The organism is Burkholderia sp. HI2714 (genome assembly GCF_002223085.1).
Taxonomy (GTDB): domain Bacteria; phylum Pseudomonadota; class Gammaproteobacteria; order Burkholderiales; family Burkholderiaceae; genus Burkholderia; species Burkholderia lata_D.
This window is the reverse complement of record NZ_NKFM01000018.1, coordinates 1-113,282: the sequence shown is the minus strand read 5'-3', so window position 1 is coordinate 113,282 and position 113,282 is coordinate 1. Positions and strand designations below refer to the sequence as shown.

Annotated in this window: 100 protein-coding genes (1 of these 100 running past the window's edge); 27 read left to right on the top strand and 73 right to left on the bottom strand. The window is 68.9% G+C overall.

Annotated elements, in window-relative coordinates:
• From CFB82_RS07955 to CFB82_RS07930, 6 genes are all read right to left on the bottom strand, one after another.
• Window positions 1-2,135, bottom strand: the 5' portion of a protein-coding gene (locus CFB82_RS07955) for a CHASE2 domain-containing protein (protein WP_089483853.1). 253 nt of this gene lie to the left of the window's left edge; only the first 2,135 of its 2,388 coding nucleotides appear in the window; the start codon lies at window positions 2,133-2,135; its stop codon lies off the left edge, out of view.
• 10 nt (window positions 2,136-2,145) lie between these two features.
• Entirely contained in the window at window positions 2,146-3,507 is a 1,362-nt protein-coding gene (locus CFB82_RS07950) for a FecR family protein (RefSeq protein WP_089483852.1), read from the bottom strand.
• Window positions 3,504-4,208 carry a response regulator transcription factor gene (locus CFB82_RS07945; RefSeq protein ID WP_006490421.1) on the bottom strand — a complete coding sequence of 235 codons (705 nt, stop codon included), beginning with the start codon at window positions 4,206-4,208 and terminating at the stop codon, window positions 3,504-3,506. The genes CFB82_RS07950 and CFB82_RS07945 overlap by 4 nt, the downstream gene beginning before the upstream one ends.
• 268 nt (window positions 4,209-4,476) lie before the next feature.
• Window positions 4,477-4,899, bottom strand: coding sequence for a peptidase (locus CFB82_RS07940; RefSeq protein WP_089483851.1), 423 nt, complete (start codon window positions 4,897-4,899; stop codon window positions 4,477-4,479).
• Window positions 4,900-5,094: 195 nt separating this feature from the next.
• A complete protein-coding gene (locus CFB82_RS07935) occupies window positions 5,095-5,322 on the bottom strand; it encodes a sulfurtransferase TusA family protein (protein ID WP_006402122.1) in 228 nt (75 codons plus the stop codon).
• A gap of 117 nt (window positions 5,323-5,439) precedes the next feature.
• Entirely contained in the window at window positions 5,440-6,375 is a 936-nt protein-coding gene (locus tag CFB82_RS07930) for a LysR family transcriptional regulator (protein WP_089483850.1), read from the bottom strand.
• A gap of 114 nt (window positions 6,376-6,489) precedes the next feature.
• Here CFB82_RS07930 and CFB82_RS07925 point away from each other — a divergent pair, with 114 nt between their 5' ends.
• Window positions 6,490-8,010 (top strand): CoA-acylating methylmalonate-semialdehyde dehydrogenase, encoded by a 1,521-nt coding sequence (locus CFB82_RS07925; RefSeq protein ID WP_089483849.1) that lies wholly within the window; start codon window positions 6,490-6,492, stop codon window positions 8,008-8,010.
• A gap of 59 nt (window positions 8,011-8,069) precedes the next feature.
• On the opposite strand, the gene CFB82_RS07920 is transcribed toward CFB82_RS07925, so the two are convergent.
• The 9 genes from CFB82_RS07920 to CFB82_RS07880 form a co-directional block, all read right to left on the bottom strand.
• On the bottom strand, window positions 8,070-8,954 hold the full coding sequence (locus tag CFB82_RS07920; RefSeq protein WP_089483848.1) for a MurR/RpiR family transcriptional regulator: 885 nt from the start codon (window positions 8,952-8,954) through the stop codon (window positions 8,070-8,072).
• Between the two features lie 94 nt (window positions 8,955-9,048).
• Complete coding sequence (locus tag CFB82_RS07915; protein WP_089483899.1) at window positions 9,049-10,101, bottom strand: RNA-guided endonuclease InsQ/TnpB family protein; 1,053 nt, start codon at window positions 10,099-10,101, stop codon at window positions 9,049-9,051.
• Between the two features lie 295 nt (window positions 10,102-10,396).
• Complete coding sequence (locus CFB82_RS07910; RefSeq protein ID WP_089483847.1) at window positions 10,397-11,569, bottom strand: Gfo/Idh/MocA family protein; 1,173 nt, start codon at window positions 11,567-11,569, stop codon at window positions 10,397-10,399.
• Between the two features lie 53 nt (window positions 11,570-11,622).
• On the bottom strand, window positions 11,623-12,549 hold the full coding sequence (locus tag CFB82_RS07905; RefSeq protein ID WP_089483846.1) for a TIM barrel protein: 927 nt from the start codon (window positions 12,547-12,549) through the stop codon (window positions 11,623-11,625).
• A gap of 32 nt (window positions 12,550-12,581) precedes the next feature.
• Window positions 12,582-13,595 (bottom strand): Gfo/Idh/MocA family protein, encoded by a 1,014-nt coding sequence (locus tag CFB82_RS07900; protein ID WP_089483845.1) that lies wholly within the window; start codon window positions 13,593-13,595, stop codon window positions 12,582-12,584.
• Window positions 13,596-13,654: 59 nt separating this feature from the next.
• A complete protein-coding gene (locus CFB82_RS07895) occupies window positions 13,655-14,566 on the bottom strand; it encodes a sugar phosphate isomerase/epimerase family protein (RefSeq protein WP_089445446.1) in 912 nt (303 codons plus the stop codon).
• A gap of 76 nt (window positions 14,567-14,642) precedes the next feature.
• Window positions 14,643-15,668, bottom strand: a complete 1,026-nt coding sequence (locus CFB82_RS07890) for an ABC transporter permease (RefSeq protein WP_089483844.1) — start codon at window positions 15,666-15,668, stop codon at window positions 14,643-14,645.
• 26 nt (window positions 15,669-15,694) lie between these two features.
• The gene (locus CFB82_RS07885) at window positions 15,695-17,278 is read right to left on the bottom strand and encodes a sugar ABC transporter ATP-binding protein (protein ID WP_089483843.1); all 1,584 of its coding nucleotides are present in this window, start codon (window positions 17,276-17,278) and stop codon (window positions 15,695-15,697) included.
• Window positions 17,279-17,346: 68 nt separating this feature from the next.
• Window positions 17,347-18,273 carry a sugar ABC transporter substrate-binding protein gene (locus tag CFB82_RS07880; RefSeq protein ID WP_089473243.1) on the bottom strand — a complete coding sequence of 309 codons (927 nt, stop codon included), beginning with the start codon at window positions 18,271-18,273 and terminating at the stop codon, window positions 17,347-17,349.
• Window positions 18,274-18,600: 327 nt separating this feature from the next.
• Between CFB82_RS07880 and CFB82_RS07875 the strand changes: the two genes are divergently transcribed.
• From CFB82_RS07875 to CFB82_RS07855, 5 genes are all read left to right on the top strand, one after another.
• Complete coding sequence (locus CFB82_RS07875; RefSeq protein WP_089483842.1) at window positions 18,601-20,559, top strand: bifunctional 5-dehydro-2-deoxygluconokinase/5-dehydro-2-deoxyphosphogluconate aldolase; 1,959 nt, start codon at window positions 18,601-18,603, stop codon at window positions 20,557-20,559.
• 40 nt (window positions 20,560-20,599) lie between these two features.
• A complete protein-coding gene (iolD, locus tag CFB82_RS07870; RefSeq protein ID WP_089483898.1) occupies window positions 20,600-22,483 on the top strand; it encodes a 3D-(3,5/4)-trihydroxycyclohexane-1,2-dione acylhydrolase (decyclizing) in 1,884 nt (627 codons plus the stop codon).
• A gap of 61 nt (window positions 22,484-22,544) precedes the next feature.
• The gene (iolE, locus tag CFB82_RS07865) at window positions 22,545-23,474 is read left to right on the top strand and encodes a myo-inosose-2 dehydratase (protein ID WP_089483841.1); all 930 of its coding nucleotides are present in this window, start codon (window positions 22,545-22,547) and stop codon (window positions 23,472-23,474) included.
• Between the two features lie 52 nt (window positions 23,475-23,526).
• Window positions 23,527-24,345 (top strand): 5-deoxy-glucuronate isomerase, encoded by an 819-nt coding sequence (iolB, locus tag CFB82_RS07860; protein WP_089483840.1) that lies wholly within the window; start codon window positions 23,527-23,529, stop codon window positions 24,343-24,345.
• Window positions 24,346-24,459: 114 nt separating this feature from the next.
• Entirely contained in the window at window positions 24,460-24,954 is a 495-nt protein-coding gene (locus CFB82_RS07855) for a heme-degrading domain-containing protein (protein ID WP_069247763.1), read from the top strand.
• 28 nt (window positions 24,955-24,982) lie between these two features.
• Here CFB82_RS07855 and CFB82_RS07850 read toward each other — a convergent pair whose 3' ends face one another.
• The 4 genes from CFB82_RS07850 to CFB82_RS07835 form a co-directional block, all read right to left on the bottom strand.
• Window positions 24,983-26,434, bottom strand: a complete 1,452-nt coding sequence (locus CFB82_RS07850; RefSeq protein WP_089483839.1) for an MFS transporter — start codon at window positions 26,432-26,434, stop codon at window positions 24,983-24,985.
• Between the two features lie 76 nt (window positions 26,435-26,510).
• Window positions 26,511-27,530, bottom strand: a complete 1,020-nt coding sequence (locus tag CFB82_RS07845) for a cyclase family protein (RefSeq protein WP_089483838.1) — start codon at window positions 27,528-27,530, stop codon at window positions 26,511-26,513.
• Between the two features lie 56 nt (window positions 27,531-27,586).
• Window positions 27,587-28,867: a CaiB/BaiF CoA transferase family protein gene (locus CFB82_RS07840; RefSeq protein WP_089483837.1), complete on the bottom strand. Its 1,281-nt coding sequence runs from the start codon at window positions 28,865-28,867 to the stop codon at window positions 27,587-27,589.
• 59 nt (window positions 28,868-28,926) lie between these two features.
• Entirely contained in the window at window positions 28,927-29,691 is a 765-nt protein-coding gene (locus CFB82_RS07835) for an IclR family transcriptional regulator (protein ID WP_089483836.1), read from the bottom strand.
• A 232-nt stretch (window positions 29,692-29,923) separates the two neighbouring features.
• Here CFB82_RS07835 and CFB82_RS07830 point away from each other — a divergent pair, with 232 nt between their 5' ends.
• From CFB82_RS07830 to CFB82_RS07820, 3 genes are all read left to right on the top strand, one after another.
• Window positions 29,924-30,814 (top strand): HpcH/HpaI aldolase/citrate lyase family protein, encoded by an 891-nt coding sequence (locus tag CFB82_RS07830; protein WP_089483835.1) that lies wholly within the window; start codon window positions 29,924-29,926, stop codon window positions 30,812-30,814.
• A 198-nt stretch (window positions 30,815-31,012) separates the two neighbouring features.
• On the top strand, window positions 31,013-32,095 hold the full coding sequence (locus tag CFB82_RS07825; RefSeq protein WP_089483834.1) for a porin: 1,083 nt from the start codon (window positions 31,013-31,015) through the stop codon (window positions 32,093-32,095).
• 45 nt (window positions 32,096-32,140) lie between these two features.
• On the top strand, window positions 32,141-33,631 hold the full coding sequence (locus tag CFB82_RS07820; RefSeq protein ID WP_089483833.1) for an MmgE/PrpD family protein: 1,491 nt from the start codon (window positions 32,141-32,143) through the stop codon (window positions 33,629-33,631).
• A 43-nt stretch (window positions 33,632-33,674) separates the two neighbouring features.
• Here the strand turns inward: CFB82_RS07820 and CFB82_RS07815 are convergent, their stop codons facing one another.
• The 16 genes from CFB82_RS07815 to CFB82_RS07740 form a co-directional block, all read right to left on the bottom strand.
• Window positions 33,675-34,613, bottom strand: a complete 939-nt coding sequence (locus CFB82_RS07815; RefSeq protein WP_069249278.1) for a LysR family transcriptional regulator — start codon at window positions 34,611-34,613, stop codon at window positions 33,675-33,677.
• A gap of 273 nt (window positions 34,614-34,886) precedes the next feature.
• A complete protein-coding gene (locus tag CFB82_RS07810) occupies window positions 34,887-35,906 on the bottom strand; it encodes a cyclase family protein (RefSeq protein WP_089483832.1) in 1,020 nt (339 codons plus the stop codon).
• A complete protein-coding gene (locus CFB82_RS07805) occupies window positions 35,903-37,390 on the bottom strand; it encodes an MmgE/PrpD family protein (RefSeq protein ID WP_089483831.1) in 1,488 nt (495 codons plus the stop codon). The genes CFB82_RS07810 and CFB82_RS07805 overlap by 4 nt, the downstream gene beginning before the upstream one ends.
• Window positions 37,387-38,250 (bottom strand): HpcH/HpaI aldolase/citrate lyase family protein, encoded by an 864-nt coding sequence (locus tag CFB82_RS07800; protein WP_089483830.1) that lies wholly within the window; start codon window positions 38,248-38,250, stop codon window positions 37,387-37,389. Before CFB82_RS07800 ends, CFB82_RS07805 begins: the two co-directional genes overlap by 4 nt.
• Complete coding sequence (locus CFB82_RS07795) at window positions 38,247-39,485, bottom strand: CaiB/BaiF CoA transferase family protein (RefSeq protein ID WP_089483829.1); 1,239 nt, start codon at window positions 39,483-39,485, stop codon at window positions 38,247-38,249. Before CFB82_RS07795 ends, CFB82_RS07800 begins: the two co-directional genes overlap by 4 nt.
• 102 nt (window positions 39,486-39,587) lie before the next feature.
• On the bottom strand, window positions 39,588-40,751 hold the full coding sequence (locus CFB82_RS07790) for a quinone oxidoreductase family protein (protein ID WP_089483828.1): 1,164 nt from the start codon (window positions 40,749-40,751) through the stop codon (window positions 39,588-39,590).
• A gap of 58 nt (window positions 40,752-40,809) precedes the next feature.
• Window positions 40,810-41,397, bottom strand: coding sequence for a hydrolase (locus CFB82_RS07785; RefSeq protein WP_089483827.1), 588 nt, complete (start codon window positions 41,395-41,397; stop codon window positions 40,810-40,812).
• A 9-nt stretch (window positions 41,398-41,406) separates the two neighbouring features.
• Window positions 41,407-42,897 carry an MFS transporter gene (locus CFB82_RS07780; RefSeq protein ID WP_089483826.1) on the bottom strand — a complete coding sequence of 497 codons (1,491 nt, stop codon included), beginning with the start codon at window positions 42,895-42,897 and terminating at the stop codon, window positions 41,407-41,409.
• 472 nt (window positions 42,898-43,369) lie between these two features.
• Window positions 43,370-44,116 (bottom strand): SDR family NAD(P)-dependent oxidoreductase, encoded by a 747-nt coding sequence (locus CFB82_RS07775; RefSeq protein ID WP_089483825.1) that lies wholly within the window; start codon window positions 44,114-44,116, stop codon window positions 43,370-43,372.
• A 174-nt stretch (window positions 44,117-44,290) separates the two neighbouring features.
• On the bottom strand, window positions 44,291-44,995 hold the full coding sequence (locus CFB82_RS07770; RefSeq protein WP_089483824.1) for an ABC transporter ATP-binding protein: 705 nt from the start codon (window positions 44,993-44,995) through the stop codon (window positions 44,291-44,293).
• On the bottom strand, window positions 44,992-45,744 hold the full coding sequence (locus CFB82_RS07765) for an ABC transporter ATP-binding protein (protein WP_089483823.1): 753 nt from the start codon (window positions 45,742-45,744) through the stop codon (window positions 44,992-44,994). The genes CFB82_RS07770 and CFB82_RS07765 overlap by 4 nt, the downstream gene beginning before the upstream one ends.
• Window positions 45,741-46,970 (bottom strand): branched-chain amino acid ABC transporter permease, encoded by a 1,230-nt coding sequence (locus CFB82_RS07760; RefSeq protein WP_089483822.1) that lies wholly within the window; start codon window positions 46,968-46,970, stop codon window positions 45,741-45,743. Before CFB82_RS07760 ends, CFB82_RS07765 begins: the two co-directional genes overlap by 4 nt.
• Entirely contained in the window at window positions 46,963-47,898 is a 936-nt protein-coding gene (locus tag CFB82_RS07755; RefSeq protein ID WP_089483897.1) for a branched-chain amino acid ABC transporter permease, read from the bottom strand. The genes CFB82_RS07760 and CFB82_RS07755 overlap by 8 nt, the downstream gene beginning before the upstream one ends.
• Window positions 47,899-47,905: 7 nt before the next feature.
• A complete protein-coding gene (locus CFB82_RS07750) occupies window positions 47,906-48,343 on the bottom strand; it encodes an acyl-CoA thioesterase (RefSeq protein WP_069249274.1) in 438 nt (145 codons plus the stop codon).
• A gap of 139 nt (window positions 48,344-48,482) precedes the next feature.
• Window positions 48,483-49,019: an NUDIX domain-containing protein gene (locus CFB82_RS07745; RefSeq protein WP_039347430.1), complete on the bottom strand. Its 537-nt coding sequence runs from the start codon at window positions 49,017-49,019 to the stop codon at window positions 48,483-48,485.
• A 121-nt stretch (window positions 49,020-49,140) separates the two neighbouring features.
• On the bottom strand, window positions 49,141-50,385 hold the full coding sequence (locus CFB82_RS07740) for a YbfB/YjiJ family MFS transporter (RefSeq protein WP_089483821.1): 1,245 nt from the start codon (window positions 50,383-50,385) through the stop codon (window positions 49,141-49,143).
• Window positions 50,386-50,508: 123 nt separating this feature from the next.
• On the opposite strand from CFB82_RS07740, the gene CFB82_RS07735 reads away from it, so the two are divergent.
• Window positions 50,509-51,423, top strand: a complete 915-nt coding sequence (locus CFB82_RS07735; protein WP_089445426.1) for a LysR family transcriptional regulator — start codon at window positions 50,509-50,511, stop codon at window positions 51,421-51,423.
• A 140-nt stretch (window positions 51,424-51,563) separates the two neighbouring features.
• Here CFB82_RS07735 and alaS read toward each other — a convergent pair whose 3' ends face one another.
• On the bottom strand, window positions 51,564-54,188 hold the full coding sequence (alaS, locus tag CFB82_RS07730; protein ID WP_069247745.1) for an alanine--tRNA ligase: 2,625 nt from the start codon (window positions 54,186-54,188) through the stop codon (window positions 51,564-51,566).
• A gap of 249 nt (window positions 54,189-54,437) precedes the next feature.
• Here alaS and CFB82_RS07725 point away from each other — a divergent pair, with 249 nt between their 5' ends.
• Window positions 54,438-55,658 (top strand): CaiB/BaiF CoA transferase family protein, encoded by a 1,221-nt coding sequence (locus tag CFB82_RS07725; RefSeq protein WP_089483820.1) that lies wholly within the window; start codon window positions 54,438-54,440, stop codon window positions 55,656-55,658.
• Between the two features lie 94 nt (window positions 55,659-55,752).
• Here the strand turns inward: CFB82_RS07725 and CFB82_RS07720 are convergent, their stop codons facing one another.
• A complete protein-coding gene (locus tag CFB82_RS07720; protein ID WP_089483819.1) occupies window positions 55,753-56,307 on the bottom strand; it encodes an RBBP9/YdeN family alpha/beta hydrolase in 555 nt (184 codons plus the stop codon).
• Window positions 56,308-56,485: 178 nt separating this feature from the next.
• Window positions 56,486-56,695 carry an ornithine acetyltransferase gene (locus CFB82_RS07715; RefSeq protein ID WP_011351716.1) on the bottom strand — a complete coding sequence of 70 codons (210 nt, stop codon included), beginning with the start codon at window positions 56,693-56,695 and terminating at the stop codon, window positions 56,486-56,488.
• A gap of 244 nt (window positions 56,696-56,939) precedes the next feature.
• Between CFB82_RS07715 and CFB82_RS07710 the strand changes: the two genes are divergently transcribed.
• Window positions 56,940-58,649, top strand: a complete 1,710-nt coding sequence (locus CFB82_RS07710) for a glutamine--tRNA ligase/YqeY domain fusion protein (protein WP_089483818.1) — start codon at window positions 56,940-56,942, stop codon at window positions 58,647-58,649.
• Between the two features lie 70 nt (window positions 58,650-58,719).
• A complete protein-coding gene (locus tag CFB82_RS07705; RefSeq protein WP_143750885.1) occupies window positions 58,720-59,229 on the top strand; it encodes a hypothetical protein in 510 nt (169 codons plus the stop codon).
• Window positions 59,230-59,296: 67 nt separating this feature from the next.
• On the opposite strand, the gene CFB82_RS07700 is transcribed toward CFB82_RS07705, so the two are convergent.
• From CFB82_RS07700 to CFB82_RS07690, 3 genes are all read right to left on the bottom strand, one after another.
• Window positions 59,297-59,767 (bottom strand): NUDIX hydrolase, encoded by a 471-nt coding sequence (locus CFB82_RS07700; protein ID WP_089483816.1) that lies wholly within the window; start codon window positions 59,765-59,767, stop codon window positions 59,297-59,299.
• 11 nt (window positions 59,768-59,778) lie between these two features.
• Complete coding sequence (locus CFB82_RS07695; protein WP_069247740.1) at window positions 59,779-60,165, bottom strand: hypothetical protein; 387 nt, start codon at window positions 60,163-60,165, stop codon at window positions 59,779-59,781.
• Between the two features lie 127 nt (window positions 60,166-60,292).
• Entirely contained in the window at window positions 60,293-61,642 is a 1,350-nt protein-coding gene (locus CFB82_RS07690) for a cytochrome-c peroxidase (RefSeq protein WP_089483896.1), read from the bottom strand.
• Window positions 61,643-61,865: 223 nt separating this feature from the next.
• On the opposite strand from CFB82_RS07690, the gene CFB82_RS07685 reads away from it, so the two are divergent.
• Window positions 61,866-63,452 (top strand): acid phosphatase, encoded by a 1,587-nt coding sequence (locus tag CFB82_RS07685; RefSeq protein ID WP_089483815.1) that lies wholly within the window; start codon window positions 61,866-61,868, stop codon window positions 63,450-63,452.
• Window positions 63,453-63,570: 118 nt separating this feature from the next.
• On the opposite strand, the gene CFB82_RS43920 is transcribed toward CFB82_RS07685, so the two are convergent.
• The 7 genes from CFB82_RS43920 to CFB82_RS07650 all read right to left on the bottom strand — a co-directional run bounded on the left by CFB82_RS43920 (window position 63,571) and on the right by CFB82_RS07650 (window position 69,845).
• Window positions 63,571-64,032 (bottom strand): DUF3331 domain-containing protein, encoded by a 462-nt coding sequence (locus CFB82_RS43920; RefSeq protein WP_373558764.1) that lies wholly within the window; start codon window positions 64,030-64,032, stop codon window positions 63,571-63,573.
• A gap of 93 nt (window positions 64,033-64,125) precedes the next feature.
• The gene (locus tag CFB82_RS07675) at window positions 64,126-65,664 is read right to left on the bottom strand and encodes an alginate export family protein (protein ID WP_089483813.1); all 1,539 of its coding nucleotides are present in this window, start codon (window positions 65,662-65,664) and stop codon (window positions 64,126-64,128) included.
• Window positions 65,661-66,359: a YoaK family protein gene (locus CFB82_RS07670; protein ID WP_089483812.1), complete on the bottom strand. Its 699-nt coding sequence runs from the start codon at window positions 66,357-66,359 to the stop codon at window positions 65,661-65,663. Before CFB82_RS07670 ends, CFB82_RS07675 begins: the two co-directional genes overlap by 4 nt.
• Window positions 66,356-67,270, bottom strand: coding sequence for a glyoxalase (locus CFB82_RS07665; RefSeq protein WP_089483811.1), 915 nt, complete (start codon window positions 67,268-67,270; stop codon window positions 66,356-66,358). Before CFB82_RS07665 ends, CFB82_RS07670 begins: the two co-directional genes overlap by 4 nt.
• A gap of 39 nt (window positions 67,271-67,309) precedes the next feature.
• Window positions 67,310-67,765, bottom strand: a complete 456-nt coding sequence (locus CFB82_RS07660; RefSeq protein WP_089483810.1) for a DoxX family protein — start codon at window positions 67,763-67,765, stop codon at window positions 67,310-67,312.
• A 1-nt stretch (window position 67,766) separates the two neighbouring features.
• Window positions 67,767-69,659, bottom strand: coding sequence for an amidohydrolase (locus tag CFB82_RS07655; RefSeq protein WP_089483809.1), 1,893 nt, complete (start codon window positions 69,657-69,659; stop codon window positions 67,767-67,769).
• Window positions 69,660-69,677: 18 nt separating this feature from the next.
• Window positions 69,678-69,845, bottom strand: coding sequence for a DUF1427 family protein (locus tag CFB82_RS07650; protein ID WP_043182444.1), 168 nt, complete (start codon window positions 69,843-69,845; stop codon window positions 69,678-69,680).
• A 98-nt stretch (window positions 69,846-69,943) separates the two neighbouring features.
• Here CFB82_RS07650 and CFB82_RS07645 point away from each other — a divergent pair, with 98 nt between their 5' ends.
• A complete protein-coding gene (locus tag CFB82_RS07645; protein WP_089445414.1) occupies window positions 69,944-70,867 on the top strand; it encodes a LysR family transcriptional regulator in 924 nt (307 codons plus the stop codon).
• Between the two features lie 62 nt (window positions 70,868-70,929).
• Here CFB82_RS07645 and CFB82_RS07640 read toward each other — a convergent pair whose 3' ends face one another.
• Entirely contained in the window at window positions 70,930-71,616 is a 687-nt protein-coding gene (locus tag CFB82_RS07640; protein ID WP_069247732.1) for a hydrolase, read from the bottom strand.
• Window positions 71,617-71,892: 276 nt separating this feature from the next.
• On the opposite strand from CFB82_RS07640, the gene CFB82_RS07635 reads away from it, so the two are divergent.
• From CFB82_RS07635 to CFB82_RS07620, 4 genes are read left to right on the top strand one after another with little or no spacing between them, the layout of a single operon-like run.
• On the top strand, window positions 71,893-72,153 hold the full coding sequence (locus tag CFB82_RS07635) for a XapX domain-containing protein (protein WP_089483895.1): 261 nt from the start codon (window positions 71,893-71,895) through the stop codon (window positions 72,151-72,153).
• Between the two features lie 25 nt (window positions 72,154-72,178).
• Window positions 72,179-73,759, top strand: a complete 1,581-nt coding sequence (locus tag CFB82_RS07630) for a cation:proton antiporter (protein ID WP_089483808.1) — start codon at window positions 72,179-72,181, stop codon at window positions 73,757-73,759.
• 47 nt (window positions 73,760-73,806) lie between these two features.
• A complete protein-coding gene (locus CFB82_RS07625; RefSeq protein WP_089483807.1) occupies window positions 73,807-74,199 on the top strand; it encodes an OsmC family protein in 393 nt (130 codons plus the stop codon).
• A 31-nt stretch (window positions 74,200-74,230) separates the two neighbouring features.
• A complete protein-coding gene (locus CFB82_RS07620; RefSeq protein ID WP_089483806.1) occupies window positions 74,231-75,133 on the top strand; it encodes a pirin family protein in 903 nt (300 codons plus the stop codon).
• A gap of 59 nt (window positions 75,134-75,192) precedes the next feature.
• Here the strand turns inward: CFB82_RS07620 and CFB82_RS07615 are convergent, their stop codons facing one another.
• Genes CFB82_RS07615 through bcsB form a run of 9 tightly spaced genes read right to left on the bottom strand, consistent with a single transcriptional unit; the run spans window position 75,193 to window position 89,866 of the window.
• Window positions 75,193-75,390: a hypothetical protein gene (locus tag CFB82_RS07615; protein ID WP_046545421.1), complete on the bottom strand. Its 198-nt coding sequence runs from the start codon at window positions 75,388-75,390 to the stop codon at window positions 75,193-75,195.
• Window positions 75,372-76,928, bottom strand: coding sequence for a cellulose biosynthesis protein BcsG (bcsG, locus tag CFB82_RS07610; RefSeq protein ID WP_089483805.1), 1,557 nt, complete (start codon window positions 76,926-76,928; stop codon window positions 75,372-75,374). Before bcsG ends, CFB82_RS07615 begins: the two co-directional genes overlap by 19 nt.
• Before the next feature lie 27 nt (window positions 76,929-76,955).
• A complete protein-coding gene (gene bcsA, locus CFB82_RS07605; protein WP_089483894.1) occupies window positions 76,956-79,493 on the bottom strand; it encodes a UDP-forming cellulose synthase catalytic subunit in 2,538 nt (845 codons plus the stop codon).
• Entirely contained in the window at window positions 79,490-80,269 is a 780-nt protein-coding gene (gene bcsQ, locus CFB82_RS07600; protein ID WP_069247726.1) for a cellulose biosynthesis protein BcsQ, read from the bottom strand. Before bcsQ ends, bcsA begins: the two co-directional genes overlap by 4 nt.
• Window positions 80,266-80,484 (bottom strand): hypothetical protein, encoded by a 219-nt coding sequence (locus tag CFB82_RS07595; protein ID WP_069247725.1) that lies wholly within the window; start codon window positions 80,482-80,484, stop codon window positions 80,266-80,268. Before CFB82_RS07595 ends, bcsQ begins: the two co-directional genes overlap by 4 nt.
• Entirely contained in the window at window positions 80,481-82,445 is a 1,965-nt protein-coding gene (bcsE, locus tag CFB82_RS07590; RefSeq protein ID WP_089483804.1) for a cellulose biosynthesis protein BcsE, read from the bottom strand. Before bcsE ends, CFB82_RS07595 begins: the two co-directional genes overlap by 4 nt.
• Before the next feature lie 9 nt (window positions 82,446-82,454).
• Window positions 82,455-86,336 carry a cellulose synthase subunit BcsC-related outer membrane protein gene (locus CFB82_RS07585; RefSeq protein ID WP_089483803.1) on the bottom strand — a complete coding sequence of 1,294 codons (3,882 nt, stop codon included), beginning with the start codon at window positions 86,334-86,336 and terminating at the stop codon, window positions 82,455-82,457.
• The gene (bcsZ, locus tag CFB82_RS07580) at window positions 86,321-87,541 is read right to left on the bottom strand and encodes a cellulose synthase complex periplasmic endoglucanase BcsZ (RefSeq protein WP_089483802.1); all 1,221 of its coding nucleotides are present in this window, start codon (window positions 87,539-87,541) and stop codon (window positions 86,321-86,323) included. The genes CFB82_RS07585 and bcsZ overlap by 16 nt, the downstream gene beginning before the upstream one ends.
• A 3-nt stretch (window positions 87,542-87,544) precedes the next feature.
• Window positions 87,545-89,866, bottom strand: coding sequence for a cellulose biosynthesis cyclic di-GMP-binding regulatory protein BcsB (gene bcsB / locus CFB82_RS07575; RefSeq protein ID WP_089483801.1), 2,322 nt, complete (start codon window positions 89,864-89,866; stop codon window positions 87,545-87,547).
• 482 nt (window positions 89,867-90,348) lie between these two features.
• On the opposite strand from bcsB, the gene CFB82_RS07570 reads away from it, so the two are divergent.
• Window positions 90,349-91,371, top strand: a complete 1,023-nt coding sequence (locus CFB82_RS07570; protein ID WP_256990293.1) for a sensor domain-containing diguanylate cyclase — start codon at window positions 90,349-90,351, stop codon at window positions 91,369-91,371.
• Between the two features lie 65 nt (window positions 91,372-91,436).
• Here CFB82_RS07570 and CFB82_RS07565 read toward each other — a convergent pair whose 3' ends face one another.
• From CFB82_RS07565 to CFB82_RS07550, 4 genes are all read right to left on the bottom strand, one after another.
• Entirely contained in the window at window positions 91,437-91,889 is a 453-nt protein-coding gene (locus CFB82_RS07565; RefSeq protein ID WP_069247719.1) for a hypothetical protein, read from the bottom strand.
• Window positions 91,889-93,301, bottom strand: coding sequence for a phosphatase PAP2/dual specificity phosphatase family protein (locus CFB82_RS07560; RefSeq protein ID WP_089483799.1), 1,413 nt, complete (start codon window positions 93,299-93,301; stop codon window positions 91,889-91,891). Before CFB82_RS07560 ends, CFB82_RS07565 begins: the two co-directional genes overlap by 1 nt.
• The gene (locus tag CFB82_RS07555; RefSeq protein ID WP_089483798.1) at window positions 93,298-95,067 is read right to left on the bottom strand and encodes a bifunctional alpha/beta hydrolase/class I SAM-dependent methyltransferase; all 1,770 of its coding nucleotides are present in this window, start codon (window positions 95,065-95,067) and stop codon (window positions 93,298-93,300) included. The genes CFB82_RS07560 and CFB82_RS07555 overlap by 4 nt, the downstream gene beginning before the upstream one ends.
• A gap of 81 nt (window positions 95,068-95,148) precedes the next feature.
• Complete coding sequence (locus CFB82_RS07550; RefSeq protein WP_089445401.1) at window positions 95,149-95,754, bottom strand: CDP-alcohol phosphatidyltransferase family protein; 606 nt, start codon at window positions 95,752-95,754, stop codon at window positions 95,149-95,151.
• Window positions 95,755-95,888: 134 nt separating this feature from the next.
• Here CFB82_RS07550 and CFB82_RS43145 point away from each other — a divergent pair, with 134 nt between their 5' ends.
• From CFB82_RS43145 to CFB82_RS07535, 3 genes are all read left to right on the top strand, one after another.
• Entirely contained in the window at window positions 95,889-96,119 is a 231-nt protein-coding gene (locus CFB82_RS43145; RefSeq protein ID WP_174944719.1) for a hypothetical protein, read from the top strand.
• Between the two features lie 102 nt (window positions 96,120-96,221).
• Window positions 96,222-96,854: a lysophospholipid acyltransferase family protein gene (locus CFB82_RS07540; protein ID WP_011351684.1), complete on the top strand. Its 633-nt coding sequence runs from the start codon at window positions 96,222-96,224 to the stop codon at window positions 96,852-96,854.
• A 37-nt stretch (window positions 96,855-96,891) separates the two neighbouring features.
• Window positions 96,892-97,821 carry a phosphatidate cytidylyltransferase gene (locus tag CFB82_RS07535; protein ID WP_069247715.1) on the top strand — a complete coding sequence of 310 codons (930 nt, stop codon included), beginning with the start codon at window positions 96,892-96,894 and terminating at the stop codon, window positions 97,819-97,821.
• A 42-nt stretch (window positions 97,822-97,863) separates the two neighbouring features.
• On the opposite strand, the gene CFB82_RS07530 is transcribed toward CFB82_RS07535, so the two are convergent.
• Both CFB82_RS07530 and CFB82_RS07525 read right to left on the bottom strand, forming a co-directional pair.
• Entirely contained in the window at window positions 97,864-98,688 is an 825-nt protein-coding gene (locus CFB82_RS07530) for a topoisomerase IV (protein ID WP_089483797.1), read from the bottom strand.
• 56 nt (window positions 98,689-98,744) lie between these two features.
• On the bottom strand, window positions 98,745-99,509 hold the full coding sequence (locus CFB82_RS07525) for a hypothetical protein (protein WP_256990290.1): 765 nt from the start codon (window positions 99,507-99,509) through the stop codon (window positions 98,745-98,747).
• Between the two features lie 106 nt (window positions 99,510-99,615).
• Between CFB82_RS07525 and CFB82_RS07520 the strand changes: the two genes are divergently transcribed.
• Window positions 99,616-100,413, top strand: coding sequence for a helix-turn-helix transcriptional regulator (locus tag CFB82_RS07520; RefSeq protein WP_089483796.1), 798 nt, complete (start codon window positions 99,616-99,618; stop codon window positions 100,411-100,413).
• A 178-nt stretch (window positions 100,414-100,591) separates the two neighbouring features.
• Window positions 100,592-101,413, top strand: a complete 822-nt coding sequence (locus tag CFB82_RS07515) for a carbon-nitrogen hydrolase family protein (RefSeq protein WP_069247712.1) — start codon at window positions 100,592-100,594, stop codon at window positions 101,411-101,413.
• 30 nt (window positions 101,414-101,443) lie between these two features.
• On the opposite strand, the gene CFB82_RS07510 is transcribed toward CFB82_RS07515, so the two are convergent.
• The 3 genes from CFB82_RS07510 to CFB82_RS07500 are packed head-to-tail and all read right to left on the bottom strand — an operon-like array spanning window position 101,444 to window position 104,452.
• Window positions 101,444-101,755: an AtuA-related protein gene (locus tag CFB82_RS07510; protein WP_089483795.1), complete on the bottom strand. Its 312-nt coding sequence runs from the start codon at window positions 101,753-101,755 to the stop codon at window positions 101,444-101,446.
• Window positions 101,755-103,113 (bottom strand): acyclic terpene utilization AtuA family protein, encoded by a 1,359-nt coding sequence (locus CFB82_RS07505; RefSeq protein ID WP_089483794.1) that lies wholly within the window; start codon window positions 103,111-103,113, stop codon window positions 101,755-101,757. Before CFB82_RS07505 ends, CFB82_RS07510 begins: the two co-directional genes overlap by 1 nt.
• Before the next feature lie 40 nt (window positions 103,114-103,153).
• A complete protein-coding gene (locus tag CFB82_RS07500) occupies window positions 103,154-104,452 on the bottom strand; it encodes a CitMHS family transporter (protein ID WP_089430929.1) in 1,299 nt (432 codons plus the stop codon).
• A 97-nt stretch (window positions 104,453-104,549) separates the two neighbouring features.
• Here CFB82_RS07500 and CFB82_RS07495 point away from each other — a divergent pair, with 97 nt between their 5' ends.
• Window positions 104,550-105,446: a LysR family transcriptional regulator gene (locus CFB82_RS07495; RefSeq protein WP_089483793.1), complete on the top strand. Its 897-nt coding sequence runs from the start codon at window positions 104,550-104,552 to the stop codon at window positions 105,444-105,446.
• 42 nt (window positions 105,447-105,488) lie between these two features.
• On the opposite strand, the gene CFB82_RS07490 is transcribed toward CFB82_RS07495, so the two are convergent.
• Window positions 105,489-106,073: a flavin reductase family protein gene (locus CFB82_RS07490; RefSeq protein ID WP_089483792.1), complete on the bottom strand. Its 585-nt coding sequence runs from the start codon at window positions 106,071-106,073 to the stop codon at window positions 105,489-105,491.
• A gap of 132 nt (window positions 106,074-106,205) precedes the next feature.
• Complete coding sequence (locus CFB82_RS07485; RefSeq protein WP_089445393.1) at window positions 106,206-106,631, bottom strand: VOC family protein; 426 nt, start codon at window positions 106,629-106,631, stop codon at window positions 106,206-106,208.
• 112 nt (window positions 106,632-106,743) lie between these two features.
• Here CFB82_RS07485 and CFB82_RS07480 point away from each other — a divergent pair, with 112 nt between their 5' ends.
• Window positions 106,744-107,631: a LysR family transcriptional regulator gene (locus CFB82_RS07480; RefSeq protein WP_089483791.1), complete on the top strand. Its 888-nt coding sequence runs from the start codon at window positions 106,744-106,746 to the stop codon at window positions 107,629-107,631.
• Between the two features lie 3 nt (window positions 107,632-107,634).
• Here CFB82_RS07480 and CFB82_RS07475 read toward each other — a convergent pair whose 3' ends face one another.
• From CFB82_RS07475 to CFB82_RS07460, 4 genes are read right to left on the bottom strand one after another with little or no spacing between them, the layout of a single operon-like run.
• Window positions 107,635-108,414 carry a hypothetical protein gene (locus CFB82_RS07475; protein WP_089483790.1) on the bottom strand — a complete coding sequence of 260 codons (780 nt, stop codon included), beginning with the start codon at window positions 108,412-108,414 and terminating at the stop codon, window positions 107,635-107,637.
• A gap of 55 nt (window positions 108,415-108,469) precedes the next feature.
• Window positions 108,470-111,046 carry a TonB-dependent siderophore receptor gene (locus tag CFB82_RS07470; RefSeq protein WP_089483789.1) on the bottom strand — a complete coding sequence of 859 codons (2,577 nt, stop codon included), beginning with the start codon at window positions 111,044-111,046 and terminating at the stop codon, window positions 108,470-108,472.
• A gap of 54 nt (window positions 111,047-111,100) precedes the next feature.
• Window positions 111,101-112,087 carry a FecR domain-containing protein gene (locus CFB82_RS07465; protein ID WP_089483788.1) on the bottom strand — a complete coding sequence of 329 codons (987 nt, stop codon included), beginning with the start codon at window positions 112,085-112,087 and terminating at the stop codon, window positions 111,101-111,103.
• Between the two features lie 3 nt (window positions 112,088-112,090).
• A complete protein-coding gene (locus CFB82_RS07460; protein WP_089483787.1) occupies window positions 112,091-112,600 on the bottom strand; it encodes a sigma-70 family RNA polymerase sigma factor in 510 nt (169 codons plus the stop codon).
• Between the last annotated feature and the right edge of the window lie 682 nt (window positions 112,601-113,282).

Sequence of the window (113,282 nt, the reverse complement as noted above, 5' to 3'; positions counted from 1 at the left end):
GCGTGCTCGACCGCCAGCGTACACGTGATCACGGTATCGGACGGACTGTATTTGACCGCATTGTTCAGCAGGTTCACGAACGCGCGCGTGATCAGCGAGCGGTCCGCGCGCACCCAGCACATGTCGGTGCCGACGTCGGCGTCGACGCGAATGTGCTTCGCCTGCGCCTGCGGCCACACCTCGTCGCTCGCATCGATCAGCACGTCGACGAGGCTCGTCACCTCGAGCTGGTACACCTGCGACTCCGCGCGCGCCAGCTGCACGAACTCGTCGGCCAGCGACAGCGCGCGGTGCGCATAGCGCTCGATCCGCGCGAGCAGCCCGCGCATCGCGTCGGTCTCGGCGCGGTCGCGCTCGATCTCGACGAGCGCGAGAATCGACGACTGCGGCGAGCGCATGTCGTGCGACAGCAGGTGCAGCGCTTCCTCGCGCTGCCGCTCGGCCGCGTGCAGTTCGGTCACGTCGACGAGGCCGGCGATCCAGCCCGTCACGCGGCCCTGCGCGTTCGTACACGCCGCGTAGCGTAGCAGATGGTCGAGCCCGTCACGATCGCGCACCTCGATGCCGCGCGCCATCGCGTCGTGCTCGGCCTCGAGCGTCGGGTCGAGCGCGGCCGGCCAGTGTTCGCGGATCGTCACGTCGTGCTCGGTGTTGCCGTCGACGGTCTTCATGAACGTCAGCTCGCCGAGCGCCGTGCGCAGCGGCCGACCTTCCGGTAGCGGCAGCGACAGGCGCGACCCGTAGCGCTTCGCCGCATGGTTCGCGATCAGCACGGTGCCGGCCAGGTCGGTGACGAAGATCGGCTCCGGCATGCTGTCGAGGCTGTCCCACACGAAGCGCTTCATGTCCTGCACGCGCTGCGCGGCCTGCGCCATCAGCGCCATCTGACGCTCGAGCACGTCGCCGCCGACGCTGCGCGTGCGCGGCGCCTCGGGCAGCAGGTGCGGCTCGTCGGCGAGCTTCTGCAGCTCGCGGCGCAGGTACGACATCGTCATTTCCAGGCGCCGCCAGTTCCAGATCGGGTAGACGGCGATCAGCCCGAAGATCGCGGGCGCCGGCGACAGCCAGATGCGCGCCTCGAACAGCAGCGCCAGGCTCGCGACGACGGCAAGCGCGGCCAGGCTCAGCGTCAGCAGCAGCGCGCGCCACGGCGACAGCATCAGGAAGCCGCCCAGCAGCGCGGCGAGCGGCAGCAGCGACGCGACGAACAGCCCGGTGCGCGACGCGGGTGAGATCGCACTGCCGGTCGCCAGCATGTCGAGCACGTTGGCATGGATATACACGCCGGCGAGCGGCCCGAACTCGCCGGACACCGGCGTGGCGAAGCGATCGTACAGCCCGGACGCGGTCACGCCGACGACGACGATCTTGCCGCGCAGCGCGTCGGGCTTCACGCGCCCTTCGAGCACGTCGTCGAACGACAGCGTCGGATACGCTGGCGTGTTGCGGCTGAACGGGATCAGGTAGCGGCCCTCGCCGGTCGCGTCGCGCGACAGGTCGTGCGCATCCGCGCCGGGCACGCCGCCGACCGGCTGCAGCCGGCCGGCCTGGATCGCGCGATACACGGGCACCATCAGCTGCGGCCAGCGCACGCGGCCGTCGCTTTCGTACAGCGCCACGCTGCGGACGATGCCGTCGCGGTCGACTTCGAGGTTGATATGGCCGAGCCCGACCGCACGCGCCGCGAGCGCGGCCACCGGCGGATCGACCGCGCGCGTGCCGTCCCCCTGCTCGGGGCTCAGCAGCACGGGCAGGAAGGTCGGTACGTGGGTCATTGCGTCCGCGAACGCGCGATCTTCCGGCGACGGTTCGGTAAACAGCACGTCGTAGACGACGGCGGCCGGCTGCGCGCGCGCCAGCGTGTCGAGCAGCCGCGCATGCACTTCGCGCGACCACGGCCAGCGGCCGAGCGCGGACACGCTCTGGTTGTCGATGTCGACGACGACCACGTCGGGTGACAGCGGCAGGCTGCGCAGCATCAGCAGCCGGTCGTAGATCAGGCCGTCGACGCTCGCCGACAGCCGGCCGAGCGCGCACGCGAGGATCACCGCGATCCCGAGGCAGCCGATCGCGATCCATTCGATCAGGAAGCGGCGGCCGAGGTGCCGCCGCGGAGAAACGGAATCGGGTTTCATGCGCCGCGGATCAGCGCGACAGCGTGAACGCGCTGACCGGACTGGTCTTCTCGTAGAACTTGCCGCCTTCGAACTCCTCGACGGTCACGGCCCAGAAATAGTCGCCCGGCGGCAGGTGCGCGACGGTGATCTGGCGCGTATGCAGGCCGATCTGGTCGACGACCGGCGCGCTCAGGTCCTTCGAGCGCGACAGCACGAACCGGTAGCGCGCACCCTGGCCCGAACCGTTCGGCGACCAGCGGAACTCGTAGCCGCCCGCGCCAGGCGACGCGCTCGCGTCGAGCCCCATCACGCGGCGTTCGAACGCGTACGTACGCGGCCGGCCCTCGAGACCGTTCGCATCGATCGCGGCGACACGCACGAAGTAGTTCCCGTTCGGCACGTCGCGGAAAACCGCGCGCGGCGAATCGGTGCGCGTTTCTCGGAACAGGTCGAGCAGCCCGGCGTCGTGCGCGAGTTGCACGCGGTACGCATGCGCGTCCGCGAGCGGCGTGACGTCGAAGGCGACGTCGGGCTCGTCCTGCACCTTGTCGGGATGCGCGAGTGCCGGTGCGGGCAGCAGTTCGACGGGCGCGCCGACCGCGCCGGACGATGTCGCGACACTGCCGAAATTCGCATGCACGAGCGTCGGATCGGCCGGCTTCCGGCCGCCCGCGACGCCGACGGTGCCATCGAGCACTTCGACGCGTGTCGACGCATTGCCGGCCGCGTCGTAGTTCACGCGAAAGTGCGTGCCGCGCACGCCGGCCACGACCGACGGCGAACGGATCTGGAAGCGGTCGTCGCGTTTCTTCAGATGGGTGACCTCGCTGTCGACCGAGCCGCGCGTGAGTTCGAACTCACGATCGAGCGTGCCGGTCAGCACCGTGCGGCGCAGCGCCTTCAGGTCGAGCTGGCTGTCGGGCGGCAGGCTCATGTGCGTGCCGTCGGCGAGCTCGAGCGTGACGAAGCCGTTCGGGCCCGTGCGCACGCGATCGCCCTCGGCGAGCGTCGCGTCGTTCGCGAGCGGCGCAAAAGCATCGCCGGACGCGCGTTCGGCCGTGCCCTGCACCGCGACGACACGGGCGGTCAGCTTTTCCTTGCGCAGGCGCGCCACCGGCAGCTTCAGCGCGATGCCGGGCTGCAGGTGCTTCGGCGCGGGCACGCCGTTGATCTGTTGAAGCAGTTGCCAGTCGTCCGCGCCCTGCAGGTAGCGCGCGGCGACGTCGTACAGCGTGTCGCCCGCCTGCGTGCGGTAGACGACCATCTTGCCCGCCGCCGCGGGCGGCTGGGCAGCCGCATGCTGCGCGGCGAACGCAAACGCGACCGCGCCGGCCGCGCGCAGCGCGACCGTGCGCAGGTTCGCCGTGCGCTGCGTGATTCCCGTGGTCACTCCGGTTCTCCCTGGCCGACCCGCTCGAGCCGGTAGCCGTAGCCGTAGATCGGCGCGAGGCGATAACCGTTTTCGGGCCGCAGGCCGAGCTTGGTGCGCAGCATCGAGATGTGCGTATCCATCGTGCGCGACGGGATGTCGGTCGCCTGCTTCCACACGAGATCGAGAATGTGCGCGCGCGACAGCGGCCGGTCGAGGTGCTGGAACAGCAGCAGCGCGAGTTCGAATTCCTTCTGCGTGAGGCTCACGGCCTTGTCGCCGACGTAGGCCTGCTTCAGGTTCACGTCGAAACGGAATTGATCGAATTCGCGAACGGTGGCCTCGGCGTTGACCGGATATGCGCGACGCAGCAGCGAGCCGATGCGCGCGCGCAGGATCGGGCCCGACACGGGCTTGACCACGTAGTCGTCGGCGCCGGCGTTGAGGATCTGCGTAATCCCCGCCTCGTCGTCACGGCTCGTCATGAAGATGATCGGCAGGCTGTGCTCGGTCTGATTGGCACGCACCCACTTCAGCACTTCCTCGCCGGACATGTCGGGCACGTTCCAGTCGAGCACCAGCAGATCGAACGTCTCGCGCTGCAGACGCTTCTTCAGGGCCTTGCCTTCCTTGAACGCATAGCACGTATGGCCAACGGCCGTCAGCGTTTGACTGACGAAATCCGTCTGGGCCGGATCGTCATCCAGTACAGCAATTCTCATAGCACCCCGCAAATCGAAAGCGATTCGTCCAGTTCAGCTTCCCGCCCCCACCCGGCCGCGCAGCACGTGGGCCGCTTCCGGATACCGGCCGGCGAGCCGTCATTCGCCGCTCGCGCCACCTGCGCAAACCGGCGACCCCGGCTAAATATCTCAAAAACGGGGCACGGACGAACCGGCGATTTCATCATAGTAGTACGAAATTCGCCAATAAATTGCGCGGACTACCGTCTTTTCTTCGAATAATCCTTCCCACCGCGCAATCGAGCGCCTAATCGGCGCCCGTGAAGCCCGCCACCGGCTCGGCCACATCGTCGGCCGGCACGCGATGCGGCAGCGGTTCCGGACGCGCCGGCTCGACAAGCATGCGCTGCAGCTGGCCGCGCACGCGTTCCCACGCGGTGGCCGCATAGTCCGGCTGGCTCGCTGCCCACGCCTGCGCCAGATCGAACACGCGCTCGATCGTCGCACCGCAGTAAGTCAGGCCCGAGCCGTCGTCCTGCGCGGCATCGCGCAGCCGTTCGTCGAGCCACTCGGCCAGCCACGGCATCTCGGCCGCGGCGGAATCCGCGTAGGCCTCCAGCGCGGCACGCGCGTGGCGATCCTGTTGCGGGTCGAGCTCGATACGGCTCAGTCCCGATACGCTGCGTTCCGCTCTGGACGGACTTCGAATGGTCCCTGGTCTGAAGGACATGTCCTCTCCCCGTTGTACGACGGTAGCATCAGGCATGGCCCCCGTGCCCGCCGTACGACGTACCGTGGCCGGCGCATCCGCTGGGAGCGGACGACCGGCCGGGTCAGTATACGCAGCCGATCACGAAGCGAGGTTTAAGAATTGTCAGAAAAGGGTAGCCGGCGCCAGGCGCTGCCGGCAGCGTGATGCGGGCCGTCAGCGGCGGCGCATCAGGAACACGAAGGTCTTGTCCTGCGTCGTCGATTCGACGATCTCGTTGCCCGTCTGCTTCGCGAACGCGGCGAAATCGCGCTGCGAGCCCGGATCGGTCGCGAGCACCTTGAGGATTTGCCCGCTTTCCATATCGGCGAGCGCTTTCTTGGCACGCAGGATCGGCAACGGGCAATTGAGCCCGCGCGCGTCCACTTCCTTGTGAATCTGCATCGGCTGTCGACCTTCGAATGACGCGCCGTTCAAGGCGCGGAGAGAAGCCGCGATTTTACCGCAGCGCCGCCGTGCCTGCCCGGGCCGCCCGCGGCCCGGCGCTCGCGGACACCGGGCTCAGGTGCCCGAAAAGCCCCCCGCGAGCCGTTCGCGCAGGTGCCGCACGAGCGCGCGCACCGCGCTCGGCACGACCGGACTGTACGGGCGGATCGCGAAGATGTGGTCGCCGAACGCGCCCGACGGCCGCCAGCCGTCGAGCAGCGCGACCAGCCGGCCGGCGTCGAGATCGCGCTGCGCGCTGAAATCCGGCAGCAACGCAATGCCGAGCCCGCCGAGCGCGGCCTCGCGCATCGCCTCGCTGTTGTTCGCCGCGAAGCTGCCGCGCACCGGCACGCTCACGCGCTCGCGCCGCCGGCCGTGCGGCTCGAAGCTCCATGCGGCCGGCTCGTGGTCGCGCAGGTAGCACAGGCAGCTGTGGTCGACGAGCTCGCCCGGGTGTCGCGGCGCGCCGCGCGCGTCGAGGTATTCGCGGCTCGCGACGAGCAGCGAGCGCGTGTCGCACAGCTTCCATGCGACGTGGGTCTGCGGCGCGGTGGTCGTATGGCGGATCGCAAGGTCGAAACCCTCCTGCGTCAGCGAATGCAGCCGGTCCGACAGGTCGAGCTCGATCTGCACGCCCGGATGCTGCCGCAGGAAATCGGGCAGGTGCGGCACGACCTGCTGGCGCCCGAGCGCGACCGGCACCGTCAGGCGCAGCAGGCCGCGCGGCTCCCCGGCCAGGTCCTTCACGCGCGCGAAGTGCTGCCCGATCGACTCGAACGCGTCGCGCGTGCTGTCGACGAGCGTCTGGCCCGCGTCGGTGAGCCGCACGCTGCGCGTCGTGCGCCGCACGAGCGGCACGCCGGCGGCCTTTTCGAGATCGGCGATGCGCTGGCTCATCGCGGCCTTGCTGATGCCGAGCCGCTGCGCGGCGGCCGTGAAACTGCCGGCCGCGGCCAGCACCGTCAGCGAATGGATATGCGGCCAGAGCGCCTGGACATTTTGCTGATTCATCCGGTGATTATTCAGAATTCTGAACAGTGAATCAAGCTGCGCGGCCTTCTCCCGCCCTGCCCGTTTGCCTAGACTGGGCGCTGTCCACCCTCACCCGATCCCCCAGGAGACACGATGAATCCGGTTCCCGCGTATACCTCCGACGCCGACGTCGGCCACTATGTCGACGGCGCGCCCGTCGCCGGCCGCAGCGGCCGCTTCCAGGACGTCCTCAATCCATCGCTCGGCCGCGCGGTGCGCCGCGTGGCGCTCGCCGACGACAGCGAAGTGCAGCAGGCCGTCGCGTCGGCCCACGCCGCGTTCCCGGCCTGGGCCGCGACGCCGCCGATCCGCCGCGCGCGCGTGCTGCACCGCTTCCTGCAACTGATGAACGAGCACCGCGACGCCCTCGCGGCGATCATCACGGCCGAGCACGGCAAGGTGTTCTCCGATGCGCAGGGCGAAGTCGCGCGCGGCATCGACATCATCGAATTCGCCTGCGGCGTGCCGCAGCTCCTGAAGGGCGACTTCACCGACCAGGTCAGCACCGGCATCGACAACTGGACGATGCGCCAGCCGCTCGGCGTCGTCGCGGGCATCACGCCGTTCAACTTTCCGTGCATGGTGCCGTGCTGGATGTTCCCGGTCGCGATCGCGACGGGCAACACGTTCGTGCTGAAGCCGAGCGAGCGCGACCCGTCGGCGGCTCTGTTCATCGCCGACCTGCTCACGCAGGCAGGCCTCCCGGCCGGCGTGTTCAACGTCGTGCAGGGCGACAAGGGCGCGGTCGACGCGCTGCTCGACCACCCCGACGTGCAGGCCGTCAGCTTCGTCGGCTCGACGCCGATCGCGGCGTACGTGCAGCAGCGTGCCGTACAGTCCGGCAAGCGCGTGCAGGCGCTCGGCGGCGCGAAGAACCATCTCGTCGTGATGCCCGACGCGAACCTCGAGCAGGCGGTCGACGCGCTGATCGGCGCCGCGTACGGCTCGGCCGGCGAACGCTGCATGGCGATCAGCGTCGCGGTGCTGGTGGGCGACATCGCGGACCAGATCGTGCCGCTGGTGGCCGAGCGCGCGCGCAAGCTGGTGATCGGCGACGGCATGTCGCCGGAAGTCGAGATGGGCCCGATCGTCACCGGCGATGCGCTGAAGCGCATCGAAGGCTATATCGAGCAAGGCGTGAACGAAGGCGCGCAACTGGTGGTCGACGGCCGCGGGCTGCGCGTGCCGGGCCGCGAGGCCGGCTTCTTCACCGGCGGCACGCTGTTCGATCACGTGACGCCCGACATGCGCATCTACAAGGAAGAAATCTTCGGGCCCGTGCTCGGCTGCGTGCGCGTGAAGGATTTCGGCGAAGCGGTCGACCTGATCAACGCGCACGAATTCGGCAACGGCGTGTCGTGCTTCACGAGCGACGGCGGCATCGCGCGCGAGTTCGCGCGGCGCATCCAGGTCGGGATGGTCGGCATCAACGTGCCGATTCCGGTGCCGATGGCGTGGCACGGCTTCGGCGGCTGGAAGAAGAGCCTGTTCGGCGACATGCATGCCTACGGCGAGGAAGGCGTGCGCTTCTACACGCGCCAGAAGTCGGTGATGCAGCGCTGGTCGTCGAGCATCGGCAAGGGCGCCGAATTCGCGATGCCGACTGCGAAGTAACCGCCCTACGGCACACCGCCCGCCGATCGGTCGCGCGGGCGGTACGCCGGCAGGCCGCGTCAGCCGGCCTTCGTCCCGTGCGCGCCGTCGGCGGTCGGCAGGTACGACAGTTCGAGCCGGTACGCGAGCGCGACGAACAGGCTCTGCGCAAGACCCATGGTGGCCGTCAACGCGCGGAAGCCGAACGTCGCGCTGTCCTGCACCATCAGCGTCACCTCGGCCTCCCGCGCCAGCGGGCTCATCCGGCTGTCGGTGATCGCGATCAGCCGCGCACCGCGCTGCACGGCCTGCTGCGCGACCTGCACGGTTTCCTCCGCGTACGGCATGAACGAGATGACGATCATCACGTCGCCCTCGCGCACCGAGCGGATCTGCCCGAGATGCATGCTGCCGAGCGCGCTGAACAACCCGATGCGCTTGTCGGTGTGCTGCAGCGCATAGTCGAGATACACGGCGATCGGAAACGCGCGCCGCGAGCCCGCGATCCAGATCGCCTGCGTATCGGCGAGCAGGTCGACGGCCCGCGCGAGCGCCTGCGAATCGAGCGTCTGCCGCAGCTGCTGCATCCCGGCAATGCTGCCCTTGATGAATTCGTCGGCGATCTGCTCGGGCTGCAGGCTCGACGAGCCCGATTCGATCACGTCGCGCAGCCGCAGGTTGTACGCGCGCCCCGGCGCGATCTGCTGCGCGAGCCCTTCGCGGAACAGCTTCTGCATCTCGGAGAAGCCGGAAAAGCCGAAGTGCTTCGCGAAGCGCACGACGGCCGACGGCTGGACGCCGCACGCCTCCGCGAGCGACTGGATGCCTTCCAGGCCAAGCTGGTCCCGATGCGTTTCCACGTGGCGCGCAATCACCTTCAGGCGATTGCTGAGGCCGTCGTACTCCTGCGTCAGGTGCTGCAGGAACTGCTCGACGGTGGCGGGAGGTTTCTCGGATGAACTCATCGGATAGCGCGAAGTTGACGGCCCCGATGCGCGCGCGGTACTGGCGGGCGCGGCCCGGGACTCGACTGGATACATGCTTGACGTCCTCCACCGCCTAAAGGCGGCGAATTCCCACAACTGGCGATGCACGTCCGCATCGGAGAATGTTTAATGCAGCGTTGATATCGCGATCATGCACGACACCACAGTCACTGCAAGCCCATTCTCTTATTCGCAGCCCCGCGATACCTTTCGGCCGCGTCGTGCTGTCTTTCGAACCACACGCCGAACAGGACTGGGTAGAGTTGAATTCGTTCACTTCCTCGAACGTAGCCCCGTGCGCGATCGCTTTGTAACGAAGCTTATTTCGAAAGGACGACCAGGATGCGTCGTAGACGCTCTTCGCCATCTTGGTTCTGGCGAGTTTTCCGGCCGACACGTTGCCGACCGCGATGTAGTCGAAGCGTCGCACGAGATCGAGCGCGAGCTTGTGCTGGAAATCAGCACGTGCATTCGCCACCTTGGCGTGCAGTTTCGCGACATGCCGCTTGTGTTTTCTTGCTCGCTGAGCTTTCGCCAGCTTTTCAGCCGCGCGCCGACCGAACCGGTCATTGGGCAATTTCTCCCCGGTCGAAAGTGTGGCGAAGTCTTTCAGGCCGAGATCGACGCCGACACCGGAACGAATCGGGCGAACCGGAATATCTGGCATCTCGATCACGATGTTGAGAAACCAGTTGCCACGCGCATCCTGCGCAAAGTTGGTTCCGTCCTTGATCTTGCCTTCAGGAAGCGGTCGGCTATTGAACACGCGGAAAGTATTGCCTGCGAATCGAAACGCATCGCCCTCGCGTTTCAGATCACGGCCCTTCAGCGGCACCCAGCCGAGCGACTTCCTGCCGCGATAGCGCAAGCAGGGGCGTCGCTGCTGATTGCGAGACTTTGCGTATTGCTCGCACGTCGCGTTGACGGTACCGGAGTGGATGCAGAGGTCCTTACTGCTGCCGGTCGTCAGCACATTCAGATCAAAACCCGTCGGCCACTTCTTGCTCCATTTGACCGCGTGCCTTTGCGTGTCATTGCAGAAGTTCCAGACGTAGTTAACCGCACGGCTTTGCTTGTTCAGCAATCCGTTGAGCGACTTCACGCGGTAGCGGTATACAAGAATCATGCCGATCATTCTAGCGTCGGAATAACATCTGTCGACAGCGCACCTTCCTCTTCACCACAAATGAGATTGCTCTGAGCAACTGACGAAGGGCGAATTTAATCACGTTTGCGGCGCGGCCCGCGCCGCGTGCTCGCTCCCACGCGCTCGATCATCACTTGCCTACGCTCCACGGCAACACTGGAAGCGATTGTCCAACGCTCTCGCGGCGTCGTAAAGATCAGGGTGTCTACCCACGCCGGCCGTCGGTGCGAAGCCTTGTACGACAGGCGCGCCGCGGCCGGCCCATGCCGCCGGTTCAGCGATAGTCGACCCACACGCCGCCCGCATCGGCGGAGCGCACGCAGTTCTCGACCCAGCGTACGCCTTCCACGCCCGCATGGACGTCCGGATAGCGAATGTTCTTCAATGCCGCAACGTCGCCGCGGTCGGCCGCATCCATCGCGAGCGCGAAGCGCGCATACAGATTCGACCAGGCCTCGAACAGCCCTTCCGGATGCCCGGCGCCGATGCGATCCTCGCGCAATGCATGTGGATGCAGATAACCCATCCCGCGATCGAGCAGTTGCGCCGGCTGCCCCTGCACTTCGTAGCGCAGCTGGTTCGGATGCTCGTCCCACCATTCGACGCTCGCCTTCGAGCCGATCACGCGCACCTTCTGGCCGTGCATCGAGCCCGCGTTCACCGCGCTCGACCACACGTAGCCGACCGCACCCGTGTCGTACTCCATGATCGTGAACGCGTTGTCTTCCAGCGGCGCACGGCTCTTCACGAAGCTCTGACGCGAGCACATCAGCCGCCGGATCTTCAGCTCGGGCGCCATCACCTCGGAGATGTACAGCGGATGCGTGCCGATGTCGCCGAGCACGTAGCTCGGGCCCGCGAACTTCGGGTCGACGCGCCAGCGCGCGGCCGCACTCGCGGCCTCGACACCCTCGCTGTGGAACCCGTGCGCGAACTGCATCTGCACGATGCGGATCTCGCCGAGATCGCCGCGCGCGATCATCTCGCGCGCCTGCTCGATCATCTGGTGTCCGGAATAACCATACGCGACGCCGACGATCCGGTTCTTCTCGACCGACAGCCGCTCCAGCGCCTCGGCCTCCTCGGTCGTGAAGCACAGCGGCTTCTCGCAGACCACGTGCAGCCCCGCGTTCAGCGCGGCGCGGCAGATCTCGAAGTGCGTGTTGTTCGGCGTCGCGATCGACACCGCGCGGATGCCGTCCGGGCGGCGCGCCTCGGCGTCGAACATCGTCGCGTAGTCGGGATAGCAGCGCTCGGCCGCGACGCCGAGCTTCACGCCGAACTGGCGGCCGCGTTCGGGATCGATGTCGAACGCGCCGGCGACCAGCTGGAAGCTGCCGTCGCGCAGCGCGGCCGACCGGTGGCTGTAGCCGATCTGGCTGCCGAGCCCGCCGCCGACCATGCCCCAGCGAATCGAATGTCCAAGCAGAATCTGTCCGTCAATCATGATGGTGGTGTTCCTGGTCCGTGTTCAGTTCAGGGTGTGCGTGATGCGGTGGATCACGCGAAGCCGGCCGACGCGAGAAACGCGCGGCTCGCGGCGACGTCGCGCAGGCTCGTGCCCGCATTGCGCGGGTCGCGCTCCTGCTCGATCGTGATATAGCCCGCGTAGCCGATGTCGTCGAGCGCGCGCCGGATCGACCGGTAGTCGAGCACGCCGGTGCCGATCGGGCACATCACGCCGCGCGCGCAGGCGGCGAAGAACGCGATGTGCTCGCCCATCACCGTGTCGTACACGGCTGCGTCGATGTCCTTGAAATGCACGTAGTCGACGCGCGTCGCATGGCGGCGCAGCCAGGCCTCCGGGTCCATGCCCGAGTAGTACAGGTGGCCCGTGTCGAGACAGAGGCCGGCCGTGGCCGCCGGAATGTCGGCGACGATCCGGTCGATCTCGTCCGCGAACTCGATGTAGCCGCCCGCATGCGGATGAATCACCGTGCGCACGCCGAATTCGTCGCGTGCGATCGTCGCGATCTGCCGGATGTGCCCGACCATCGCCGCCCAGCTTTCGTCCGACAGCCGCGGCGCGCGCTCGCCATGGCCGGCCGCGTAGTCACGCTCCTCGTGGCCCCAGTCCATCACGACGAGGTACGGCGCCGCGTAGCGCTGGCCGTCCTGCGTCGGCAGCTTCGGCAGCCGCGTGATCAGCGCGCAGATCTCGCGCGTCTGGCGCAACAGGTTCGGCAGGTTCTCCGGCGACACCAGATCGTCGAAGATCGTGCCGGCGGTGATGCTCAGGCGCTGCCGCTCGAGCTCCGCGCCCACCACGTCGAGTTCGAGCGGGATGTAGCCGTACGGCCCGAGCTCGATGCCCGAGTAGCCGGCCTCGGCGGCTTCGGCAAGCACCTGCCGCCACGGCGGCAGGTGCGGGTTCTTCACGTCGTCGACACCCCAGCAGCACGGTGCGCAACCTATCTTCATCGTCATGTCGGTCAGTCCGGCAAATAGGCGGCTGCGGGTCAGCCGCGATAGAACGCAGGGCGTTCAGCCATCGCGATCGGTTCGACCGCCCCGCTCTTCTGCGCACGCACGCAGGCGTCGGCCGCAACCGCCGCCGCGTAGCCGTCCCAGGCCGACGGCCCGGTGAGCGCCTGCGCGCGCACGCCGTCGATGAACGCCTGCAGCTCGACGTCGTACGACGCGATGAAGCGTTCCTTCCAGTCGGTCATGATCTCGACCGACTGCCGCGCCGCATGCTTGAGCCCGACGGCCGGCGGATCGGGCAGCTTCGCGATGCCCTGCTCGCCGACCACCTCGCACTGGATGTCATAGCCGTACTGGCAGTTCACGAAGATCTCGACGTCGATGCGCACGCCGCTCGCGGTTTCCAGCAGCACGATCTGCGGATCGGCGAGATGGGTGGACGCATGGCGCGTCTTCTTCGGATAGACGACCTGCGTGCTCACATAGTCCTCGCCGAGCAGCCAGCGCAGCACGTCGAGCTCGTGGATCAGCGTATCGGTGATCGCCATGTCAGTCGTGTAGCGCTCGCCGACCGACTGGTTGCGGTGCGCGCAATGCAGCATCAGCGGCGCGCCGATCTCGCCGCTGTCGATCACGCGCTTCAGCGCGCGATAGCCTTCGTCGTACGGCCGCATGAAGCCGACCTGCACGAGCCGCTTGCCGTACGCGACTTCGGCTTCGACGATCCGCATGCAGCCTTCGGCCGTGACGGCGAGCGGCTTCTCGCAGAACACGGGCTTGCCGTGCGCGATCGCGTCGAGCACGAACGCTTCGTGCGTCGGCCCCCATGACGTGACGAGCACGGCCTGCACGTCGGCGGCCGCGATCACCTCGTGACCGTCGCCGTAGATTTCGGCGTCTAGCCCATACTTCGTCACCGCGTCGCGCGCCTGCTGCGGATCGATGTCGTTGACGGCCACGACGCGCGCGCCGGACAGCGTGCGGGTCAGTCTGCGAATATGGTCCTGGCCGATCGCACCGCAGCCGATCACGCCGATTTGCAAGGTCATCTAGGAGTCTCCAGTCGTTCATTGGCGGTGCGGCACGCGCCGCACCGGTCAGTCATCCGTCAGCGCGCCGTGCGATCGAAATGACGATCGACGTAGCGCTGGATCGTGTCGCGCATGTAGCGCGACGACGCTTCCGCGCGGTCCTCCCACGCGAACACACACGACGACATCACGCCGTCGAAGCCGGCCGCGCCGAGCGCGCGAAAGAACACGTCCCAGTCGATCTCGCCCTGCCCGATGTCGAGATGCTGGTGCACGCGAATCTGGTTCGAACCCGGCGGGTTCACGATGTAGCGCAGCTGGCTGCTCTTGCGGTGGTCGAAGGTATCGGCCACGCGCACGTGTGCGAGGATCGGCGCCGCCTGCGCGATCATCGCGGCCATGTCGTCGCCGTAGTAGAACGTGTGCGGTGCGATATACGACAGCTTCAGCGACGGCGAGCCGATGTTCGTGACGATGTCGATCGCCGGCTGCAGCTGCTCGATCCAGTCCTCCGGATGCGGCTCGACCGACAGCACGATGCGTTCGCGCTCGAGGATCGGCAACAGCTCGTCCATCGACCGGAACCACGCGGCTTCGCACAGCTCTCTCGGGTTCGCGCCCGGCCGTTCGCCGACCGAGCGCTCGGGCGACGCGCCGCGCCCGAACTCCGACACCATCAGCGCGCACTCCATCTCCACCGCCACCTCGATCGCCTTCTTCCAGCAGCGCACCGCCCATTGCCGCTCGTCCTCGAACGGGCTCGCCCAGCGGTACATCGGCTGCAGCGACGCGAGGCCGACGCCGCTCGCGCGCATCGCCTGCCGGAATGCGGCCATCCGTTCGCGCGTGGCGCGCGGCATCACCCACCAGTCGAGGAAGTCGCTGCGCGGCGACAGCTCGATCTGGTCGTAACCGAGTTCGGCCACCGCGTGCGGCAGGCGGTCGAGCGGCAGGTGGCGAATCATGTAGGGGTCCAGCGCGATCTTCATCGAATGTCCTCGACAGTGACAGGTGCCGGACGCAGGCGGCGGCACGTGCCGCCCTCGCCCGGCGATGCATGACAGGTCAGCGGCGCTTCTTCTTGTTGCGGTACTGGTCGGCGATCACGGCCGCGACGATGATCGCGCCCTTGACCATCTCCTGGTAATACGCGTCGATGCGGATGAACGTGAAGCCCGACGTCATCACGCCGAGGATCAGCACGCCGATCACGGTGCCCGTCACGCGGCCGAGGCCGCCCGACAGCGACGTGCCGCCGATCACGACCGCCGCGATCGCATCGAGTTCGTACATCACGCCCATGCCCGACTGGCCGGAGATCGCGCGCGCGGCCGTCACGGTGCCGGCGATCCCGCTCAGCAGGCCCGCGATCGCGTAGACGAAGATCAGGTGGCGCGTGACGTTGATGCCCGACACGACGGCCGCATGCCGGTTCGCGCCGATTGCATAGGTGTACTTGCCGAAGCGCGTGTAGCGCAGCACGACGTGGAAGATCGCGGCGATCACGAGGAAGACAATCACCGGATTGGCGCCGGCGCCGATGGCCGCGAACTGATCGGTCAGCATCGACACCGGCATCCCGTTGGTGAACCACTTCGCGAAGCCGCGCGCGGCGACCATCGTGCCGAGCGTCGCGATGAACGGCGGGATGCCCGTCATCGCGATCAGCGAGCCGTTCAGCAGGCCGACCAGCAGCCCGACGCACACGCCGGCGAGCACGGGCCAGATGATCGGCAGGTCGGTCAGGTGCGGAAACACCGCGCGGGGAAAGTCGGACACCTGCGCGAGACTGGCCGAGACGACCGCCGCGGCGGCCACGACCGAGCCCGACGAAAGGTCGATCCCGCTGGTGATGATCACGAGGTTCACGCCGACCGCGATGATGCCGATCACGGCCATCTGCAGCACGATGATCTCGAGCCGCTCGGTGTTGAACAGGAAGCTCTGGCCGACGACGATCCAGCCGACGATCTCGAAGAACAGGCTGATGCCGACGAGCACGAGGAAGATGCTCAGCTCGGGCGGCCACTTCGCGTGCCGCGTCTTGAGGGTCATGGTCTGCGCATCCGCGACCGGGTTCAGGTTGCCCATTGCTTTGTCTCCAATCTTGGTTCGGCTCAGCGCGACGCGAGATCCATGATGCGGACCTGGTCGGCGTCCTTGCGATCGACGATGCCGGTCATGCGCCCTTCGTGCATCACCATCACGCGATCGCTCATTCCCAGCACTTCCGGCATCTCCGACGAGATCATCAGCACCGCGACGCCCTTGCCGGCGAGCGCGCTGACGAGCCGGTGGATCTCGGCCTTCGCGCCGACGTCGATGCCGCGCGTCGGTTCGTCGAGGATCAGGATGCGCGGCTGCGTGAGCAGCCACCGGCCGATCAGCACCTTCTGCTGGTTGCCGCCCGACAGGTTCTGGATTTCCTCGTGCAGCCCGGGCGACTTCACGCGCAGCATCCGGCTCATTTCCTCGCAGTCGCGCTTCAACTGTGCCTGCCGCACGAAGTTGAACTTCACGTAGCGGTGGCTGAGCACCGCGGCTTCCATGTTCGCGAGCAGGTCGAGATTCAGGAAGCAGCCGGTGTCCTTGCGGTCTTCGGTGAGGAAGGCCATCCCGTGCTTCATCGCCTGCGCGGGCGTCGTGATGCGCACCGGCTTGCCGTCGATGCGGATCTCGCCCGACGTGGCCGGCACGACGCCGAACAGCGCCTCCGCGACGTTCGAGCGCCCCGAGCCGACGAGGCCGGCTACGCCGAGGATCTCGCCCGCGCGCAGCTCGAAGCTCACGTCGCGGAACACGCCGTCGACGCCGAGGTTCTGCACCGACAGCACGACCTCGCCGATCGGCACCTCTTCCTTCGGGAACATCTGCGTGATCTCGCGCCCGACCATCATGCGGATGATGTCGTCGCGCGTGACGTCGCTCGATGCATGCGTGCCGATGTACTTGCCGTCGCGGAACACCGAGAACTCGTCGGCGATCTCGAACAGCTCGTTCATCTTGTGCGTGATGTAGACGATGCCCTTGCCCTGCTCGCGCAGCTGGCGAATGATCCGGAACAGGTGCGTGACTTCCTTGTCGGTCAGCGCGGAAGTCGGCTCGTCCATGATCAGCACGTCGGAGTCGAACGACACCGCCTTCGCGATCTCGACCATCTGGCGGCTCGCGACCGTCAGCGTGCGCACGTCGGTTTCCGGATCGATGTCGATCGACAGCCGCTCGAACAGCGCGGCCGTCTGGCGGCGCAGCGCGGCGTGATCGATCAGGCCGAAACGGTTCTTCGGTTCGCGGCGGATCCAGATGTTCTCCGCGACCGTCATGTACGGCATCAGGTTGAGTTCCTGGTGGATCATCGCGATGCCGCGGTCGAGCGCGTCGAGCGGGCCGTTCAGCACGACGGGCTCGCCGTTGATCAGGATCTCGCCCTGGTCGGGCGTGTAGACGCCCGCGATGATCTTCATCAGCGTGGACTTGCCCGCGCCGTTCTCGCCCATCAGTGCATGGACGGTGCCGCGGCGCACGCGGAACTGCACGCCGTCGAGCGCGACGACGCCCGGAAAGGACTTGCCGACGCCGCGCACCTCGAGCACGCAGTCGGCCGCGGAAGAAGCCGGCGGGGCCGACACGCCGGTCGAGCCGGACGAAGCGGCCCGCGCAGCGTCGCCGGCCATCGGGCGCGCGACTCTGGCTGTAAACATGGACGTTCCTCGACAAGTCGTGCGCGAACCCGGTCGTGCCGGGCCCGCGCCATTCAACGGATCACCGGTCAGTGCTTCGCGTACTGGTTCATGTTCTCGGGCGTCACGAGCTCGAACGGCACGTTCACGTAGCGGTCGACGGGCTGCTTCTTCGCGAGCTTGAGCGCGGCCGCGACGGCCTGCTGCCCCTGCCCGGATGCGTTCTGGTACACCGACACCTTCAGCTCGCCGCTCTTCATCGACGCCAGGCCGTCCGGCGTCGCGTCGATGCCGGCGACGATCGTCTTCGGCGTCCACTTGCGCGCGGCCTTCAGCGCGTTGATCGCGCCGATCGCCATCTCGTCGTTGTTGGAGATGATCGCGTCGTACTTCGTGCCGGAGCTCAGCCAGTTCATCGTGATGTCCTGGCCCTGCGTGCGGCTCCACTTGCCTTCGCGCTTGTCGACGATCTTCATGCCCGAGCAATCCTTCGTCGCGATCACGTCCTCGATGTCCTTGGTGCGGGCGCGCGCCGATTCGTTGGACAGCTCGCCCATCAGCACGAGGAGGTCGCCCTTGCCGCCGAGCAGCTTGCACACCTGGCGCGCCTGCAGCGTGCCCGACTGCTTTTCATCGGATGCGACCACCGCGACGCCGGCCGGCAGCTTGTCGAAATCGACCGGCTTGCGGTTCACGTACACGAGCGGGATTTTCGCCGCCGTCACCATCTTGGTGATCTTCGGCGTCGCGTCGGTATCGACCGCGTTCACGATGATCGCGTCGACCTTCTGCGCGATCATGTTCTGGACCTGGCTCAACTGCTTGCCGACGTCGTTGCCGCCGTCCTCGATCTGCACCGTCGCGCCGTCCTTCTTCGCCGAATCGGCGATGCTGTTGCGCAGGATGGTCAGGAACGTGTCGTCGAACGACGCCATCGTCACGCCGATCTTCTCGGCATGCGCGAGCGGCGCTGCCAGAATCGCGGCGGCCGCGACGGCCATCAGCTTGGTCTTCATGATCAATCTGTCTCCTCATCTCCGGGGGCGGAAGACGGCGCGTTGCGCGCCGCCGGGCCGAGTCCGATCGGGGCCCCATCGGGTCCGATCTGGACTGAAGCATCCGGATGAAACTGTAGATCACTTCCTCGAAAATTTGGAAATTTATTTCTACGTGATTTCACCTAGGGAACTGGATTTCCAAAAAGTCTAGACTCCGTTCCGTAGCCCGATTCCTTGCGGCAGGTAGTCCCGCGTCGTGCAGCACACGGTGCGGATTGCCGCCCGAGGTTCGGTCCCCTAATCCGCCGGCATCGCCGAACGCCGGCCGCGAGCGTGACACGTGATATGAGCCTGCTGAACTTTCCGAGTGACCGCCCCATCGATCTCGCCTGCCTCGGCCGCGTGGCCGTGGATCTCTATGCGCAGCAGTACGGCAGCCGCCTGGAGGATGCGCGCAGTTTCCAGATGTATCTCGGCGGCTCGTCCGGCAACGTCGCGTTCGGCGTGGCCCGGCTCGGGCTGAAGACCGCGATGATTTCGCGCGTCGGCGACGAACAGATGGGCCGCTTCCTGCGCGAGACGCTCGAGCGCGAAGGCTGCGACACGAGCCAGCTGCAGACCGACCGCGAGCGCCTCACCGCGCTGGTGCTGCTCGGGCTGAAGGACCGCGACACGTTCCCGCTGCTGTTCGTGCGCGAGAACTGCGCGGACATGGCCGTGCGCGCCGACGAGATCAGCGAGGACTTCATCGCCGGCTGCCGCGCGCTTGCGATCACCGGCACGCATTTGTCGACGCCGGGCACGCGCGAAGCGTCGCTGACCGCGCTTGGTTACGCGCGCCGCCATGGCGTCGTGCGGATTCTCGACATCGACTACCGGCCGGTGCTGTGGGGGCTGACCGCGCGCGGCGCGGGCGAAAACCGCTACGTGCCGGACGCGCAGGTGACGCGGCAGCTGCAGCAGGTGCTCGGCGAATTCGACCTGCTGGTCGGCACCGAGGAGGAATTCCTGATCGCGGGCGGCGTACCGCACGACGTGATCGGCTCGTTGCAGGCGGTGCGCAAGATCACGAACGCGACGCTGGTCGTCAAGCGCGGCGCGCTCGGCTGCTGCGTGATCGAGGGCGACGTTCCCGCCCGCATCGACGATGCGCCGACCTTCCTCGGCGAACGCGTCGAGGTGCTCAACGTGCTCGGCGCGGGCGATGCGTTCCTGTCGGGCCTGCTGTCCGGGCTGCTGCGCGGGCGCGACTGGGCCGAGTCGACGCGCATCGCGAATGCGTGCGGCGCGATCGTCGTGTCGCGCCATGCATGCTCCGCCGCGATGCCGACGCCGGCCGAGCTGGCACACTGGTTCGACGGCAGCCGCAACCCGGTGGTCGACGCCGACCACGCGCTTGCGCACCTGCATCGCGTGACGGTACCGCGCCGCGAATGGAACGACCTGTGCGTGATGGCGTTCGACCATCGCAGCCAGTTCTACGAACTCGCGGTGCAGGCCGGCGCGGACGAAGCGCGGATCAAGACCTTGAAGCGCCTGCTCGTGCGCGCGGTCGAACAGGTCGAGCGCGATCGCCAGATCGAAGGCCACGTCGGCGTGCTGATCGACGGCGGCGGCTACGGCAGCGACGCGCTGGCGTCGGCCACCGGTCGCGGCTGGTGGGTCGGCCGACCGGTCGAGCTGCCCGGCTCGCGGCCGCTGCGCTTCGACGAAACGCGCTCGGTCGGCTCGTCGCTCACGCATTGGCCGACCGAACAGGTCGTGAAGTGCCTCGTGCACTATCACCCGGACGACCCGGTCGACCTGCGCGTCGAACAGGAGCAGCGCGTGCTGGAACTGTGGGAAGCCACGCGCGCCAGCGGCAACGAACTGCTGCTGGAAATGATTCCGCCGCGCGCGATGACGCCGGCCGGCACCGAGGACGACGCGGTGCTGCGCACGATCGCGCGCCTCTACAACCTCGGCGTGAAGCCCGAATGGTGGAAGCTCACGCCGCTCACCGCCGACGGCTGGACGCGGCTCGCCGCGCTGATCGCCGAGCGCGACCCGCATTGCCGCGGCGCCGTGATCCTCGGGCTGAACCAGCCGCTGCAATACCTGGTCGACAGCTTCCGCTCCGCGACCAATCCGATCGTCAAGGGCTTCATGGTCGGGCGCACGCTGTGGGCCGATGCGTCGCTGAACTGGTTCGCCGGCCGGATCGACGACCAGGCGCTGATCGACGAAGTCGCCGGCAACTTCGCGCAGCTGGTCGACGCGTGGCTCGGCCGCCGTGCCGCGGCCGCCCGCGCCGCCGCGGCCTGATGCGACGCCCGCGATGACCCATTCCTCTTCACCGACCGACATGACCTCTACCGTGAGACTGACCGTCAGCCAGGCGCTCGTGCGCTACCTGGCCGCCCTGCGCGCCGAAGTCGTCCAGCCCGACGGCCGCACCGAGATCCTGCCGTACTGCGGCGGCGTGTTCGCGATCTTCGGCCACGGCAACGTGGCCGGGCTCGGCGAGGCGCTGCACGCGGAAAAAGACCGGCTGCCGACCTTCCGCGCCCACAACGAGCAAGGGATGGCCAACGCGGCCGTCGCGTTCGCGAAAGCGAATTTCCGCCAGCGGATGATGGCTGCGACGTCGAGCATCGGCCCCGGCGCGACCAACATGCTGACGTCGGCCGCGCTCGCGCACGTCGGCCGGCTGCCGCTGTTGCTGCTGCCCGGCGACGTGTTCGTGTCGCGGCTGCCCGACCCCGTGCTGCAGCAGGTCGAGGATTTCGAACAGGGCGACGTCAGCGCGAACGACTGCTTCCGGCCGGTGACGCGCTACTTCGACCGGATCACGTCGCCCGAACAGTTGCTCGTCGCGCTGCCGCGCGCGATCCAGGTGATGACCGACCCCGCGCAGTGCGGCCCCGTGTGCCTCGCGTTGCCGCAGGACGTGCAGACCTTCGCGTACGACTGGCCCGAGGATTTCTTTGCGCCGCCGGTGATCCGGATGCGCCGGCCGCCGGCCGACGCGCTCGAACTCGCCGATGCGCTCGACGTGCTGAAGGCCGCGGAGAAGCCGCTGATCGTCGCGGGCGGCGGCGTGCTGTACAGCCAGGCGTGGGATGCGCTGCGCGCGTTCGCCGATACGCATGGCGTGCCGGTCGCCGAATCGCAGGCCGGCAAGGGCAGCCTCGCGTGGGACCATCCGCTGAATCTCGGGTCGATCGGCGTGACGGGCTCGCCTGCCGCAAACCGTGCGGCCGCGCAGGCCGACGTGGTGTTCGCGGTCGGCACGCGGCTGCAGGATTTCACGACCGGCTCGCATGCGCTCTACGGCACTGCGACGCTCTTGAGCCTGAACGTGCAGCCGTTCGACGCAGGCAAGAAACGCGGCCGTCAACTGGTGGCCGATGCGCGCACGGGCCTCGGCCAGCTGTCGGCCGCCCTGGCCGGCTGGCAAGCCGATCCGGCATGGACCGCCAGCAACCGCGACCAGGCCGCCGCATGGAACGCGCGCGTGACCGATCTGACGACGCGCATACCGAAAGACACGCTCCCGTACGACGCGGAAGTGATCGGCGCGGTGCGCGACTCCGCGGCCGACGCGGGCCGCGACAGCGCGCGCGACGACCTCGTCGTGTGCGCGGCGGGCACGCTGCCGGCCGAACTGCACAAGCTGTGGCGCAGCGGCGTGCCGGGCAACTACCACATGGACTACGCGTACTCGTGCATGGGCTATGAAGTCGCGGGCGGCCTCGGCGCGAAGCTCGCGCGGCCCGCGCGCGAAGTGATCGTGATCGTCGGCGACGGCTCGTACATGATGCTCAACGCGGAACTGGCGACGTCCGTGATGCTCGGCCGCAAGATCATCGTCGTGATCCTCGACAACCGCGGCTACGGCTGCATCGAGCGGCTGCAACTGAATTGCGGCGGCGCGAGCTTCAACAACATGCTCGACGACTGCGTGCCGGAGGGCGGCGAGCGCTCGACCATCGATTTCGCGATGCATGCGCGCGCGATGGGCGCCGAAGCCGTGCACGTGCGCGACATCGGCGAGTTGCGCAGCGAGATGAAACGCGCCCGCGCCGCGACGACGAGCCAGGTGCTCGTGATCGACACCACGCACCATCGCACGACCGACGACGGCGGCGCGTGGTGGGAAGTCGCCGTGCCGCAAGTATCCGAACGCGCCGGCGTCGATGCAGCGCACCGCGCGTATCTCGATGCGAAGACCCGGCAGCGGCGCTGATCGCGCGCACGGCCCACGAACCCTCCCCGAGAAAAACACATTCGAACCAAGGAAGCACGCCATGAGCTGGAACGTTCGCATCGGTATCAATCCCCTGTCGTGGATGAACGACGACCTGCCGTCGCTCGGCGGCGAGACGCCGCTCGAAACGGCGCTGAAGGAAGGCGCCGAAATCGGCTACGCGGGCTTCGAGCTCGGCAACAAGTTTCCGAAGACGGGCCCCGAGCTGAAGGCGAAGCTCGCCGAGTTCGGCCTCGTGTGCGTGTCCGGCTGGTATTCGGGCTTCCTCGCCGAGGTCGAGCCCGGCATGAGCGACGCCGATGCGGTCGCCGCCGAGATCGAGCGCTGCCGCGCACACCTGACGAAGCTGCAGTACAACGACGTGAAAGTGGTGGTCTACGGCGAATGCGCGGGCACGATCCAGGGCAACATTGACACGCCGGTCGCGAAGCGCCCGCGCTTCGTCGACGACGACGCCTGGCGACGCTACGCGGCGCGCCTCGACGCGTTCGGCGCGCACCTGCTCGACACGTACGGCATCAAGCTTGCCTACCATCACCACATGGGCGCGTACGTCGAGTCACCCGACGACGTCGACCGGCTCATGGCGCTCACCGACCCCGCGAAAGTGTTCCTGCTGTTCGACACCGGCCACGCGTATTTCGGCGGCGCGGCCGATCCGGTCACGCTGCTGAAGAAGCATGTGTCGCGGGTGGTCCACGTGCATTGCAAGGACGTGCGGCCGCAGGTCGTCACGCAGGCGCGCAACGACGGCTGGAGCTTCCTGAACGGCGTGATCAACGGCACCTTCACCGTGCCGGGCGACGGCGCGCTCGACTACGAGGCGACGCTGCATACGCTGAAGGATGCCGGCTACGAAGGCTGGCTCGTCGTCGAGGCCGAGCAGGACCCGGCCGTCGCGCCGAGCTATGCGTATGCGAAGAAGGGTTACGAATCGCTGCGCGCGATCGTCGACCGGTTGAGCGCGTAAGCGCGTGAACGCGTGAACACATGAGCCCTACCCTGTTGCGGAGCCCCACCCCATGACGATTTCTCCCCTGCTGGTCAAAGCCTCTGCCGACCGCGAAATCTGCAACGTCACGCCCGAGTCGGCCGGCTGGAAGCACGTCGGTTTCCGCGCGCTGCGCCTGAAAGCCGGCGACACCGAAACGCTCGACACCGGCGCGCGCGAACTGTGCGTCGTCGTGCTCACCGGCACGGTGCGCGCGGATGTCGACGGCACCCCCTACGATGCGCTCGGCAAACGCGACAGCGTGTTCGAGGACATGTCGCCGGACGCGCTGTACGTGCCGGGCGGCAAGACGGTCACGCTGGTCGCGACGCGCGATGCGGAAATCGCGCTGTGCACCGCGCCGTATGCGAGCGGCGACAAGCCCGTGCAGCGCCTCGACGGCGAGCGGATGCGCCGCTCGGTACGCGGGCAAGGCACCAACACACGCTACGTGTGCGACATCCTGATGGGCGACAATCCGGCGGCCGACCGGCTGCTCGTGGTCGAGGTCGTCACGCCGGCCAGCCATTCGAGCAGCTATCCGCCGCACAAGCACGACCGCGACGCGGCGCCTGACGAGACGTCGCTCGAGGAAACCTACTACCACCGGATCGACCCGCCGCAAGGCTTCGCGTTCCAGCGCGTGTACACGGACGACCGCAGCCTCGACGAAGCGTGCGCGGTCGAGGACCACGATGTCGTGATGGTGCCGCGCGGCTACCACCCGGTGGTCGCGCCGCACGGCTACAACCTGTACTACCTGAACGTGATGGCCGGGCCGAGCCGCGCGTGGGCGTTCAAGAACGATCCCGCGCACGAGTGGATGCTCGATGCGGCGCCCAAGCGCTGAAACGCCGACGTGCCGACACGCCGAAGCACTGAACGGAAGACGGGCCCGCGCGCGGCCCGTGACGATGCGACGCCCGGCACGCGCGTACCGCGCCGGCAACGCTACGGAGCCGCCATGGTGACGCCCCTCTTTCGCCTCGACCACCCCGCCTTCGACGACGATGCGTCGAACCCGGCGCTGCCGCACTTCAATGCGTCCGTCGCGCGCCGCATCGGAGAGATCGCGGTCAACCTCGCGTCGCGACGCGGGCTGCCGATCGCGGTCAGCATCGTCGGCGGGCACGCGCCGCTGTTCTACTGCGCGCTCGACGGCAGCGGCGCGCACGACAGCGATGCTGTCCGCCGCCGGCAGAACACGGTGCTGCGTTTCGGCCAGAGTTCGCTCGCGGTCGGCGCGTGCTTTCGGCGTGCCGGCTGGTCGCTGCGCTCGCAGGGCCTGTCGGACGACGATTACGCGCTCGACGGCGGCGGCGTGCCGTTGCGGCTCGACGGCGCCGGCATCGTCGGCGCGATGACGATCGCGGGGCTCGGCTCCGAAGCCAATCACGCGCTCGTCGTCGAATGCTTGCGGTGGCACGTCGGCGCGAATGCGCTGGCGATGAGCGCGTAACAGCCGTTGCGCGGTCGCACGCGCGCCGTCACGAACGGCGCGTCGGCAACACGTCGAGCGTGCTGGCCGGCCGTTTCGCCACGGCCGCATCGGCTTGCTCGTCCGGGATATCGTCGAGCGACCGGTTGTTGGTGCGCGGCCCGAACGCGCCGATCGACAGCATCACGATCAGCATGCTGCCGCCGATCAGCGCGAACACCGCCGATACGCCCGCCCGCTCGAGCAACAGCGCGACGATGAAACTGCTGACGGCCCCGGTCAGGCGGCCGATCGAATGCACGAAACCGAGCGCGCGCCCGCGGATCGCGGTCGGAAACAGTTCCGCCTGGTACGCGGTGCCATTGCTCGCGAGTACCGTGCTCGACAGCGTGACGAGCAGGCCGAACGCAATGACGAACGGCGCTTGCGCCGACATCGCGAACGCGCTGCCGAACAGCGCGACGCCGAACGCCGACGCGACGATCAGCCACTTCCGCTCGATCCGGTCCGCGATCAGACCGGCGACGAGCGGCGACACCGGATAGGCGAACGCGATCACGAACGCATAGCCAAGACTCGTCGCGACGGTTGCGCCCCGGGCGGCGAGCAGCGTCGGCAGCCATTGGCTGAAGCCGAAGAAGCCGATGCTCAGGAATCCGTTGAACGCGATCAGCATCGCGGTGCGGCCGCGGTATCGCGCCCCCCACATCGACGGCGCACCCGGCGCGAGTGGCACGACGGCAGCCGGTAGCCGGACCGCGGGCAGCGGCCGGCCGGATTCACGCTCCACCCTCTGTTCGAGTTGCCGCACGATGCGTTCGGCCTCGGCTTCCCGGCCCACGCCGACGAGCCAGCGCGGCGACTCCGGCAAGCGCGCCTGCAGCCACCAGACGACCGCCGCCCCGCTTCCGCCGAGCAGCACGACCCAGCGCCAACCGGACCAGCCGAGCGGATCGTGCGGCACCCAGAGCCATGACACCAGCGCGAGCACCGGCATGGCCAGGTACCCGACGGCGAAGCAGACGGCGAATGCCCGGCCCCGTACCGCCTTCGGCACCAGCTCGGTCAGGAACGCGCCGATCGTGATCAGCTCCGCGCCGACGCCGCAGCCTGCGACGAAGCGGCACACGAGCACGCCGAGCGCGCTCGACTGCACGCACATCATCAGGCTCGCCGCGGTATAGAGCAGCAGCGCACCGGTAAACACCGCGCGACGCCCGTAGCGGTCCGCCAGGCGCGACACGAACATTTCGCCGATGAACAGCCCGATGAACGTCGCCGCGCCGAGCGCGCCCTGGTCCGACATGCCGAGCACGCCGCGTGCCCCGGTGTGAAAGATGCCGTCGCGAATCAGCCCGGGCGGCAGATAGGTCATCTGGAACAGGTCGTAGACCTCGAAAAAGCCGCCGACGCTCAGGAACAGCACGAGCTTCCAGATACCGGCTGTCGCGGGCAGGCGATCGATGCGCGCGGCAAGCGATGCCGCAAGGGAGTCAGACATGGCGTGTCCTCGGTAGTCGCCCGCGCGGCGCGCGGGACGGCGGTCATGGCGCGGCGCCGGCCGCGCGGCGTGGCAATCACACGGTGGCGACCGGATTGACCGGCGAACCGACGAGCCCGCGCAGATGCAGCGGCGGCGCGGTCAGCAGGAAGCGGCTGCGGTGATGTTCGTGCAGCCAGTCCGCGAGCGGCGTCAGGTGCCACAGTTCGCCGAGATGGATGCCGAGCTTGAACAGGCACAGCTCGTGCAGCGGCATCAGCGCACCCGGCTGGGCGAACGGCTGCGCGTCGCGCGGGCGCTCCTCGACCGCATGGTTGTCGGCCGCGAGCGCCGCGAGCCCCGACGCGTCGATCCAGTTCAGCAGGCGCGCGTCGGCACCGTCCAGCACGCAGCAGGCGTGCGGCGCACCGGTCTCGCCGCGCGCGGCCGCTTCCAGCAGACGGTCGGCGAAGCCCGTATGCACGCACACGATATCGCCGCGCTCGACGCTCACGTCATCCGCGCGCAGCACCGCCATCCAGTCGTCGAAGCCGATCTTGCGCCGCGCGTCGCCGAAGTGACGGCGCAGGTCGACCATCACGCCGCGCCCCTGCACGCCCGTCCGTGCCATCACCTCGATGCCGAGCGCCCGTGCGCCGCCTTCCGGCGCACCGGTCTCCGGCACGCGGATATGCTCGCCCATCCGGTAGCCGTTGTAGAACACCCGGCTTTTTTCACCGTCGCCCGCCGGATCGAACAGCGAGCCGACGTGCGACAGCGCGTCCCATTGCGTCGAGAACTGCGAATGCATGCAGAACGCGTCGTCGCACACGACATCGGTTGCGTTCGCAACCTGTTCGTCCGCGCGATAGCCGAAATACGGCCTGTCGCCGACCAGCGCCGGCATGATCGCCGGCGGACGCCGCCGTGCGTTGAGTCCGCCGCCGCGCGGCACGTCGAGCGGCAGGCTCAGCGAAAAAACGCGGCCTTCGCGCACTTCCGCGACGCCGCGCAGCACGGCGTCGGGCGTCAGCCAGTTCAGGCGCCCTTTCTGGTCGTCCGGGCCGAAATCGCCCCAGTTCGAGCCGGGCGGCCGATGGGTCCAACGCGGATTCATGGTGTCTCCTCCATGCAATGTCCGGTGCATCCGGTTTCCGTCGTTGCGCGGTCCGCTTACCGTGAACGGATCACGCCCTGCGCAGCGAGCCGCGCATACTCGTGCTCGCCGAGCAGCGGCTCGAGGATCTCGCGATTGTGTTCGCCGAGCGCGGGCGCGGGCCGGCGGAACGCGCCGGGCGTACCCGACAGGCGCGGCGTGACGTTGTGCATCGGCAGGCTGCCGACGTCGTCGTCGGGCAGTTCGACCAGCGCCTCGCGCTCGATCACGTAGCGATCCGCGACGATCTGCGCGATGTCCTGGATCGGCCCGACCGTCACGCCCGCTTCCTCGAAGAACGCGAGATTGGCATCGAGATCGCGTACGGCAATGAATTCGCCGACGATCGCGTCGAGCGCCTCCGCATGCCGCACGCGCAGCACGTTGGTGGCATAGCGCGGATCGTCGACCAGGTCCGCGCGGCCGATCGCGCGGAACAACCGCTCGGCCATCGCCTGCGTCGAACTCGACAGGCACAGCCACTTGCCGTCGCGGGTGCGATACGCATTGCGCGGCGCGGTGTTCGTCGAGCGGCTGCCGGTGCGCGGCTTGATCTCGCCGGTCATCACGTAGTTCGCCGCGGCCGGCCCGAGGATCGACAGCAGCGGCTCGAACAACGACACGTCGATCACCTGCCCCGCCGCCCGCTGCGTCCCGCGTGCATGCAGCGCGACCAGCACGGCGAGCGCGCCGGACATCCCGGCCGTCATGTCGGCAAGAAACATCGGCGGAAGGACCGGCTCCCGATCGGCGAATCCGTTGATCGCGGCGAAACCCGCATAGCCTTCGGCGAGCGTGCCGAAGCCCGGCTTGTGGCGATACGGGCCGGTTTGCCCCCAGCCGGAAATCCGCGCGATCACCAGTTCCGGCCGGATCGCAAGCAGGTCGTCGGGGCCAAGCCCCATCCGCTCCGCGACGCCCGGCTTGAAACTCTCGACGAACACGTCCGCGTCGCGCACCAGCCGGCGCACGATGTCGACGCCCTCCGGCGTGCGCAGATCGACGCACACGCTGCGCTTGTTGCGTCCGTAGACCTTCCAGTTCGTGCTGATTCCACCCGCGCCGACCGCGCGCAGCGTATCGCCGCGCTCGCTTTCGACCTTCACGACGTCCGCGCCGAAGTCGGCGAGCTGCACGCTCAGCATATTGCCGGCCATCAATCGCGACAGGTCGACCACGCGCACGCCGGACAGCGGTCCGCCCGCGCCTGCGTCGAACGATTTCTGACGGATCGGACCGGTGGGCGCGCGACGATGCGCGCCGGCCGCATGAGCGGCCTGCGTGTCGGGTACGGACATGACTGTCTCCTGGTAGGTGTCTGTCGGTGGGTCAGGGAGGCGCGCGCCGCGCGCCTGCGCTATTCGAGCAGTACGCCAAGCTGGTCGGCCGCCGGGAACGGCGCACCCGCGGCGGGCAGGTCGCCGCCGAGCGCATGCGTCAGCTCGGCAGCGGCGGCCTGCACGTACGGCAGGTAATCGGCCAGCACTTTCTTGTTGAAGCGATAGCGCGGCACGCCGAGCGAGATTGCCCCGCTCAGCACGCGGCCGACGCCGAACGCCGGACATGCGATCGCCGCGCTCTCCGGATCGCGCTCGGCAATCGACACCGTGTAGCCCTGCTCGGCCGTCTTCTCGTACTCGCCGCCGCGCGTGCCGGAAAACGCGAGCAGCACGCGCCCCGCCGCGCCGACGTCGAGCGGAAAACGGTCGCCTTCGCGCAGATGCGTACGCACCGCGCGCTGGGCCTGGATGCGGAACAGGCAGACGCGCTGGTCGCCCTCGCGCACGTAGAACGCGGCGGTTTCGCCGGTCTGCACCGACAGCGTCGACAGGATCGGCATCACATGCTCGCGCAGCTGGAACGACTCGCGGTACATCACGCCGAGCTGGAATACGGCCGGCCCCAGCACGTAGCGCCCGTCGGGCAAACGCTTGATGAAGCGGAACTGTTCGAGGGATTCGAACATCCGCAGCAGCGTGCTCATGTTGAGCCCGGTCACCTCGCTGACCTGCGCGAGCATCAGCCCGCCGGGCGCGCCGGAGAAAGCCAGCAGCGCGGTCAGCGCGCGATTGACCGCGGCCACGCCGCCTTCTGCCGGGTTGTTCGTCTCCACCTTGCTCATGTCCGCCTCACGCTGTGCCGGGCGACCGGGTGATCCGCATCGCCCAAGATCATCTGAAAATGAAAGTCGCTTTCATTATACGCAGAGCGCCGATGACATCAACATGAATTCGCATGGCGCCGATCGTTCATCTTCTTTCAATTCCCGTTATTTATAGGCGTTAACGATAATCTTGACGAATGCGCCAATCAGTCACAAAAATGAAAGTGACTTTTATTTTACGAGAACGACGATGAACTCCTCTTCCCAACCCGTCTGGCGCTCGCTCCTCTACGTCCCTGCCCACGTCCCCCGTTTCGTCACGAAAGCCGCGACCAGCGCAGCCGATGCGCTGATCCTCGACCTCGAGGACAGCGTCCCGTTCGCGTGCAAGCCCGACGCCCGCGCCGGCCTCGCCGACGCCGTGCCGATGCTGCGCGGCGCCGGCTGCGACGTGCTGGTCCGCGCCAACGGCCCGCTCGACCTGCTGGTGCCGGACCTGCGGGCGGCCGTGCGGGCCGGCGTGCACGGCGTCGTGCTGCCGAAAGTGCGTGGCGGCTCGCACGTCGAGGCGATCGACGAACTGCTGGCCACGCTCGAGGATGAAGCCGGTGCCGCGCCCGGCAGCACGCGTATCGTCGCGATCATCGAAACGCCGCGCGCGTTCCAGGCAATGGACCGTATCGCGCGCGCCTCGCCGCGCGTCCTCGCGATGATGCTCGGCGGCGGCGACTTCGCGCTGAACTGCGAAAGCGGCACCGGCGCCGACGTGCTGCGCGTGCCGAAGCAGTTGCTGATCATCGCCGCGCGAGCGGCCGGCATCCTGCCGCTCGGCCTGATCGACGGTCTCGACGAACTGCGCGACCTCGATGCGTTCGAGCGCATCGCCTGCGCGTCCGCGGCACTCGGCTATGCGGGCGCCACCTGCATCCATCCGCTGCAGGTCGATGCGCTGAACCGCGCGTTCCGCCCCGACGACGATGCAGTGCGCGACGCGCGCGCCGTGCTCGCCGCCTACGACGACGCGCGTGCCAACGGCCGCGGCGCATTGCGCATCGACGGCCGGATGGTCGACGCCGCCGGCGTCGCACAGGCGGCGCGCGTGCTCGCGCGCGATGCCGCCGTGCGGGCGCGCGCACGCTGACCCGCGCGAGCCTGCGATGCGCCCGTCCCCCCGCGTGATCCCGCAGCCAGGCCTCGCCCGCGTACGTCGCCCGACGCGCGCGAGCGGCCCGGCGCGGCACGCCCCGTTCGCCGTCCGCCCCGGATAGCGCTGCGGCGCCGCGCCTCTCGACCCGCGCGGCGCATGGAGAACAACAACCTCAAACAAGGAGACAGCCCCATGGGCAAGCGAATGTCCGCATTGTGCGGACTGGGCCTCGTATCGGCCGGCGCCTGCGCGCAAAGCAGCCTCACGCTGTATGGCGTCGCCGACGTGTACACCGAATTTCTCACCGGCCAGGTCGCACCGGACGGCAAATCGTCGGCATCGCTCGTGCGGATGGCGTCGGGCGGCAAGAGCGGTTCGCGCTGGGGCCTGAAGGGCGTCGAGAATCTCGGCGGCGGCTGGCAGGCGGCGTTTCGCGTCGAAAGCAGCATCAACCTGACCAACGGTACCGGTGCCGGCTCGGGCGGCTTCGACCGCTCCGCGTGGGTCGCACTGCAGCACGACCGCTGGGGCGCACTGCGGCTCGGCCGCCAGTACACGACGCTGTTCGACATCATGGAGCGCTATTCGCCGACGGGCGCCTATTCGACGCTGTACGAGCCGGACGGCGCGATCGTCGGCATCAACTATCGCGAGAACAACGTCGTCAAATACCTGGCGAAGCTCGGCGCGCTGACGCTCGAAACGCACTACGCGTTCAGCGGTACGGCGGGCGCGTTCCAGTCGAACGCCGCGTACGGCGCAGGCTTCGACTACGCCGGCGATGCGTTCTCGTTCGCCGCGGCGTTCGACGATGTCCACACGCCGCAGCCCGGCGGCTTCGCGCATTTCCGCCGCTACGCCGCTTCCGCCCTCGTGCCGCTCGGCCGCGCCCAACTGCTGGCCGGTGTCGAACACGCGCACAGCGACATCGCCGCGCCGTCGGTCGTGACGAACTTCACGTTCTGGTGGGCCGGCGTCCGTTACGCGATCACCGATTTCCTGCAGGTGATCGGCGCGGTCTATTACGAACACATCCGTACGCAGAATCCCGCCCATGCACCCGCGCCGGCGTCGCATCCCGTCAGTCCGCAGCAGGTCACGCTGCAGTTGAACTACTTCGTGTCGAAGACGGTGACGCTGTACCTGGCGGGCGGCTACGCGCATCGCGCCGCGCTCGATTTCGACAACGACAACTACAACTTCCTGCACTACTCGCTCGCCGCCGGCCGCTCGGGCAGTGCGGGCGTCGCGCTCGGCCTGCGCAAGGCGTTCTGACATCGCCGCCCCTCCCCGCACCTGACACCTTCGGAGTCCAGAACCATGAACCGCCGCCATTTCCTTTCCGCCCTGACCGGCGCTGCGCTGACACTGCCCGTCATGCGCGCCCGCGCCGATGCGTCACCCGCCGCCAGCGGCGCCGTGCGCGCCGACCTGCGCGATACCGACCGGCCCGAACTCGCGCGGCAGCTCGCCGACTATGCAGCCGGGCTGCAGTATCGCGACCTCGACGCCGCGACGGTCGAGACGATCAAGGCGCATCTGATCGACGCACTCGGCTGCGCGATCGCCGCCTACGACGAGCCGCCCGTGCGCATCGCGCGCAATGCGGCGCTCGCCTCGCCCGGCGGTGTCGCGACCGTGATCGGGACGAACCGGCGCACGAACCCCGATCTCGCCGCATTCGCAACCGGCACGGCGCTGCGCTACTTCGATTTCAACGATGCGTATGCCGGCAAGGAGACCGGCCATCCGAGCGACAACGTCGCCGCGTGCCTCGCGGTCGCCGAAGCGCAGCACGCCACCGGCCGCGACCTGATCCTGTCGATCGCGATCGCGTACGAAATCGCGTGCCGGCTGATGGATGCCGCCGCCATCAGCCCCCGCGGCTGGGACCACACCTGCTACAGCCTGCCCGCCGTCGCGCTCGCCACGGGGAAACTGATGCACCTGCCCGCGCCGCAACTCGTGCAGGCGGTCAACCTGTCGATCAACAGCCATCTCGCGCTGAACCAGACACGGGTGCAGCAGTTGTCCAACTGGAAAGCGCTCGCCGACGCGGACGCGGCGCGCAACGCGGTGTTTTCGACCGAACTCGCCCGCGCCGGCCTCACCGGCCCCGCGCCGATCTTCGAAGGGACGGCCGGGTTCTTCGAGCGGGTATCCGGGCCGTTCACGCTCGATACGGGCGAATTCGGCGGGCGCGGCGGCGCGTTCCGGATCGGCCGATGCTTCGTGAAGTTCTATCCGGCGCAAGGGCTCACGCAAACGGCGATTCCGGCCGCGCTCGCGGTCGCCGCCCAGGTCGGCGACCTGCGGCGCATCCGCCGCATCGAGATCCACACGACCGAAGTCGGCTACGTGACGGCCGGCCGCGATCCGGAGAAATGGGCGCCGTCGACCCACGAGACCGCCGATCACAGCCTGCCTTACATCGTCGCGCGGGCGATGCTCGACGGCGACATCACGACCCGAAGCTATGCGAGCGCCGCGCTGCGCGACCCGGCATTGCGCGCGCTGGTCGGAAAAATCACGGTCAGCGCCGATCCGGCGCTGACGGCCCGCTATCCCGCGCATGCGCCGAATCGCGTGACGGCCGTGTGCGACGACGGCACGATTCACGCGAAGCAGGTGGACGACCTGCCGGGTTCGCCGACGCAACCGATGCAGCGCGACGACTACGAAGCGAAGTTCATGAAGAACTGCCGGCCGCACTGGAGCGCGGCACGGATGCGTGCCGCGCTCGATTATCTGTGGCGCCTCGACGAACAGCCCGACGTCGCGACGCTGCCGCCGCTGTTCGTCATGGGCTGACCCGTGCACGGCCGGCACCACGCGGCACCCCGCGGCTTCACGCTCAGCCGACGCTGAACGCGTCCGCCGCGACGTCGTCCTCGAGCGACTCCGCGACCGCAATGATCATGCGACGCATCCAGCCGTGCGCGTTGCTCGCATCGTACCGGTGATGCCAGTACAGCGACCACGTGACCGGCTCCATCGCGAGCGGCAGTTCGCGGATCACGAGGCGCGGATCGCCGAGGCTCAGCGCGTGCCGCTCCGACATGATCACCGCGTACGGCAGCGCATCGAGCATGTTCGGCACGACGAGCCAGTGCGGCACGTTGAGCACGATGCGGCGCTTGCAGCCCATGTTCGCGAGCAGGTTGTCGATCAGGCTGTGGTCGACCGGGTTGATCGATACGTTGAGGAAGTCGAGTGCGAGGAACCGTTCGAGCGTCAGCGGCTTGTCCGCGTCGGGATGCTTGCGGCTCAGCATGCAGACCAGCCGGTCGTGAAATACGGTTTCCGACGACAGCGTGCCGGCATGCTCGAGGCCCGCGCTGATCGCCATGTCGAGCCGCCCCGCTTCGAGCGCTTCGGCCGTCTTGGCGGCGCTCGGATGCACGACGTCCAGGCTGATATTCGGCGCCGCCGTGCGCATGCGCCGCAGCAATGCGGGCAGCAGCAGCAATTCGGTCAGATCCGACATTCTGACCGTGAAATGACGTTCCGATGTAAAAGGATGGAATTGATAATCCGATTCAAACAATTCTTCTATTTGTTGCATGATTTGCCGGACCGGCGAGATCAGCGCCTGGGCACGCGGCGTCAGTTCCAGCCCTATCGCGCCGCGCGCGAGGATCTCGTCGTTGAACAGATACCGCAGCCGCGACAGCGCATTGCTGACCGCCGGCTGCGTCAGGCCGACCTTCAGGCCGGCCCGTGTCACCTGTTTCTCGGTCAGCAGCGCATCGAGTATGACCAGCAGGTTCAGGTCGATCGAACGTAGATTCATGATTGTGACCATCCACTAAACGGGTTAATCGCCCTCCCCGGTTCACGATTATCGCAATGGGGAATTCCCCTGATATTTAGTTCAATAAACGAGAATAGTCCAATCTTGACGTTTCAATATTTTTTATATACCTGCCGCCATTGATTCGGTTTTTGATTTAAATGACTCGTTTTCCAGGATTTTTTTTGAAAAACGAGTCAATCGAAATCAGCAATCGATGGATGGAAACGGTTCGCGCCGGCACGCGCGGACGGGCCGCCGTCCGCCCGCGCGTCAGACCGTCGCGACCGGATTCACCGGCGCACCGACCAGGCCCCGGATATGCAGCGGGGGCGCGGTCAGCAGGAACCGGTTGCGCCGATGCGCACGCAGCCAGTTCGCGAGCGGCGTCAGATGCCACAGCTCGCCGAGGTGGATGCCGAGCTTGAACAGGCACAGCTCGTGCAGCGGCATCAGCGCACCCGGCTGCGCGAGCGGCTGCGCATGCTGCGGCCGCTCCTCGATCGCATGGTTGTCGGCCACGAGCGCGGCGAGCCGTGACTCGTCGATCCACTGCAGCAGGCGGGCGTCGCTGCTGTCCAGTACGCACGCACTCGCGATGGTCGCGGGCGACCCGCTCTCGTCATTCAGCAGCAGATCGGCGAAGCCGGTGTGAATACAGACGATGTCGCCCTGCTCGACGCGCACGTCGTCTTCTTCCATCACGCGCATCAGCTGCGCGTAGCCGACTTTCGTACGGGCGATGCCGAAGTGATGCCGCAGGTCGATCAGCACGCCGCGCCCCTGCACGCCGGTCCGCGCCATCACCTCGATGCCGAGTGCGTGCGCGCCGCCGGTGGCGTCGCCCTCCTGCGGCACCCGCAGATGCTCGCCCATCCGGAAGCCGTTGTAGAACACGATTTCAGGCACGCCGTCGCCGTCCGCATCGAATACGCCGCCGACATGCGCGAGACCGTCCCATTGCGTAGAGAACTGCGAATGCATGCAGAACGAATCGTCGCAGACCACGTCGGTTGCGTTTGCAACCTGTTCATCCGCGCGATAGCCGAAGTACGGCTTGCCGCCCAGCAGCGCCGGCATGATCGCCGGTGGCCGGCGGCGTGCGTTCAGCCCGCCGCCGCGCGGCACGTCGAGCGGCAGGCTCAGCGAGAACGACAGGCCTTCGCGCACCTCGGCAACGCCCTGCCGCACGTTGTCCGGAGTCAGCCAGTTCAGCCGCCCTTTCTGGTCGTCCGGACCGAAATCGCCCCAGTTCGAGCCGGGCGGCCGCTTGTTCCAGCGTGGTGTGCTCAAGATGGATCTCCTCCTTTCGGGTTCGCATGCGCGCCGGACGTCAACGCCGCCAGCCCATCGAGCGGCGCGCCGTCGGCGAGCGCCTGCACCGCGTCGCGCAGTTCGAGCGCGCGAGGCAGGCCGATCGTCGAACTCGCCGCGAGTACAAATTTCGCGACGAGTTCCTGTTCGGTCAGCGGCCGCGCATTGGTGCCCTTGCTCGACTCAACGCGCGCCTCGAGCACCTGTCCGTCGCGCAATTCCACCCGCAGCACGGCGGGCAGGAAATGCGGGAACCGCTCGTCGCACCACGGATCGCCGACGCAGCGCACCTTCGCGGCCAGCGCACGGCGCGCGGGATCCCGCACGAGCGTGTCGTCGAAATCGTCGAACCAGACACCGAGCCCGCCGCCGCCGAGCAGCGCGGCCGCGACGGTGTACGGCCCCGAGAACGCCGCCGCATACCCGTCCGGCGGGTTGGCCTTCAGCGCGGCCGGCTCGCCGATCGTGCGCAGCGTCGACGTCGCGACCCGCAGCTCGGCGGACACCACGTCGTCGGCCGTCACGCCCTGCACCTTCAACTGCAATGCCGCGTCGATGCCAGGATGCGTGAAGTGGTTGCACGGATACGGCTTGAAGATGATCCGGCTCGTCTCCCAGTCGACACCGAGTTCGCGCAACACAGCGTCGACGTCGGCCAGCTCGCCGCACCACGCGCGGAAGAAGCCGAAGCGGCCTTCGAGCGCGGTCGGCGGCGCGGTCACGCCCGCGCCCGCCAGTTCCGCCGCGCTCACGCCCGCATGCGCGGCCCAGCCGCAGTGGATCCGCTTCACGGAGCCGCCGGTGCGATTGGCTTCGAGCAGGCCCGCGCCCATGCTCGCGGCAATGCCGAGCGCGGCGGCGATTTGCGCGGCGTCGAGCCCGAACAGCATCGCCGCGGCCGCAGCGGCGCCGACCGTCCCGCAGATCGACGTCGCATGCTGGCCGCGCTCGAAGAACACCGAATTGCCGATCTGCGGGTTATAGGCGGCCACGCCGAGCCGGATGCAGATTTCGGTGCCGACCGTGATCGCATCGAGCAACGCCGTGCCCGACGCGCCGCTCGCCTGTGCGGCGGCAAGCGCGGCCGGAATCACCGACGCGCTCGGATGCAGCACCGACAGCATGTGCGAGTCGTCGAAATCCATCGCGTGCGCAAGCGTGCCGTTGACGAGCGCGGCACTCGCGGCCGGCAGCCGGTCGGGCGCGCCGATCACGGTCGCCGGGCCGTTGCCGGCCCAGCGCCGCGCGACCTGCAGCACGGACTGTGCGACGGGCTCGTCGTGCGCGATCAGGCTGTTGCCGACCAGGTCGAGCACGCGGGCGGCGGCCTCGACGCGCAGCGTGCGGTCGAGCCCATCGGTGCGCACCGCCGCCGCGAAGCGACCGAGCGCGCCGATGATGCCGTCCGGACTCACGGGCCCGGCGACCGCGGCCGGGGCGGTAAGCGTGTCGGGCGCGTTCATGCCGGTGCTCCGTCGCGCCGGAGATGGGTCGCCAGCGCGAGCGTCACGCGCGCGTTCGCGATCAGCGGCGGCGCCACCACGCGGCCGTCGGGCAGCACGAACACCGACGATTCGCCGTCCGCCGCATCGACCGCCTCCAGCACGCGCTCGGCCGCGCGGATTTCCTCGTCCGACGGCGTGAACACCGCGTTGATGACCGGAACCTGCGAAGGATGAATCGCGAAGCGGCCGACGAACCCCATCGATTTCGCGCGCAACGTCGACTCCTTCAGACCGTCGAGATCGTTCAGCGTGTGATAAACCGTCTGGATCGGCCCGTTCAGCCCCGCCGCGCGCGACACCACCACGCAGCGCGCGCGACACACTTCGAGCGTGAAGTTGTCGACGCCGATCCGCAGGTCGGCGCGCAAATCGCTTTCGCCGAGCCCGATCCGCTCCAGCCGCGGCGATGCGGTCGCGAGCTGGTAAGCCGTCTCCACGCCATACGCCGATTCGATCAGGATCTGGATCCCCGCTTCGCTGCCGAGCGCATCGAGCCAGCCCGCGACTTCCTGGATATGCGCGGGGAAATCGCACTTCGGCAGACGCAGCGCCTGCAGCGCGGGCAGCGCGATCGCCTCGACGTCGTCGCGGCACCATGGACTCCCGATCGGGTTGACGCGCACGTAGGTCGGCTTCGGCGGGCGGCCCGCGAGGATCGCGGCGGCGGCCTTGCGGGCGTCGATCTTGTGGCTCGCCGGCACGGCGTCCTCGAGATCCAGCACGATCGCATCGGCGTCGCTCGCATAGGCCTTCTCGACCACCTGCGTCTTGTGCGCAGGCACGTACAGATAGCTGCGGCAGGTTGCGCTCTGTTTCAAATCACACCTCGTTCGGTCAAATCGGCAAGGTCCTGCGGTTCCAGTCCCAATGCGCCGAATACTTCATCGTTGTGCGCGCCGCGCGACGGCCCGCCCCAGCGGATCGCGCCGGGGGTATCGGACAGCCGGAACGGCACGTTGTGCGTGCGGAACGCGCCCAGTTCGGCGTCGGCCACCGATACGACCGAGCCGAGCGCCGCATACTGCGGATCGTCGAGCACGTCGGCCACGTCGTAGATCGGCGCGACGGCCGCCTCCGCGCGTTCGAACTCATCGAGCACCTCGGCGCGCGTGCGCTGCCCGATCCAGCCGCCGACCGCCGCGTCGAGCTCGTCCGCATGCTTCGCGCGCTCGACGCCGCTCGCGAACCATGGCTGGCCGATCAGGTCGGCTCGGCCGACGAGCCGCATCACGCGCTCGGCGATGCTGTGCGCCGACGTCGACAGCGCGACCCACTTGCCGTCCGACGTGCGATACACGCCGCGCGGCGAATTGTTCGGCGAGCGGTTGCCGGTGCGCTCGGGCACGCGCCCCGTCTGGTCGTAGCTCGCGACCTGCGCGCCCATCGCCGCCAGCATCGTCTCGATGATCGCGAGATCGACCACCTGCCCGCGTCCGGTGCGATCGCGCGCCTTCAGCGCCGTCATGATCGCGAACGCGGCGGTCAGCCCCGCCACCGTGTCCGCCAATGGAAACGACGGAAGCAGCGGCGGTCCGCCGGCCTCGCCGGTCGCCGCCGCCAGCCCGCTCATCGCCTCCGCGAGCGTGCCGAAGCCCGGGCGGCGCGCATACGGGCCGAACTGGCCGAAGCCCGTCACGCGGACCAGCACGAGCCGCGGATTGATCGCGGACAGCACGTCGTAGCCGAGCCCCCAGCGCTCCAGCGTGCCGGGCCGGAAATTCTCGACCACGACGTCGGCCTGCGCCGCCAGCTCGCGGAAGATCCGCTGGCCGTCGGCCGTGCCGAGATTCAGCGTGACCGCCCGCTTGTTGCGCGCGACCACCTTCCACCACAACGGGACGTCGTCGCGGCGCGCGCCGTACTTGCGCGCCGGATCGCCCGTCGGATGCTCCACCTTGATCACGTCGGCACCGTAGTCGGCGAGCATCGTCGCCGCGAGCGGGCCGGCGAACAGCGTCGCGGCGTCGATCACGCGAATGCCGCCGAGCGGCGCGCGGCTGGAGCTGTCCGACGCCGTGCCGGCGTCGACCTCCCCGGTTTCCACTGAGGCCATGGCGTTCTCCTACGAGATGGATTGCACGGCGCGCCGTGCGTCGCCATCGTCTGCATGACTAATCATCGTGCGACGAGGCAGGCACGGCGCGCGACCCGCGGCTTAGACCGCGTTGATCCGATAAATCGGGAAATACGTCTCGATCTTCCCGTTCAGGTAATCGGACGCCAGCTTCGGCACGTCGTCGAAATCGAAGATCTCGGTCGGTTCCTGGCCGATCCAGCCGGTCGACTCCTGGAAGTCGCGGATCGTGATGCTGTCGTCGTAACGCCACGCGTGCGTGTGGATGTGCAGGCGGCGGTTGATGCATTCCGTCGCGCGCAGGTTCCACAGACGCATCCCGGTTTTCCAGCCGACGGTTGCGACGATGCCGGTGCGGCCCGTCACACGCATCGTCGCGCGATACAGTGCGCCGCCGAGATTGTCGAGGAAGATCGCGACGCCGCGGCCGCCGCTCAGCTCGGCGATCGTTTCGGCAAAGATGCGCTCCGACTCCCGGTAACGTGCCTGATATTCCGGATCGGCGCGGTAGCGCGCCTCGTCATACGCGAGATCCGGAAACTTGCGGCGGTCGACCGGCGTGATGCCAAGCTTCGCGAGTTCCTCGAGCCGGCGATCGTTGCTCGCCGTCATCGCGACGCGAAAGCCCTCGCGCTTCGCCAGTTGCAACTCGGCCAGCGTCGTGCCGCCGCCCCAGCCGAACACCAGATAGTCGGCCGGATCGACGTCCGGCAATTGCGAACGCCAGCACGTCGACGCGACCTTCCAGTTGTCCCACGCGGTGAAGTAGCGGCCGTAGGTCGCCCATTGCAGCAGCGAGTGACGGCTGTCGGTCGGCACCGGCACCAGGTTGTCGGCGCGCATCTTGGTGCGCTGCGCCATCACGCCGATCGTGCCGGGCGCGTCGTACGCGTAGACGAGTTCGGCGAACCCGTATTCGTCGCGCTTGCCGAACGGCATCACCATGCAGATCTCGCCGTCCTTCAGCGTACCGACCGCGCTGCCGCGCTCCAGGACACGCACCAGCGCGCCGTTGCCCAGCACGATCTTGTCCTCGCGGCGCTGGCGGCAGATATCGACCGGATTACGCGACAGCGCGTGGTCGAGGTTCGCTTCCCACGATCCGTACAGCGGCTCGACGAGCACCTCGTCGGCTTCGAGACTGGAAAATTCGAAGGTCTCGCGGCGCAGCTCGCCCGCGACGGGCGGCTGCTGGCGGGTCGGTTCCGGTCCTGCGTAAAGAACCCATGCATCGGTCTTGATCATCGTCATTCCTCGGTAAACGACTGGTATGTGAAAAAGCGCGCCGAACGACTCGCCGGCTTCAGCGCGACTGGGCCTGCTCCAGTGCCGCCTCCACGTCCGCCGCCGCGGCGACCTGCCCGAGCTTCGGGAAGATCTGGGTCAGCGCGAACGTCTGCGCATCGGCCGACGAGGTGCTGACCGCGTCGCTCACGACGACGACGTTGTAGTTGTTTTCGTAAGCCTGGCGCGCCGTCGATTCGACGCCGATGTTGGTCGCGATGCCCGTCAGCACGATGTCGGTGATGCCGCGGCGGCGCAGCTGCACGTCCAGGTCGGTGCCGGTGAACGCGCCCCACTGATGCTTCGTCACGACGATGTCGGACGGCTGCACGCCGAGCGCCGGCGCGAACGCGCTCCATTCGGGATCGAGATTCGGCGGCGGCGACGGCGCGTCCGTCTTCACCTTCAGCGCGACGCCGCCGTCCGGCAGGTAGCTCGTGTGCACGTAGATGACGGGCAACCCCAGCGCGCGAAAAGCCGCCGCCAGCTCGACCGTCTTCGCGACCACCTGTGCGCCGGTGTAGGGCGTGACCGGCAGCGAGACGATACCGTTCTGCAGATCGATGGCGACGAGCGCGGCGGTGCGATTGAGCGTCGGAATGGACATGTAAAACCCTCACTTTTGTTGTGGAACGGAAGAAACGGCGGCATCGAGGTGCCGGCTCGATACGGCATTGAGCAACAGCAGCACGCTGATGACCGCCAGGACGACGGCAAGCTCGCGCAGGCCGCGGTCGCTCGCCGGATGGCCGAGCGCGAGACCGACGAGCGCGAACGACAGGCTGCCGCCGACGTACTGCGCGGTGCGATACAGCCCCGAGGCCGTGCCGATCCGGTCGTGCGGCGTGCTCTGGTAGAGCGTGGCCTGGTTGCCGAGATTGTTGAAACCATTAGGAATACCAAACACGATGGACAGCAGGACGATCGCAGCGATCGGCAGGCTGCTCGTCATCAGGCTCATCACGACGCTGCCGATGCAGAGCAGCGCGGAACCGATGACCAGCACCGGGCGCGCGCCGTGACGGTGCACGATGCGGGTCGCGAGCATCGTCGTGACCGTACCGACACCGGCGACCGGCAGCATCACGAGGCCGGCATCGGCGGCCGACAGCCCCCTCGCCTCCTGCAGCCACATCGGCAGCGCGTAGAAGATCGCGTAGAACACCGCATAGGTGCCGACGCAGCGCAGGTACGTGCCGAGCAGCGGACGGTTGTCCGCCAGCATGCGAATGTCGATCAGCGGCGCCGCGGCCTGGCGCTCGCGGTGGATCAGGAGCGGCACCAGCACGAGCGTCGCGGCCAGCAGCAGCCAGTCGGGTTCGCGCGTCACCGATTGCAGGAACAGCAGCAGGCTCGCGAGTGTCAGCACGAACAGCACGACGCCCGGCAGGTCCAGTTCCTTCAGCGTGTCGCGTGCGTGCCCGCCGCGACGGACGGGGTCGGCCGGAATCCACAGCCACGCGAACAGGAAGGCGGCCAGCACGATCGGCACGTTGATCCAGAAGATCGCGCGCCAGCCGGCAAACTGCACGAGCGCGCCGCCGAGCGGCGGGCCGAACGCGACGGCCACCTGTGCCGCGATCGAGATCGCGCCGAGGCCGCCCGTCGGCGTCGCGCCGTTCGCGTGCCGCTGCGACCACGCACGAATCATCGCCATGCCGGCCGGATAGGCGGCGGACGTGCCGATGCCGAGCGCGACGCGCGACGCGATCAGCCAGCCGAGCGTCGGCGCGAACGGCGCAAGCGACGACGCGACCAGCACGATCGCGAGGCCGACACAGAAGATCCGCTTCGCACCGAAGCGATCGGCGAGCCGCCCCATCGTCGGCTGGCCGGCGGCCGTCGCGAGATAGAGACCCGATACGAGCCAGAGCGTATCGATGCGCGCCTGCGCGGCGCCGTGCGGCGCGAATGCCTGCTGGATGCTGACGAGCGCGACCGCGATCATCGACGAGTTCAGCGCGTTGAGCAGCGTGCCGAGCACGATCGGACCCACCAGCTTCGCCGGCAGGCGCAGACCTGCGTTGCGTCGGTCGTCGCCGCCTTCGAGCGGGCCGCCGGCGGTTGGACGTGCCGCGTGCCCGGATCGATCGTGAGTCGTTTTCATGGCGCCTTCGCGTGGTGAATGTGCATCGTTCGATGAATGTCGAACGTGCGTTCACCATACCGCTCGGCGCGCCGCGGATGAAATGGATTGTTGCGATGCACACATTCGCAACTTGAATGGGTGGCATGCGCGTGACGCACCGAACCGGCACCTGTCGAGAGGGTGACGCGGCACGGGAAACGCCCGTCAGCCTTACGCGACGGGCGATCGAAGAGAATTCGGGGAGATGGCTTCAGTCATGCACGGCGAGCGGGACGCACCGTCGCCACGCACGTCGCATGACAGTTTTATGCCGCGGTGCGATGCGGGATCAGAGGGCGGCCTCTACAGGAATCGTAGTCATCCCGCATGTGTACATCGAATGCCGTGGGTCGCACGGCAACCGGCGGCACGCCGCGTGGCCTGCCGACGCAGACTCGCCGCAGCGTCCGCCGGATTTCGTCGCCCCTGCTGCCGGGGCGGCGTGATCCGGTCAGTTCAACCCGCCGCTCACGACGAGGTGCTCGCCGGTCATCCAGCGTGCATCGTCCGATGCGAGGAACACGGCGACCGACGCGATGTCGCCCGGCTCGCCGAGGCGGCCGAGCGGCGTCTGGCCGAGCACCTGCGCCTCGAGATCGGAACCGATGATGCCCGCGCTGTGCGTGCCTTCGGTCACGACCATCCCCGGGTTGATCGCGTTCACGCGGATCTTGCGCGGCGCGAGTTCGAGCGCGAGCACGCCGGTGATCGCGTCGACCGCGCCCTTCGTGCCGCTGTACACGGCGCTGGCGGGCGGCGTGATGCTGGTCACCACCGAGCTGATGTTGATGATGCTCGCGCCTTCGCCAAGATGCTTGACCGCTGCCTGCGTGGTCAGCAGCACACCGAACACGTTCGTGTCGAACTGACGGCGGTAGTGCTCTTCGGTGATCGCTTCGATCGGCGCGAATTCGTACACGCCGGAATTGTTGACGAGCACGTCGAGACGGCCGTACGTGTCGATCGCCGTATCGACGATGCGCTGCGCATCCGCCGCCTTCGACACGTCGCCGCCCACCGCGACCGCGCGGCCGCCGGCTTCGACGATCGCGCTCACGACCGCATCGGCGCCCGCCTTGCTGCTCGCGTAGTTGACGACGACCGACGCGCCTTCCGCGGCCAGTGCCTTCGCGATCGCCGCGCCGATGCCCTTCGAGCCGCCCGTGACGATCGCGACCTTGTTTGCCAGCTTGCTCATGATTTCATTCCTCAGTCCAGGACTTTCGATGGATGGCGCCGGCTGCCGCGTTGCTGCGTCGTTGCGTCGATATGCAACCGGTATGGCTGGCAATTTACGGTGCGGCACCGCAGCGATAAAGCGGCTCGACGCGAATTGACTGGCAGCGTTTTCCGAACAATCGCTCGCGCGCCGTCAGCCGGCGCTCAGCCATGCGTTCGCGACGTCGCCGCCCAGGCCGTCGAGCGCACCGTCGTAGACGATCCGTCCGCGCCCCATGACCGCGACGCGCCGCGCGAGCCGCGGCGCGAACTGCAGCCGCTGCTCGATCAGCACGATCGCGACACCGTCCGCCTGCAGCGCGGCAAGGCACGTGCCGACTTCGTCGACCGCGAGCGGCGCGAGCCCTTCGGCCGGTTCGTCGACGATCAGCACGCGCGGGCGGGCGGCCAGCGCCCGCACCAGCGCGAGCACCTGCTGCTCGCCGCCCGACAGCCGCCCCGCTTTCACGTCCGCGCGCGCGGCCAGCAACGGAAAGCGGTCGAACAACCGTTCGAGCGCCGTCCGTTCGGCCGCGCCGCTGGCGCCGCGCAGCCCGAGCCGCAGGTTGTCACGTACCGTCAGCAGCGGGAACACGTCGCGGCTTTCGGCGACGTAAGCAACGCCGCGCCGCGCGATCTCGAACGTGCGCGCCCCCACGCATTCGGCGCCGCCGATGCGCACCGAGCCGGCCGTGCGCACGAGCCCCATCACGGCCTTCGCGAGCGTCGAGCGCCCCGAGCCGTTGCGGCCGAGCAGCGCGAGCGTCTCGCCCGGCGCGAGCGCGAGGTCGACGCCGTCGAGCACGGGTTGCAGCCCGTACCACGCGCGCAGGTCGCGAATGTCGAGCAACGCGCTCATGGGCCGCCCTCGCCCAGATAGGCGGCACGCACGGCCGGATCGGCGCGGATCGCATCGGGCGCGCCGGTCGCGACCACCGTGCCGCGCACGAGCACCGTGATGCGTTCGGCGAAGCCGAACACCGCATCCATGTCGTGTTCGATCAGCAGGACCGTGCGCCCCTGCGTCGTTGCACGAATCAACGCGATCATCCGCGCCGCCTGCGCGCGGCTCATCCCGGCCGTCGGCTCGTCGAGCAGCAGCGTGCGCGCGCCGCTCGCGAGTGCGATCCCGAGATCGAGCGCGCGCTGTTCCGCGTAGCTCAGTTCGCCGGCCGGCGTGTCGCGGTGCGCATCGAGGCCGATGTCGTGCAGCACGCGAGCGGCCGCGAGATCGACCGACGCCGATTCGCGCAGCCGGTTCCACCAGCGCCGCCGTTCGGCCGGCGCATGCAGCGCCGCGCAGCGCAGGTTATCGAACACGGTCAGCCGCGCGAATGCGCTCGTCTGCTGGAAACTGCGGCCGATGCCGAGCCGGCTCGCGACGACCGGCCCGCGCCCGCGCAGCTCGACGCCGTGCAGCACGACGCGCCCGCGCGTCGGCCGCACCGCGCCGGCGATCACGCCGAACAGCGTCGACTTGCCCGCGCCGTTCGGCCCGATCAGCGCATGACGCTCGCCGGCCGCGATGCTCAGCTCGACGCCGTCGAGCACCGTCTGCGCGCCGAAGCGCTGCACCACGCCGTGCAGCGCGATCGCGTTGCCGTTCATCGCCGGTCCTCCCGCTTGCCGGCCTGCCCGCCCGGCGCGAGCCGCGCGCGCCAGCCCCACAGCAGCGTACCGATGCCGAACGCGGAGCACGCGACGGCCCAGCCGGCCGGCGTATCGGCGTCGACGCTCCAGGCGCCGAACGCGAAGCCCGCGCCGTCGTCCTGCGCGAAACGCCACGCGTAGCCGAGCTCGGCCGCGCAGACGATCGCGACGCTCCAGAACACGCACGCACCGACCGCGCACAGCATGCGCCACCGCTCGGCCGCCGGCGCACCGCGCCGCAACGCATGCGCGAGCGCCTGCACGATCCCGGCGATCCCGCGCGGCGCGGCCACGACGATCACGACGAACAGCACGCCGAGATACAGCGCCCACGCGCGCGACACGCCCGCGACGACGATGCTCAGCACCGTGAGCACGGCCGCACCGGCCGCCGGCCCGAAGAACGCGCCGGTGCCGCCGATCACCGCGGCGATCAGCACGGTCGCCGAGCGCGCCATCGATACGCTGTCGGGCGTCGCGATCTCGACGTCGATCAGCGTCAGCGTGCCGGCGACGCCGGCGAAGAACGACGCGCAGGTGACCATCGCGAGCCGCACGCGGCGCGGATCGGACCCGAGCGCGGCGACGCGCACCGGGTTGTCGCGCACCGCATTCGCGAGCCGCGCGAGCGGCGTGCGCGTCAGCGCATGCATCGCCCACGCCGACGCGAGGCACCACGCGGCGATCACCGCATAAGCCTGGACGGGTGCGCCGAAATGCCAGCCGCCCCACGGCGTGCCGCTCGCGCGGTCGATCGGCACGCCGCCGATTCCGCCGAACCAGGCCGGCACGCTCCACGCGGCGGCCGCGACGCATTCGCCGAGCCCGAGCGTGATCATCGCGAACGCGGTGCCCGAGCGGCGCGTCGCGAGCAGCCCGGCGACGAAGCCGAAAGCGGCACCGGCCACGCCGCCGACGAGCGGCAACAGCGGCAGCGGGCCGCCAAAGTGGTTGAACCAGTGCGCGGCCGCGAACGCGCCGAGGCCCGCGAACGCCGCGTGCCCGAACGACAGCAGCCCGGTCGTGCCGAGCTGCAGGTTGTACGACAGTGCGAGCACGACGAGCGCGGCCGTCTGCGCGAGATAGCCGAGCACCACGCCATGCGGCCACAGCCACGCGGGCAGCACGACGCATGCCGAGAACAGGGACCAGCGCGCGACGCCGGCGAGCATGCGGCTACGCATCGGCACGCTCGCCGAACAGCCCGCGCGGCCGCGCGACCAGCACCACGACGAGCAGCAGGTACGGCACCAGCGGCGCCAGCTGTGCGATCGACACCGCGGCCACGCTGTCGGGCAGCACGATGCCGGCCCATTCCGTCAGGTCGCGCAGCGACGTGTCGCTCGCGGCCGCGAAGGTCTGCGCGAAGCCGACCGCGAGCGACGCCGCGAACGCGCCGCCGAGCGAGCCGAGCCCGCCGATCACGACGATCGCGAACACGACCGACCCGACGGTCTCGGCCAGCGCGGGTTCGATCACCGCGAGCGGCGCGCCGATCACGCCGGCCAGCGCCGCGAGCGCGGTGCCCGCGCCGAACAGCGCCGTCATCACGCGCGGCACGTCATAGCCGAGCGCCTCGACGGCCGCGCGGTGCGTGAGCGCCGCGCGCACGACGAGCCCGATGCGCGACGCGCGCAGCAGTGCGCCGAGCGCGACCAGCATCGCCGTGGACATCCCCATCATGAACAGCCGGTAGCGCGGCAGCGCGAGGCCGAATACGGTCACGGGCGCGCCGTCGAACAGCGCCGGCACGGGCGCCGGCAGCGGCGCGAGGCCCCACACGAGTTTCGCGCCCTCGCCGATCAGGTACGCGAGGCCGAAGGTCAGCAGCAGTTCGCTCGTATGGCCGCGCGCCTGCACGCGGCGCAGCAGCATGCGTTCGCAGCCGGCGCCGAGCAGCCCGACCGCGAGCGGCGCGAGCACCAGCGCGGGCCAGAAGCCCGCGCCGGCCGCGATGCTGTAGCCGACGTAGGCGCCGAGCATGTAGAAGCTCGCATGCGCGAAATTGAGCACGCCCTGCACGCTGAAGATCAGCGTGAGGCCGGCCGACAGCATGAACAGCAGCATGCCGTAGCTGAGGCCGTTGAAGGCCTGGAGCGCGAACGCGTGCACCGCGCAGTCAGGCCGCGAGCGGCTCGAGCGCGGCGCGCAGCGCATCGGGCAGCGGCACCGGCCGGCGCGTGCCGCGATCGACGTACACGTGCACGAAATGCCCCTGCGCGGCGGGCGTGGCTTCGCCCTGCGCGAACAGCCCGACCTCGTAGCGCACGCTCGACGTGCCGAGCTTCACGACCCGCAACCCGGCGTCGACCGACTGCGGAAACACGAGCGGCGCGAAGTAGTTGCACTGCGTCTCGACCACGAGGCCGATCGTCTGCCCGTGCTCGACGTCGAGCACGCCGGCGCGGATCAGGTATTCGTTCACGACCGTGTCGAAGTAGCTGTAGTAGACGACGTTGTTCACGTGCCCGTAGACGTCGTTGTCCATCCAGCGGGTCGTGATCGGCAGGAAGTGGCGATAGGCGTCGCGCGGACGCGGTTGCGGCTTGTCGGACATGGCGATGGCGGTCAGGACGAGGGAAGCGAGGTGGACGACGCGCGGCGGCCGCGGGACACGGCGCACCGGCAAGAAGCGGAACGCCGCGCCGCGATCGCTCGCGGCACGGCGGATGCAACGCTGCTGACGGGCCGGCCCGTCACTGCCCCGGCCGGTCGACGAACTCGAAATCGAGGCCGCGCGCCCGCATCCAGTCGGCGAGCGCGACGCCCGTGCCGGCGCGCCACGGGCGCAGCAGCGGCGGATCGACGAGCTTGTATTCGAGCAGTTCCGGCGACAGCGCGACCGTGCCCGATGCACGCACGTGGTACGCGATGATCAGCTCGTTCTTGCGGATGAATTCGTAGACGCCGACGAGTGACACGTGCTCGGCCTTCAGCGCCGTTTCCTCGAACACCTCGCGCGCGATGCCGTCCTCGGGCGTCTCGCCGTTCTCGAGGAAGCCGGTGATCAGCGCGAACATGCCTTCGGGCCAGGCCGCGTTGCGCGCGAGCAGGATCTTGCCGTCGAGCTCGACGATCGCCGCGACGACCGGCAGCGGGTTGTTCCAGTGCACATAGCCGCAGGTGTCGTCGGGGCATGCCTGGCGGATGCGGCCGCCTTCATGGTCGGGATCGGCGCGCTCGGTGAGCGGGCTCGCGCAGCGCGGGCAAAAGCGGTAATCGGCGGTGGTCATCGATGGGAATCTGGCAGGCGCCGGACGGCCGCCAGCCGGCTGCCCGCGCACCCGCTCGGCGCGGGAAAGGCTTCATTCTAGCGAGTTTGCCCGTGCCGCAGACGATCCGGCCCCGCCGACATCAGGGTTGCCGCCGCCCTCGCGCGGCGGTCGCCGCGAAGCCGGCGGCGCCCAGCAGCAGCGCGGCCACCGCGACCCACAGCGCGGGGGAAAACGACCCGAAGCGCGCGGCCAGCGGTGCCGCGACGAGCGGGCCGAGAATCTGCCCGACCCCGTACGACGCGGTCGCGTAGCCCATCAGCCCGGCGGCCCGCTCGCCGTGCAACCGCCGCGCCTCGCGCATCGCGAACAGCGTGATCGCGGTGAACGGCAGGCCGAGCAGCGCGCTGCCGACCGAGAAGCCGGCCGCGTTCGGCCACACGATCCCGGCGGCAATGCCGAGCGCCTGCGTCGCGCAGCCGGCCGCCAGCAGCAGCCGGTTGTCCCAGTGCCCGGGCAGCCGCGCGGCGGTGATCGCACCGACGATCAGCGCCGCGCCGAACATCGGCCAGAACAGGTCGGGCCACGGCGAACCGGCCGGCAGCGCGGCGCGCGCGATCACCGGCAGGAACGTCGCGGTGATGATGTAGCCGAAGCCCGGCATGCCGTACAGCACGACGAGCCATGCGGCGTCCGCGCGATGGCGGCGCTTGTGCGCGTGGTTCGACGCGGTGGCGGCGGCCGCCTGCGTCGCGGCACCGCCCGACGGCACGGCTTGCGCCGGGGCAGCGGCAAACGTGCGCCAGATCACGACCGACAGCACGGCCGACAACGCCGCGAACCCGAGCCAGCCCGACGCCGCGCGCTGGCCGGCCAGCGCGCTGCCGATCAGCCCGGTCACCACGATGCCGACGCCGGGCCCCGCGTAGATCACCCCGCTCCACTCGGGCGCATGCAGTTCGGCGAGCCGCCGCAGCCCCCATTGCGACACGAACACGAACGTCCATGCACTGACGACGCCCGCGACGAAGCGCACCGCGAGCCACACCGGCAGCAGGTGGCCGACACCCATCGCGGCGGTGAGCAGCACGGTAGCCACGAGCCCGACGCGCACCATGCGTGCGGGCGCCACCCGCAGCGCCGCGCAACTGACCGCGCCGACGAAGTAGCCCGCGTAGTTCGCCGACGCGAGCCAGCCGCCGGCCTTCAGGCCGATCGAGCCGTCCGCGAGCATCAGCGGCAACAAGGGCGTGAACGCAAAGCGGCCGACGCCGAGCACGACCGCGAGGCCGACCATGCAGGCCAGCGCGGCCGCGCGTGCGCGGCGGTCGGCATCATCGACGGAAGGCGCGCCGGCGGCGGCGGTCGGGGCATCGGAGCGGGACATGGCGGCAAGGGCCGGCGTTCGACGCGCCGGCCGGATCGGAAATCGGAATGCTGCCATCCTAGCTTGACCAAATGTTCTCGAAAAATGAATAATTAAGAATCCAATCATCGCTCGGAGAGAATCATGGACCTGGCGGCGCTGGCGATTTTCCGGGCCGTGGTGCGCGAGAACGGCGTGACGCGCGCGGCGGCCAAGCTCAATCGCGTGCAGTCGAACGTCACGACGCGCATCAAGCAGCTGGAGGAAGAACTCGGCGCGGCGCTGTTCGTGCGCGACGGCCGCCGGCTCGTGCTGACGCCGGCCGGGCATACGCTGCTGCCGTATGCGGAGCGCCTGCTCGCGCTCGCCGACGAGGCGCGCGACGCGGTGCGCGAGGACACGCCGCGCGGGCGGCTGCGGCTCGGCACGATGGAAAGCACGGCCGCGAGCCGGCTGCCGACCCTACTCGCGCGCTATCACCATGCGTGGCCCGACGTGTCGCTCGAACTGCTGACGGGCACGACGGGCTGCCTGATCGATCGCGTGCGCGACTTCGAGATCGACGCCGCCCTGTTCGCCCGCCCGCCCGAACCGGACACGCTGCCCGACACGTTCGACACGGTGCCGATCTTCCGCGAGGATCTCGTGCTGCTCACGCCGCGCGGCCATCCGCCGGTGCGCACACCCCGCGACGTGATCCTGCCGACACTGATCGCGTTCGAGCGCGGCTGCGCGTATCGGCAGTACGTCGAACGGTGGTACGCGGCGCACGGCGTGAAGCCGGAGCGCGTGCTCGAACTCGGCTCGTATCACGCGATCGTCGCGTGCGTCGCGGCCGGCGCGGGCATCGCGGTCGCGCCGCGCTCGGTACTCGATCTGCAGCCCGAGACCGGCAACATCGCCGCGCACGCGATTCCCGAACTCGAAGGCATCGACACGCTGCTCGGGTGGCGGCGCGGTTATGCGTCGGCGGCGCTCGCCGCCCTGCGCGATGCGCTCACCGACGCCACGCGGCAGCCTGGCGACGCGGCGAAGCCGGCCGCGACCGTGCCGGCCTGACCCGGGTTCGCGCGCCACCGTAGCGATCGACGCGCACGGACCGCACAAACGAAACGACCCGACCGGCACCTGCCGATCGGGTCGTTTTTCATTTCACGCGATGCCGTCACTGCGACGGCATCGCATCGGTCATGCAACGATCAGAGCCGCTCTTCGACCCAGCCCTTCACGCCAGCCAGCGCGCCCGGCAGGTTCGCCGGCTCGGTGCCGCCTGCCTGCGCCATGTCCGGACGGCCGCCACCCTTGCCGCCGACCTGCTGCGCGACGAAGTTCACGAGCTCGCCGGCCTTGACCTTCTTGCTCGCGTCGGGCGTGACACCCGCGATCAGGCTGACCTTGCCGCCTTCGACGGCCGCCAGCACGATCGCCGCGCTCTTCAGCTTGTCCTTCAGCTTGTCGACCGTTTCGCGCAGCGTCTTCGCGTCGGCGCCGTCGAGCGTCGCGGCCAGCACGAACACGCCGCCGATTTCGACCGCCTGCTGCGCGAGCTCGTCGCCCTGGCTCGACGCGAGCTTCGACTTCAGCGCACCCAGCTCCTTCTCGAGCGACTTCACCTGGTCCTGCACCTGCGCGATACGCTGCGTGAGCTCCGACGGCTGCGCCTTCAGCGCGGCCGCGGCTTCGTTCACGCGGGCGTCGAGCTCCTGCACGTAGCGCACCGCGTTGTCGCCGGTGATCGCCTCGACGCGGCGAATGCCGGCCGCGACGCCGCCTTCGACGACGATCTTGAAGAAGCCGATGTCGCCGGTGCGGTGCACGTGCGTGCCGCCGCACAGTTCGCGCGAGAAGCCGAGGTCGAGCACGCGCACTTCATCGCCGTACTTCTCGCCGAAGAGGGCCATCGCGCCGCCCTTCACCGCTTCGTCGTATGGCATCACACGCACGATGCCCGGCGCGTTCGCGAGGATCTCGTTGTTGACGATCTGCTCGACGCGACGGATTTCGTCGTCGGTCATCGGTGCGTTGTGCGCGAAGTCGAAGCGGGTCTTTTCCGCGTCGACCAGCGAGCCCTTCTGCTGCACGTGCGCGCCGAGCACTTCGCGCAGCGCCTTGTGCATCAGGTGGGTGGCCGAATGGTTGCGCTGCGTGCGGGCGCGGCGATGCGCGTCGATTTCCGCGCGCAGCACGTCGCCCACTTTCAGCGTGCCCTGCTCCAGCGTGCCGTGGTGGCCGATCACGTCGGCCTGCACCTTCAGCGTATCGGCCACCGCGAAGCGCGTCGCGGCGTTCGCGAGCACGCCCTGGTCGCCGACCTGGCCGCCCGATTCCGCGTAGAACGGCGTGTGGTCGAGCACGACGACCGCGTCCTGGCCGGTCTTGACTTCGTTGACCGACGAACCATCGACGTACAGCGCGACGACCTTCGCGTCGTCGAACGCGATTTCTTCATAGCCGTGGAAGGTGGTCTTCGCGCCCGTGTATTCGAGGCCCTGCGCGGCCTTGAACTTGCCGGCCGCACGCGCCTGCTCGCGCTGGCGCGCCATCGCGTCGTCGAATGCCGGCTCGTCGACCGTCATCCCGCGCTCGCGGCACACGTCGGCCGTGAGGTCGAGCGGGAAGCCGTACGTGTCGTGCAGCTTGAACGCGAGCTCGCCGTCGAGCACCTTGCCGCCCTTCGCCTCGACGTCGGCCAGCGCCGCTTCGAGGATCGACATGCCGTGCTCGATCGTCTCGAAGAAGCGCTCTTCTTCCTGGCGCAGCACGTCGGTCACGCGCTGTTCGGCTTCCTTCAGCTCCGGGTAGGCCGTGCCCATCTCGGCGACGAGGTCGGCCACCAGCTTGTGGAAGAACGAGCCCTTGCGGCCGAGCTTGTAGCCGTGGCGGATCGCGCGGCGCACGATCCGGCGCAGCACGTAGCCGCGGCCTTCGTTGCCGGGAATCACGCCGTCGACGATCAGGAACGAGCACGCGCGGATGTGATCGGCGATCACCTTCAGCGAGTTGTTCGTGAGGTCGCTGATTTCGGTCACGCGCGCGGCGGCCTTGATCAGGTTCTGGAACAGGTCGATCTCGTAGTTGCTGTGCACGTGCTGCAGCACCGCGGCGAGACGCTCGAGGCCCATGCCGGTGTCGACCGACTGCTTCGGCAGGCGCGTCATGTTGCCCTGCGCGTCGCGGTTGAACTGCATGAACACGAGGTTCCAGATCTCGATGTAGCGGTCGCCGTCTTCCTCAGGCGATCCCGGCGGGCCGCCCCACACGTCCGGACCGTGGTCGTAGAAGATTTCGGTACACGGGCCGCACGGGCCGGTGTCGCCCATCGTCCAGAAGTTGTCCGACGCGTAGCGCGCGCCCTTGTTGTCGCCGATGCGGATGATGCGCTCGGTCGGCACGCCGACTTCCTTCGCCCAGATGTCGTACGCCTCGTCGTCTTCCTGGTAGACCGTGACCCACAGCTTCTCCTTCGGCAGCTGGTAGACCGTGGTCAGCAGCTCCCACGCGAACTTGATCGCGTCGTGCTTGAAGTAGTCGCCGAACGAGAAGTTGCCGAGCATCTCGAAGAACGTGTGATGGCGCGCCGTGTAGCCGACGTTCTCGAGGTCGTTGTGCTTGCCGCCCGCGCGCACGCTGCGCTGCGCCGTCGTGGCGCGCGAGTACGGACGTGGGTCCGTGCCGAGGAACACGTCCTTGAACTGGACCATGCCCGAGTTCGTGAACATCAGCGTGGGGTCGTTACCGGGCACGAGGCTCGACGAGCGGACGATCGTGTGGCCCTTCGATTCGAAGAATTTGAGGAATTTCTCGCGGATTTCGGCAGCTTTCATGGCGTGCGGGGACAGTCTGGCAAAGACGGCTTCAAACGCCGGCGCCCTCGTCGGGGCGCGCGGCGGCATGGATTCGGAAACGATCGATTATACGGGATCGGGGCCGGCTTCCGGGCAAAGCGGCGGAAAGCGGCTCGGCCCTCCCGCCGGCCCGGGTGGGCCACTCGCACAGCCGATTCGCCGTAAGATGCTCGGCATGCCAACCGGCCCTGCCCGACAAGGCGAGCCATGAAAGGAGACGATTCGACGATGGGTGCCCTGAGCCATATCCGCGTGCTGGACCTCACCCGCGTGCTCGCGGGCCCGTGGTGCGCGCAGACGCTTGCCGATTTCGGCGCGGACGTGATCAAGGTCGAGCGCCCGGGCGCCGGCGACGACACGCGCCACTGGGGGCCGCCGTACCTGAAGGACCCGGACGGCGCGGATACCGCCGAGGCCGCGTACTACCTCGCGGCGAACCGCAACAAGCGCTCGGTGACGATCGACATCGCGACACCCGAGGGCCAGCAGATCGTGCGCGAGCTCGCCGCGCAGAGCGACGTCGTGCTCGAGAACTACAAGGTCGGCCAGTTGAAGAAATACGGGCTCGACTACGACTCGCTGCGCGCGGTGAAGCCCGACCTCGTCTACTGCTCGGTCACCGGCTTCGGCCAGACCGGCCCGTACGCGCACCGCGCGGGCTACGACTTCATCATCCAGGGGATCGGCGGCTTCATGAGCATCACCGGCGAGCGCGACGGCGAGCCGGGCGGCGGCCCGCAGAAGGCCGGCGTCGCGATCGCCGACCTCGCAACCGGCCTCTATTCGACGATCGCGGTGCTCGCCGCGCTCGCGCACCGCGACCGGACCGGCGAAGGCCAGTACATCGACATGGCGCTGCTCGACGTGCAGGTCGCGCTGCTCGCGAACATGAACACCAACTTCCTCGCGAGCGGCAAGCCGCCGGTGCGCTGGGGCAACGCGCATCCGAACATCGTGCCGTACCAGACGTTCCAGACGCGCGACGGCTGGATCATCGTCGCGGTCGGCAACGACGGGCAGTTCCGCAAGTTCGTCGAGGCCGGCGGCCGGCCTGAGCTGGCGGACGACGAGCGTTTCGCGACGAACCCGTCGCGCGTGCGCCACCGCGACACGCTGGTGCCGATCCTCGCGGAGATGGTGAAGGCGCGCGACAAGGCCGACTGGATCGGTGCGCTCGAAGCCGCCGGCGTGCCGTGCGGCCCGATCAACGATCTCGGCGAGGTGTTCGACAACGAGCAGGTCGTCGCGCGCGGGATGCAGGTGTCGCTGCCGCACCCGTGCGGCGCGGACGCGAAGCTCGTGCGCAACCCGATCCGGATGAGCGCGACGCCGCCGGAAGCACGCACGGCCCCGCCGCTGCTCGGTGCGCAGACCGACGACGTGCTGCGCGACATGCTCGGCTACGACGACGCGAAGATCGCCTCGCTGCGGGCGAAACAGGCGATCTGAACGCGGCGGATGGTACGGGTGCGGATGGCCGGCGTGGCAGCGGCCTCAACCGCCGCCCTGCCTCGCGCGGTCAATCGAGCTGTCAATCCAACGGTCAATCGCGACGGGCGAGCGCGTCGAGCCAGCCGCGCGCATCGGGCCAGTCGCCCAGCCCGCTGTCCGCATTGATGTGGCCGCGCGGGCCGATATCGTGGAATGCGCTGCCCCACGCGTTCGCGCAAGTACGGGCGAACGCGAGCGAGCCATACGGATCGTCGCTGCTGGCGACGACGCAGGTCGGAAACGGCAGCCGTTCGTATGGCACGGGCCCGAAGCCGTGCGCGTCGGTCGGAAACGCGGGATCGTCGGGATCGGGCAGCGCGACGAGCAGCGCGCCGCGCACTTTCGCGAGCGCGGCCGGGCGCGCATAGCGCGTCGCCCACCACGCGGTGGTCAGCGTACCGAGGCTGTGGCCGGCAATCAGCACCGGCCCGCGCGCGGCTTCAACGGCGCGATCGAGCGCGAGACACCAGCCGTTGCGGAACGCCCGGTCCCAGTCGGGCATCGCGACGCGCGAGAAACGTGCATCGGCACGCTCCCAGCGGCTCTGCCAGTGGAGCGGGCCCGAATTGGCGTAGCCCGGCAGGACGAGAACGGGAAATCGGCTCATGGAAAGTGCGTCGACGGGCGAAATCGTTATGGTGCGTCGACGCAGTGTCGCACACCCGTTCCTCCCTGATGCTGCCTGTCTGATACCGGAAGGATGTGCGTGGGGTCGGGACGCGTCGAGCGCAGCGTCTCGCCCGGACGGCGAGCCGCCTGGCAGGCGGCTCGCGTCATGTCATCGGTCAGCGCACGTTCGCGCCGACGATACCGCCTGCCGCTGCGCCGGCGACCGTGCCGAGCGGGCCGCCCGTGACCAGGTAGCCGAGCGCGCCGCCCGCGGCTGCGCCGATACCGGCATTGCGCTGCGTATGCGTCATGGCGCATGCGCCGAGTTGCGACAGGGCCGCGACGATCACGGCGGTACGAACGATAAACGTGGTCTTCTTCATCATGATTTTTTTGTCCTCCCGCCGCACGGCATCCCGAACGGCGGCATTGATTTGGTGAAGGCATCATAGGCAACGCCAAACGGCCCGGGCAATCCGATTTACGTCGTGTTACAGCCGACACAATATCGAGATAATCGGTCGAAACCCGCCCCCGCCATGCCGCAAGCCGCGCGGGACGGACCCCGGTCAGGTAGAATTACAGGATTAAACCGGCGCGACGCGCCGACACAACCCTGACGCCATCCGCATGAGCACCGAACGCAACGACGCCCCCGCGGCTTCCAATTTCATCCGCAACATCATCGACGACGACAACCGCACCGGCAAATGGGGCGGCCGCGTCGAGACGCGCTTTCCGCCCGAGCCGAACGGCTATCTGCACATCGGCCATGCCAAGAGCATCTGCCTGAACTTCAGCGTCGCGCGCGACTACGGTGGCGTGTGCCACCTGCGCTTCGACGATACGAACCCGGAAAAGGAAAGCGTCGAGTACGTCGATTCGATCGTCGACGCGGTGCGCTGGCTCGGTTTCGACTGGCGCAAGGACGCGGTCGATCACCAGTACTTCGCTAGCGACTACTACGACAAGCTGTACGAGTTCGCCGAGCTGCTGATCCAGCGCGGCAAGGCGTATGTCGACAGCCAGAGCGCCGATGAAATGCGCGCGAACCGCGGCTCGCTGACGGAAGGCGGCAAGCCGTCGCCGTTCCGCGATCGCACGCCGGAAGAAAACCTCGACCTGTTCCGCCGCATGAAGGCAGGCGAGTTCAAGGAAGGCGAGCACGTGCTGCGCGCGAAGATCGACATGGCTTCGCCGAACATGAACATGCGCGACCCGGTGATCTACCGGATCCGCTATGCGCACCACTACCGCACCGGCGACGCATGGTGCGTGTATCCGATGTACGACTACACGCACTGCATCTCGGATGCGCTCGAAGGCATCACGCATTCGCTGTGCACGCTCGAATTCGAGGATCACCGCCCGCTGTACGACTGGGTGCTGAACGAACTCGCGGAAGCCGGCATGTTCACGCGCCCGCTGCCGCAACAGATCGAATTCTCGCGACTGAACCTCACGTACGCGATCACCAGCAAGCGCAAGCTGCTGCAGCTCGTGACCGAAGGCCACGTCGACGGCTGGGACGACCCGCGGATGCCGACGATCGTCGGCGTGCGCCGCCGCGGCTTCACGCCGGAGAGCATCCACCTGTTCTGCGAGCGGATCGGCGTGACGAAGATCGACTCGTGGATCGACATGAGCATCTTCGAAGGCGCGCTGCGCGACGACCTCGACGACAAGGCGGCACGTACCGTCGCCGTGCTCGATCCGCTGAAGCTCGTGATCGACAACTATCCGGAAGACCTCGAGGAAGCCTGCACGGCGCCCGTGCATCCGCACCACCCGGATCGCGGCGTGCGCACGTTCCCGATCTCGCGCGAGCTGTGGATCGAGCGCGAGGACTTCGTCGAGAACCCGCCGAAGGGCTATTTCCGCCTGTTCCCGGGCAACAAGGTGCGCCTGCGCTACGGCTACGTGATCGAGTGCACGGGCTTCGACAAGGACGCCGACGGCAACGTGACGGCCGTGCACTGCAACTACTTCCCGGACAGCAAGTCGGGCACCGAAGGCGCGAACACGTACAAGGTCAAGGGCAACATCCACTGGGTCAGCGCGAAGCATGCGCAGCCGGCCGAAGTGCGGATCTACGACCGCCTGTTCAAGGAACCGCATCCGGACGCGGGCGGCGCGAACTTCCTCGAGACGCTGAATCCTGACTCGAAGAAGATCGTGCAGGCATACATCGAACCGGGCAACGACGACGTCGCGCCGGAAACGCGCCTGCAGTTCGAGCGCCACGGCTACTTTGTTGCAGACCGTGTCGATTCGAAGCCGGGCAAGCCGGTGTTCAACCGGATCGTCGGGCTGCGCGACAGCTGGGGCAAGCCGGCCTGACGGTTGGTCGGGCGCAGTGCCGAACGCACGCGCCCGGTCAGATCGTCATTCGCGGTCAACGGCTGCACCGATGCGTAGCCCGATTGACCGATCGTCGGGGCAGCCTTCCCCGGACTCCATGTCAGGAACCGTTACCGTGGCATATTCGCTTCAGGCCATTGTCGCCAGATCCGGCGCGTTTTCGTCCGCGCCATTGCCGCAAGGGCTGCACGTCGTTCGCCTGCGCGGTGACATCGACATGATCCCGCTCCACACTGCATTCCGGAAGGCTCACGACATCCCGTTCTGTCCGTTTACCGACGGCGACGGTACGGTGCTCCCGCCCGCACTTCTATCGCTGTGCCAACAATGGAGTGCGCAATTTGCGCTCGCCTATATCGAAGCCGAATTCTTTGGCGGCAGCGGCTGCCAGGCACATGCGCTCTTTTCGGATGGCCGTGCGGCCAGCCCGCTCGTCGTGTCGGACCATGCGATCAACGAAGCGCTTCGCTATCTCGGCGTCGCCAAAGGCGAGGCGCGCGACGAATTCGAAGCGATCGGGCTCGACCAGCATCGCGACACGGACCGATGGACTACGTGACCCACTGACGACGAATTGGATGAACGAAAAAACCGGCTTTCGCCGGTTTTTTTTATGCATGCTGAGGTCACGGACCCATCAACCGCCGATGCAAATCCACCAGCGACAGCTTCGTGCGAAACAACCGTGCGAGGCTGCGGCTCGCATACGCGTCGATGTCGCCGGGTGTGGTCCAGCGATACGCATCCATCTCTGGAATCATCGAGCCGTCGCGACGGCTTGGAAACAGCGACGTGCACGTACAGTGCGCGAGATCGACTTCGTCGTCGGCCACGCGCACCGCGAACAGGTGCAGATCCTTGTCGTGCCGGTAAGCGAAGCGGCCGAGGTCGAGCAGCCGATCGGCGCCGAACGCGATGCCGGTTTCCTCGAGCAGTTCACGCAGCGCCGCGTCGGCCGGCGTCTCGCCCGGCTCGCCCTGCCCCTTCGGGATATCCCAGTGCGTGGTATCCGTCGCGTGCGCGAGGAACACGCGGCCGGCTCCATCGAGGATCACGACGCCGCACGACACCGTGCGCGGCGCGCCGCCCCGCTTCATCACGTGCGTGCTCAGCGCTTCTGCAGTTGCCACTTGCCCGCGGCCGTCTTGCAGTAGACGGGCTTGAGCGTCATCGTCTGGCCCTTCGCGGTGATCTCGGTGGCGATTTCGCGGCAGGTCTTGCCGTCCGTCTCGGTCGTGCTCGGCGTGAGCTTCGCGTCGATCTGCGTGCCGCGGCCGCTGCTCTGCCACGTCGTGGTTTCGCCGTCCTTGCCTTCGTCGCGCACCTGCACGACCGCCTTCGAGAGCGACGCGCGGTCGGTCTTGTTGAAATAGCTGATCGGCGTGTCGTTCAGGAAGTTCAGGTTGTTCTGTGCATGGGCGGGCAGCATCGCGGCTGCGCACGCGGCGCCGGCCAGCACACGCGTGACGACGGAAAGGGATGCACGCATCGACATGTTTTTTCTCCTTGGATGTTCGATCGAACGGCGCGGTGCATGCCGGCGAACCGGGGGCCGGCCATCCGGCCCGCACACTGCGCCTGTCAGCGAGCGAGGATAGCATGCGTGCCGTCGGCGCCGCCTTCTAGTGGCCGGCCGGCGCGGCCGTTTGCTGATATCCGTCAGTCAGCGTACCCAGGAACGCGATCACGTCCTTGATCTCGGCCGCGTTCAGCGCCGGCTGGTCGCCGCGCTTGCGGTCGAACGGCGGCTCGCGGTTGATGTTCGGCCAGTAGCGCTTCGGCAAATCGTCGTAGATCTGCACCTTGCCGTGCACGACCGGATAGAACTTCTCCGGATGGATGTCGCGCTCGACGTAGAAGCTCATCACATCCTCGAGCGAGTGATACACGCCGTTGTGGAAGAACGTCTTGCGCAGCGCGACGTTGCGCAGCGACGGCGTGCGGAACAACCCGCAGAATTCGTCGCGCCCCTTCAGGTCGGTGCGCTCGGGGCCGCAGGCGCCGAGATCGTGGAAGCGCGGGTCGCGATTGACGGGCAGCGCGCGGTTGCGCGGCACCGCGACCGCGATCAGCCCGAAATCGCTGAACTGCGGCGGGCCGCCTTCGAGCGTGCGCTGGCTGATGTGGCAGCTCGCGCAGTTGCCCTTCTTCTCGTCGTTGAACAGCTGCAGCCCGCGCAACTCCGCGGGCGTGAGCTGCGCGTGGCCAGCAAGGTACGCGTCGTACTTGCTCGTGTACGGGTCGAACAGCGCCGGCTGTTGCTGGAACGCGTCGAGCGCGCGCAGCACCGCATTGAACGTCGCCTGGTCGTCGCCGAGCACCTGGTCGCCGAACGCCTTGCGGAACGCATCGGCATACGGTGCGGCGCGAACCGCCTTCGCGACCCGCGCGGGCGAGCTGCTCATCTCGAACGGCGACGTGAGCGGAATGCGCGCCTGCGCGTCGCGCGTGTCGACGCGACCATCCCAGGTCAGGCCGCCGGTCGGACCCGCGTCGATGCTTTCGTCCCCTTCGTCCGGCGAATCGTGGAAGTGCTCGCTGAACGGCGGGATGCCGCGCAGGTACTTCAGCGACGGCACCGCGCGAAAGCCCGTGCGGTGCATGTCGTCGCCGCCGAGCTGTACCGACAGCGCGTTCGGCGGCCCGAACGCATGCTCGGCGCTATGGCACGACGCGCATGCGAGCTTGCCGGAGCCCGACAGCGACGGATCGAAGAACAGCTGCTTGCCGAGCGCCGTCATCTGCTTGACGCCCTCGAACACCTGCGCGCGGGTCTGCGGCTGGCCGGCCGGCGCGACCGCCGGGGCGGCCGGCGCGGCCTGAGCCGCGGGTACGACGGACGCGGCCGATGCAGTCGTGCCGGGCTGCGCGTCGCAACCGGCGAGCGCCGCGAGCGCGCCGACCACCGCGAGCGTCGCCGCGGCCGGGATCAGCGATCGCGCGGACGCGAAGGTTTTCAGAAGGGTGTGCATCGTCATTGTTCTGGTAGCGGTGGACAATCGGCCGGAGCTTATGTCAGTTCCGTGACCGTTGCATGACGTTCAACCGACAGTCAATTGAAAGCGTCCCTACACCCGGCTGTCAAATCGGTTCCAGATAATGCGCGCAGCCGGGCGGTACCGCGAGGTTCGTGCGCCGGCCCTCCCGCCACCCGGTTCCCACACGCGACCAACGACGAATGAGAGAGAACATCGCATGAAGAAGCACGCCTGGATTCGCTATACGCCGATCGCCCTCGCGGCCGCGCTCAGCCTGACCGCCTGCGGCGGCGACGACGTCACGCAGCAAGGCCTGTCGGCCGTCAAGAACGTTGTCGTGATCTACGCGGAAAACCGCAGCTTCGACAACCTGTATGGCAACTTCCCCGGCGCGAACGGCCTGCAGAACGCGACGGCCGCGAACTCGGTGCAGAAGGATCGCGACGGCTCGACGATGGCGACGCTGCCGAAGATCTGGGGCGGCCTGACCGCGACCGGCATCACGCCGGCGGTGACCGAGGCGATGACGGCGAACCTGCCGAACACGCCGTTCGCGATCGACGATCCGAAAGGCTTCAACCAGTCGATGAGCATCGCGACGCGCGACATCGTGCACCGCTTCTACCAGGACCAGATGCAGATCAACGGCGGCAAGAACGACATGTATGCCGCGTGGACCGATGCGGGCGGCCTGACGATGGGCCACTACACGGCCGATCCGTCGAAGCTGCCGCTGTGGAAGGTCGCGCAGCAGTACGTGCTGGCCGACAACTTCTTCATGGGCGCGTTCGGCGGTTCGTTCCTGAACCACCAGTACCTGATCTGCGCGTGCGCGCCGTTCTATGCGAACGCGGACAAGAGCCCGGCGGCCGGCAAGATCGCAGTCCTGAACGCCGACGGCAAGTCGCTGAAGGTCGCCACGAACTCGCCGGCCTCCGCGCTGAGCGGGCCGCCGAAGTTCGTCAACGACGGCGCGCTGACGCCGGACTTCTACGGCGTCAACACGATGCAGCCGGCATACCAGCCGAGCGGCAACAAGGCGGCCACGGGCGGCGATCCGCTGCTCGCCGACCCGGCCAATCCGTCGACGATGCCGCCGCAGACGGCGACCAACATCGGCGACCTGATGACCAATGCGGGCGTGTCGTGGGCATGGTACGGCGGCGCGTGGGGCCAGGCGCTGCAGGCGAGCCAGAACGGCACGTCGAACGTGATCTACGGTGCCGATCTGTCGACGCCGAACTTCCAGCCGCACCACCAGCCGTTCAACTACTTCGCGAACCAGGCGCCGGGCACCGCGAGCCGCGCGCAGCACCTGCTCGACGGCGGCGCGAACGGCGCCGAGTTCATCAAGGCGATCGACGCGGGCACGCTGCCGCAGGTCGCGTTCTACAAGCCGCAGGGCAACCTGAACGAGCACCCGGGCTACACCGACGTCACCTCCGGCGACCAGCACATCGCCGACGTGATCGCGCACCTGCAGGCGAGCCCGCAGTGGAAGAACATGGTCGTGGTCGTCACGTACGACGAAAACGGCGGCTTCTGGGATCATGCCGCGCCGCCGACCGCCGACCGCTGGGGCCCCGGCACCCGCATTCCGGCGCTGATCGTGTCGCCGTACGCGAAGAAGGGCTTCGTCGACCATACGCAGTACGACACCGGCTCGATCCTGCGCTTCATCACGCGCCGCTTCTCGCTGCCGCGCCTCGCGGGCCTGCAACAGCGCGACGACGCGCTGAAGGCCAACGGCGGGCAGCCGATGGGCGACCTGACGAACGCGCTGCAACTGTCGCCGAACCTGTAACGGGTTGGCGGCACTGCAATGAACCGGCCGGCGCGATGCCGGCCACCCCATGACACAGGGCGGCTCTGGCCGCCCTGTGTCATGGCGCAAACGCAAACGTCAGCACGTGCGCGCCGCATCACCCGCCGCGCTGCAGCCCGACGCCATCGAGTGCGATGGCCAGGATCATCGCGCGCGCATTTGGCGGCGTCGGTCGTCCGCTCGGGCGGAACACGTCGTCCCCGCACGCGATCCGCGCGCCCGACAGCACGCAGACACCGGCCTGCCGCGCGCGCCCCGGTTTCCAGTGCTGCTCGCCGAAATGCGCACGCCCCGGCTCGACCCAGCGCACGACCAGCAGCTGCGCCGAGCGCTCGAGCACCTGCACGTGCGGGCGAGCCGCCGACACGCGCGGACGGTCGAGCGCCGCCGCCAGGATCATCGCTTTCGATTCGAATGACGCCCGCCCGCGCGGGCTGAACACGGCGTCGCCGCAGACGATCTTCTCGCCGGACAGCGCGCAGTGGCCCGAGCGCAGCGCACGCCCCGGCGCCCAGCGTTGTTCCGCGCCGCCCGGCGCGAGCCGGCGCACGATCAGCATCTCGTCCGAATACGCGAGCACCTGCACACGCGCATTCATCCGGCACAACGCATCGGGCAACGCTTCACCGGCGGACGCGCCGCGGCGCGCGTGCTACCACCCATACTTCAGCTCGACGCCGACATAGTCGGCGTTGTGCCCGCCCGCCTGGCGGATCGCATCGCCGACCTGGAAATGCACGGCCTCGATCGCACCGATCAGGTTCGCGGCAATCGTCCAGTCCGCGCGCAGCTGCACGTACATCCCGGTCCACAACCCGCCCTTGCCCGCGGTGCCCGGCACCGGGATGTTCGGCTGCTGATAGACGGCGTCGCCGGTCGTCTCGCGCCACTGGAAACCGAGCGCACCGAGCAGCGACAGGTTCGCCGACGGCTTCAGCGTCACGGACGGCTTCACGTGAATCAGGTTCGCGTAACTCGTATAGCCGGCCAGCGTGAAGTAATAGCCGTTCGGAAACAGCGGGTTGAAGGTGCTCACACGGCCGTCGTGCGGATGCCGGTCGCCCGACGCCGCGTCGACCTGCAGCGCGATGCGCGGCGACCACGGCGCATCGAGCTTGTAGCCGGCGATCGAACCGACGGCCCACGCCCCGATCGTCGCGTTGCCGACCGTGCCGGTCTGCAGCATCGTTTCGAGATCCCAGTCGAAGCGCCCCAGTGTGCCCGTGTAGCGCACGTCCCACACGTCGCGATGCTCGGGACCGCTCGCGTCGAGGAACCGCGCGTTGTTGCGGTTGTAGCGCGACCAATAGCCGGACAGGTCGCCCGGCCCGACCGACTGCCGCTCGAAGCGCACGCCGCTGAACGTGAGATCGCGATTCGACACGTCGTCGAAATCGGACGCGTTGCGGTTCTGCACCGGCTGCGTCGCATAGCCGATGAAGCGCCACTTCTGGTACTCGTAAACGGCCCAGACCGCATCGAACGCCTGCCGTACGTTCGGGCCGTCGCGCGTGGCGATGAAACGCTGCAAGTCGAACGCCATCTCCTGGCGGCCGACGCGGAACTTGAAGGTGCCACCGCCGAGTGCGCCCGTGTAGGTCGCGAACGCCTGCTCGAGATCGAGCGGGTTCTTGTCGACCGGCGACACCGTGTTCTTGCCGAACGCGCGGGCGTCCTGCAACCGCACGAAGAACTGCCAGTGCTGGCCGAGATGCGCATCGGCATGCACTTCGATGCGCTGGATCAGGTACGTATCCGATTGCGCGGAGCCGATCCCGAACAGCGGCGCGTCATTGGTCTCGAGACGCTCGCGCACGTTCACGCCAAGCGATAGATAGGAGGCCGGATCGTTGCCGAGCGGCATGTATTTCAGCCCGTCGAGCGGCGCGCGCGGCACGCACGGATTCGCGAGCACCGACCAGTCTTCCTGCCAGCGGTTGAACAGCACCACGGGGCGCTTGGCCGTGCAGGTCGATGCGGCAGCGGCGGTTGTCGTCGCCGATGTCGTTGGCGTGGCCGATGACGCGGCCGGCGCCGGTTCCTGCACCGGCGTGGAAGCCGGCGTCGATGCCGCCGCCGTTTGCGCGCATGCCGCGTCGGCGCCCGCGAACAGCAGCCCCGCGACGATCGACACGCGCGCGGCCCGTGCTGCGTGCTGGCCGTGATGTCTCCTCCCTCCCCGCTCGATCACGCGCGCTCCTGGGTGGTTGTACCCGCCGTTCGTGCCGCGCACAGGGCAAGCGTCGCGAGCGCGCCGACCGGCGCGAGCAGCGCGAGGAACCCGACGAAGCGAAACCCGAGCGCGCCGCATGCGGCGCCGAGTGCGAACGCGACGATCGCCGGCAGCATCTTGCCGAAGCGCGCCCGCGCCGCCGCGCGCGCGGCATCGGCCGTGCCGGCCGACAGCATGTCGACGACGTCGAGAATCGCCTGCGTGACGTTGCCGGTCATCACCGTGTTCGGCACGCCGCCGGCGCGCGCAATCACGCGCGGATGCGCGTTCTGCACGCCCATCGCAAACGTGCCGACGATGCCGGCCACGAGCGCCGGCAAGCTGTCCGGCTGCGTGACGGGCGTCGCCCACACGCCGGCCGCACAGAAGCCGAGCAGCAGCACGGCCTGCACCGCATGCAGCGTGCGCGTGCCCTGCCAGGCGGGCCGCCCGGACATCGACCGCGCGATCAGGCTGCTCGCGATCACGCCGCAGACGAACGCGGGAAACACGCTAAGCTTCAGCACGACGCCCTGGCCGAAGCCCGCGATGCCCGCGCCGATCAGCACGAAGTTGCCCGTCACGTGCGCGGTGAACAGCCCGAACAGCGCGACGAAGCTCAGCGTGTCGACGAAGCCGGCCACCGCGGCAAGGATCGTGTCCTCGTGCTTCATCGCGCGGCGCTCGCGTGGATCTCGGCGACGTAGCCGCCCGGGAACTGCACGAGCGCAGCATCACGGCCGTCCGACGTGAACGGCGGCACGAGCACGGTCACCCCCGCGGCCTGCGCCTTCTTCAGCGTCGCCGCGAGATCGGCGACTTCATAGCCCGTCATTTCATGCGCGTACGGATACGGCAGGTGGCCGTCGGTCACGAGCACGGTCATCTTGCCGAAGCCCGATTCGATGCGAATGCGGCGATACGTGTCGTTCGGCCGGCCGATCTCGATGCCCGGCGCCTTGAGGGTGTCGGACACCACCTTGCCATTCGAGAACTTGACGAAATCGTGCACCAGCTTGTGCACGCTTTCCGGCGATACGTACACGCGGTTCTCGGGCACCGTCTCCAGCGCGTCGTAGTGCGGCGCTTCGGTATGCCAATAGAGTTGCATGTTCAGCCCGCCGGCCCACCGGATGATCGCGTCGCGGCCGATCGGATCGGGGAACGTGTCGACGACCACGTCCGCGCCGTGTGCGCGCGCCGTCTTCATCGCGACGTCCATGTCGGTGACGAGATAACCGGTGCGCTCCGCGCAGAACGGATACGGGATCGGCGTCTTGAAGCCGAACACCGACACCGTGCCGACCGGCGTGAGCACGAGCTGCGACATCGTCTGGCTCGGCGTGGGCGTGACCTGGAACACGCCCTGCTTCGACTTCTTGCCGCCGAACGTCGCGACGAAGCTGTCGGTGAAGCGGTCGAAGTCTTCCGGCGCCACGCACACGTGCGTCGTGTCGTATTGCGGCCCGACGGCCAGCACCGGCACCGGCGGCGGCGGAACCGGCGGTTTCGCGAACGTCGCCGGCGCCGCGACGCAGCCGGCCGCGATCGTCAGCGCGCACAGTGCGGATCGAATGGTCATCATGATCAGGTTTCCTTGTTGTGTCATCGAATGATGCATCGGTCACGCGCGGCCGTCACCGTCCGCGCGCTTCGCATCGGCGAGCCGGGTCGCGAGCACGAGTGCGGCGATCAGCCCGAGATGCTCGAAAAAGCTGTTGAGCGCCATGAAATGCTCGGCGCCCGTGCGGTTCCAGAAATCGTTGGCCACCGCCATCGCGACCAGCGTCAGCATACCGAGACTGCCCGCGCCGAGCCACGTGAAGCGGCCCAGCACGATGCACAGCGAGCCGGCGATCTCGACCGCGATCGCGAGCGCCGCCCATAGCGCGGCCGGCTGCAGTCCGAAATGCGCCTGCTCCGCGACCGCGCCATGGAAGTCCAGCGCCTTCGCGACGCCGCCGATCAGGTACGCGGACACCAGCGCCAGCCGCGCGAGCGGCAGGATCCACGGCTGCGCGAGCAACGCGCGGACCCACGCCGGGTTGCCGGCGCCGGCGTGATGGGTCGGGGTCGCCATGTCAGACCGCCCAGCACGAACAGCCGAACGCGCCCCAGAAGCCCTTCGCGTCCGACGTCGGCAACGCGCGGCTCCACGCGTTCGCGTGTGCATGGCCGTGCACGCCGCACGCGCTTGCGCAACCGCACTGCGCGGCAGCCGCCGCGGCGCGCTGCAGCGGCGCGCCGTTGCGCTGCGTCGCGCCCCAGCCGCCATAGCCGCCGTACTCGCGCACCGGCGACCAGTCGGGCATCGCCGGCGGAATCGGCGCGTCGTGCGACGCGAACGGCCCCGCGCCCCACACGATCCGGCCGCCGACCACCGTCAGCAATGCAGTCGTCTCGACGATATCGTCCTCCGCGCACGTGAAGAAATCGCGATCGGGGACCATCAGGTCGGCGAGTTGGCCAACCGCGATGCGTCCTTTGCGGCCGACTTCGTTCGAGAACCACGTCACGTACTCGGTCCACATGCGCAGTGCCGTCTCCCGATCGAGCAGGTTGCGCTGCGGGTACATCCGCATCCCGCCGACCGTCTTGCCCGTCACGAGCCACGCGAGCGACACCCACGGGTTGTACGACGCCACCCGCGTCGCGTCGGTGCCGGCCGACACCTTGAGCCCCTTCTCGAGCATCTTCGCGACGGGCGGCGTCGCCTCCGCGGCTTGCGCGCCGTAACGCTCGACGAAGTATTCGCCCTGGTACGCCATCCGGTGCTGCACCGCAATGCCGCCGCCGAGCGCGGCGATGCGGTCCATCGAGCGCTCCGAGATCGTTTCGGCGTGGTCGAAGAACCAGTTCAGTCCGTCGAGCGGGATATCCTCGTTGACCTTCTCGAACACGTCGAGCGCACGGCTGATCGTTTCGTCGTAGGTCGCATGCATGCGCCACGGCCAGCGGTTCTGCGCGAGCACGCGCACGACGCCTTCGAGATCGTCCTCCATCTGCGCCGGCAGGTCCGGGCGCGCGACGCGGAAATCCTCGAAATCGGCCGCCGAAAACACCAGCATCTCGCCCGCGCCGTTGTGGCGGAAGTAGTCGGTGCCGTCGTGGTACTTGACGCTCTTCGTCCAGTTCACGAAGTCTTCCTTCTCCGCATTCGGCTTCTGCGTGAACAGGTTGTAGGCGATGCGGATCGTCATCTCACCCGCGTCGTGCAGCTTGCGGATCACCTCGTAGTCGTCGGGATAATTCTGCGAGCCGCCGCCCGCGTCGATCACGCCCGTCACGCCAAGGCGATTGAGTTCGCGCATGAAATGACGCGTCGAGTTGTACTGATACTCGAACGGCAGCTTCGGCCCCTTCGCGAGCGTCGCGTAGAGGATCGTCGCATTCGGGTTCGCCAGCAGCAGCCCGGTCGGGTTGCCGGCGGCATCGCGCAGGATGGTTCCACCCGGCGGCTCGGGTGTGTCCTTCGTGTACCCCACCACCCGCAGCGCGGCCGCGTTCAGCAGCGCGCGGTCGTACAGGTGCAGGATGAACACGGGCGTATCGGGTGCGACTGAATTGAGTTCGTCGATCGTCGGCAGGCGCTTCTCGACGAACTGGTGTTCGGTGAAGCCGCCGACCACGCGCACCCATTGCGGCGCAGGCGTGATCGCGACCTGCTGCTTCAGCATCTCCATCGCGACCGCGAGCGAACGCACGCCATCCCAGCGCAGCTCGAGGTTGTAGTTCAAGCCGCCGCGAATCACGTGCGTGTGGTTGTCGATCAAGCCCGGCAGCACGCTGCGGCAATCGAGATCGACGACTTTCGTTGCGCGGCCCGCGAGCGGCACGATGTCGGCATCGGAGCCGACCGCGACGAAGCGACCGTCCTTGATCGCCACGGCGGTGGCGACGGGGTTCGCACGATCGAGCGTCGTGATGCGCCCGTTGTGCAGGATGAGATCGGGTTGAGTAGCGGTTGCGCTCATGAAGTGTCCTCGATGCGGTCAGAAGCCGAGCCAGTGACGGACCGGCGCGATGGCCTGGGCGCCGATCAGCATGCCGGCCAGGCCGACCAGCGCGATCAGCGGCGGTGCCGGCGAACGCACCTTGATCACGCTGTACACGACGCCGATCAGCACGCCGGCGCCCAAAGAAAGTAGATAAGATTCCATAACGATTTTTCTCCCGGCCGGATTAGAATCACCTGCATCGCACGCCCGCTTTCGCGGTGCGCTGCATCCGTCCCGCTTCCCTGCCATTCATCCCGACCATGCAATACCTTCCTGATCTCGAAGCCTGGGCCATCTTTGCGCGCGTCGCGGAGACGGGCTCGTTCGCGAAAGCCGCCGACCTGCTCGGCGTATCGCAGCCGACGGTGTCGAAGGCCATTGCGCGCCTCGAAAAACGCCTCGGCGCGATGCTGCTGTACCGCACGTCGCGCAAGCTGTCGCTCACGCCGACCGGCGAACTGCTGCGCGACCGCGCGATCCGCCTGCTCGCCGACGCGGAACTGATCGAGAGCGAAGCGTCCGCGCAAGCACTCGAACCGCACGGCCTCGTGCGCGTGAATGCGCCGATGTCGTTCGGGGTGCGCCACCTGTCGCCGGTGCTGCCCGCGTTTCTCGAACGCTATCCGCGCGTCGACATCGACCTCGTGCTCACCGATCACATCGTCGACATCGTGTCCGGCGGCTTCGACGTCGCCATCCGCATCGCCGAGCTGAGCGATTCGTCGCTGCGCTCGCGCCGGCTGTGCGCGGTGCGCCGGCCGCTCGTCGCGTCGCCCGCGTACCTCGACCGGCGCGGCCGCCCCGCGCACCCGCGCGACCTCGAACAGCACGTGTGCCTCACCTACACGAACCTGCCGACACCCGAACACTGGCGCTTCCGCCACGCGGCATCGGGCGACGAGGTCGGCGTATCCGTGCACGGCCGCATTCGCACCAACAACGCGGACGTGATCGTCCCCGCGCTCATCGCCGGTCATGGCCTCGCGCTGCAGCCCGAGTTCCTGGTGTGGGACGCGATGCAGCGCGGCGAGCTCGAGGAAGTGATGGCCGACTGGAAGATCGCCGACATCAACGTCAACCTCGTCACGCCGCCGGGCATGCTGCGCGCCGCGCGCGTGACGGTGCTGCTCGACTTCCTCGCGGAGCACTTCGCGCGCGCGCCGTGGGCGCTGCCTGCAGCCTGAGCGGGCGACGGCCGGCGACAGCAGATCGCCGCGGCCGTTGCCGCGATCGCGGCCGGTGTCCGTTACTTCGCCGGTACCGCCGCGAGCGACTCGTGCGGCGTCGCGGTGCGTTGCGCAGCCTTGTGAACCATCGTGTACGCGTAGTCGACGCCCATCCCGTACGCGCCCGAGTGCTCCTTCGCGATCGCCATCACCGCGTCGTAGCTGTCGCGGCGCGCCCAGTCGCGCTGCCATTCGAGCAGCACCTGCTGCCACGTGACGGGCACGACACCGGCCTGCACCATCCGCTGCATCGCGAAGTCGTGCGCGGCCTGCGACGTGCCGCCCGATGCGTCGGCCACCATGTAGATCTCGTAGTCGCCTTCGAGCATCGCGCACAGTGCGAACGTGGTATTGCAGACTTCCGTCCAGAGACCCGACACGACCACCTTCTTGCGACCATTCGCGGCCAGCGCGTCGCGCACCTTCTGGTCGTCCCACGAGTTCATCGACGTGCGTTCGAGCGTCTTCTGGTTCGGGAACACGTCGAGCAGCTCGGGGAAGGTATGGCCGGAGAAGGCCTCGGTCTCGACCGTCGTGATGGTGGTCGGCACGTTGAACGCCTTGGCGGCCTTCGCGAGCCCGACGACGTTGTTCTTCAGCGTCTGGCGATCGATCGACTGCACGCCGAACGCCATTTGCGGCTGCTGGTCGATGAAGATCAGCTGGCTGTTCTGCGGCGTCAGTACTTCAAGTTTCGGATTGCTCATGGCGCAAGGTGTCCTGTGAACGAAAAAAGGGGGGCCTGCCTCGACCGTCTGAACGGGAGGAGCCGGAGGTACGTCAGCGCCGGATCGTCGTCCGGGCCGAAACATTTAAGCCGCAAACGCGCGGCGCGAACACCCAAGGAACGGAATCGATCCGATTCCTGAATCGTTGCCTGTTCGGGGCTGCCCGCCCTTTTATTCTTCACGCAAACCCGATACGCTTTCGAAATCTTGACGGCGCGCCCCGCGCCGCTCGTCTGCCATCACGGGACGCCCGCCATGAAACCGTATTTCCTGTCGCTGCTAGCCGGCATCCTCGCCGGTGTCATCTATGGCGCGCTCGGCGTGAACTCGCCGGCCCCGCCGATCATCGCGCTCACCGGCCTGCTCGGCATGCTGGCCGGCGAACAGATCCTGCCCGTCGCGCGCCGGATGCTTGCCGGACACCGGCTGAACACCGCATGGCGCGATGCACAATGCAGCCAGCACATGTTCGGCGCGCTGCCCGGCGGCACCACGAACGATCGCAAGCCGTCGTGACGCAATCGTTCATCACCGGCCACGCATGACCAACGTCGAACTGTTTCATTACCTGCTGCTGTTGATCTGCGGGGCCGGCGCACTCACGTGGCTCGCCGAACGGATTTCGATTCCGCCGGCCGTCGTGCTGCTGCTCGGCGGCTGCGTGGTCGCGGTCGCCGGCAAGCGCGTGCCCGACATGGACCCGGCGCTGCTGCTCGCGGCCGTGCTGCCGCCGCTGCTGATGTCGAGCGGGTTCTACACCGCGTGGAAGGAATTCCGGCAGGAGCTTGCATCGATCGCGTCGCTCGCGCTCGGCGCCGTGGTGTTCACGACCGTCGCGGTCGCGCTCGCCGTGCATGCGGTGAACCCGGCGCTGCCATGGGCCGCCTGCTTCACGCTCGGCGCGATCGTGTCGCCGCCCGATGCGGTCGCCGCGAAGGCGATCCTGCAGCGCCACCCGCTGCCCGCGCGGCTCGTCGCGGTACTCGAAGGCGAAAGCCTCGTCAACGATGCGTCGGGCCTGCTGCTGTACCAGATGGCCGTGTCGGCCGCGCTCGCCGTGTCGATCACGGCCGCGAGCGCCACCGGCCTGTTCTTCTCGCTCACGCTGATCGGCATCGCGGTCGGCCTCGCGTGCGGCCATGCGATGAGCTGGGTGCTGCCGCGCCTGCGCGACCCGATGCTCGGCATCGTCGTGACCTTCGCGATGGCGTGGGGCAGCTACGGGATCGCGGAAGCCGTCGACGGCTCGGGCGTGCTGTCGGTCGTCACCTGCGGCCTCGTGCTCGGCGTGCGCCAGCATCGCGTGTTCGACGCCGACATGCGGATCAAGGCGAAGGCGACCTGGGAAGCGATCGTGTTCGTGCTCGACGCGCTCGTGTTCATCCTGATCGGCCTCGCACTGCACGCGATCCTCGCGCGCGTGAACCACGAAGGCGCGGTGCTGATGGCCGGCCTGCGCGTCGCGCTGCCCGCCACCGCCGCCGCGATCGCCGCGCGCATCGTCTGGGTGTTCGTTGCGATGTGGCTGCCGGGCCGCCTGCGCGCGCCGCGCGCCGGCCACGCACCGTGGTCGTGGCGCGAAGCCGTCGTGCTCGGCTGGTCGGGCATGCGCGGCGTCGTGAGCCTCGCGGCCGCGATCGCGCTGCCCGCCAACTTCCCCGGCCGCGACCTGATCCTGTTCAGCACGTTCCTGCTGATCATCGCCACGCTCGTCGTGCAGGGCGGCACGCTCGCGCCGCTGATCCGCGTGCTGAAGCTGCGCCCGGCCGCGCGGCACACGATGTCCGAGCATGCGGTGCGCGCGCATGCGTTCGGCGCGGCGCTCGCCGAACTCGACGCGCTCGAGCAGCGCGGCTCGACCCTCGAGCGGCCGTCGCTCGACCGCCTGCTCGCCGAATACCGGAATCGCGTCACCTTCAACGAACGCGCGCATCGCCACGGCGCCGAACCCGCCAACGTACGGGCGCGCATGCTGCGCGTCGAACTCGAACTCGTCGGCGTGTCGCGCGGCGCGCTGCTCGACCTGCATCGCGACGGCAAGGTCGACGACGCCGTGCTGCACCGGATCGAATCGGAACTCGATTTCGAGGAACTGCGGCTGCAGCGGCTGCTCGAACCGTGACGCCCGGCCCGTCCGCCGGACCTCCCCCTTTTTCACATGGAACTGCAATGAGCGAACTGTCCGTCGAAGCGAGCATCGGCTCCGTCGATTACCTCGTCCACTTCAGCGATGGCGTCCACCAGTGGCGCGCCGACGAACCGGCGTCGCTCGGCGGCGGCGATGCGGCGCCCACGCCCGTTGCGCTGCTGCTGTCGAGCCTCGGCGCGTGCACCGCGATCACGCTGAAGATGTATGCGCAGCGCAAGGGCTGGCCGCTCACCGAAGTGCACGTGAAGCTCGCGCACGAATCGGGCAGCGCGGGCAGCACGATCGTGCGCCGCATCACGCTGGAAGGCGACCTGTCCGGCGAACAGCGCGACCGGCTGCTGCAGATCGCGAACGCGTGCCCGGTGCACAAGATCCTCACGCATCCGATCACCATCGACACCGCGATCGCCTGACGCGCCCCGCCTCGACTACCCGATCCCCACCATGTCCGCCTCGATCAAGACCCTGCTCACACCGCGCGAAAGCGACATCGGCAACCTCGTCGTGCGCCGCGTGCTGCCCGCGCGCGCCGCCCGCCTCGTCGGCCCGTTCATCTTCTTCGACGAGATGGGGCCGGCCGTGCTGCCGGCCGGCAGCGGCATCGACGTGCTGCCGCATCCGCACATCGGCCTCGCGACCGTCACCTACCTGTTCGACGGTTCGCTGATGCACCACGACAGCCTCGGCTTCCGGCAGAAGATCGTGCCGGGCGACGTGAACTGGATGACCGCCGGCCGCGGCATCGTGCATTCGGAGCGTTCGCCCGACGAAGACCGGCCGCGCGATCAGCCGGTCCACGGGATCCAGACCTGGGTCGCGCTGCCGGTCGAGCATGAGGACACCGCGCCCGCGTTCGTCCATCACGCGGCCGACACGCTGCCGTCGTTCACGCGCGACGGGGCGAGCGTGCGCGTGATCGCGGGTACCGCGTTCGGGCTCACGTCGCCGGTCGCCGTGTTCTCGCCCACGCTCTATGCGTATGCGGAATTCGCGGCAGGCGGCACGCTGGCGCTCGATGCCGAACATGAGGAGCGCGGCGTGTATCTCGTCGACGGCGATCTCTCGATCGACGGCACGCCGCTCGCTGCCGCGACGATGGCCGTGCTGGAGCCGGGCGCGACCGTGGCGCTTGCGAGCACGAACGGCGCACGCGTGATGCTGCTCGGCGGTGCGCACCTGCCGGGCGAGCGCTTCATCGAATGGAATTTCGTATCGAGCGCGCGCGCGAAGATCGATGCGGCCCGTGCGGCGTGGGCCGATCAGACCTTCGGCAAGGTGCCGGGGGAAGAAAACGAGTGGACGCGCCAGCCGGAACGCAAGGCGCAACAAGGCAACAACGCGCAGTAAGCGGGTTCGCCCGCAGGCAAGCCATGCAACGGCCGGCACACCTGCCGGCCGTTGTGCGTTTACCGCTTCAATCCCATCAGCTTCGCGAGCGTCGGCCAGCGGTCGAGCGACTCGATGAACGCGCGGCGCGCCTGCTCGTCGACGTAACGCTCGGGATCGAGCGCGGGCAGATGCCGCGCGAGGCCGAGCACGTCGTTCGGTTGCGACAGGCGATCATCGTCGCTGTCGGCGGGGAGAATTACTGTTCGTCGATCCATACGCCATCCGGAGTTTTCACCGAGTAGCCCGCGGCCGTCTGCATCGTCACCGTGCCCTCGTTCTCGCCCACCATCCGCGTGCGCGGCAGGTCGGCCGCGTACTGCGCGAGCGTCGTGCCCGGCTTGAACGGGCTGTTCGACACGAGGTTCGACAGTAGCTGCGCAAGCGCGAGGAAGCTGGTCGGCTGGTCGATCACGGTCGTCGCGCCGTGGTTGCCGGCAAAGCCGACGAGCCGCACGCCGACCGGCCCGTGCACGATGCGCGGTGTCGGAATCTCGCGCAGGCCCGCGACCTGGTACTTGTCGCCGCGCAGCGCGGCGCCGTGCTCGGGCACGAACACGATCACCGCGCGGCGGCCCGATTGCGCGATCAGGTCGGCGAGGTGATCGAAGTCGTCCATCAGCTTCGTCACGCGCTGCGGATACGAGTCGATGCTCGTCAGCGCGCTGCCGACGACGCGGTTGCCGTCGTGCAGGCTGATCGTGTTGTAGTACAGCGCGACCGGCCCCGGCACCGACGCGCGCTGCGCGTACCAGTTCGCGAGCGTCGCGTAGTCGCTCTTGATCTCCGAGCCGTCGAACGCGTGCATCGCGACGGGCGCGGCCGCGTTCGACACCGGCGGCGCGTCGGGCACGCCGATGTTGTCGTGGATCACCTGCAGGAAGTTGTCGAAGTGGCCGTCGTGGTTCAGCAGCGACTGCACCTTGTAGCCCGCGCTCGCCAGTTGCGAGAACAGGTAGCACTGCTGCGGTGCCGGCTTGTACAGGTCGGCGTGCGCTTCCTGCCCGCAGCTCGCGCGCAGCACGCGGATCGCGGCCGGGCCGCTGTAGCTCGCGGCCGTGCTGAAGTTATTGAACAGGTAGTCGAAGTGACTCAGCATCGGGTGGTTGCGCACCTTCGCGGCGTCGAGGTCGTCCCACGACAGCGAGCAGATGTGCAGCACGATCACGTCGAACTGCGCGGCCGGATCGTTGCCGAGATGGCCGAACGCGACCTGCCGCTGCGATTCCTGCGTGCGGAACGTCGCGAGCGCGGCGTTGTGATCCTCCGGCTGGCCGGCAAGCGTCGTGCCCGTCGCGCCCGCCTGCTGCGGAAGCGGTGCGACGACGCGTGCCATCAACCCGCTGCCGGCCTGCCACAACGGCATCACGATCAGCACGGCCAGCACGAACGTCGCGACGCGCAGCCAGCGATTGACGATGAAGTAGACGATCAGCGCGCCGGCCACCGTCAGCAGCAGTACCGGCGGCAGCAGGCGCGGCAGCAGCTCCATCCAGTACTCGAAGCGGAACGTGCTCACTTCGCGCGCAGCCTCGGCGAGCCGCGCGAGCGGCGGCGCATGCATCTCGCGCGCGAGCAGCGGCACTGCGATTGCGATCGCCACGACCTGCCGGACGATGCGCCACGCGCGCCGCCGGATCGGTGCGCTCGCGGCGAGCGCCACCGCGAACGCGAGGTTCGCGAGCCAGAACGGCTGCAGGTGCCCGGTCGCGAACAGCGCGAACTTCAGGATGAAATACAGATTCCAGAACGTCATCTAACCCACTCCATGATGAGCGCCGCGTCAGTCGCGCGCCCGATCGAGTTTCGGCGCCAGCATGGCCAGCAGGCCGCGCGCCGCACCCTTCCACATCCGTACGTTGCCGTCCAGGCCGATACGCAACACTTCCTTCAACCCGCCGAGCGGCGTGTCGACCCGCTGGCCTTCGTGCCAGTCGAGCCACGCGTCCGCGCGGCCGAACGTGCATTGCACGAGCTGGCGCTCCTGTTCGAGCGTGAGTTCGTCGAAGCTCACGCCGACATGGGTCGGCGTCACGCGGCTCACGCGCACCGGGAACGGGAACGACCGGTCGCCGCGCGTCACGCACACCGTCAGCGTGTCGCCGACGGCAAGCGGGAGCCCCGGCACCGCTTCGAGGCCGAGGCCGCCGGTCGAGTAGTCGCTCGTGAAGCACGCGGCCGTCGAGCCGTCGGCGAGCAGCAGCATGGCCGGCACGCGCATCGCGATCCGGTGCGTGACGCGCACCTGCTTGGTCTCGCGCGCCACGGCCAGCGCCGCGCCGAGCATCGCGAGGTTGTACACGGCCCAGCCGAGCGTGATCAGGATCGTCGACGCCTCGTCGCCCTGGTCGACCCCCAGCCGCCACAGACCGGCGACGATCGCGAGCACGTTCAGCCCGAACAGCACCAGATACGGCTTCGACGTCGACCAGTCGACGTAGCCTTCGTCGATCTTGCCGCCCTTGTCGGTCACGTTGAACTTGCCGTGCTTCGGGCTGAAGAACGCGACGGTGGTCGGCAGCGCGATGTACCACGCGAGCACCGACTCGTAGACCTCGGCCCAGAACGAATGGCGGTAGCGCCCCTGCATCCGCGAATTCGCGACGTTCGCGAGCACGAGATACGGGATCACGTAGCTCGCGAGCGCGAGCGACGACGCGTTGATGAAGTACAGGTGGAAGAACAGGTACGCGATCGGAATCGTCAGGAACACCAGCCGCGGAATCCCGTAGAAGAAGTGCAGCATCGCGTTGCCGTAGCAGATCCGCTGGATGAAGCCGAGCCCGCGCCCGAGGAACGGGTTGTCGATGCGGAAGATCTGCGCCATCCCGCGCGCCCAGCGCGTGCGCTGCTTCACGTGGCCCGCGAGGCTCTCGGTCGCGAGGCCGGCCGCCTGCACGGTCGGCAGGTACGCCGACGTGTAGCCGCGCCGGTGCAGCTTGAGCGCCGTGTGCGCATCCTCGGTCACGGTCTCGACCGCGACGCCGCCCACCTCTTCCAGTGCGCTGCGCTTGAGCACCGCGCACGAGCCGCAGAAGAACGTCGCGTTCCACAGGTCGTTGCCCGACTGCACGAGGCCGTAGAACAGATTGCCTTCGTTCGGGATCTCGCGGAACGTGCCGAGGTTGCGCTCGAACGGATCGGGCGAGAAGAAATGGTGCGGCGTCTGCACGAGCGCGCACTTCGGGTCGCGCAGGAACACGCCCATCGTCGTCTGCAGGAACGAGCGCGTCGGCACGTGATCGCAGTCGAAGATCGCGATGTATTCGCCGTGCGTCTTCGGCAGCGCGCGGTTGATGTTGCCGGCCTTCGCGTGGCGGTTGTCGTCGCGCGTCACATAGTCGATGCCGGCCTCGCGCGCGAACGCCTCGAATTCGGGGCGCTTGCCGTCGTCGAGCAGATACACGCGCAGCTTCGCGCTCGGCCAGTCGATGCTCTGCGCGGCGAAGACGGTCGGCTTCACGACCGACAGCGGCTCGTTGTAGGTCGGGATGTAGATGTCGACGGTCGGCCAGGTGTCGGGATCGTCGGGCAGCGGCACGATCGGCCGGTCGAGCGGCCACGCGGTCTGCACGAAGCCGAGCAGCAGGATCATCCACGTATAGGCTTCCGCGCCGTACAGCAGGTAGCCGGCGACGGCCTCGACCGGGCCGCGGAAATCGAGCGTCTGCGTGGTGCGCCACCACACGTAGCGCACCGTCGCGAGCAGCGCGAGCGACGCGAGCGCGAGCGTCGGCAGGTGGCCCGGCAGGCGGCGCAGCGCGAGCGCCAGCACCGCGACGATCGCGAAGAACGCGAACTGCGCGCCCGGCATCAGCGGCGACATCCCGGCCGCGGCCCACAGCAGCGCGCCGGCGATCAGCAGCAGCGGCGCGAGCCAGCGGCGCCGGCCGACGCCGTTCGCGCGCGCATCGAGCCAGCCGCCCCAGCGCACCCACGGCAGGCGCGCGAGCAGCGCGTCGATGCGCCGGCCGACCGCGCGCCCGGCCACGTAGACGGGCACGACATACTTGTCGAACCACGCGAGCGGATCGCGCGCGGGCCGGCCGTCCGCCGCACGCGGCGCGCGCACGATCGCACGCCACAGCCATTCGCGCGGGCTGAGCGGCTGCAGCACGCCCCACTCCTGCGCCAGCCGCAGGAACCCGACGCGCACCCAGCGGCGCACGTGATCCGGCCGGCCCGGCGGCGGCGCATGGAAGAACAGCCGCACGATCCAGTCGACCAGCGTGCGTTGCGCCGGCAAGCCGATGCCGCGTGCGAGCCAGTCGGCCGCACGACGGCCGACCGCACGCAGGCGCAGCACGAAGCCCGCGTTCATCGCGCCGCTCCGCGGCGCCCGGCGGCGCCTGCCGCCAGCCACGTATCGACCCAATTCGCGACGCCGTTCAGGTCGTGCGACGCCTGCGAATACGGCGCATCGTCGAAGATCCAGCTGCCGCGCGCGAGCGCTTCGGGCAGGGCCGCATCGACGTGGATGCGCTGCTCGAGCATCGACGCCGGCCCCGCGACCGCGCGCAGCATGCCGAGCGCATCGCGCTGCATGTCGCGCGCCGGATTCAGCCGGTTCACGACGATCTGCAGTTCGCCGCCGCCGGCACGCAGCGCACCGAGCCGCGCGGCCGTCGTCGCACACGCGCTCGGCTCGGGCGGCACGACCACGAGCGTCAGGTCCGCGCGGCGAATCGCCTGCTCGGCCTGCGTCGACGGATAGCGCGCGGTGTCGATCAGCACGACGCCGTCGGCCGGCAGCGCAATCTCGTCGAGCGCGCGCGACAGCCACGCGGGATCGGCCGCGAGCCGCGCATCGCACGCGGCGGCGCCGGCCGCGTCGACCTGCCCGTACGGGACGAACAGCACGCCGTCGGCGTTACGCCACGTCTGTGCATGCCACGGCTCGCCGCCGCCGAGCACGCTCTGCGCGAGGCCATGCTCGGCCAGCGAGTCGAGGCCGAGCGTCGCGCCCATCAGGTTCTGCGCATCGAATTCGACGGCGACGACCGGCCGGCCGCGACGCGCGAGCAGCACCGCGAGCGCGGCCGTGAGCGTCGTGCGGCCCGCGCCGCCCGTCGTCGACGTAATGGCGATCGTCTTCATCGGGCCGCCTCGCCGCTCCGCTCGCCGCGCTCCGCATCGGGCAGCAGCCGCCCGCGCAGCGCGACCGGCACGAGTTCGCAAGGCACCGCGTCGCGCCGGTCGATGCCGCGCGGCGCATGAAAACCGCGGCCGATGCCGAGGTGCTGCGCGATGATCCACACCGGCACCGCGATCACGATGCCGACGATGAAACCGATGACGATTTCGGCAATCATGCGACTCCCTCCTTGCGCAGCGGCATCGCGCTGCGGACGGCGCTGCGCTTGCGCGCGGCGGGAATGACGGGTTCCGGCGCCGATGCATCGACAGCCGCGGCCGCCGGTGTCGCACCGATCGCCTCGAGCGCGACGATCGTATCGATGGCGTCGATCGCGCCACTCACTTCGCCCGCGTCGGGCAACGCCGCGCCGAGGTCGGTGCGCACCGACGGTTGGCGCGTCGCGCCCGCCGGCTGCGTGGTCGCGAACAGATCGCTGTAGTCGGCGATCGGCGCGCGCCGGTTCTCCGCCTTCAGCGCATTGAGCTCGGTGTCGATGCTGCCGTGGCCGAGGCAGACGACCCGGTCGGACAGCGTGTCGACCGGCACGTCGAAGATGCGCGCGAGCGCGTCCTCCGCATCGACCGGTTCGCACGCGAACAGGAACACGTACAGGTGCGCGGCATCGGCGGTCACGACGTCGCCCGCGCGGCGCGGCCGACAAGACCGCAGCGCGTCGACATGCGACACGCCCGGCAGCAGCGCGATCTTCGCGAGCGTGTGCGGCAGCGCGAGCACGGCGCCGCGATCGAGCACCGCGCGAATCCGCAGGCAGAACGCGCCGACCGGCAGGTAGCCCAGCACCGAATCGCCGAGCGCGGCCGCGAGCGCCGCACGATAGTCGGCCGCGACGGGCCGCGCATAGAGCTGGCCGCGCAACGCGTGCACGGCGGCCTGTATCCGCGATACCGGCAGGTCGCGCGCGACGACGCGGCTCGCGCCGACGCTCAGCACGAGCACCTCGAACTGCTGGCGCAGCACTTCGCCGCGCTCGACGACCGCGATCTTCAGCGCACCGCCGCACTGCCGGCGCAATGCGTGCACGTCCGCGCAGAGCGCTTCGAGCTGCGCATGCGAGCGGAACACCAGCACCGCGGTCGCGGCCTGCGCATGCGCGCAGGCGGCGACGACGGCCGCGTTGTCTTCAACGACCTCCCAGCCGTCCGGCACGCGGTTCGCGCCGTCGAGCACCGCGCGGCTGACGACGACGCGATCCTCGTCGCTCGCGATCTTCATCCGGTGCGCGGGCTCGGTCGCGCCGCCGTCGACGTTCGCCGACAGCCGGCCGCCCGGCGCAAAGCGCAGCGGCCGCACTTCGCCGGCCGCAAGCGTATCGCCCGCCCGCCAGAAATCGACGACCCACAGCAGCTCGCCGTGCGTGCGCTGCAACTGCGCGACGCCCGAGCAGATACCGTGAAAACCGCTGCGCGGCGCGCGATCCGCATCGCGGACGAGCGGCGCATCGTCGGTGCGCGCTTCGCCGCCCGCACGGGTCGCTTCGGGATCGAGCAGCAGCACCAGCGCGATCCGGTGCGTGCGGCACCAGTCGGCGAGTGCATGCGCCTCGTCGGCGAGCGCGATCGGGTCGTCCCAGCTGAACCAGCGCTGCGCGCCCTCGACGAAATACAGCGAGCGCGCGCGAAAGCCGTAGCGCTTCATCGCGCGCAGGCCGCCGGTCAGTCGTGCGAACGGGCCCGGCGCCGCGCGGCGCGGGGCGTCCGCGGTTGCGCCGGCGCCGGTGTTGTCACCGTTGGCCGGCTCGGCCGCGGGCGGCATCGCCAGCACGTTCAGGTTGCGCGGCCAGCCGGCCGGCTGCGCGCCGCCAGCAAAGCCGCGCGCCTGCATCTGGTCGGCGACCTGCGCCGCGTCGCGTGCGAGCACGACCGTCACGTCGCGCGTGCGCGCCTGTCGCGCGCTCTCCCAGACGAGCGCATCGCAGGCCGGCGTGGCGCCGGCCGCGTAGATCGCGTACAGGCCGCCGGCTTCCAGTTGCGTCCACGCATCGGGCAAGCCGTCGATCGCGAGCCGGCTCACCGTGCCGACACGGCCGCCGGCCGGCGCGCCCAGCAGCGCGCGCAGCCAGCCCAGCAGGCCGGCAGCGCCGAATGCGGGACGAGTGGCATCGAGTTCCGTATTCACGGCGTTCCCCTAGTAATCCGAATAAAGCCGCACCGGCGTCGGCGTGACGAGCCAGCTGCGTTGCGCGCGCGCGTCGAACGCATAGCGCAGGTACACGAGCGCCGAACTCGGTGCGTAGTCGTGCGACCGGTCGACCTTCAGCTGCGCGCCGACACTCAGGTGCGGGTTCACGCGGTACTCGACGATCCCGTTGATCCCGTACGAGAACGACACGCCGCGCGTCGAGCTGCCCGCGTACACGAACCCGGCCGCCACCTGCGCGGCCCGCTGGTCCGACGACATCGGGTAATACAGCGAATCCTTCTCGTAGCTGTTCGAGATCCCGCCCGTGACGGTCAGGTCCCACGACAGCGCATCGTGCCGCCCCGCCCATTCGATCGGCACGCCGAGCGACAGGTAGCGTTGCGGGCTGTAGTAACCGCCCTGCCCGTACGTGTAGTAGCGCAGGTTCTCCGCGTAGTGCCACGCATTGCCGACGAGCCCGGTGCTGACCTTCATCGTCGCGCGCTCGTACACGGGCACCGTGAAGCCCGTGCGCAACGTGACTTCCGCGTTGCGTTCGACGTTGCGGCCGGACAGCACGCCCGCGCCGAGTTCCGCGAACAGGTTCGTGCGGCCGACGTCGACCGACGCGCGCAGGTTCACGCCATCGCGGCGCACGCCGCCCCAGACCGCGCCGGTCCACGGGTCGCGCATCCCCGAGTACGACAGCACGCTGCTCGTTTCCGGCCGCCGCGACGCATTCACCGAGAAACTGGCCGGGCCCGCGTCGAAGCGATAGCGCACGCCGCCGACCAGGTAATGCACGGGGAAACCGAGCGGCGACGTGCCGAGATCGAAGCGCCATGCGTCCGTCAGGTAGCCGGCGCCGAGCGCGACGCCCGTGGCCGTCTGGTGCAGCGAGCCCGGCGGATTCGCGATCGACGCGGGAGTCAGCGCGTTCTGCGCCTTGAGCGCCGCGTAGCTGCCGAAGGTACTGAGCGAATACGCGTTCGGGTTGCTCGTGTCGAGCGTGCCCGGGTCGAGATGCACGGTGTCGATCTGCGCGAACACGTGCCCGTCGTAGCGGATCGGCATCTGCATGTAGATCGGCACCTGCTGCGCGCGATACGACGAGATGCCTTCGTCGCCCGACTTGTACGCGGGCGTCCAGCCGGTTTCGATCTCGGGATTGCGCCGCTGCTGGAGATCCGCGAACGCGGCCTGCGCGGGCGTCAGCCCATCACGGCCCGGGCTCACGCCCGTCGTGCGCTCCTGCGACTGCGACAACCGGTACAGCGACGCCGCATCGTCATAGCGCCCCTGCGCCTCGGCCACGCGGCCGGCCGCGACCGTCACATCCGGGCGCAACGGATACGCGGCATGCAGCCGGTCGGTCACCTGCACGGCTTCGTCCGGACGGCGCAGCGCGTTCAGCCGGCGCACGATCGACAGTTGCGTGTCGACGTCGTCGTCCGGCGTGCGCGCGAGCACGGCCTGCACGCGTGCGAGCGCGCCGGCACGATTGCCGCTGTCCTCGTCGATCCGGGCGAGCGCGAGCTGCGTATCGGCGTCGTCGGGGGTACGCGCGACGACCGGCGCAAGCGCGGCGCGCGCTGCATCGTAATGGCCTTGCGCGCGTTCGAGATCGGCCAGTTCGAGCGCATAGCGCTTGTCCGCGCGGCCGGCCGGGCTCGCACGATCGAGCAGCTTGCGCGCCTGCGCGTAATCCTGCTGCGCGATCGCGTCGTCCGTCTGCCGCAGCACGAGCCGCAGCGACTGGTCTTCGATCCTCGCCGTCTGTGCGGGCGTCAGCGACGGTTCCCGGCGCAGCGTGTCGAGCCACGCGGCCAGCGCGTCGTCGCGCCCCGCGCTGCCGAGCAGGTCGCCGTAGCGCAGCCGCACGTCCGCGTCGGCTTCGCGCGGATGCGCGACGATCCAGTCGTGAAGCGGCGCCAGGCCGCGATCCGGCTCGCCCGCGTCGATCCACTGCGCCCCGATCGCGGCGAGCATGTCGGGGTCGTCCGGCGCGCTGGCCTGCGCATGTGCGAGCGTGGCGGCGAAGGCCGCGCGATCGCCGCGTGTGTACGCGCCGCGCGCGTCGGCCAGGGCGCTTTCGGCATCGAGCTTGCGCGCAAGCGCCCGCATCCCGTCCGAACGCTGCGCGTCGTCGACCGGTGCGAGCGCGGCCTGCGCGCCCGCGACGTCGTCGAGCGAATTGCGATACAGCGCGGTCGCGTAGCGCATCTCGGGCGTCGCGCCTTGCGCAAGCCCGTCGTCCATCACCGTGCGGCCGAGCTGCGGCAGCCCCATGTCGCGATAGAGGCGCGCGAGCGCGAAGCGCGTCCACGGCGCGTCGGGCGCGGCGCGCACGGCCGCCTCGTAGCGCTGCGCGGCAGGCCCGCGTTCGCCCTTGTCCGCCAGCGCGCGCGCCTGGTTCGCGAGCAGGTCGGCACGCAAGCCGTCGAGCGCGCGCCGATCGTCGCGGCCCGTCACGCGGCCTTGCAGCGCGTCGAGCAGCGGGCCGATCTGGTCCGCGCGGCCGGTGTTCTCATACAGCGTGGCCGTGCCGCGCACGGCCGAGAGGTCCGGCGAACGCGCGGCCAGCAACTCGCGCAGCAACGGCTCCGCGCGTGCCCAGTCGCGCTGCGCGAGCAACGCGTCGGCCAGCTGCAGCTTCGCATCCGGGTTGCCCGGCTGCATCGCGAGTGCCGCGCGTGCGGCACGCTCCTCGTCCTGCGGACGGCCTGCGGCGGCCGCCGCGCGGCCTTGCGCGAGCAGCCCCCAGAACTGCGCGGTGCGCGCGAGGCCCTGCCATTTGCCGCGCTGGTCGGTCGAAAGCGTCGCGGCGCGCGTGAACAACGTGCGCGCTTCGTCGTGCCGCCCTTCGCGCAGGCGCAGCAGGCCGAGCCCGCCGACCGCGTCGGCGTCGTCCGCCCGCGCCCGCGCGGCACGCGTGAGCAGCGGATCGGCGCCGCCCAGGTCGCCGCGCGCGAGCGCCTGCAGGCCGCGCTGCTGCGCGATGTAGTCGGGATTGCGTTCGAGCTGGCGCTGCGCGTCGCGCTGGCGATCCAGTTCCGCGACGCGCTCGACGAATTCGGTATCGTCCGGCACGAGCGCGAGGTACGCATGCAGGGCATCGAGATACGCGGGATCGCTGCCGGCCGACTGCAGCACGTGCCGCCACAGCGCCATCGCCTCCGTACGGTCGGCGTCGGCGCGCTTCGCGAGCGCCCAGGCGATCCGGTTCGCCTCCGGCCGCGTATCGGCGCGCTGGTTCAGGAGCCGCGCGAGCGCCATCGTCGCGCTCGTGTCCTGCGGATCGGCCGCGACCGCGCGGCGCAGCGCGGCGATCGCCGGCTCGCGCCCGCCCGGCGCATTCGACACGATCTGGTAATACTCGGCGCCGAGCGCACCCGACGGCGCGCCGTTCGGAAACAGCGCGACGATCCGCCGGGCTGCTTCGTCCGCGCGGCCGCTGCGCGCGAGCAGGCGAATCTGCGCCATCTCGCCCCGCCCGCTCGTCGCGACGCGGTATTCGTCAGCCGCCCGCCGCGTGGCGGGCGCATTCGGCGCCTGCGCCTGCAGGCGCGCGAGCGACGCCTGTGCGCCTTTCGCATCGCCGAGCCGCAGCAGCACGCGCACCTGTTCGGCCAGCAGCTCGGGATCGCCCGGCGCGATCAGCAGCCCCTTGCGCAGCGCATCGCGCGCGAGGTCGTCGCGATGCTTGACGCCCCACATCCGCGCGGTGTCGAGCTGACGCTGCGCATCGGCGGACGCGGCAGTCGCCGGCGTCGCGGGGTTCGCCCGTGTTGCGTCCGCGGCGGTGCCCGGCGCCGCCGCGCACACCGACGACGCGAGCCATGCGAATCCCGCGACGTGCGGCGCGGCGCGCTTCAGCGGACGGCGCACGAGCGGCCTCCCCAGCGGGCGTCGAGCGTGCCGTCCGCGCTGAACCGGTAGCGCCCGTCGCGCCAGCCGAGCCCGAACAGCGTCAGCACGCTCGTGTAGTAACCGGGCGGCGACTGGCGCGCGAGCGTATCGACACGCGCCGCCTGGGCATCGGCCAGCGCGCGCTGGCCGCGCGCGTCGAGGAACGGCACGGCCGCCGCCGAGAAGCCGCCGTTGCCGTCGTTCGGCCCGGCGACGCCGGTCGTCGTATCGACTTTCTCCGGCGGCGCGCCATGCGCGGCGATGTAGTCGGCGAACGGCGCAAAACGCGCGAGCATCGGCGCGGCGAGCGGATCGGCGCGGTCGAGCATGCCGGCCCACAGATAGACGCGGATCGCGTTGTACGCGCTCTCCGCATGCGTGTCGCGATCGGGCCCGAAGCCCGTGCCCGCGCGATACAACGCCCAATCGGGTGAGAAGCCTTTCGGTGCGGTGTCGAGCAGCACGCGTCCAGTGCTGGAGACGAGCGCGGCCCAGCGCTTGTCGTCGGGCAGGCGCGCGCCGAGCGCACGGATGACCTGCGGCGGCGAATAGCTCGGGTTCACGCGCCACTGGCCGTCGGCGAGCTTGAACCCCGTCGGCCCGGGCAGCAGCGTGAGGCCGAGGCCCGGCACGGTCGCCGTCTCGACGTCGAGCACGCGCTTCGCGAGCAGCGCGCCACGCGCCGTGTAGCTGCGTTCGTGCCACAGCCGCCCGGCCTCGACGAGCGCATACGCGATCCACAGGTCGGCGTCCGACGCCGCGTTCGCGTCGAGCACGCGCCACGCGCCGTCGGGCGCGCGGCCCCACAGCCACGCGGGCAAGTGTGCGCTCAGGTCGCCCTGCGCGAGATTGTTCTCGGCCCATGCGAGGATCGTGTCGAACATGCGCCGGTCGTTCGCGACCAGCGCGAAGAACAGTCCATACGCCTGCCCCTCCGATACCGTGCGTGAATCGGCCGAGCCGACGTCGATCACGCGGCCGTCGGCCGAGATGAAATCGCGCTTGAACGCGTCCCAGCGCGGCCACGCCGCGCCGCATCCCGCGTCGGTCGCACCGGCTCCCGCGGCCTGCGCACGCGTGGCCATCCCGGCCGCCGCGCACGTCATCGCCACCGCCAGCGCGAGAGCCGCGCCGACGCGCCGCGCCGGCCGCATTGCCCGTCGCTTCGCCATTGCCCGCGCCATCCGTTACATCCCCCGACGACGCGCAGCGATTCTCTGCAGCACGCTGAACACGCCGAGCGCGAGCAGCAGCCCCGCCACGACGCCGACCGCGCCAAGCACGACCGGATGCCGCGCCGCCTGCGTCCACACCCGCGCATACCACGGCACGAATCCGACCACGTAAGGCTCGCCGACGCGCAGGCTGTCGACCTGCCCCGGCCGCACCAGCGCCAGATCGCCCTGCAACTGCGACACGAGCCCGGCGTTCTCGAACACGTTGAGCAGGTCGCCAAGGTGCGGCTGGTCGGTCGCCGTCAGCGCGACGACGCTGCGCCCCCGGCTGCCCGGCAGCTCGAACCCGGCGAGCGCCGCGAGCGAGCCCGTCTGCTCGATATGCGCGCCGCCTTCGGTCAGGCCGACGCCATTGCGCCAGCGCTCCTTCACCGAGAACGCGACGCGCGCGGCGCCTTCGCCGCCCGCGCCACCCTGCTCGCCGATCACGAGCGGCAACGCCGAGCGCCAGTGCGCGAGCAGCGGCGACGTGGGCGAGCCGTCGATCACGAGCAGGTCCTTGCTGCCCGACAGCGCGGCGACGTCGCCGGGCCGCGCGACCTGCACGCGCAGCGCCGGGAAGCCGGTCCATTCGCCCATGTGGCCGAGCATCGTCAGGTAGGCCTCGAGCTCCTGCGGCGACGGCCGGTCGGGCATCACGACGGCCGTCTGCGACAGGTCGGCGAAGCGCGTGAACGGGAAGCCGCTGTTCGCGAAGAATGCGAGGTTCGGCAACTGCGCGTAATGGACGAAGTGCGAGAAGTCGATCGTCGAATCGGGATCGATCGCCGCACGCTGCGGCTCGGTCGCCGTGCTCGAGCACAGGCCCGTCTTCTGCGAATCGAGCGTGAAGCGGAACTGCAGCTGGTTGCCGCTGCCGACCCGGAACGCCGGGATGTCGACGTCGCTCGTCACGCGCCCTTCCGGCACCGACAGCAACGGCAGCTGCATGCGGCCGTGCGCGTCCTCGGCATGGGCCGGCCCGAGCCGGTACGACTTCACGAGCTGGTCGTTGATCTCGACGGCGAGCGTCGAGTTGTCCTGCACCGTCGGCGCCGTGTAGCGATAGCGCAGCGCGATCGGCACGCCCGCGCCGTTCCACGAATGCAGGTCGGACGGCACGCGCAGGTTCAGGCGAATGGCGTCGGGCGACGTGCCGCGCACTTCCAGCTCGCGCGTATCGGGGACGAGCTCGCGGAACGTGATCGGCCGGTTCACCGGCAGCCAGCGCGGCGCGTCGTACGGTTTGCGCGGCGCGCCGAGATCGACGTGCGCGACCGTCGCCGACGGCCCCGACAGCGCCGCGCGGCCCAGCACGAGCGTCGCGACCGCATCGTCGACCTCGGCCGCGGTGCGGCCCGTGACGACCAGCAGCTTGCGCCCCGGCGCGGCCGGGTTGTCGGCCACCGCGAGCAGCGGACCGTTGATCGACGGCAGCGCGAGGCCGGCCGGCAGCGTCGCGGCCGTGCCGATCACCACCGCCTGGTCGTCGGCCGGCAGCCCGGTCGACACCGGGAAGCGCGCATGCCGGTAGTCGGCCAGCGCGCCGAACCACGACGCGAGCACGCCTGCGCTGCGCAGCGTCGCCGAATCGGGTGACGCCGGCAGCACGAACGGCAGCCGCACGCGGCCGTTGTCGCGCCGGTCGAAGAACGGCGCGGGCAGCAGCGCGAGATCGTTCGGCAGGCGAACCGGCGATTCGTCGAGGATCAACTCGCTCTTCGGGCTCACGTCGGCCCACAGCGCCGAGTTGGCCGGATCCTCGCAATGGTCGAGCGTGTAGTGCGCGATCAGGCGCAGGCCGATCTGGTTGAAATCCGAGAAGTAGCGCGGATCGATCGGGATCTCTTGCGTGACCGTGCGGCCTGCCTGCGCGGCGTCGAACGGGACGGTCGCGATGACCTCGCCGTTCACCGACACCTTCAGGTGCGACATCGGGAACACCAGCGACGGCGAATACGCGTAGGTCAGGCGCAGCCGCGCGCCGGTGACCACGCGGTCGAGCCGCACGCCCGCATTGATCGTGCGGGCGTCGTCGGCGCCGCGCAGGCGTAGCGGATCGAACGCGCCGAGCGACGCGAACGGCAGGTGTACCGTCGTCGCCGGCAGGCCGGCTGCGCTCGCGCCGGCCGCCGCGGGCACGGTCGCGGGCACGGTCGCGGGCACCGGCGCCGGCGCAGCGCCGGACGCGGCCGCGACCGGCACGGCCGGCATCGGCGCGGCCGACAGCGCGGCGGCATGCAAAGCGCCGGCCATCGCGGCCGAGAGGACGAGCAGCGACACGGCCGGCTTCATGCGGCACCCCGTTTCATCTGGATCATCCGGTCGTCCGTCGTATCGAAATCGATGCACGCAAAGCAGCTATGCCCGTGAGTGAACATCCCCACTGCTTCCCCTCATATGTATCAAACTGACCTGATTCACTTATCGAAACGATGCGGCGATTCTTTAATCGCGCGTCATCGTGCTGCGCGCGCCTGGCACTGGCACACGCCCATTCGTCACACTATCTCAAAAACAAGCCAAAACTCACCCCGATTAGCGACATTGAAGCGAAAAAAACCTCAATCCGGTCGGAAATGCTGCGCGAGAGGGATGAATGGTAAGAATTGCGCCGTTGTCGCCCGACAGGCCGAACGGCATACTGCCGGCGCGGACCGGCCGGCCGGCGGCGGTCCGTTGCAGACCACCCCGCCGGAACGCGCGGCCGCGAGGCGGCGCGTATGCTACCGCATTCCCGGGCCGCCGGACGTGCTTTCTTTCACGGAAAAACTGAATTGAATCAAATCGTCGACACCGCCACTCCGTCCCCCGATACGCTGCTGCGCATCATCGCCGCGCAGACCGAGATCGCGAAGCTCGGTCTCGATCTCGGCAGCGTGATGGCCTATGTGGCGGAGCAGGTGCCGCAGCTCACCGGCGCGAGCGCCGCCGCGGTCGAATTCGCCGACGGCGACGACATGGTGTACCGCGCCGCGTCGGGCACGGCCGCCGGGATGCTCGGCCTGCGGCTGCGGCGCTCGGGCAGCCTGTCGGGCCTGTGCGTGCAGCAAGGCGCGTTGCTGCACTGCATCGATTCGGAAACCGACCCCCGAGTCGATCGCGACGCCTGCCGGCGGGTCGGCCTGCGCTCGATGCTCGTGATGCCGCTCACCCATGCCGATACGACGGTTGGCGTGCTGAAGGTGATGTCGCCGGAAGTCGACGGCTTTTCGCAGGCCGACGCGGCCACGCTGCGGCTGACGGCCGACCTGATCGCCGCCGCGATGTTCCACGCGGCGCGCAACGAGGCGAACGAACTGTACCTGCGCGCGACGCACGACGCGCTCACGGGCCTGCCCAACCGCGCGCTGTTCTACGACCGCCTGCGGCAGTCGATGCACACGACGCTGCGCGCGAACGGCCGGCTCGGCATCCTCAACATCGACATGGACGGGCTGAAGCCGATCAACGACGGGTTCGGCCACCGCGCGGGCGACGCGGCGCTGCGCGAGATCGCCACGCGGATGCAGCGGGCGGTACGGCGCTCGGACACGGTCGCGCGCATCGGCGGCGACGAATTCGCGGTGATCCTGCCGAACATCGGCAACCGCGACGATGCGCATGCGCAAAGCACGCGGCTCGCGCGCCAGGTCGGCGAACCGTTCGAATTCGAGGGGCGCCCGATGCGGCTCGGCGTCAGCGTCGGGATCGCGCTACTGCCTGACGACGGCACCGACATGAACGCGCTGATCGAGCATGCGGACCAGGCGATGTATGAAGTGAAGCGCACGCGGTCGCAGCGGGTCGCTCACGCGTAACGCGGCTCGACAAGCCGGCGGGTGGAACGACACCTCCAGCCGCCCTCGGCGGCCTTGAACGGGCGCTAGCCGATCTGCGGAACGGCGATCGCGAGCCCGACCACGAGCCACTGGACGATCGCGACGAGCACGCCGGCCCGGCACAGCCCGACCGCGCCGCGCACGCGTGCGTCGAGTGCGCGTCCGGCCTTCGACGCATCGATCCAGCCGAGATCGGCGAGTGCGCGGTCGAGCGCCGCGAGGCCGTCGTCAACCGATCCCTCGCCTGCCGCCGCACGCGCGAGCGCGGCGAACAGCCGGCGGTCGATCTCGATCCGCACCGCGTACCACAGCGCCGCGATCCCCGACCCGGTGCTGATGACGGCCAGCAGCACGCGGGCGATCGTCGCCGGCGCCCAGCCCGACGCGATCCACCAGCCGGCGCCGGCCGCGGCCAGCGCGGCCGCGATCGCCCATGCGCCCGCATCGAGCGCGCCGCGCGCGGCGGCAATCCTGAATGGCGCGGACGGGTCGCGCATCACGCGCCTCCCGCGCCGCGACGGCGATCGATCCACTGCTGCAGCACCGCCACGCCGTCGTCCGACCACACCGCATGCGGCCGCACCGCACGCACGGCGGCCAGCGCGTCACGCGCATCGCCGAGCCCGCGTCGCGCCGCGAGCCACGCGGCCGCGCACAGCACGCTGCGCCCGTAGCCGAGCGCGCAGCAGACCAGCACGTCGCGCCCTTCGCCGTGCAGGCGTTCGAGCGCCGCGACGGCCTGCGCGAGTTGCCCGGCCGTCGGCGCGACGAGATCGAGCTGCGGCACGGTCGCATACGCGAGCGACGCGTCGGCCGCCGCCCAGCGCGGCATTTCGGCGGTCAGGTCGAGCAGCGCCGTGAAACCGTGGCGGCGCACGTCGCGAGTCGTCGGCGTGCGGCCGATCGAAACACGTTCGTCGATCCGCACCGGCGCCGGCTGCCGGAACGTCCATAGCCGCGAATTGATGAACGCGCCCGCGATCGTCGGCGCAAGCAGCCAGCACATGACGACCGGGAACCGCCCGTGTGTGTCCTTCTGGAATGCGCCGGGCGCGCCGCACCGGTAGATCCACGCGACACAGGCGAGCGCCAGCGCGACCCACCCTGCCGCCAGCGCCCAGCCGGGTGCGCGCGGCACGCACGCGAGCGCCATGAGCGCGACCGCCGCCGCGCCAAGCGCATAGCGGCGCGCGAGCGCACGGCCGGCCGCGCCCGGCGACGCATCGGCGCCCGGCAACCGGCCCGCGGCATCGCGCAGTGGAAACAGGAACAGCGCGAGACAGCCGACGGCCGCGCCGGTCGGCACGTCGATCGCGTGATGCTGGTAGGTGGTCAGCACCGACACGCCGATCGCCGCGAACCACAGGTGCAGCACGACGCGCGCGAGCGTGCCGCGCACGTGCTTCGCATAGACGGCCCACAGCACGACGAGCAGCCCGATGTGCAGCGACGGCGCCTGGTTGAACGGCTTGTCGAAGCCCATCAGCAGCGTGAACAGCGCACCGGCCACGCCGCCCGCATCGGGCCGCTCGAAGCCGAAGCGCAACGGCCACGCGATGAAGCACGCGACCGAGATCAGCTGCACGGTCAGCAGCCGCTTCACGTGATCGAGCAGGTCGGCGCGGCGCGTCCAGAAGAAGAACGACAGCGCATATAGCAGGTCGATCGACCAGTACGGCACGATCGTCCACGGCACGAACGGGATCGCATGCTCCCAGCCGAACGCGAAGGTCGGCACCGCCGTGCGGCGCGCGGCGAGCCAGTTCGCGAAACCGTAGGTCGAGAAGAACACGGCGCCCATCACCGCGAGCCAGCCGAAGCGCAGCGCGAACGACGCGTCGCGCGCGCCGGCGCCGGCCGCCGAGGCCGGTTCGGCGAGGTCGCTCGCGCCGCCGCCGAGCGCGCTCATGACGCGTCGACCCGCTGCGCGAGGCTGACCGTGAAAATGCCCATTTCGTCGATCCGCTGGTCGAGCTTGCGGAAGCCCGCGCGCGCGACGAGCTCGTCCATCTCGGCCTGCGAGCGGCGGCGCATCACCCAGGTCGCTTCGCCGCGGTGATTGTTCAGCGCACGCGCGATGAACTCGAGCTGCGGATGCCACGGCTGCCCCGTATAGACGAGATAGCCACCCGGCGGCACGGCCTGCGCGAGCCCGCGCAGCGAGCGCTCGATCAGCGCGTTCTCGCCGAACAGTTCGTAGAGGCCCGACACGATCGCGAGCGTCGGACGCGGCTCGAGCGTCGCGAGCGACGCCTCGTCGAACGCGTCGCCGCGCTCGAAGCGCGCGATCGGCTCCAGGCCGCGCTGCGCGATCAGCACGCGCCCGGCCTCGACGTTCGGCGGGCTGTAGTCGCGCAGCGTGATGTCGTCGGGCGCCGCGCCATCGCGCTCCGCGGCCGACGCGATCGCGTCGAGCACGTAGCGCCCGTGCCCGGCCGCGATGTCGACGATCCGCACCGGTGAGCCTTGGCCGCGCAGGCGGCCGATCGCCGCGCCGATCAGCTCCTGCAGATGCACCTTGCGCTGGCGGATGCCGACCCAGCCCGGCGAATCGAGATAGGTGCGGTCGATCAACGCACCGATGCCGAGCCGCCCTTGCGGGCGGTTGCGGTACACGTAGTCGAGTGTCGAGCCCGAATCGAAGCCGAGCCGCAGCCCGAGCGCGATGCCGTCCGACAGCGCGCCGCCGGCCTTCAGGCCGGCACGCGTGAGCGCCCAGTACGCCCGCGCGAACGCATTCGCGGGCGGCCGCCCGAGCGCCGCGTATTCGTCGTGGAACGCGCCGCGCCGGTCCGCGTCGGCGAGCGACACCCGCGGGCTCGGCGCATCGAATTCGCGCAGCACGAACGCACGCAGCGGGGCGAGCGCCTGCGCGCGGTCGCGTTCGCCGAGCGTGTCGTGATAGAAGCCCGGCAGCACGATGCGCTCCTTGCGCGCGGCGCCGAGGCGTTCGAAGAAGCGGTCCTGCGGGCCGCGATGCACGACCCAGTCGGCGCCCGAGATCAGCAGCTGCGTCGGCACGGTGATCGCGGCCGCGTCGGCGACGATCCGCTGCGCGGTGTCGTGCAGGTCGAGCAGCATGTTGACCGCGATCGGCCGCGTGATCAGCGGATCGGACGCATAGCTCGCGATCCGCTCGGGATCGTGCGTGAGGAATTTCGGCTTCACGTAGCTGTTCACGTAGAACAGCCCGCGCAGCTTGTGCATCAGCCGCAGGCCCGGCCGCGCGAACGGCACGTAGAGCTTGATGTGGAACGCCGGCGACGCGACGACGAGCGCGCGGATCGGCGGCGCATAATCGTGCGCCCAGGTGGCCGCGAGCACCGCGCCGACGCTCTGGCCGACCACGGCCATGTCCTCGATCGCGATGCCGTGCGTGTCGCGGATATGCTCGACGAAGGTCTGCAGGTCGCGCACCGATGCGGCCGCGCTCGGGCTGTAGCCGCGCGCGCCGGGCGAGCGGCCGTGGCCGCGCGCATCCCACGCGAAAAATGCGAAATCGGGCAGGTCGAGCTCGTCGACCAGATGCGCGACGCGCGCCGAGTGTTCGTGGCCGCGGTGCAGCAACACGATGGCGCCGCGGCAGCGCGAGCCCGTGGCGGGCCAATGACGATAGAACAGCGTTTCGCCGTCGTGCGTGATGAAGTCGGCCTCGCGGGCCATGCGTGCGCTCATGCGTTTCTCTCTCGTTTCGTTATTCGAATTTTGGTGCGCCGCCCTCCGGCGCCCGATACCGCAACTGCGCTGACTACTGTTTCAACCGCCCTTTTCCGCGATGCCGGCCTGCACGCGCCGCACCACGGTCACGATCGACAGCACGATCAGCAGCCGCCACAGCCATGCTGCAACGCCGCCGACCGGAAACCCGAGCCCGATCCACAGCGCGAACGCGCCGAGGGCGAGCGCGCGGTCGCTCTTGCCGAACGGGCCGTCGTAGCGGCGGCTCACGCCGACCAGCGGGCCGATCAGCCCCGCGCATTCGACGATTACCGCCGTCAGCGCGAACAGCCAGACGTCTGCCGGAGCGAACGCGGGAATCGCGAGAAACGGCAGCACGAGCGCGACATCGGACACGACGTCGCCGAGTTCGTTCAGGTAGGCGCCGAGCGTACTCTTCTGGCCGTGCTCGCGCGCGAGCATCCCGTCGATCGCGTTGAGCGCCATCCGCGCGAACAGCCACAGCGGGATCAGCAGGAACAGTGCACGGGCGAACACGCCGAGCCCGGCGAGCGCGCCGACGACGATCGAGCCGCCGGCCGCGAACAGCGTGACCTGATTGGCCGTCACGCCGCGCTCGGCGAGCGAGTTCGCGAACGGGCGCAGCGTGTTCTGGAATTTGGGTTTGAGTGCGTAGAGGCTCATCGTTTCGTATTCGTATTATTCGCGCGGCACAGTCGGATACGTTTCCCGCCGCCATGCCCCGGGCGGCGAAACGGCCTTGGACGGCCTTCCATGGACGGCCCTAATCGTCGCCGAGCGGCCCCGATGCGTCAAGCATGCGCCCGGCCCGCACGCGCGGCGCCAATCTGGCGTTTTTGACGGAAACTCGCGATAATCCGCTGGCCCGATCGCAGCGAGATCCATTCGAACTGCAAACGGGCACTCGTGCAACAGCCGACTATCACGCCGCCGACCGGCGCATTCGCCGCGACGCAACCGCGTGTGACGGCGAATCGTCCGATTATCGCGGACCTGCGACAGGCAGCCACGAATTTGAAAAAATTTAAACAAGGGCCGTCCGGCGCGCATCCTGCCGCGCCGACATTCCGGGGTCCCGCCCGCCGCTCACGCGCAGCGGGCCATGCAGGCACGCAGGAGGCGCAGCGCCGATGAACATCCTCAACGTCTGGCAGCGCGATTTCCTGCTGTCCATCGTGCGGCTCGTCGCCGGCGCGTATCCGGTCTGGCATCAGGCGCCGCCGTCCCCGACGCAGAAGATCTACTTCTCGAACCACACGAGCCACATCGACACGCTCGCGATCCTCGCCGCGCTGCCGCGCAACGTGCGCGCGGTCGTGCGGCCGGTCGCCGCGCGTGACTACTGGGACAGCAGCGACATGAAGCGCCACATCGCGCAGAAGCTGCTGAACGTCGTGCTGATCGACCGCCACCGCGAATCCGGCGGCGACCCGCTCGACCCGGTGCGCGACGCGCTCAAGCAGGGCCACTCGATCATCATCTTCCCGGAAGGCACGCGCGGCGCCGAGATCCTGCCGCAGCCGTTCAAGAGCGGGCTGTTCCACCTCGCGACCGAGTTTCCGGACGTCGCGCTCGCGCCCGTCTATCTCGAGAACCTGCAGCGGATCATGCCGAAGGGCGCGATCTGGCCGGTGCCGCTGATCTGCAAGGTGCACTTCGGCGCGAACGATGCGCTCGGCGCGCAGGAAGACAAGCCGACGTTCCTCGCCCGCATGCGCGACGCGGTCGTCGCGCTCGCGCCGCCGCAGCGGCCGGCCGGCTGAACGCGGCGCCCTCTTCTCCCCTTTCCGGATATCAACCATGCGAACCATTTTCTGGGAACTGGTCGCGGGCGTCACGGGCGTGCTCGTCGTCGCGACCGTGATCGGCGCGATCCTCGGCGCACGCAGCGGCGGCACGAGCGCGACCATCGTCAACCTGAACCAGCGCATCCGCGCGTGGTGGGCGATGATCGCGATCATGGCCATCGCGATCGGCCTCGGCAACAACATCACCTATCTGGTGTTCGCGGTGCTGTCCTACCTGACGCTGCGCGAATTCATCACGCTCACGCCCACCACACCGAGCGACCATACGACGCTGTTCATCGCGTTCTTCGTCGCGATTCCCGTGCAATACCTGCTGCTCGGGATCAACTGGTACGGGATGTATTCGATCTTCGTGCCCGTGCACCTGTTCTTCGCGATGTCGCTCGTGTCGGCGCTCACGCAGGACACGCGCGAATTCCTGAGCCGCAACGCGAAGATCAACTGGGCGCTGATGGTGTGCGTGTACGGGCTGAGCCATGCGCCGGCCGTGCTGATCCTCGACATTCCGCACTACGTGGGGCAGAACGCGCTGCTGCTGTTCTTCTTCCTGTTCGTCGTGCAGATCAGCGACGTGCTGCAGTACGTGGTCGGCAAGCTGTTCGGCAAGCGCAAGATCGCGCCGCAGCTGTCGCCGTCGAAGACGATCGAAGGTTTCATCGGCGGCGGCCTGCTGGCCACGCTGTGCGGCGCCTCGCTGTATCGCGTGACGCCGTTCAGCTTCGGGTCGGCGTTCGGCATCTCGCTGGCGATCGTGATCGCGGGCTTCGTCGGCGGCCTCGTGCTGTCGGCCGTCAAGCGCTCGCTCGGCACCAAGGACTGGGGCTCGATGATCGCGGGCCACGGCGGGATGCTCGATCGCGTCGACTCGATCTGCTTCGCCGCGCCGGTGTTCTTCCACCTCGTGCGGTATCTGTACGTGTGATGCGCGGGCGGCGCAACGCCGCCCGTTCCTGCGCGCGAATGATCAGTACCCTTCGCGCAATGCCTTCGGCACGACGTAGCGGCCGCGCGCCGCGTCGAATGTCACCGTATGGCGCGCGCGGATCGTCTTGTCGCCGCGCGTACCCGTTTCCGTGACCGTCAACGGATAGACGTCGCCGGTGCCGGTCAGGTCCGGCGCGATCTCGAAGCGGCGTTCCTCGCAGCGCGCCCGGGCGTTCGCACATTCGGTCGACTCCGCGTTGTCGAGCGCCTCGTCGATGCGCGCCGCCGCCAGCACCAGTGCATTGCCGACCGGCAGCCAGATCGCGCGGAAGCGTTGCGTATAGCCTTGCCGCGTGTCGCTTTCGCCGATGACGAACCCGAACAGATGCGGCCCGAGCCGCTCGATGCGCACCGTGCCCGGCTCGCCGCGCCCGCCCGACGCGATCTCCGTTTTCTTCATGACCGGCTCGAGCGTCCGGCCGCCCGCCGCCGGTTTCAGCACATACAGGTCGATCGTGCCGGTCGTCGCGTCCGAATCCATGCCCGGCATCCCGTTCTGCACGGCCGCCTCGGTCTCGCCGCACATCGCGAGCAGCGTGCGCGGGCCATCCGCGGTCGCGACGCGCAGCGACCCGCATGGCGTATAGATCAGATCGTCCCCGTCCGCCTGCCAGCCTTTGCGGTCCGCGCGCCACTTGCCGTAAGTGTCGTGGATGAAGGTCTTCAGCAGAGGATCGGGCTGGACCGGCTCGGCCGCATAAACGGGCGACAACGCGGAAAGTGCGGTGAGCACCGCGAGCGCGCCAAGCGCGGCGAGCGAAGCCGCAAGCGGCTTCAGACGTGTGTTCCGGTGCGGGACAGTCATGACGTGGTCCGTTCTGCTCGAAAAGAGGGGTGGCGAATGGTGGCGGGCCCACATGTTTATGGTTGCCGTGGCGCGATGCCGGTGCCGTCCGGCTTCAGCCGCGCGGTGGGCACCCACCCTTCGGCGATGCCGCGCGTACGCGAATTCAGGTAGACGACCGACGTGAAACGGCCATAGTCGGCACGCGCATCGACGTGGTCGTGCTCGACGATGAATAGCCCGTCGATCCGGCACGCGTCGTCCGGCGCGGAATAGAACGGCAGGCGCCCCTTGCCGACGACGACGCGCCCGGCATCGCTGCCCATCACGTCATCGCCCTGCGCCTGCGCGCGGCGGTTCAGCGCATCGCAATCGACGGCGTTACGCACGGGCGTGGCCGGCGCGGCCGGGGTGGCCGGCGCAACGCACGTCGACACGAATCGCGACAACGCACGCCGGTCGATCTTCAGCACGTCCGGCCGGTCGGGATCGCGCGTGACGTCGAGCGCACGCATCGCCTGCGTATCGAGCGTGACCCAGCCGATCGTCGCCTCGCGATTCGGCGTGCCCGAGTGATCCGGCATCGTGAACAGCCTGACGCGGTAGACGTTGCCGTCACGCTCGTCCACGTCGGCATGGATGTCGCGGCGGTTCATCCCGGTCTGCCGCAGCGCCGGTACGATCAACCGGGTCAGTTGATCATTGCACGACACCGGCGGCGTGGCGGCGGCCGTCGCGCCCAGGCATGCCATCACGGCAGGCACGGCGACAGCCGCGGCGAACCGGCGGCGGCGCATGGCCTCGCCATTCGCGCCGGCCGGCGTTACGATCTCGTTCTTCACCCAGGCTCCGTTCGATGCACGCGGGAATCGGCCCGCGAGCCCGTAGCGTACACGCACGGCGCGGCACCGCAAGCGCGCATCGCACCTGCCCGACATGGACCCACGCATGAACCTCACGTTGCAGGACGTCGCATGGCACCGCTCGGTCGGGCGGCTCATCGAGTCGCTCGACCAGCCGGGTTTCTGGCTGGCGCTGATCCGGCTGATCGAGGAATACGTCGCGGTCGACAGCTGGGTCGCGCTGACGTTCGGCGACGGCCGCCCGCACGTGTTCGCCGAATGCCCGTACGAAGGCGGCGGCCCCGACCCGCTGTTCCGCGACTACGTGCAGGGCCTGTACCAGCTCGACCCGTTCTACATCGCGAACCGCGACGCGCCGAAGAGCGGCCTGTTCCGGCTGTCCGACGTCGCGCCCGAATGCTTCCGCGATACCGAGTACTACACGCTCTATTTCACGCACAACGTCGTCGAGGACGAGGTGCAGTTCAACGTCGTGCTCGACGATGCACGCACGCTGTGCCTGTCGCTCGGCAGCAAGCGGCGCTTCAGCCCCGAGCAGGTGGCGCTGCTCGACCTGATCCGGCCGTGGGTGGCCGGGCTGATGCGGCAGCGGCTCGCGTTCGAGCCGGCCGCCATCGAAGCCGCGCTGCCGCCGCGGGCCGGCACACGTGCGCAGGACGGCTTCGAGCGCGCCATGGCGCGGCTCGGCACGCCGCTGACCGCGCGCGAACTCGACGTGATCCGGCTGATCCTGAGCGGCCGCTCGAACAAGGAAGTCGCGAACAAGCTCGCGATATCCGCCGAAACGGTCAAGGTCCATCGCCGCAACATCTACGGGAAGCTCGCCATCAACTCGCAATCGGAGCTGTTCTCGCTGTTCCTGAGCGCGCAAACCGGCACCTGACGCGCATCGCGGGCCGCACGCGTCGATGCTCGCCGGCACCGGCGGCGTCACAGATCAATACCCCCGAAGGGTTAACGCGCCGGCGGGATGGGAAATCCGCCGCTTCGGCGCATACTGGGGCCTCCTTACCCAACCTTCCGGCGCCACCGGCGACGGGCCCCTGCTTACCGACATCGCCATGAAACTGAAGCTCGATATCGTCCAGCTCGCCGGTCGCGACGGCGACACGCCCTACAACCTGCAGCGCACGCTCGAAGCGATCGCCACCTGCGCACCGGGCACCGACATCGTGATGTTTCCGGAAGCGCAGCTCACCGGCTTCCTCGATCCGTCGAATCTTGCGGAATGCGCCGAGCCGCTCGACGGCCCGAGCGTCGGCGCCGTCATGGCAGCCGCACGCGCACGCGATGTGGCGGTCGTGGTCGGGCTGATCGAGAACGACGGCGGCCGCTTCTACAACACGACCGTATTCGTCACGCCGGACGGCATCGCGCTGCGCTATCGCAAGACGCATCTGTGGGTGAGCGAGCATGGTGTCGTGCTGCCCGGCGACCGTTTCGCGACGATCGAATGGCGCGGCGTACGGATCGGCCTGCTGATCTGCTACGACAACGAATTCCCCGAAACGGGCCGCGCGCTCGCCGCGCTCGGCGCCGAGCTGATCCTCATCACCGACGGCAACATGGAGCCGTACCGCCCCGTCCACCGCACGTCGGCCACGGCGCGGGCGATGGAGAACCAGGTGTTCGCGGTGGTCGCCAACCGCGTCGGCGACAGTTCACACGACGTCGTGTTCGCGGGCGGCAGCCTCGCGGCCGATCCGTTCGGCAACCTGATCTTCGAGGCCGGCAATACCGAATCGCGCCACACGGTCGAACTCGATTTCGACCAGCTCGCCGCGTCGCGCGCGGTCTACGACTATCGCCGCGATCAGCGCCTGCACATCGGCGGCGAACGCATCGAGCACGCCAGCGGCCTGCGCGAACTGCTGATTCCGTAAGCGCCGGCCCGCCTCCGGCGGCGACATCCGTCACGCCGGGGCGGGCACCTCGATCGCCAGCAGCGCCGAACTGACCGACTTGCCGTGCGCGTCGAGCGCGAGCGAGCGCGTGACGCCGCCGCCGAGCGCATCGCGCAGCACGAAATTGAATGCGCCGAGCGCAGGCAATTCGTAACGCACGACGTCGCCGTGCACGATGCCCGCGAACCATGCCTTCACCGCGTTGGCATCCAGATGCGTGCGCAGATGATCGTAATGACGCGGATCATGGCAGATGACCGACACGTTCAGCGTATTGCCCTTGTCGCCGGTGCGCGCATGCGCGAGTTCACGCAGTTGCATCATGCCTCCACGAATGAAAACGACGGTGTCACGGCCGCGCGCGGCAGCAGTACCGACTGCACCGCGATCACCTCGCGCGTCGACTTGAACGCGCCGCCGCCGCCGGCCGGCCCGTTCGTATAGAGCGTCTCGACTTCGTTGCCGATGCGCGCGGCTTCGGCTGCGCTCGCCGCACGGCCGGCCACCCGCACCCGCACCTCGGCCGGCTCGCCGCGCACGGCAGGCGTCGCGTCGCCATACAGCGAATCGACACCGATCAGGTCGAAGCGCAACTCGGTCGCGGCGACGCCGGTCATTGCCAACCGCTCGCGAACGATCTCGAGCGCGAGACGCGCACGTTCGAGCGCACCCGGGCCGCCGTACGAAATCTGGCCTTCGCCGATCCAGCCGTCGACGTAAGCCACCGATACCTTCAGCGTGTCGGGCCGCGCGGCGCCGCGCCCGCCCGTCACGCGCACGCGATCGGTCGCCTCCTCGGCGACGGTGACCTGCGTGAAATCCGCGACGACATCGGGCTGCAGATACCGCGCCGGATCGTGAATCTCGTAGAGCAGCTGTTCCTTGCAGGTCGCCGCGCTCACGCGGCCGCCCGCGTGCGGCACCTTGGTGATCACGACCGTGCCGTCGGCCGCGACTTCGCCGATCGGAAACCCGAGGCGCGCGAGGTTCGGCACGTCCTTGTAGCCGGGATCGGCGAAATAGCCGCCCGTCACCTGCCCTGCGCATTCGAGCAGGTGGCCGACGACCGTCGCGGCGCCAAGCGTGTCCCAGTCATCCATCCGCCAGCCGAACGCGTGGATCAGCGGCGCCGCGAACAGCGACGGATCGGCGACGCGCCCGGTCAGCACGACGTCCGCGCCGGACGCGAGCGCATCGACGATCGGCGCGGCGCCGAGGTACGCGTTCGCGGACACGATGCGGTCGCGATATGCGGCGACGTCGTCGCCCGATTCCTCGAAACGAAATGCGCCGCGCAGCACCACGTCGAGCACGTCGTCGCCTTCGACCGCCGCGACCTTCAGCTTTGCGAAACCCAGCGATTGGGCGATCTGCGCGGTGCGCCGTGCAGCCGCACGCGGATTCGCCGCGCCCATGTTCGACACGATGCGCACGCCCTTCGGCACGGCGACCGGCAGCACCGCGCGCATCCGCGCGTCGAGCAGCGGGTCGTAGCCGAGTGCCGGGTCCTTGCGCCGCGCCTGCTGCGCGATCGCGATCGTGCGCTCGGCCAGGCATTCGAAGACGAGATAGTCGAGCTGCCCGTGTTCGGCCAGTTCGACCGCGGGCTCGATCCGGTCGCCCGAGTAGCCGGCGCCCGCGCCGATGCGCACACGCCGTTCAGGTTGCTTTGCTGTCATGTCCGTACCGTCGTCCGGCGGAGGTCACCGCCGGGAAAGATCAAAAGATGCCCAGCACGACGCACGCGATCGTCATCACGATCGAGGCGCCGAACAGCAGCGGGAACGTGAATTTCTGGTGCTCGGCCAGCTCGATGCCGCATAGGCCGACGACGAGGAAGGTCGCGGGCGTCAGCGGGCTGACCGGGAACCCCGTCGTCATCTGCCCGAGCAAGGCAGCCTGCCCGACCTGCACCGCCGGCACGCCGAGCTGGCCGGCCACTTCCGCGATCACGGGCAGCACGCCGAAGTAGAACGAATCGGGATCGAACAGCATGCTGAGCGGCATCGACGCGAGGCCGAGCACCACCGGAATGTGGCCGGCCATCGACGGCGGCACGAAGCCGACCGCCGCCTGCGCCATCGCCTTCAGCATCCCGCTGCCCTGCATGATCCCCGTGAACACGCCGGCCGCGAGCAGGATGCCGGCCATCATCAGCGCGGCGCGCGCATGCGCGTCGATGCGCTTGCGCTGCATGTCGACGTCCGGGTAATTCACCATCAGCGCGATGCACAGCCCGACCATGAACATGATCGCGGGCGGGATCTTCTCGCCCATCACGACCATCGTGCCGAGCACGACGAGCGTCAGCACGAGGTTGAACCAGAACAGGTGCGGCCGGCGCAGCGCCTGCTCGTCGGGCGTCAGCTCGCGCTTCGGCAGCGGGATCGACGCATCGTCGCGCGACAGGCCGAGCCGCTTCTCCTCGCGCCGCCCGAGCCAGTACGCGACGCCGAACACGAACACGAGCCCGATCGCCTGCACCGGGATCAGCGGATTGAACAGCGCCGACACCGGCAGGTGCAGCGACGCCGACGCGCGGATCATCGGCCCCGTCCACGGCAGGAAGTTGATGCCCGCGGCCATCGACACCGCGGCGGCCAGCACGCGCCGGTCCATCTTCAGCCGGTCGTACAGCGGCAGCACGGCCGGAATCGTCACGAGGAAGCAGACGGCGCCCGAGCCGTCGAGGTGGATCAGCAGCGCGAGCAGCGTCGTACCCATCACGATGCGCGTCGGCCGCGTGCCGACCGCGCGCAGGATGCGGTCGATGATCGGGTCGAGCGTGCCGGCGTCGGTGATCGTCCCGAAATAGAGGATCGCGAACACGAACATCCCGACGACGGGCGCGAGCCCCTTCAGCCCGTCGATGACGAACTTGCTGGTGTGCAGCCCGAAGCCACCGATCAGCGACGCGGCGATCGGCACGATGATCAGCGCGACGAGCGGCGACATCCGCTTCGACAGAATCGCGGCCAGCAGCACGACGATCGTGCCAAGCCCGAGTAACGGCAGCATCCGTGTCTCCTACCTTGTCTTTTGTTGGAGACGAGCGTAAGGTCGGCGCAGCGATAGCACAATTGAAATGATTTGATCGCAGCAATCACGAACCGTTATGGATCTGAATCTTCGCGACATTCGCGCGTTCGTCACCGTCGCGCAGGCCGGCAATTTCACGCGCGCGGCCGCGCGCCTGCACCTGTCGCAGCCGGCGCTCACCGTGCAGATCCGCCGGCTCGAGGAGATCGTCGGCGCGCGCCTCTTTGACCGCAACAGCCGCAGCGTCGCGCTCACGCAGACCGGGCGCGAGCTGCTGCCGCTGCTGCAACGCTCGCTCGACGACATGGAGCGCGTGCTGCGCGATGCGCGCGCGCTCGGCGAAGGCACGAGCGGCACGGTGCGGCTCGCGTGCCTGCCGACCTTCGCGTCCAGCGTGCTGCCCGAGCTGATCCAGTCGTTCCGGCGCGACGTGCCGCGCGCGGGCTTCGAGATCCGCGACGGCGTCGCGAGCCTCGTCACCGCACTCGTGCGCAACGAGGAAGCCGATCTCGGATTGACGGGCGGCGATACCTTCGATGCGTCGCTGGAGGTGCTGTATGCGGGCGCCGACCGGCTCGTCGCCGTGTGCCCGAAGGATCATCCGCTTGCGCGCAAACGCCGCGTGACCACCGCCGACGTCGCGGCCGTGCCGCTCGTGCTCACCGCACGAGGCACGAGCGTGCGCAGCGTCGTCGATGCCGCGCTGGACGCGGCCGGCTGCACGCCCGACATCGCGTGCGAACCGACCTACATGATGACGGCCGTCGCGATGGTGCGCGGCGGCCTCGGCGTGACGATCCTGCCGGCAACCGCGCGCGAGGTGCGTGCCGAACCCGAGCTGGTCGCGAAGCCGATCGGCGACCCCGCGTTCGTGCGTCCGATCGCGCTCGTCACGAAGCGCGGCCGCACGCTGCCGCGCGTCGCGCAGGCGTTCGCCGAAACCATGCTGCTGGAATTGAACAAGCGCGCGTGAACCGCGCGCCCGGATCGGCGGAGCCGGTCGCCCGCCCGACGCTTACTTCGCGTCCGGATCGACGTGCAGCGATTCGCCGATCGCATAGAAATTGCCGCCCGCGATGTAGTGCAGGCTGCGCAGCGCCGGATCGGCCGATTCGAAATACCAGTGGCCGTCACGGAACACGCGCGTGTCGGACCACGCCGCGACCACCTCGCCGATGAACAGGTCGTAGGTCTGCTGGTTGTGCGGCTCGGGAATCAGCCTGCACGCGAGCCAGCCCGAGCAGCCGGCGACGAACGGCAGGTCGTGGCCTTCGACGTCGAACAGCGTGACCCCCGCTTCGCGGAGCTTGTCGGGCCGCTCCGCGAGACTGTGGCTGCCGACCGCATGCGTGAGCTGCAACTGCGCGGCCGTCGGCACCTGGATCACGAACGTGCCGCTGCGCTCGACGAGTTCGCGCGTCTTCGCGGTCTTGTCGAGCACGACCGTCAGCTTCGGCGGCAGGAAGTCCAGCGCGCACGCCCAGGCGGCGGCCATCACGTTGTCGACGCCGTCGTGGCGGGCCGACACGAGCACGGTCGGGCCGTGATTGAGGAGACGGTAGGCCTTCTTCAGCTCCACCGAAGCGATGTGACTGTCCATACGGGTTCCTTGGAGAACGGCTCGCACGGACGGATGCCGTGCGGCGCGGCACCGGCCGGTGCGCAGGCGCGCAACCGGGCCGGAGGCCGCATTCTCGCACCCAATGGCAATCGGCGCTGACCGCGCCGCCGGTCACTTCGCGAACAACTGGCCGATATCGCGGAACGCCTTGAATTCGAGCGCGTTGCCGCATGGGTCGAACAGGAACATCGTCGCCTGTTCGCCGACCTGCCCCTGGAACCGCACATACGGCTCGATCACGAAGGTCACGCCGAACGACTTCAGCCGCTCGGCCAGCGCTTCCCAGCTCGGCCAGTCGAGCACGATCCCGAAATGCGGCACCGGCACGTCGTGACCGTCCACCGCGTTCGTATGCGCGCCTTCCTGCGACGCGGTCTTCGGATGCTCGTGGATCACGAGCTGATGCCCGTAAAAATTGAAGTCGACCCACTGCGCGCTCGAGCGCCCCTCTTCCAGCCCGAACACGCGGCCGTAGAAATCGCGCGCGGCCGGCAGGTCGTAGACGGGAATCGCCAGGTGAAACGGGGAAAGACTCATGATGGCCTCGTGATGGAACGCTCGCGTGGCGCGAGGACGGCACCATGGTAGTCAAGGTCAAGCAGAAATTAAATCAATATATAGTTGCGGCATTCACAAACGGAATTGATGAATGATCCGCGAACTGAAAACCCTCGTCGCCGTCGCCCGCGAAGGCACGTTCGCCGCCGCCGGCAACCGTATCGGGCTCACGCAGGCGGCCGTCAGCGCGCAGATGCAGCGGCTCGAAGCCGAACTCGGCTTCGCGCTGTTCGACCGGCAAGGCCGCTCGGCGCGGCTCAACGAGATGGGTCATCACGTGCTCGACCAGGCGCAGACGCTGATCGGCTTGTACGAGAACCTGAGCTCGACGTCGCCCGGCTCGCCGGCCGCCGTGCGCGTGACGATCGGCGCGATCGCATCGGTGCAGAGCGCGCTGCTGCCGGCCGCGCTCGCCGATTTCCATCGACGGCATCCCGCGTGCCGCACGCGCGTGATACCGGGCCTGTCGATCGAGCTGGTCAACCGGGTCGACGCGGGCGAGATCGACATGGCGGCGATCATCCGGCCGCCGTTTTCGCTACAGAGCGACCTGCACTGGACGACCCTCGTGCAGGAACCGTTCCGTCTGATCGTGCCGCGCAGCGTGAAGGGCAAGGACTGGGCCGAGCTGCTCGCGCGCGAGCCGTTCGTGCGCTACGACCGCGCGTCGTTCGGCGGCCGCCAGGTCGATCGTTTTCTGCGAAAGATGCACATCGCGGTGCGCGACACGTGTGAGCTCGACGAGCTCGACGCGATCGTCAAGCTGGTCGAGAACGGCGTCGGCGTCGCGATCGTCCCGCAGACCGCCGTGTATCGCCGCTGGCCGGCCGGCGTGCGTGCGCTCGACCTCGGGCCTCACACGTTCCACCGCGACATCGGGCTCGTGCACCGCGCGCGGCGCACGATGTCGGAGCCGGCGCAGCGGCTCGCGCAACTGATCGAAGCGGCGGCGCGGCAGCCGGCCGAGCGCCGACGTTGAAGATCAGCGCCGCCCGGCCGCCCAGTCGACGGCCGCGTCGAACAGCGCGACACCGGCCGGCGACAGGTTCACGAACGTGTCGTTGTCGAGGAAGAACATCACGCGGCGCGCCGGCGCGAGCGCCTCGTAGTCCATCGTCGCGCCCTTCTCGTACGCGAAGATCGCGGCCTTGTCGGGCTGACCGTACACGGTCGCGATCGTGATCGCGCCGAGCCCCGGCTTGCCCCAGCTCATCGGCGCCTGCTTGCCATACACGTTGGTCGCGCCGGCCGGCAGCCCGGCCGCGATCGGGTGCGGCGCATTGACGAGCCACAGGTAGCGCTCCTTGCCCGTTTCGCCGAAGTCGACGTCGTGACGCTTGCCCGTCATCGCGAAATCGTCGAGCAGGTCGTTTTCCCAGGTCACGAGCGGCTTGTCGAGCGTGCGCCAGCCGGGCCGCACGTTCTTCGACGACACCGTCGACGAAATCACGACCAGGTCCGCATCACGCGCCGCATCGGGCGTCGACGATTCGTCGATCAGGCGCACCGCATAGCCGCGTTCGCCGAGATGCTGGCTGATGCGTTCGTCGACCTTCAGGTTCGGCCCGCGCAGCTGCACGAGCATCGCGATGCGCGTGACGGCCTGCGGCGCATCGGCCGCCAGCGCGGGGGCAGCCCCCCCCGCGCCGAGGCCCAGGCCCGCACCGATCGCGAGCACCGAGCCCGCGATCGCGCACAATGCGCGGCGCCGCGCACCGGCGGCCACGGCGCGCACGGCGCCGGTCTTCATGTTCCGGTTCATCTGGATCTTCTCCGAAGCCGCGCGCCGCCGTGACGGCCGCGCGGCGATTGCGTGGTCAGAACTGCAGCGTGGTGAGCAGCGACACCTGTCGCGCATCGCCGATCGCGACGAAGTAACGGTTCGCGCTCGACGGGTAGTAGGTACGATTGAAGAGGTTCTTCACGTTGAGCTGGAACGACAGCTTCTGCTTGCCGATCCGCGTGTCGTACGTGGCGAACGCGTCGGCCAGCACGTACGACGGCAGCGTGAAGCTGTTCGCCGAATCGCCGGGCCGCGTGCCGACGTAGCGCATGTCCGCGCCGATGCGCAGGTCGTCGCCGCCGGCCACCGTGCCGAAGTCGTAGACGGCCGCGAGCGACGCAGTGTGGCGCGCGACGTTCCACAGCTGGTTGCCCGCGTACAGCGGATCCTCGGTCGTCTTCGCGTCGATGTATGCATAGCTCGCGATCACGTTCACGCGCTCGCCGATCTTGCCCGACACGTCGAGCTCGATCCCGCGCGAGCGCGCCTTGCCCGACGTGCGCCAGTCGGTCAGCTTGGTCGCGTCGTTGTACTGCGACACGAGCACGTTCTTCTTGTCGATGTTGAAGAACGCGAGCGTGCCCGTCATGCCGCCCGGCAGGTCGAGCTTGCCGCCCACTTCCCACGCGGTCGCTTCCTCGGGCGGCGTCGCGCCGTCGATGATGTAGCCTGACATCGGCGCGATCGACGACGACGGCTTCAGCGATTGCGAATAGCTGCCGTACAGCGAGAACGTGTCGGTCCACTTGTAGACGACGCCCGCGCGCGGCAACCACTTCGAGCCGCTGAGATCGGTATTCGCGACGAACGGCCGGCCGCGCCCCGCGACCTGGTTGTACGTGATGTAGCGCAACCCGCCCGACACGATCCACTTGTCGGTCAGGTGGATCGTGTCCTGCACGAACGCGGACGCATCGTGCAGCGTGTCGGTCTGGTCGCTGTCGCTCGCGGACACCGTGCTCGACGGCGGCAGCAGCCCGTACACGGGATCGAGATAGTTGAACGGCGTCTTCACGGCCTGCCGCAGCATATCCTTGCGGTAGATGCGACGGTATTCGGTATCGAAGCCCACCTGCACGTCGTGCCGCATCCCGCCCAGCATCAGCTTGCCGTTCACGTAGCCGATCCCGTAGCTGTCGGTGCTGAGCGAGCCGTGCGTCGCGTCGTTGCTGCGCGTCATCGTGCCCTTCACCGGATCGACGCCCGTCGTGCGCAACTGGTTCGCGTCGTAGGTCTCGCGGTTGTAGCTGTAGCCGAAATGCGCGCTCCAGTCCGCGTTGAACTGGTGATCGACGCTCACCTGCGCGAGGTGCGATTCGCCGTCCATGTTGTTGAACGGCTCGTCGATGCGCCGCCGCGCGGGAATGTCGAGCGGCGCATTGGTGCGCGGGTCGAGCGCGGTGCCGCGATCGAACGGCGAATGAAATTTGCGGTACTGGTAGGACACCGCGACCTGCGTATCGCGGCCGTACCACGCGAGCGACGGCGCGACGAAGGTCTGCCGGTATTCGCCGAAGTTGCGCCAGTACTGTTCGTTCGACTGGTCGACGATCAGCCGGTACGCGAGCTGCGAATCGCCGACCGGCCCGGTCGAATCGAAGGTCGCGCTGCCGCCGTTCTTGCCGTGCCCGAACGTCGACGCGCCGAGCGAGATCGCGTTGTAGCGCTTGAGCTGCGGCTGCTTGGTGACGACGTTGACCACGCCGCCCGGGTCCATCAGCCCGTACAGCAGCGACGTCGGCCCCTTCAGCACTTCGACGCTGTCGACCGCCGCGTTGAATGCGCGCCCCTGCACGAGCGGCATCCCGTTCTGCATGATCGAGCCGTCGCGGTTGCCGCCGAAGCCGCGCTTCATGATCGTGTCCTGCGTGCCCGCGAGCGTGTTGCCCTGCGTGATGCCGCTGACGTTGCCGAGCGCGTCGTCCAGGTTGCGCGGGCGCTGGTCGCGCAATACCTGCGCGGGCACGATGTTGACGGCCTGCGCGGTGTCGAGCAGCGGGATCTCGGAACGCAGCACGCCCGCTTCTTTCGGCGCGCGATAGCTTTCGGCGCGCAGCGCGCTGGTGCGCACGTTGATCGCGGGCAACTCGGCGCCCGCCGCGACGCCTGCCGCCGCCGGACGTGCGACTGAACCGTCCGCGCGCTTGAGCGTGTAACCGCCGCCCGATTGGCGCAACGCGACGAGCCCCGTGCCCGCGAGCAGGCGGTCGAGCGCGCCGTCGACGTCGAAGCGCCCCTGCACGCCGCCGCTCGTCAAGCCGGCCGTCAGCTCGGCGGGAAACGCGAGCAGGATGCCCACGTCGCGGCCGAACCGGTTCAGCGCCGCTTCGAGCGGGCCGGCAGGAATGTCGAACGCACGGCGTGCCGCGCGCTGCGCGGCCGGCGCCGCTTCGGTGTCGGTGTCGGCCAGCGCGGGCAGCGGCAGCAGCGCCGACACCAGGACGGCGCCGGCCAGCCGGCGCACGAGGCGACCCGGCGCGGCCGGTGCGGCCGGGCGCGACGCGCGCGGCAGATGTCGGGCAGGCGCCGGACGGCGCCGATACGTGAGACGAATGGAAACCATGATCGGGAGGTCGGTGGACGATGGGCCAGTGCTGCTTTCATTACCCATGTCACGCGAACATCGAGAAACAGCTCAGGTCAGTGGAAATATTTTTTGAAACGCTCACGAACGGGCCGGTACGACCGTCGCCCAGTAGCGCGTCAGGTAGTGAACGTCGATCGGCAGCGTCGCCTTCAACGTGTCGAGCACGCGCGCGGGATCGTCGAGCGGATAGGTACCCGACACGCGCAGGTCGGCCACGGCCGCATCGCAGCGCAGGCTGCCGCGGCGATAGCGGTCGAGCTCGGCGACGAGGTCGGCCAGCCGCATGCGCGACGCGACGAGCATGCCGCCCGTCCACGCGGACGCATACGCATCGAGCGGCGCCGGCGCACCGATCGTGTCGCGCGTGAAATCCGCGCCTTCCCCGGCCGCGATCACGCGTGCATCGGCCGTCGCATCGTCGGGCTGCACGCGCACGGCACCGGCGAACACCTCGACGCGCGTCGCGCCATCGCGCTGCCGCACCGCGAAGCGCGTGCCGAGCGGCCGCAGTTCGCCCTGCGCCGTCGCGACGACCAGCGGCCGCGCGGGCACGCGATCGTCGTGGCCGCTCGTCACCATGATCGTGCCGCGCAGCAGGCGCAGGCGGCGCGCCGTATCGTCGAAGCGCACGTCGAGCGCCGTGTCGGTATCGAGGACGACGACCGTGCGATCCGCGAGCGTCACCGTGCGTCGCTCGCCGACCGCCGTGCGCAGATCCGCCGGCCAGATCGCCGCGCGCCGCGCGGGTTCGGCCATCCATGCGGCACCACCCGCGCACAGCAGCACGGCCAGCGCCTTCACGGCCGCGCGGCGGCGGCCCGCCCGCGGCGGCAGCAGCGCCGCCTGCGCGGCCTGCGGGTCGAGCCCGGCCGCCAGCCCGCCGAACCTACGCTGCATCGTTTCGATATGACGCCATGCCGCGTCGTGCGCCGGATCCTCGGCGCGCCAGCGCGCGAGCGCGGCGTCGAACGCTTCGTCGGTGCGGCCGGCCTGCCGGTCGACCCACCACTCCACCGCGCGCCGCGCCACCTGCGGCGGGACCGCCGGCGCTCCCGGGGCAGCCATCGGTCAGGCCGCCATCGCGAAGAAGCACTGCGTGCCGGCCTTCACGAGATAGCGTTTCACCGTCGCCAGCGATACGCCGAGTTCGCGGGCGATCTCGGCCTGGGTGAGCCCGTCGAGCTGCGCGAGCAGGAACGCCCGCTTCGCGGCGAGCGGCAGGCCGTCGAGCAAACGGTCGATTTCGAGCAGCGTCTCGAGCACGACGGCCCGCTCCTCCGGCGACGGCGCATGCGCGTCGGGGCGCAGTGCGAGCGCGTCGAGATAGGCGCGTTCGATCTGCTCGCGCCGCCAGTGGTTGCTCAGCACGCGCTGCGCGACCGTCGTCAGGAACGCGCGCGGCTCGTCGGCGCCGATCGGCTCGTCGCGCGCAAGCAGTCGCATGAACGTGTCATGCGCCAGATCGGCCGCGCGATGTGCGCAACCGAGCTTCCGGCTCAACCAGCCGCGCAGCCACGCGTGGTGGCCGGTGTAGAGGGCGTCGATTTCTCGATGGAGAGACAGCTTGTCAGCAGACATGGCCGGGTTCCGGGATGCGCAGGCGTCAACGATTTTGTAAATGAGAATGATTATTATATACAAATCCAGGCCGGCGACCGGCGTTTCGGTGCTCGGTCGTGGTGGCTACGCGCTGGCGGGCGGCGCGGTGCTGTCGGTCACGCTGGCGTGGCACACGCACGGCGTTCCACACATGCGTCGCCAATGACGAGGAATCGGTCACCCAAGCGTGAGGCCGTCGCCAGACGCGCGCGCCGCGTAATTAACACATTCATTACACCCCGGCCAATTCGATTCATTAAATAATTATTTGACGGATCGATAACAATATCCCGGCCATCCCAATTCCTCCCTGAATTGCCCGAAATTGTCGCGAGATATGCAAGCCGCAATGGCTAAATCTCGAAATATCCAGTCGATTGATACGTAATTTTCAACAATTCAAATCCCTCTATCGCGGAAATTGGAGGACATCCCTGTCTGCGTCAGACCACAAAAGAGAATTTCATTTTTGCCGTTTTAATCGGGCTCGGTAGTCTCCTGCCATTCCGGATCACGAACACAAGCCAATGCGCAAGGAGAATTGAAATGAACGCGTCCCACCCACGCACGTGAGAGCAAGAGAGGGGTGGATCCTCACGGGCCAACGGCATCGATGTGCCCAGGTGGAAAATGCACGCATTTCCCGGCAACCGGAGGATCC

What these genes read in the sequence shown, in the direction of transcription:
- CFB82_RS07945 (WP_006490421.1), bottom strand. Translation starts at nt 4,208, where the DNA reads ATGAGAATTGCTGTACTGGATGACGATCCGGCCCAGACGGATTTCGTC.
- CFB82_RS07940 (WP_089483851.1), bottom strand. Translation starts at nt 4,899, where the DNA reads ATGTCCTTCAGACCAGGGACCATTCGAAGTCCGTCCAGAGCGGAACGC.
- CFB82_RS07935 (WP_006402122.1), bottom strand. Translation starts at nt 5,322, where the DNA reads ATGCAGATTCACAAGGAAGTGGACGCGCGCGGGCTCAATTGCCCGTTG.
- CFB82_RS07930 (WP_089483850.1), bottom strand. Translation starts at nt 6,375, where the DNA reads ATGAATCAGCAAAATGTCCAGGCGCTCTGGCCGCATATCCATTCGCTG.
- CFB82_RS07925 (WP_089483849.1), top strand. Translation starts at nt 6,490, where the DNA reads ATGAATCCGGTTCCCGCGTATACCTCCGACGCCGACGTCGGCCACTAT.
- CFB82_RS07920 (WP_089483848.1), bottom strand. Translation starts at nt 8,954, where the DNA reads ATGAGTTCATCCGAGAAACCTCCCGCCACCGTCGAGCAGTTCCTGCAG.
- CFB82_RS07915 (WP_089483899.1), bottom strand. Translation starts at nt 10,101, where the DNA reads ATGATTCTTGTATACCGCTACCGCGTGAAGTCGCTCAACGGATTGCTG.
- CFB82_RS07910 (WP_089483847.1), bottom strand. Translation starts at nt 11,569, where the DNA reads ATGATTGACGGACAGATTCTGCTTGGACATTCGATTCGCTGGGGCATG.
- CFB82_RS07905 (WP_089483846.1), bottom strand. Translation starts at nt 12,549, where the DNA reads ATGACGATGAAGATAGGTTGCGCACCGTGCTGCTGGGGTGTCGACGAC.
- CFB82_RS07900 (WP_089483845.1), bottom strand. Translation starts at nt 13,595, where the DNA reads ATGACCTTGCAAATCGGCGTGATCGGCTGCGGTGCGATCGGCCAGGAC.
- CFB82_RS07895 (WP_089445446.1), bottom strand. Translation starts at nt 14,566, where the DNA reads ATGAAGATCGCGCTGGACCCCTACATGATTCGCCACCTGCCGCTCGAC.
- CFB82_RS07890 (WP_089483844.1), bottom strand. Translation starts at nt 15,668, where the DNA reads ATGGGCAACCTGAACCCGGTCGCGGATGCGCAGACCATGACCCTCAAG.
- CFB82_RS07885 (WP_089483843.1), bottom strand. Translation starts at nt 17,278, where the DNA reads ATGTTTACAGCCAGAGTCGCGCGCCCGATGGCCGGCGACGCTGCGCGG.
- CFB82_RS07880 (WP_089473243.1), bottom strand. Translation starts at nt 18,273, where the DNA reads ATGAAGACCAAGCTGATGGCCGTCGCGGCCGCCGCGATTCTGGCAGCG.
- CFB82_RS07875 (WP_089483842.1), top strand. Translation starts at nt 18,601, where the DNA reads ATGAGCCTGCTGAACTTTCCGAGTGACCGCCCCATCGATCTCGCCTGC.
- iolD (WP_089483898.1), top strand. Translation starts at nt 20,600, where the DNA reads ATGACCTCTACCGTGAGACTGACCGTCAGCCAGGCGCTCGTGCGCTAC.
- iolE (WP_089483841.1), top strand. Translation starts at nt 22,545, where the DNA reads ATGAGCTGGAACGTTCGCATCGGTATCAATCCCCTGTCGTGGATGAAC.
- iolB (WP_089483840.1), top strand. Translation starts at nt 23,527, where the DNA reads ATGACGATTTCTCCCCTGCTGGTCAAAGCCTCTGCCGACCGCGAAATC.
- CFB82_RS07855 (WP_069247763.1), top strand. Translation starts at nt 24,460, where the DNA reads ATGGTGACGCCCCTCTTTCGCCTCGACCACCCCGCCTTCGACGACGAT.
- CFB82_RS07850 (WP_089483839.1), bottom strand. Translation starts at nt 26,434, where the DNA reads ATGTCTGACTCCCTTGCGGCATCGCTTGCCGCGCGCATCGATCGCCTG.
- CFB82_RS07845 (WP_089483838.1), bottom strand. Translation starts at nt 27,530, where the DNA reads ATGAATCCGCGTTGGACCCATCGGCCGCCCGGCTCGAACTGGGGCGAT.
- CFB82_RS07840 (WP_089483837.1), bottom strand. Translation starts at nt 28,867, where the DNA reads ATGTCCGTACCCGACACGCAGGCCGCTCATGCGGCCGGCGCGCATCGT.
- CFB82_RS07835 (WP_089483836.1), bottom strand. Translation starts at nt 29,691, where the DNA reads ATGAGCAAGGTGGAGACGAACAACCCGGCAGAAGGCGGCGTGGCCGCG.
- CFB82_RS07830 (WP_089483835.1), top strand. Translation starts at nt 29,924, where the DNA reads ATGAACTCCTCTTCCCAACCCGTCTGGCGCTCGCTCCTCTACGTCCCT.
- CFB82_RS07825 (WP_089483834.1), top strand. Translation starts at nt 31,013, where the DNA reads ATGGGCAAGCGAATGTCCGCATTGTGCGGACTGGGCCTCGTATCGGCC.
- CFB82_RS07820 (WP_089483833.1), top strand. Translation starts at nt 32,141, where the DNA reads ATGAACCGCCGCCATTTCCTTTCCGCCCTGACCGGCGCTGCGCTGACA.
- CFB82_RS07815 (WP_069249278.1), bottom strand. Translation starts at nt 34,613, where the DNA reads ATGAATCTACGTTCGATCGACCTGAACCTGCTGGTCATACTCGATGCG.
- CFB82_RS07805 (WP_089483831.1), bottom strand. Translation starts at nt 37,390, where the DNA reads ATGAACGCGCCCGACACGCTTACCGCCCCGGCCGCGGTCGCCGGGCCC.
- CFB82_RS07795 (WP_089483829.1), bottom strand. Translation starts at nt 39,485, where the DNA reads ATGGCCTCAGTGGAAACCGGGGAGGTCGACGCCGGCACGGCGTCGGAC.
- CFB82_RS07790 (WP_089483828.1), bottom strand. Translation starts at nt 40,751, where the DNA reads ATGATCAAGACCGATGCATGGGTTCTTTACGCAGGACCGGAACCGACC.
- CFB82_RS07785 (WP_089483827.1), bottom strand. Translation starts at nt 41,397, where the DNA reads ATGTCCATTCCGACGCTCAATCGCACCGCCGCGCTCGTCGCCATCGAT.
- CFB82_RS07780 (WP_089483826.1), bottom strand. Translation starts at nt 42,897, where the DNA reads ATGAAAACGACTCACGATCGATCCGGGCACGCGGCACGTCCAACCGCC.
- CFB82_RS07775 (WP_089483825.1), bottom strand. Translation starts at nt 44,116, where the DNA reads ATGAGCAAGCTGGCAAACAAGGTCGCGATCGTCACGGGCGGCTCGAAG.
- CFB82_RS07770 (WP_089483824.1), bottom strand. Translation starts at nt 44,995, where the DNA reads ATGAGCGCGTTGCTCGACATTCGCGACCTGCGCGCGTGGTACGGGCTG.
- CFB82_RS07765 (WP_089483823.1), bottom strand. Translation starts at nt 45,744, where the DNA reads ATGAACGGCAACGCGATCGCGCTGCACGGCGTGGTGCAGCGCTTCGGC.
- CFB82_RS07760 (WP_089483822.1), bottom strand. Translation starts at nt 46,970, where the DNA reads ATGCGTAGCCGCATGCTCGCCGGCGTCGCGCGCTGGTCCCTGTTCTCG.
- CFB82_RS07750 (WP_069249274.1), bottom strand. Translation starts at nt 48,343, where the DNA reads ATGTCCGACAAGCCGCAACCGCGTCCGCGCGACGCCTATCGCCACTTC.
- CFB82_RS07745 (WP_039347430.1), bottom strand. Translation starts at nt 49,019, where the DNA reads ATGACCACCGCCGATTACCGCTTTTGCCCGCGCTGCGCGAGCCCGCTC.
- CFB82_RS07740 (WP_089483821.1), bottom strand. Translation starts at nt 50,385, where the DNA reads ATGTCCCGCTCCGATGCCCCGACCGCCGCCGCCGGCGCGCCTTCCGTC.
- CFB82_RS07735 (WP_089445426.1), top strand. Translation starts at nt 50,509, where the DNA reads ATGGACCTGGCGGCGCTGGCGATTTTCCGGGCCGTGGTGCGCGAGAAC.
- alaS (WP_069247745.1), bottom strand. Translation starts at nt 54,188, where the DNA reads ATGAAAGCTGCCGAAATCCGCGAGAAATTCCTCAAATTCTTCGAATCG.
- CFB82_RS07725 (WP_089483820.1), top strand. Translation starts at nt 54,438, where the DNA reads ATGGGTGCCCTGAGCCATATCCGCGTGCTGGACCTCACCCGCGTGCTC.
- CFB82_RS07720 (WP_089483819.1), bottom strand. Translation starts at nt 56,307, where the DNA reads ATGAGCCGATTTCCCGTTCTCGTCCTGCCGGGCTACGCCAATTCGGGC.
- CFB82_RS07715 (WP_011351716.1), bottom strand. Translation starts at nt 56,695, where the DNA reads ATGATGAAGAAGACCACGTTTATCGTTCGTACCGCCGTGATCGTCGCG.
- CFB82_RS07710 (WP_089483818.1), top strand. Translation starts at nt 56,940, where the DNA reads ATGAGCACCGAACGCAACGACGCCCCCGCGGCTTCCAATTTCATCCGC.
- CFB82_RS07705 (WP_143750885.1), top strand. Translation starts at nt 58,720, where the DNA reads ATGCGTAGCCCGATTGACCGATCGTCGGGGCAGCCTTCCCCGGACTCC.
- CFB82_RS07700 (WP_089483816.1), bottom strand. Translation starts at nt 59,767, where the DNA reads ATGAAGCGGGGCGGCGCGCCGCGCACGGTGTCGTGCGGCGTCGTGATC.
- CFB82_RS07695 (WP_069247740.1), bottom strand. Translation starts at nt 60,165, where the DNA reads ATGTCGATGCGTGCATCCCTTTCCGTCGTCACGCGTGTGCTGGCCGGC.
- CFB82_RS07690 (WP_089483896.1), bottom strand. Translation starts at nt 61,642, where the DNA reads ATGCACACCCTTCTGAAAACCTTCGCGTCCGCGCGATCGCTGATCCCG.
- CFB82_RS07685 (WP_089483815.1), top strand. Translation starts at nt 61,866, where the DNA reads ATGAAGAAGCACGCCTGGATTCGCTATACGCCGATCGCCCTCGCGGCC.
- CFB82_RS43920 (WP_373558764.1), bottom strand. Translation starts at nt 64,032, where the DNA reads ATGCTGATCGTGCGCCGGCTCGCGCCGGGCGGCGCGGAACAACGCTGG.
- CFB82_RS07670 (WP_089483812.1), bottom strand. Translation starts at nt 66,359, where the DNA reads ATGAAGCACGAGGACACGATCCTTGCCGCGGTGGCCGGCTTCGTCGAC.
- CFB82_RS07665 (WP_089483811.1), bottom strand. Translation starts at nt 67,270, where the DNA reads ATGATGACCATTCGATCCGCACTGTGCGCGCTGACGATCGCGGCCGGC.
- CFB82_RS07660 (WP_089483810.1), bottom strand. Translation starts at nt 67,765, where the DNA reads ATGGCGACCCCGACCCATCACGCCGGCGCCGGCAACCCGGCGTGGGTC.
- CFB82_RS07655 (WP_089483809.1), bottom strand. Translation starts at nt 69,659, where the DNA reads ATGAGCGCAACCGCTACTCAACCCGATCTCATCCTGCACAACGGGCGC.
- CFB82_RS07650 (WP_043182444.1), bottom strand. Translation starts at nt 69,845, where the DNA reads ATGGAATCTTATCTACTTTCTTTGGGCGCCGGCGTGCTGATCGGCGTC.
- CFB82_RS07645 (WP_089445414.1), top strand. Translation starts at nt 69,944, where the DNA reads ATGCAATACCTTCCTGATCTCGAAGCCTGGGCCATCTTTGCGCGCGTC.
- CFB82_RS07640 (WP_069247732.1), bottom strand. Translation starts at nt 71,616, where the DNA reads ATGAGCAATCCGAAACTTGAAGTACTGACGCCGCAGAACAGCCAGCTG.
- CFB82_RS07635 (WP_089483895.1), top strand. Translation starts at nt 71,893, where the DNA reads ATGAAACCGTATTTCCTGTCGCTGCTAGCCGGCATCCTCGCCGGTGTC.
- CFB82_RS07630 (WP_089483808.1), top strand. Translation starts at nt 72,179, where the DNA reads ATGACCAACGTCGAACTGTTTCATTACCTGCTGCTGTTGATCTGCGGG.
- CFB82_RS07625 (WP_089483807.1), top strand. Translation starts at nt 73,807, where the DNA reads ATGAGCGAACTGTCCGTCGAAGCGAGCATCGGCTCCGTCGATTACCTC.
- CFB82_RS07620 (WP_089483806.1), top strand. Translation starts at nt 74,231, where the DNA reads ATGTCCGCCTCGATCAAGACCCTGCTCACACCGCGCGAAAGCGACATC.
- CFB82_RS07615 (WP_046545421.1), bottom strand. Translation starts at nt 75,390, where the DNA reads ATGGATCGACGAACAGTAATTCTCCCCGCCGACAGCGACGATGATCGC.
- bcsG (WP_089483805.1), bottom strand. Translation starts at nt 76,928, where the DNA reads ATGACGTTCTGGAATCTGTATTTCATCCTGAAGTTCGCGCTGTTCGCG.
- bcsA (WP_089483894.1), bottom strand. Translation starts at nt 79,493, where the DNA reads ATGAACGCGGGCTTCGTGCTGCGCCTGCGTGCGGTCGGCCGTCGTGCG.
- bcsQ (WP_069247726.1), bottom strand. Translation starts at nt 80,269, where the DNA reads ATGAAGACGATCGCCATTACGTCGACGACGGGCGGCGCGGGCCGCACG.
- CFB82_RS07595 (WP_069247725.1), bottom strand. Translation starts at nt 80,484, where the DNA reads ATGATTGCCGAAATCGTCATCGGTTTCATCGTCGGCATCGTGATCGCG.
- bcsZ (WP_089483802.1), bottom strand. Translation starts at nt 87,541, where the DNA reads ATGGCGCGGGCAATGGCGAAGCGACGGGCAATGCGGCCGGCGCGGCGC.
- bcsB (WP_089483801.1), bottom strand. Translation starts at nt 89,866, where the DNA reads ATGAAGCCGGCCGTGTCGCTGCTCGTCCTCTCGGCCGCGATGGCCGGC.
- CFB82_RS07565 (WP_069247719.1), bottom strand. Translation starts at nt 91,889, where the DNA reads ATGCGCGACCCGTCCGCGCCATTCAGGATTGCCGCCGCGCGCGGCGCG.
- CFB82_RS07560 (WP_089483799.1), bottom strand. Translation starts at nt 93,301, where the DNA reads ATGAGCGCGCTCGGCGGCGGCGCGAGCGACCTCGCCGAACCGGCCTCG.
- CFB82_RS07555 (WP_089483798.1), bottom strand. Translation starts at nt 95,067, where the DNA reads ATGAGCGCACGCATGGCCCGCGAGGCCGACTTCATCACGCACGACGGC.
- CFB82_RS07550 (WP_089445401.1), bottom strand. Translation starts at nt 95,754, where the DNA reads ATGAGCCTCTACGCACTCAAACCCAAATTCCAGAACACGCTGCGCCCG.
- CFB82_RS43145 (WP_174944719.1), top strand. Translation starts at nt 95,889, where the DNA reads ATGCGCCCGGCCCGCACGCGCGGCGCCAATCTGGCGTTTTTGACGGAA.
- CFB82_RS07540 (WP_011351684.1), top strand. Translation starts at nt 96,222, where the DNA reads ATGAACATCCTCAACGTCTGGCAGCGCGATTTCCTGCTGTCCATCGTG.
- CFB82_RS07535 (WP_069247715.1), top strand. Translation starts at nt 96,892, where the DNA reads ATGCGAACCATTTTCTGGGAACTGGTCGCGGGCGTCACGGGCGTGCTC.
- CFB82_RS07530 (WP_089483797.1), bottom strand. Translation starts at nt 98,688, where the DNA reads ATGACTGTCCCGCACCGGAACACACGTCTGAAGCCGCTTGCGGCTTCG.
- CFB82_RS07520 (WP_089483796.1), top strand. Translation starts at nt 99,616, where the DNA reads ATGAACCTCACGTTGCAGGACGTCGCATGGCACCGCTCGGTCGGGCGG.
- CFB82_RS07515 (WP_069247712.1), top strand. Translation starts at nt 100,592, where the DNA reads ATGAAACTGAAGCTCGATATCGTCCAGCTCGCCGGTCGCGACGGCGAC.
- CFB82_RS07510 (WP_089483795.1), bottom strand. Translation starts at nt 101,755, where the DNA reads ATGCAACTGCGTGAACTCGCGCATGCGCGCACCGGCGACAAGGGCAAT.
- CFB82_RS07505 (WP_089483794.1), bottom strand. Translation starts at nt 103,113, where the DNA reads ATGACAGCAAAGCAACCTGAACGGCGTGTGCGCATCGGCGCGGGCGCC.
- CFB82_RS07500 (WP_089430929.1), bottom strand. Translation starts at nt 104,452, where the DNA reads ATGCTGCCGTTACTCGGGCTTGGCACGATCGTCGTGCTGCTGGCCGCG.
- CFB82_RS07495 (WP_089483793.1), top strand. Translation starts at nt 104,550, where the DNA reads ATGGATCTGAATCTTCGCGACATTCGCGCGTTCGTCACCGTCGCGCAG.
- CFB82_RS07490 (WP_089483792.1), bottom strand. Translation starts at nt 106,073, where the DNA reads ATGGACAGTCACATCGCTTCGGTGGAGCTGAAGAAGGCCTACCGTCTC.
- CFB82_RS07485 (WP_089445393.1), bottom strand. Translation starts at nt 106,631, where the DNA reads ATGAGTCTTTCCCCGTTTCACCTGGCGATTCCCGTCTACGACCTGCCG.
- CFB82_RS07480 (WP_089483791.1), top strand. Translation starts at nt 106,744, where the DNA reads ATGATCCGCGAACTGAAAACCCTCGTCGCCGTCGCCCGCGAAGGCACG.
- CFB82_RS07475 (WP_089483790.1), bottom strand. Translation starts at nt 108,414, where the DNA reads ATGAACCGGAACATGAAGACCGGCGCCGTGCGCGCCGTGGCCGCCGGT.
- CFB82_RS07470 (WP_089483789.1), bottom strand. Translation starts at nt 111,046, where the DNA reads ATGGGTAATGAAAGCAGCACTGGCCCATCGTCCACCGACCTCCCGATC.
- CFB82_RS07465 (WP_089483788.1), bottom strand. Translation starts at nt 112,087, where the DNA reads ATGGCTGCCCCGGGAGCGCCGGCGGTCCCGCCGCAGGTGGCGCGGCGC.
- CFB82_RS07460 (WP_089483787.1), bottom strand. Translation starts at nt 112,600, where the DNA reads ATGTCTGCTGACAAGCTGTCTCTCCATCGAGAAATCGACGCCCTCTAC.